General features: G+C 39.3%; 120 protein-coding genes, 3 tRNA genes, 1 other RNA gene and 2 pseudogenes. 101 read left to right on the top strand and 25 right to left on the bottom strand.

Features of this window, described 5'->3' with window-relative positions; genetic code table 11:
* Nucleotides 1–59: 59 nt before the first annotated feature.
* The 56 genes from AC6I5B_RS17465 to rpsR all read left to right on the top strand — a co-directional run bounded on the left by AC6I5B_RS17465 (nucleotide 60) and on the right by rpsR (nucleotide 46,460).
* Nucleotides 60–1,403, top strand: a complete 1,344-nt coding sequence (locus tag AC6I5B_RS17465) for a CCA tRNA nucleotidyltransferase (protein ID WP_044987437.1) — start codon at nucleotides 60–62, stop codon at nucleotides 1,401–1,403.
* Nucleotides 1,404–1,475: 72 nt separating this feature from the next.
* Nucleotides 1,476–2,480 carry a CotS family spore coat protein gene (locus AC6I5B_RS17460; RefSeq protein ID WP_004613034.1) on the top strand — a complete coding sequence of 335 codons (1,005 nt, stop codon included), beginning with the start codon at nucleotides 1,476–1,478 and terminating at the stop codon, nucleotides 2,478–2,480.
* Between the two features lie 48 nt (nucleotides 2,481–2,528).
* Nucleotides 2,529–4,262, top strand: coding sequence for a phospho-sugar mutase (locus AC6I5B_RS17455; protein WP_117787389.1), 1,734 nt, complete (start codon nucleotides 2,529–2,531; stop codon nucleotides 4,260–4,262).
* 198 nt (nucleotides 4,263–4,460) lie between these two features.
* Complete coding sequence (locus AC6I5B_RS17450; RefSeq protein ID WP_004613032.1) at nucleotides 4,461–4,736, top strand: HU family DNA-binding protein; 276 nt, start codon at nucleotides 4,461–4,463, stop codon at nucleotides 4,734–4,736.
* Nucleotides 4,737–4,844: 108 nt separating this feature from the next.
* Nucleotides 4,845–5,084: an RNA-binding S4 domain-containing protein gene (locus AC6I5B_RS17445; RefSeq protein ID WP_004613031.1), complete on the top strand. Its 240-nt coding sequence runs from the start codon at nucleotides 4,845–4,847 to the stop codon at nucleotides 5,082–5,084.
* Between the two features lie 112 nt (nucleotides 5,085–5,196).
* Nucleotides 5,197–5,481, top strand: a complete 285-nt coding sequence (gene yabP / locus AC6I5B_RS17440; protein ID WP_004613029.1) for a sporulation protein YabP — start codon at nucleotides 5,197–5,199, stop codon at nucleotides 5,479–5,481.
* Nucleotides 5,482–5,488: 7 nt separating this feature from the next.
* Entirely contained in the window at nucleotides 5,489–5,842 is a 354-nt protein-coding gene (gene yabQ / locus AC6I5B_RS17435; RefSeq protein ID WP_004613028.1) for a spore cortex biosynthesis protein YabQ, read from the top strand.
* A 44-nt stretch (nucleotides 5,843–5,886) separates the two neighbouring features.
* Nucleotides 5,887–6,216, top strand: a complete 330-nt coding sequence (locus AC6I5B_RS17430) for an FtsB family cell division protein (protein ID WP_022250690.1) — start codon at nucleotides 5,887–5,889, stop codon at nucleotides 6,214–6,216.
* 93 nt (nucleotides 6,217–6,309) lie between these two features.
* A complete protein-coding gene (locus AC6I5B_RS17425) occupies nucleotides 6,310–7,722 on the top strand; it encodes a SpoIIE family protein phosphatase (RefSeq protein ID WP_044987435.1) in 1,413 nt (470 codons plus the stop codon).
* A gap of 55 nt (nucleotides 7,723–7,777) precedes the next feature.
* On the top strand, nucleotides 7,778–9,199 hold the full coding sequence (tilS, locus tag AC6I5B_RS17420; RefSeq protein ID WP_022250691.1) for a tRNA lysidine(34) synthetase TilS: 1,422 nt from the start codon (nucleotides 7,778–7,780) through the stop codon (nucleotides 9,197–9,199).
* Nucleotides 9,175–9,702, top strand: coding sequence for a hypoxanthine phosphoribosyltransferase (gene hpt / locus AC6I5B_RS17415; RefSeq protein ID WP_004613024.1), 528 nt, complete (start codon nucleotides 9,175–9,177; stop codon nucleotides 9,700–9,702). The genes tilS and hpt overlap by 25 nt, the downstream gene beginning before the upstream one ends.
* 38 nt (nucleotides 9,703–9,740) lie before the next feature.
* Nucleotides 9,741–11,558, top strand: coding sequence for an ATP-dependent zinc metalloprotease FtsH (gene ftsH, locus AC6I5B_RS17410; RefSeq protein WP_412364066.1), 1,818 nt, complete (start codon nucleotides 9,741–9,743; stop codon nucleotides 11,556–11,558).
* A gap of 17 nt (nucleotides 11,559–11,575) precedes the next feature.
* Nucleotides 11,576–13,606 (top strand): glycoside hydrolase family 13 protein, encoded by a 2,031-nt coding sequence (locus AC6I5B_RS17405; protein ID WP_004613022.1) that lies wholly within the window; start codon nucleotides 11,576–11,578, stop codon nucleotides 13,604–13,606.
* A gap of 72 nt (nucleotides 13,607–13,678) precedes the next feature.
* Nucleotides 13,679–13,760 (top strand) — tRNA-Tyr (locus tag AC6I5B_RS17400).
* A 12-nt stretch (nucleotides 13,761–13,772) separates the two neighbouring features.
* A tRNA-Leu gene (locus AC6I5B_RS17395) sits at nucleotides 13,773–13,859 on the top strand.
* Nucleotides 13,860–13,955: 96 nt separating this feature from the next.
* Entirely contained in the window at nucleotides 13,956–15,116 is a 1,161-nt protein-coding gene (locus tag AC6I5B_RS17390) for an FprA family A-type flavoprotein (RefSeq protein ID WP_004613021.1), read from the top strand.
* A 332-nt stretch (nucleotides 15,117–15,448) separates the two neighbouring features.
* The gene (locus tag AC6I5B_RS17385) at nucleotides 15,449–16,324 is read left to right on the top strand and encodes an Rpn family recombination-promoting nuclease/putative transposase (RefSeq protein WP_004613020.1); all 876 of its coding nucleotides are present in this window, start codon (nucleotides 15,449–15,451) and stop codon (nucleotides 16,322–16,324) included.
* Nucleotides 16,325–16,543: 219 nt separating this feature from the next.
* Nucleotides 16,544–16,616, top strand: a tRNA-Lys gene (locus AC6I5B_RS17380).
* 177 nt (nucleotides 16,617–16,793) lie between these two features.
* The gene (locus AC6I5B_RS17375; RefSeq protein WP_022250694.1) at nucleotides 16,794–17,627 is read left to right on the top strand and encodes a DUF5685 family protein; all 834 of its coding nucleotides are present in this window, start codon (nucleotides 16,794–16,796) and stop codon (nucleotides 17,625–17,627) included.
* A 6-nt stretch (nucleotides 17,628–17,633) separates the two neighbouring features.
* Nucleotides 17,634–18,251 carry a J domain-containing protein gene (locus AC6I5B_RS17370; protein WP_004613018.1) on the top strand — a complete coding sequence of 206 codons (618 nt, stop codon included), beginning with the start codon at nucleotides 17,634–17,636 and terminating at the stop codon, nucleotides 18,249–18,251.
* Nucleotides 18,242–18,775, top strand: a complete 534-nt coding sequence (locus tag AC6I5B_RS17365; protein ID WP_497773499.1) for a hypothetical protein — start codon at nucleotides 18,242–18,244, stop codon at nucleotides 18,773–18,775. The genes AC6I5B_RS17370 and AC6I5B_RS17365 overlap by 10 nt, the downstream gene beginning before the upstream one ends.
* Before the next feature lie 101 nt (nucleotides 18,776–18,876).
* Nucleotides 18,877–19,509 carry a 4'-phosphopantetheinyl transferase family protein gene (locus AC6I5B_RS17360; RefSeq protein WP_004613016.1) on the top strand — a complete coding sequence of 211 codons (633 nt, stop codon included), beginning with the start codon at nucleotides 18,877–18,879 and terminating at the stop codon, nucleotides 19,507–19,509.
* A gap of 20 nt (nucleotides 19,510–19,529) precedes the next feature.
* A complete protein-coding gene (locus AC6I5B_RS17355) occupies nucleotides 19,530–20,375 on the top strand; it encodes a M15 family metallopeptidase (protein ID WP_004613015.1) in 846 nt (281 codons plus the stop codon).
* Between the two features lie 13 nt (nucleotides 20,376–20,388).
* A complete protein-coding gene (locus AC6I5B_RS17350) occupies nucleotides 20,389–21,096 on the top strand; it encodes a hypothetical protein (protein ID WP_497773498.1) in 708 nt (235 codons plus the stop codon).
* 35 nt (nucleotides 21,097–21,131) lie between these two features.
* Nucleotides 21,132–22,538, top strand: a complete 1,407-nt coding sequence (locus AC6I5B_RS17345) for a deoxyguanosinetriphosphate triphosphohydrolase (protein WP_004613013.1) — start codon at nucleotides 21,132–21,134, stop codon at nucleotides 22,536–22,538.
* A 95-nt stretch (nucleotides 22,539–22,633) separates the two neighbouring features.
* Nucleotides 22,634–23,470, top strand: a complete 837-nt coding sequence (locus AC6I5B_RS17340; RefSeq protein ID WP_497773497.1) for a DUF6128 domain-containing protein — start codon at nucleotides 22,634–22,636, stop codon at nucleotides 23,468–23,470.
* A gap of 73 nt (nucleotides 23,471–23,543) precedes the next feature.
* Nucleotides 23,544–24,017 carry a tRNA adenosine(34) deaminase TadA gene (gene tadA, locus AC6I5B_RS17335; protein ID WP_044987430.1) on the top strand — a complete coding sequence of 158 codons (474 nt, stop codon included), beginning with the start codon at nucleotides 23,544–23,546 and terminating at the stop codon, nucleotides 24,015–24,017.
* 324 nt (nucleotides 24,018–24,341) lie between these two features.
* Complete coding sequence (locus AC6I5B_RS17330; RefSeq protein ID WP_004613009.1) at nucleotides 24,342–24,692, top strand: hypothetical protein; 351 nt, start codon at nucleotides 24,342–24,344, stop codon at nucleotides 24,690–24,692.
* A 35-nt stretch (nucleotides 24,693–24,727) separates the two neighbouring features.
* Nucleotides 24,728–25,207 carry a hypothetical protein gene (locus AC6I5B_RS17325; RefSeq protein WP_004613008.1) on the top strand — a complete coding sequence of 160 codons (480 nt, stop codon included), beginning with the start codon at nucleotides 24,728–24,730 and terminating at the stop codon, nucleotides 25,205–25,207.
* Between the two features lie 289 nt (nucleotides 25,208–25,496).
* Nucleotides 25,497–25,758: signal recognition particle sRNA large type (ffs, locus tag AC6I5B_RS17320), an RNA gene on the top strand.
* A gap of 108 nt (nucleotides 25,759–25,866) precedes the next feature.
* Nucleotides 25,867–27,594, top strand: coding sequence for a B12-binding domain-containing radical SAM protein (locus AC6I5B_RS17315; protein ID WP_004613007.1), 1,728 nt, complete (start codon nucleotides 25,867–25,869; stop codon nucleotides 27,592–27,594).
* Nucleotides 27,595–27,786: 192 nt separating this feature from the next.
* Nucleotides 27,787–29,361: a VanW family protein gene (locus AC6I5B_RS17310; RefSeq protein ID WP_497773496.1), complete on the top strand. Its 1,575-nt coding sequence runs from the start codon at nucleotides 27,787–27,789 to the stop codon at nucleotides 29,359–29,361.
* Between the two features lie 10 nt (nucleotides 29,362–29,371).
* Nucleotides 29,372–30,364 carry an AIR synthase-related protein gene (locus AC6I5B_RS17305; protein ID WP_004613005.1) on the top strand — a complete coding sequence of 331 codons (993 nt, stop codon included), beginning with the start codon at nucleotides 29,372–29,374 and terminating at the stop codon, nucleotides 30,362–30,364.
* A 9-nt stretch (nucleotides 30,365–30,373) separates the two neighbouring features.
* Nucleotides 30,374–30,856 (top strand): Lrp/AsnC family transcriptional regulator, encoded by a 483-nt coding sequence (locus AC6I5B_RS17300; protein ID WP_004613004.1) that lies wholly within the window; start codon nucleotides 30,374–30,376, stop codon nucleotides 30,854–30,856.
* A complete protein-coding gene (locus AC6I5B_RS17295; protein ID WP_004613003.1) occupies nucleotides 30,856–32,025 on the top strand; it encodes an aminotransferase class I/II-fold pyridoxal phosphate-dependent enzyme in 1,170 nt (389 codons plus the stop codon). Before AC6I5B_RS17300 ends, AC6I5B_RS17295 begins: the two co-directional genes overlap by 1 nt.
* 6 nt (nucleotides 32,026–32,031) lie before the next feature.
* Nucleotides 32,032–32,526 (top strand): tRNA (cytidine(34)-2'-O)-methyltransferase, encoded by a 495-nt coding sequence (locus AC6I5B_RS17290; protein ID WP_497773495.1) that lies wholly within the window; start codon nucleotides 32,032–32,034, stop codon nucleotides 32,524–32,526.
* 147 nt (nucleotides 32,527–32,673) lie between these two features.
* Nucleotides 32,674–32,922, top strand: coding sequence for an AtpZ/AtpI family protein (locus tag AC6I5B_RS17285; RefSeq protein ID WP_022250700.1), 249 nt, complete (start codon nucleotides 32,674–32,676; stop codon nucleotides 32,920–32,922).
* Entirely contained in the window at nucleotides 32,909–33,298 is a 390-nt protein-coding gene (locus AC6I5B_RS17280; protein ID WP_004613000.1) for a hypothetical protein, read from the top strand. The genes AC6I5B_RS17285 and AC6I5B_RS17280 overlap by 14 nt, the downstream gene beginning before the upstream one ends.
* Before the next feature lie 14 nt (nucleotides 33,299–33,312).
* Nucleotides 33,313–34,026 (top strand): F0F1 ATP synthase subunit A, encoded by a 714-nt coding sequence (atpB, locus tag AC6I5B_RS17275; RefSeq protein WP_004612999.1) that lies wholly within the window; start codon nucleotides 33,313–33,315, stop codon nucleotides 34,024–34,026.
* Between the two features lie 43 nt (nucleotides 34,027–34,069).
* Nucleotides 34,070–34,336, top strand: a complete 267-nt coding sequence (atpE, locus tag AC6I5B_RS17270; protein ID WP_004612998.1) for an ATP synthase F0 subunit C — start codon at nucleotides 34,070–34,072, stop codon at nucleotides 34,334–34,336.
* Between the two features lie 40 nt (nucleotides 34,337–34,376).
* Nucleotides 34,377–34,892, top strand: coding sequence for a F0F1 ATP synthase subunit B (gene atpF, locus AC6I5B_RS17265; protein WP_004612997.1), 516 nt, complete (start codon nucleotides 34,377–34,379; stop codon nucleotides 34,890–34,892).
* On the top strand, nucleotides 34,880–35,425 hold the full coding sequence (atpH, locus tag AC6I5B_RS17260; RefSeq protein WP_497773494.1) for an ATP synthase F1 subunit delta: 546 nt from the start codon (nucleotides 34,880–34,882) through the stop codon (nucleotides 35,423–35,425). Before atpF ends, atpH begins: the two co-directional genes overlap by 13 nt.
* A gap of 25 nt (nucleotides 35,426–35,450) precedes the next feature.
* Nucleotides 35,451–36,962: a F0F1 ATP synthase subunit alpha gene (atpA, locus tag AC6I5B_RS17255; protein ID WP_004612995.1), complete on the top strand. Its 1,512-nt coding sequence runs from the start codon at nucleotides 35,451–35,453 to the stop codon at nucleotides 36,960–36,962.
* Nucleotides 36,963–36,980: 18 nt separating this feature from the next.
* A complete protein-coding gene (atpG, locus tag AC6I5B_RS17250) occupies nucleotides 36,981–37,838 on the top strand; it encodes an ATP synthase F1 subunit gamma (protein ID WP_004612994.1) in 858 nt (285 codons plus the stop codon).
* Between the two features lie 12 nt (nucleotides 37,839–37,850).
* The gene (gene atpD / locus AC6I5B_RS17245) at nucleotides 37,851–39,242 is read left to right on the top strand and encodes a F0F1 ATP synthase subunit beta (protein ID WP_004612993.1); all 1,392 of its coding nucleotides are present in this window, start codon (nucleotides 37,851–37,853) and stop codon (nucleotides 39,240–39,242) included.
* A 12-nt stretch (nucleotides 39,243–39,254) separates the two neighbouring features.
* Complete coding sequence (atpC, locus tag AC6I5B_RS17240) at nucleotides 39,255–39,536, top strand: ATP synthase F1 subunit epsilon (protein ID WP_004612992.1); 282 nt, start codon at nucleotides 39,255–39,257, stop codon at nucleotides 39,534–39,536.
* Between the two features lie 83 nt (nucleotides 39,537–39,619).
* Nucleotides 39,620–41,317 (top strand): AAA family ATPase, encoded by a 1,698-nt coding sequence (locus tag AC6I5B_RS17235; RefSeq protein WP_022250702.1) that lies wholly within the window; start codon nucleotides 39,620–39,622, stop codon nucleotides 41,315–41,317.
* 20 nt (nucleotides 41,318–41,337) lie between these two features.
* Nucleotides 41,338–41,745: a TM2 domain-containing protein gene (locus AC6I5B_RS17230; RefSeq protein WP_022250703.1), complete on the top strand. Its 408-nt coding sequence runs from the start codon at nucleotides 41,338–41,340 to the stop codon at nucleotides 41,743–41,745.
* Between the two features lie 63 nt (nucleotides 41,746–41,808).
* Nucleotides 41,809–42,225 (top strand): hypothetical protein, encoded by a 417-nt coding sequence (locus AC6I5B_RS17225; RefSeq protein ID WP_022250704.1) that lies wholly within the window; start codon nucleotides 41,809–41,811, stop codon nucleotides 42,223–42,225.
* Between the two features lie 26 nt (nucleotides 42,226–42,251).
* A complete protein-coding gene (locus tag AC6I5B_RS17220; protein WP_004612988.1) occupies nucleotides 42,252–42,749 on the top strand; it encodes a shikimate kinase in 498 nt (165 codons plus the stop codon).
* A gap of 155 nt (nucleotides 42,750–42,904) precedes the next feature.
* The gene (gene murA / locus AC6I5B_RS17215; protein ID WP_004612987.1) at nucleotides 42,905–44,197 is read left to right on the top strand and encodes a UDP-N-acetylglucosamine 1-carboxyvinyltransferase; all 1,293 of its coding nucleotides are present in this window, start codon (nucleotides 42,905–42,907) and stop codon (nucleotides 44,195–44,197) included.
* Nucleotides 44,198–44,269: 72 nt separating this feature from the next.
* Nucleotides 44,270–45,073 (top strand): class B sortase, encoded by an 804-nt coding sequence (gene srtB, locus AC6I5B_RS17210; RefSeq protein ID WP_004612986.1) that lies wholly within the window; start codon nucleotides 44,270–44,272, stop codon nucleotides 45,071–45,073.
* A 13-nt stretch (nucleotides 45,074–45,086) separates the two neighbouring features.
* Complete coding sequence (locus AC6I5B_RS17205; protein WP_004612985.1) at nucleotides 45,087–45,275, top strand: DUF951 domain-containing protein; 189 nt, start codon at nucleotides 45,087–45,089, stop codon at nucleotides 45,273–45,275.
* A gap of 112 nt (nucleotides 45,276–45,387) precedes the next feature.
* Nucleotides 45,388–45,675, top strand: coding sequence for a 30S ribosomal protein S6 (rpsF, locus tag AC6I5B_RS17200; protein WP_004612984.1), 288 nt, complete (start codon nucleotides 45,388–45,390; stop codon nucleotides 45,673–45,675).
* Nucleotides 45,676–45,693: 18 nt separating this feature from the next.
* Nucleotides 45,694–46,131, top strand: a complete 438-nt coding sequence (locus AC6I5B_RS17195) for a single-stranded DNA-binding protein (protein WP_004612983.1) — start codon at nucleotides 45,694–45,696, stop codon at nucleotides 46,129–46,131.
* Between the two features lie 65 nt (nucleotides 46,132–46,196).
* Nucleotides 46,197–46,460 carry a 30S ribosomal protein S18 gene (gene rpsR, locus AC6I5B_RS17190; RefSeq protein WP_004612982.1) on the top strand — a complete coding sequence of 88 codons (264 nt, stop codon included), beginning with the start codon at nucleotides 46,197–46,199 and terminating at the stop codon, nucleotides 46,458–46,460.
* Nucleotides 46,461–46,515: 55 nt separating this feature from the next.
* On the opposite strand, the gene AC6I5B_RS17185 is transcribed toward rpsR, so the two are convergent.
* Together AC6I5B_RS17185 and AC6I5B_RS17180 are read right to left on the bottom strand one after the other, a co-directional pair.
* A complete protein-coding gene (locus tag AC6I5B_RS17185; protein WP_004612981.1) occupies nucleotides 46,516–47,079 on the bottom strand; it encodes a chromate transporter in 564 nt (187 codons plus the stop codon).
* The gene (locus AC6I5B_RS17180) at nucleotides 47,076–47,654 is read right to left on the bottom strand and encodes a chromate transporter (RefSeq protein ID WP_004612980.1); all 579 of its coding nucleotides are present in this window, start codon (nucleotides 47,652–47,654) and stop codon (nucleotides 47,076–47,078) included. Before AC6I5B_RS17180 ends, AC6I5B_RS17185 begins: the two co-directional genes overlap by 4 nt.
* A gap of 104 nt (nucleotides 47,655–47,758) precedes the next feature.
* On the opposite strand from AC6I5B_RS17180, the gene AC6I5B_RS17175 reads away from it, so the two are divergent.
* Both AC6I5B_RS17175 and AC6I5B_RS17170 read left to right on the top strand, forming a co-directional pair.
* The gene (locus AC6I5B_RS17175; RefSeq protein ID WP_004612979.1) at nucleotides 47,759–48,664 is read left to right on the top strand and encodes a LysR family transcriptional regulator; all 906 of its coding nucleotides are present in this window, start codon (nucleotides 47,759–47,761) and stop codon (nucleotides 48,662–48,664) included.
* Entirely contained in the window at nucleotides 48,661–49,746 is a 1,086-nt protein-coding gene (locus AC6I5B_RS17170; protein WP_004612978.1) for a radical SAM/SPASM domain-containing protein, read from the top strand. The genes AC6I5B_RS17175 and AC6I5B_RS17170 overlap by 4 nt, the downstream gene beginning before the upstream one ends.
* 22 nt (nucleotides 49,747–49,768) lie before the next feature.
* On the opposite strand, the gene AC6I5B_RS17165 is transcribed toward AC6I5B_RS17170, so the two are convergent.
* Nucleotides 49,769–50,692: an AraC family transcriptional regulator gene (locus AC6I5B_RS17165; protein WP_497773493.1), complete on the bottom strand. Its 924-nt coding sequence runs from the start codon at nucleotides 50,690–50,692 to the stop codon at nucleotides 49,769–49,771.
* Nucleotides 50,693–50,952: 260 nt separating this feature from the next.
* Between AC6I5B_RS17165 and gnpA the strand changes: the two genes are divergently transcribed.
* Entirely contained in the window at nucleotides 50,953–53,115 is a 2,163-nt protein-coding gene (gene gnpA / locus AC6I5B_RS17160) for a 1,3-beta-galactosyl-N-acetylhexosamine phosphorylase (RefSeq protein ID WP_004612976.1), read from the top strand.
* Nucleotides 53,116–53,184: 69 nt separating this feature from the next.
* On the opposite strand, the gene AC6I5B_RS17155 is transcribed toward gnpA, so the two are convergent.
* On the bottom strand, nucleotides 53,185–53,847 hold the full coding sequence (locus tag AC6I5B_RS17155) for a helix-turn-helix transcriptional regulator (protein WP_117787399.1): 663 nt from the start codon (nucleotides 53,845–53,847) through the stop codon (nucleotides 53,185–53,187).
* Nucleotides 53,844–54,062, bottom strand: a complete 219-nt coding sequence (locus AC6I5B_RS17150) for a hypothetical protein (protein WP_004612974.1) — start codon at nucleotides 54,060–54,062, stop codon at nucleotides 53,844–53,846. Before AC6I5B_RS17150 ends, AC6I5B_RS17155 begins: the two co-directional genes overlap by 4 nt.
* A 275-nt stretch (nucleotides 54,063–54,337) precedes the next feature.
* On the opposite strand from AC6I5B_RS17150, the gene AC6I5B_RS17145 reads away from it, so the two are divergent.
* The 6 genes and pseudogenes from AC6I5B_RS17145 (at nucleotide 54,338) to AC6I5B_RS17120 (ending at nucleotide 59,678) form a co-directional block, all read left to right on the top strand.
* The gene (locus AC6I5B_RS17145) at nucleotides 54,338–55,096 is read left to right on the top strand and encodes a transposase family protein (RefSeq protein WP_497773492.1); all 759 of its coding nucleotides are present in this window, start codon (nucleotides 54,338–54,340) and stop codon (nucleotides 55,094–55,096) included.
* 38 nt (nucleotides 55,097–55,134) lie between these two features.
* Nucleotides 55,135–55,356 carry a hypothetical protein gene (locus AC6I5B_RS17140; RefSeq protein WP_497773491.1) on the top strand — a complete coding sequence of 74 codons (222 nt, stop codon included), beginning with the start codon at nucleotides 55,135–55,137 and terminating at the stop codon, nucleotides 55,354–55,356.
* Between the two features lie 43 nt (nucleotides 55,357–55,399).
* Nucleotides 55,400–56,815, top strand: a pseudogene (locus AC6I5B_RS17135) (glycoside hydrolase family 101 beta sandwich domain-containing protein); the annotation flags it as partial.
* An 89-nt stretch (nucleotides 56,816–56,904) separates the two neighbouring features.
* Nucleotides 56,905–57,495 carry a transposase gene (locus AC6I5B_RS17130; RefSeq protein ID WP_235837111.1) on the top strand — a complete coding sequence of 197 codons (591 nt, stop codon included), beginning with the start codon at nucleotides 56,905–56,907 and terminating at the stop codon, nucleotides 57,493–57,495.
* A gap of 228 nt (nucleotides 57,496–57,723) precedes the next feature.
* Nucleotides 57,724–58,461, top strand: coding sequence for a transposase (locus tag AC6I5B_RS17125; RefSeq protein WP_497773490.1), 738 nt, complete (start codon nucleotides 57,724–57,726; stop codon nucleotides 58,459–58,461).
* 17 nt (nucleotides 58,462–58,478) lie between these two features.
* A complete protein-coding gene (locus AC6I5B_RS17120; protein WP_497773489.1) occupies nucleotides 58,479–59,678 on the top strand; it encodes a hypothetical protein in 1,200 nt (399 codons plus the stop codon).
* A gap of 201 nt (nucleotides 59,679–59,879) precedes the next feature.
* Here AC6I5B_RS17120 and AC6I5B_RS17115 read toward each other — a convergent pair whose 3' ends face one another.
* Both AC6I5B_RS17115 and tnpB (AC6I5B_RS17110) read right to left on the bottom strand, forming a co-directional pair.
* Complete coding sequence (locus tag AC6I5B_RS17115; protein WP_119636217.1) at nucleotides 59,880–61,496, bottom strand: IS66-like element ISRgn2 family transposase; 1,617 nt, start codon at nucleotides 61,494–61,496, stop codon at nucleotides 59,880–59,882.
* 151 nt (nucleotides 61,497–61,647) lie between these two features.
* On the bottom strand, nucleotides 61,648–61,797 hold the full coding sequence (gene tnpB / locus AC6I5B_RS17110) for an IS66 family insertion sequence element accessory protein TnpB (RefSeq protein ID WP_073962808.1): 150 nt from the start codon (nucleotides 61,795–61,797) through the stop codon (nucleotides 61,648–61,650).
* Between the two features lie 149 nt (nucleotides 61,798–61,946).
* Here tnpB (AC6I5B_RS17110) and AC6I5B_RS17105 point away from each other — a divergent pair, with 149 nt between their 5' ends.
* The 3 genes from AC6I5B_RS17105 to AC6I5B_RS17095 are packed head-to-tail and all read left to right on the top strand — an operon-like array spanning nucleotide 61,947 to nucleotide 65,181.
* A complete protein-coding gene (locus tag AC6I5B_RS17105; protein ID WP_022250142.1) occupies nucleotides 61,947–63,170 on the top strand; it encodes a tyrosine-type recombinase/integrase in 1,224 nt (407 codons plus the stop codon).
* Complete coding sequence (locus tag AC6I5B_RS17100; RefSeq protein WP_117989137.1) at nucleotides 63,167–64,147, top strand: tyrosine-type recombinase/integrase; 981 nt, start codon at nucleotides 63,167–63,169, stop codon at nucleotides 64,145–64,147. Before AC6I5B_RS17105 ends, AC6I5B_RS17100 begins: the two co-directional genes overlap by 4 nt.
* On the top strand, nucleotides 64,144–65,181 hold the full coding sequence (locus AC6I5B_RS17095; RefSeq protein ID WP_118262634.1) for a tyrosine-type recombinase/integrase: 1,038 nt from the start codon (nucleotides 64,144–64,146) through the stop codon (nucleotides 65,179–65,181). The genes AC6I5B_RS17100 and AC6I5B_RS17095 overlap by 4 nt, the downstream gene beginning before the upstream one ends.
* Before the next feature lie 79 nt (nucleotides 65,182–65,260).
* Here AC6I5B_RS17095 and tnpB (AC6I5B_RS17090) read toward each other — a convergent pair whose 3' ends face one another.
* Together tnpB (AC6I5B_RS17090) and tnpA (AC6I5B_RS17085) are read right to left on the bottom strand one after the other, a co-directional pair.
* Nucleotides 65,261–65,473: an IS66 family insertion sequence element accessory protein TnpB gene (gene tnpB / locus AC6I5B_RS17090; RefSeq protein WP_497773347.1), complete on the bottom strand. Its 213-nt coding sequence runs from the start codon at nucleotides 65,471–65,473 to the stop codon at nucleotides 65,261–65,263.
* The gene (gene tnpA, locus AC6I5B_RS17085; RefSeq protein WP_172590409.1) at nucleotides 65,467–65,880 is read right to left on the bottom strand and encodes an IS66 family insertion sequence element accessory protein TnpA; all 414 of its coding nucleotides are present in this window, start codon (nucleotides 65,878–65,880) and stop codon (nucleotides 65,467–65,469) included. The genes tnpB (AC6I5B_RS17090) and tnpA (AC6I5B_RS17085) overlap by 7 nt, the downstream gene beginning before the upstream one ends.
* Before the next feature lie 386 nt (nucleotides 65,881–66,266).
* On the opposite strand from tnpA (AC6I5B_RS17085), the pseudogene AC6I5B_RS17080 reads away from it, so the two are divergent.
* Nucleotides 66,267–66,562: pseudogene (locus tag AC6I5B_RS17080) on the top strand (tetrahydrofolate dehydrogenase/cyclohydrolase catalytic domain-containing protein).
* A gap of 176 nt (nucleotides 66,563–66,738) precedes the next feature.
* Nucleotides 66,739–67,014, top strand: a complete 276-nt coding sequence (locus AC6I5B_RS17075) for a Rossmann-fold NAD(P)-binding domain-containing protein (RefSeq protein ID WP_004612971.1) — start codon at nucleotides 66,739–66,741, stop codon at nucleotides 67,012–67,014.
* A 94-nt stretch (nucleotides 67,015–67,108) separates the two neighbouring features.
* On the opposite strand, the gene AC6I5B_RS17070 is transcribed toward AC6I5B_RS17075, so the two are convergent.
* Nucleotides 67,109–68,563 (bottom strand): arylsulfatase, encoded by a 1,455-nt coding sequence (locus tag AC6I5B_RS17070; RefSeq protein ID WP_022250986.1) that lies wholly within the window; start codon nucleotides 68,561–68,563, stop codon nucleotides 67,109–67,111.
* 224 nt (nucleotides 68,564–68,787) lie between these two features.
* Here AC6I5B_RS17070 and AC6I5B_RS17065 point away from each other — a divergent pair, with 224 nt between their 5' ends.
* The 4 genes from AC6I5B_RS17065 (at nucleotide 68,788) to AC6I5B_RS17050 (ending at nucleotide 72,198) form a co-directional block, all read left to right on the top strand.
* Nucleotides 68,788–70,152: a carbohydrate ABC transporter substrate-binding protein gene (locus AC6I5B_RS17065; protein WP_004612969.1), complete on the top strand. Its 1,365-nt coding sequence runs from the start codon at nucleotides 68,788–68,790 to the stop codon at nucleotides 70,150–70,152.
* Nucleotides 70,153–70,243: 91 nt separating this feature from the next.
* The gene (locus AC6I5B_RS17060) at nucleotides 70,244–71,134 is read left to right on the top strand and encodes a carbohydrate ABC transporter permease (RefSeq protein WP_004612968.1); all 891 of its coding nucleotides are present in this window, start codon (nucleotides 70,244–70,246) and stop codon (nucleotides 71,132–71,134) included.
* 17 nt (nucleotides 71,135–71,151) lie between these two features.
* A complete protein-coding gene (locus AC6I5B_RS17055) occupies nucleotides 71,152–72,018 on the top strand; it encodes a carbohydrate ABC transporter permease (RefSeq protein WP_004612967.1) in 867 nt (288 codons plus the stop codon).
* A gap of 12 nt (nucleotides 72,019–72,030) precedes the next feature.
* A complete protein-coding gene (locus AC6I5B_RS17050) occupies nucleotides 72,031–72,198 on the top strand; it encodes a DUF6903 family protein (RefSeq protein ID WP_004612966.1) in 168 nt (55 codons plus the stop codon).
* Between the two features lie 24 nt (nucleotides 72,199–72,222).
* Here AC6I5B_RS17050 and AC6I5B_RS17045 read toward each other — a convergent pair whose 3' ends face one another.
* A complete protein-coding gene (locus AC6I5B_RS17045) occupies nucleotides 72,223–73,077 on the bottom strand; it encodes an AraC family transcriptional regulator (RefSeq protein ID WP_004612965.1) in 855 nt (284 codons plus the stop codon).
* Nucleotides 73,078–73,255: 178 nt separating this feature from the next.
* On the opposite strand from AC6I5B_RS17045, the gene AC6I5B_RS17040 reads away from it, so the two are divergent.
* The 20 genes from AC6I5B_RS17040 to AC6I5B_RS16945 all read left to right on the top strand — a co-directional run bounded on the left by AC6I5B_RS17040 (nucleotide 73,256) and on the right by AC6I5B_RS16945 (nucleotide 93,674).
* Nucleotides 73,256–74,182, top strand: coding sequence for a nucleotidyltransferase family protein (locus AC6I5B_RS17040; RefSeq protein ID WP_004612964.1), 927 nt, complete (start codon nucleotides 73,256–73,258; stop codon nucleotides 74,180–74,182).
* Entirely contained in the window at nucleotides 74,182–75,297 is a 1,116-nt protein-coding gene (locus AC6I5B_RS17035) for a phosphotransferase enzyme family protein (protein WP_270608944.1), read from the top strand. Before AC6I5B_RS17040 ends, AC6I5B_RS17035 begins: the two co-directional genes overlap by 1 nt.
* Before the next feature lie 116 nt (nucleotides 75,298–75,413).
* Nucleotides 75,414–76,430, top strand: a complete 1,017-nt coding sequence (gene galE / locus AC6I5B_RS17030; RefSeq protein ID WP_270608945.1) for a UDP-glucose 4-epimerase GalE — start codon at nucleotides 75,414–75,416, stop codon at nucleotides 76,428–76,430.
* 382 nt (nucleotides 76,431–76,812) lie between these two features.
* Nucleotides 76,813–77,259 carry a hypothetical protein gene (locus AC6I5B_RS17025; protein WP_497773488.1) on the top strand — a complete coding sequence of 149 codons (447 nt, stop codon included), beginning with the start codon at nucleotides 76,813–76,815 and terminating at the stop codon, nucleotides 77,257–77,259.
* Nucleotides 77,260–77,282: 23 nt separating this feature from the next.
* Nucleotides 77,283–77,822 (top strand): signal peptidase I, encoded by a 540-nt coding sequence (locus AC6I5B_RS17020; RefSeq protein ID WP_497773487.1) that lies wholly within the window; start codon nucleotides 77,283–77,285, stop codon nucleotides 77,820–77,822.
* A 676-nt stretch (nucleotides 77,823–78,498) separates the two neighbouring features.
* Nucleotides 78,499–78,630: a hypothetical protein gene (locus AC6I5B_RS17015; protein ID WP_497773486.1), complete on the top strand. Its 132-nt coding sequence runs from the start codon at nucleotides 78,499–78,501 to the stop codon at nucleotides 78,628–78,630.
* A 185-nt stretch (nucleotides 78,631–78,815) separates the two neighbouring features.
* On the top strand, nucleotides 78,816–80,267 hold the full coding sequence (locus AC6I5B_RS17010; protein ID WP_497773485.1) for a sugar transferase: 1,452 nt from the start codon (nucleotides 78,816–78,818) through the stop codon (nucleotides 80,265–80,267).
* A gap of 89 nt (nucleotides 80,268–80,356) precedes the next feature.
* On the top strand, nucleotides 80,357–81,358 hold the full coding sequence (locus tag AC6I5B_RS17005) for a GHMP family kinase ATP-binding protein (protein WP_117788107.1): 1,002 nt from the start codon (nucleotides 80,357–80,359) through the stop codon (nucleotides 81,356–81,358).
* A gap of 13 nt (nucleotides 81,359–81,371) precedes the next feature.
* Entirely contained in the window at nucleotides 81,372–82,658 is a 1,287-nt protein-coding gene (gmhB, locus tag AC6I5B_RS17000; RefSeq protein ID WP_497773484.1) for a D-glycero-beta-D-manno-heptose 1,7-bisphosphate 7-phosphatase, read from the top strand.
* 24 nt (nucleotides 82,659–82,682) lie between these two features.
* On the top strand, nucleotides 82,683–83,336 hold the full coding sequence (locus AC6I5B_RS16995; protein WP_497773483.1) for a D-sedoheptulose-7-phosphate isomerase: 654 nt from the start codon (nucleotides 82,683–82,685) through the stop codon (nucleotides 83,334–83,336).
* A 16-nt stretch (nucleotides 83,337–83,352) separates the two neighbouring features.
* Nucleotides 83,353–84,093, top strand: coding sequence for a WecB/TagA/CpsF family glycosyltransferase (locus tag AC6I5B_RS16990; RefSeq protein WP_497773482.1), 741 nt, complete (start codon nucleotides 83,353–83,355; stop codon nucleotides 84,091–84,093).
* 57 nt (nucleotides 84,094–84,150) lie between these two features.
* A complete protein-coding gene (locus AC6I5B_RS16985; RefSeq protein ID WP_497773481.1) occupies nucleotides 84,151–85,227 on the top strand; it encodes a glycosyltransferase family 4 protein in 1,077 nt (358 codons plus the stop codon).
* Nucleotides 85,224–85,760, top strand: a complete 537-nt coding sequence (locus tag AC6I5B_RS16980; RefSeq protein WP_497773480.1) for an acyltransferase — start codon at nucleotides 85,224–85,226, stop codon at nucleotides 85,758–85,760. The genes AC6I5B_RS16985 and AC6I5B_RS16980 overlap by 4 nt, the downstream gene beginning before the upstream one ends.
* Nucleotides 85,757–86,941 (top strand): O-antigen ligase family protein, encoded by a 1,185-nt coding sequence (locus AC6I5B_RS16975; protein WP_497773479.1) that lies wholly within the window; start codon nucleotides 85,757–85,759, stop codon nucleotides 86,939–86,941. Before AC6I5B_RS16980 ends, AC6I5B_RS16975 begins: the two co-directional genes overlap by 4 nt.
* Before the next feature lie 15 nt (nucleotides 86,942–86,956).
* Nucleotides 86,957–87,736, top strand: a complete 780-nt coding sequence (locus AC6I5B_RS16970) for a DUF4422 domain-containing protein (protein ID WP_497773478.1) — start codon at nucleotides 86,957–86,959, stop codon at nucleotides 87,734–87,736.
* A gap of 48 nt (nucleotides 87,737–87,784) precedes the next feature.
* Nucleotides 87,785–88,918: a polysaccharide pyruvyl transferase family protein gene (locus AC6I5B_RS16965; RefSeq protein WP_497773477.1), complete on the top strand. Its 1,134-nt coding sequence runs from the start codon at nucleotides 87,785–87,787 to the stop codon at nucleotides 88,916–88,918.
* Nucleotides 88,911–90,119: a Coenzyme F420 hydrogenase/dehydrogenase, beta subunit C-terminal domain gene (locus AC6I5B_RS16960; RefSeq protein WP_497773476.1), complete on the top strand. Its 1,209-nt coding sequence runs from the start codon at nucleotides 88,911–88,913 to the stop codon at nucleotides 90,117–90,119. The genes AC6I5B_RS16965 and AC6I5B_RS16960 overlap by 8 nt, the downstream gene beginning before the upstream one ends.
* Nucleotides 90,120–90,153: 34 nt before the next feature.
* A complete protein-coding gene (locus AC6I5B_RS16955) occupies nucleotides 90,154–91,560 on the top strand; it encodes an oligosaccharide flippase family protein (RefSeq protein WP_497773475.1) in 1,407 nt (468 codons plus the stop codon).
* Nucleotides 91,557–92,681 (top strand): UDP-galactopyranose mutase, encoded by a 1,125-nt coding sequence (gene glf, locus AC6I5B_RS16950; protein WP_497773474.1) that lies wholly within the window; start codon nucleotides 91,557–91,559, stop codon nucleotides 92,679–92,681. Before AC6I5B_RS16955 ends, glf begins: the two co-directional genes overlap by 4 nt.
* Nucleotides 92,682–93,674 (top strand): acyltransferase family protein, encoded by a 993-nt coding sequence (locus AC6I5B_RS16945; protein WP_497773473.1) that lies wholly within the window; start codon nucleotides 92,682–92,684, stop codon nucleotides 93,672–93,674. It begins immediately after the preceding gene.
* A gap of 155 nt (nucleotides 93,675–93,829) precedes the next feature.
* Here AC6I5B_RS16945 and AC6I5B_RS16940 read toward each other — a convergent pair whose 3' ends face one another.
* From AC6I5B_RS16940 to AC6I5B_RS16875, 14 genes are all read right to left on the bottom strand, one after another.
* Nucleotides 93,830–94,090 carry a transposase gene (locus tag AC6I5B_RS16940; RefSeq protein WP_497773472.1) on the bottom strand — a complete coding sequence of 87 codons (261 nt, stop codon included), beginning with the start codon at nucleotides 94,088–94,090 and terminating at the stop codon, nucleotides 93,830–93,832.
* A gap of 75 nt (nucleotides 94,091–94,165) precedes the next feature.
* A complete protein-coding gene (locus AC6I5B_RS16935) occupies nucleotides 94,166–94,330 on the bottom strand; it encodes a hypothetical protein (RefSeq protein ID WP_497773471.1) in 165 nt (54 codons plus the stop codon).
* Between the two features lie 48 nt (nucleotides 94,331–94,378).
* Nucleotides 94,379–95,995 (bottom strand): IS66-like element ISRgn2 family transposase, encoded by a 1,617-nt coding sequence (locus tag AC6I5B_RS16930; protein WP_119636217.1) that lies wholly within the window; start codon nucleotides 95,993–95,995, stop codon nucleotides 94,379–94,381.
* A 151-nt stretch (nucleotides 95,996–96,146) separates the two neighbouring features.
* Nucleotides 96,147–96,296 carry an IS66 family insertion sequence element accessory protein TnpB gene (gene tnpB / locus AC6I5B_RS16925; RefSeq protein ID WP_073962808.1) on the bottom strand — a complete coding sequence of 50 codons (150 nt, stop codon included), beginning with the start codon at nucleotides 96,294–96,296 and terminating at the stop codon, nucleotides 96,147–96,149.
* Nucleotides 96,297–96,413: 117 nt separating this feature from the next.
* Entirely contained in the window at nucleotides 96,414–97,451 is a 1,038-nt protein-coding gene (locus AC6I5B_RS16920; protein ID WP_118262634.1) for a tyrosine-type recombinase/integrase, read from the bottom strand.
* Nucleotides 97,448–98,428, bottom strand: a complete 981-nt coding sequence (locus AC6I5B_RS16915) for a tyrosine-type recombinase/integrase (RefSeq protein ID WP_117989137.1) — start codon at nucleotides 98,426–98,428, stop codon at nucleotides 97,448–97,450. Before AC6I5B_RS16915 ends, AC6I5B_RS16920 begins: the two co-directional genes overlap by 4 nt.
* Nucleotides 98,425–99,648 (bottom strand): tyrosine-type recombinase/integrase, encoded by a 1,224-nt coding sequence (locus AC6I5B_RS16910; RefSeq protein WP_022250142.1) that lies wholly within the window; start codon nucleotides 99,646–99,648, stop codon nucleotides 98,425–98,427. Before AC6I5B_RS16910 ends, AC6I5B_RS16915 begins: the two co-directional genes overlap by 4 nt.
* Nucleotides 99,649–99,741: 93 nt before the next feature.
* The gene (tnpB, locus tag AC6I5B_RS16905) at nucleotides 99,742–99,972 is read right to left on the bottom strand and encodes an IS66 family insertion sequence element accessory protein TnpB (protein ID WP_497773470.1); all 231 of its coding nucleotides are present in this window, start codon (nucleotides 99,970–99,972) and stop codon (nucleotides 99,742–99,744) included.
* Nucleotides 99,966–100,379: an IS66 family insertion sequence element accessory protein TnpA gene (gene tnpA, locus AC6I5B_RS16900; protein ID WP_172590409.1), complete on the bottom strand. Its 414-nt coding sequence runs from the start codon at nucleotides 100,377–100,379 to the stop codon at nucleotides 99,966–99,968. Before tnpA (AC6I5B_RS16900) ends, tnpB (AC6I5B_RS16905) begins: the two co-directional genes overlap by 7 nt.
* Before the next feature lie 144 nt (nucleotides 100,380–100,523).
* Nucleotides 100,524–101,165 carry an ATP-binding protein gene (locus tag AC6I5B_RS16895; RefSeq protein WP_497773469.1) on the bottom strand — a complete coding sequence of 214 codons (642 nt, stop codon included), beginning with the start codon at nucleotides 101,163–101,165 and terminating at the stop codon, nucleotides 100,524–100,526.
* Entirely contained in the window at nucleotides 101,162–102,718 is a 1,557-nt protein-coding gene (locus AC6I5B_RS16890; RefSeq protein WP_118724013.1) for a Mu transposase domain-containing protein, read from the bottom strand. The genes AC6I5B_RS16895 and AC6I5B_RS16890 overlap by 4 nt, the downstream gene beginning before the upstream one ends.
* A 111-nt stretch (nucleotides 102,719–102,829) precedes the next feature.
* Complete coding sequence (locus AC6I5B_RS16885; RefSeq protein ID WP_497773468.1) at nucleotides 102,830–104,065, bottom strand: ISL3 family transposase; 1,236 nt, start codon at nucleotides 104,063–104,065, stop codon at nucleotides 102,830–102,832.
* Nucleotides 104,066–104,128: 63 nt separating this feature from the next.
* Complete coding sequence (locus AC6I5B_RS16880; protein ID WP_118357953.1) at nucleotides 104,129–104,767, bottom strand: DUF6431 domain-containing protein; 639 nt, start codon at nucleotides 104,765–104,767, stop codon at nucleotides 104,129–104,131.
* Between the two features lie 92 nt (nucleotides 104,768–104,859).
* Nucleotides 104,860–105,216, bottom strand: coding sequence for a hypothetical protein (locus tag AC6I5B_RS16875; RefSeq protein ID WP_118617851.1), 357 nt, complete (start codon nucleotides 105,214–105,216; stop codon nucleotides 104,860–104,862).
* Between the two features lie 149 nt (nucleotides 105,217–105,365).
* Between AC6I5B_RS16875 and AC6I5B_RS16870 the strand changes: the two genes are divergently transcribed.
* The 7 genes from AC6I5B_RS16870 to AC6I5B_RS16840 all read left to right on the top strand — a co-directional run bounded on the left by AC6I5B_RS16870 (nucleotide 105,366) and on the right by AC6I5B_RS16840 (nucleotide 115,315).
* Entirely contained in the window at nucleotides 105,366–105,608 is a 243-nt protein-coding gene (locus AC6I5B_RS16870) for a helix-turn-helix domain-containing protein (RefSeq protein ID WP_118617852.1), read from the top strand.
* A gap of 112 nt (nucleotides 105,609–105,720) precedes the next feature.
* A complete protein-coding gene (gene lexA / locus AC6I5B_RS16865; RefSeq protein ID WP_118617853.1) occupies nucleotides 105,721–106,323 on the top strand; it encodes a transcriptional repressor LexA in 603 nt (200 codons plus the stop codon).
* Between the two features lie 185 nt (nucleotides 106,324–106,508).
* The gene (locus tag AC6I5B_RS16860) at nucleotides 106,509–106,751 is read left to right on the top strand and encodes a hypothetical protein (protein ID WP_118617854.1); all 243 of its coding nucleotides are present in this window, start codon (nucleotides 106,509–106,511) and stop codon (nucleotides 106,749–106,751) included.
* Between the two features lie 515 nt (nucleotides 106,752–107,266).
* Nucleotides 107,267–107,620, top strand: a complete 354-nt coding sequence (locus AC6I5B_RS16855) for a helix-turn-helix domain-containing protein (protein WP_118617855.1) — start codon at nucleotides 107,267–107,269, stop codon at nucleotides 107,618–107,620.
* A 178-nt stretch (nucleotides 107,621–107,798) separates the two neighbouring features.
* Nucleotides 107,799–107,939, top strand: a complete 141-nt coding sequence (locus tag AC6I5B_RS16850) for a hypothetical protein (RefSeq protein WP_497773467.1) — start codon at nucleotides 107,799–107,801, stop codon at nucleotides 107,937–107,939.
* Between the two features lie 165 nt (nucleotides 107,940–108,104).
* On the top strand, nucleotides 108,105–108,809 hold the full coding sequence (locus AC6I5B_RS16845; RefSeq protein WP_270608237.1) for a sigma-70 family RNA polymerase sigma factor: 705 nt from the start codon (nucleotides 108,105–108,107) through the stop codon (nucleotides 108,807–108,809).
* A 509-nt stretch (nucleotides 108,810–109,318) separates the two neighbouring features.
* On the top strand, nucleotides 109,319–115,315 hold the full coding sequence (locus tag AC6I5B_RS16840) for a SpaA isopeptide-forming pilin-related protein (protein WP_044987288.1): 5,997 nt from the start codon (nucleotides 109,319–109,321) through the stop codon (nucleotides 115,313–115,315).
* Nucleotides 115,316–115,343: the final 28 nt, after the last annotated feature.

Raw genomic sequence — 115,343 nt, 5'->3', positions numbered from 1 at the left:
GGAAAATGAGACGAATTGCAGTGAGTTTTGTGAAGTCAAAGGAACTCGAAGGAGTGCATATGAAAATTTTTTTGCCTGAGAAAGTAAATTTTATTATCAACAAATTGAAGGAGAACGGCTACGAGGCGTATGCGGTTGGTGGCTGCGTGAGAGATTCTGTTTTGGGACGAGTGCCTGATGACTGGGATATTACGACGTCGGCGACTCCGAATGAGACAAAAGCACTGTTTAGGAGAACATTTGATACAGGGATTGAGCACGGGACAATTACGGTGCTGGTCGACAAAGAGGCGTTCGAGGTGACAACATACCGTGTGGATGGGGAATATGAGGACAGCAGACATCCGAGGGAGGTTGTGTTTACACGAAGTCTGAAAGAAGACCTTTTAAGAAGAGACTTTACGATCAATGCGATGGCATATAATGAAGAAGAAGGTCTGGTGGATATTTTCGGCGGAATCGAAGATCTGCAGCGAAAGATGATCCGTTGTGTGGGCAATGCGAGGGAGCGTTTTGGGGAAGATGCGCTTCGGATTTTGCGCGCAGTGCGATTTGCGGCACAGCTTGGATTTCGGATTGAAGACGAGACGATGGAAGGGATTCGAAAGCTTGCGCCGACACTTGCAAATATCAGTGCAGAGCGGATTCAGGTGGAACTGGTCAAGATGCTCGTATCGCCGAATCCGGGTTTGCTGGCGCTTTCATATGAACTTGGAATTACAAAAGTGGTTCTTCCGGAATTTGATGAGATGATGCGGACAGGTCAGGAGACGCCGCATCATATGTATTCAGTAGGAATGCACACGTTGAAGGCGGTCGAACAGGTCAGAGCTGATAAGGTCTTGAGACTTACGATGCTGCTCCATGATGTTGCAAAACCTCAGATGAAGACGGTGGATGCAGACGGTGTTGCACATTTTAAGATGCATGATGTAAAAGGAGCGGAAGTTGCAAAAAGAATTTTGAAGAGACTGAAGTTTGATAATGATACACTTGGAAAAGTGACAAAACTTGTGCAGTATCATGATTATCGCATGCCAGCACAGCCGAAGAACGTCAGAAGAGCCATGAATAAGATCGGTGAAGAATTGTTTCCGTATTATTTGGAGATCAGAAAAGCGGATACAATGGCGCAGAGTGAATATATGCGGGAGGAGAAGCTTTCAAATATTGCCGGAATCGAGCGGTGCTACAAAGAGATTCTGAAGAAAAAAGAGTGTGTTTCTCTGAAGATGTTAGCAGTTTCGGGGAGCGATCTGATCGCGGACGGTATGCAGCCTGGAAAACAGATTGGCGCCGTCTTGCAGGCGTTGTTGGAGCTTGTGATTGAGCAGCCGGAATACAATACAAAGGAGATTTTATTGGAGCAAAGCAGGAAACTGCGCAAGGAAACTCTTTTGTAGAAATACACATACTTACAAGATGTCCGTCATACATTTAGAGAGAATAGGAAATAATGAATGTAGGGGGCAGCGATGAAAGAGAACGAAGTAAGTGTGTTGGATCAATATGATATAGATATAAAAAGCACCCGCAGAATCAGGGGTGCTATTTTATGTGCTACAAATCAGGGGCTCTTTGTACTCAGGGAGCTTATGATTTCAGAAAAGAGAATTCCAATGCTGCACAAATTATATGTGCACATGATGGAAAATGGATGTGACAGGGTAGATGCGGTCATAGAAAATAAAGAGCATGAATTATTCAGCACATCAGAAGATGGGATTAAGTATGTGGTCAAACGTTGGTATGACGGAAAAGAATGCGATATCCGAAAAGAACAGGAAATTGTGGGGGCGACAAAAAATCTTGCAAAACTGCATAAAGTCTTGCGAGGACCCATTGATTTTGGAGAGGAATCAGAGACCTTTGTTATGGAAGGCGAGGATTTGCGAAAGGAGTACTGCCGGCATAACCGTGAGATGAAAAAGGTACGGGCGTTTATCCGCGGGAAAGTAGGAAAAGGTGAGTTTGAGCTGATGTTTTTGAAATATTTTGATGCGATGTATGACTGGGCGCAGAGTGCGAGCGCCCGATTGGAACAATCGGAATATGAGTTGTTGATGCAGCAAAGCAGAGAGAAAACAACGATTACGCATGGTGAATACAATTATCACAATGTTCTGATGATGCAGGATGGAATTGCAACAACAAATTTCGAGCATTTTCACCAAGATGTTCAGTTGGCGGATCTGTACTATTTCCTTAGGAAGACGATGGAAAAGAATCATTGGAATGTGATGCTTGGTGACAAGATGCTTGAGGCTTACAGTGAAATTTTGCCGCTTGGGGAGCGGGAGATGGAATATCTTGCAATCAGCCTGTCTTATCCAGAAAAGTTTTGGAAGGCGGCAAACTCTTATTATCGGTCCAGCAAAGCGTGGATTCCGATGAAGAGTGTTGAGAAATTGGAGGTTGCAATTCATCAGACGGAAGAAAAGAAACATTTTTTAGAGGCGATATTTTCTTTTCATTTGTAAAATGCTGGTGTATAATAGTAGGGAAAATGCAAAGGAGGAACAAATGGTATGAATTATCAGGAACAGTATCAAGAATGGCTCACAAATCCATATTTTGATGAAGAGACAAAACAGGAATTAAAAGCAATTGCAGATAATGAAAATGAGATAAAAGAAAGATTTTATAAAGACTTAGAATTTGGAACAGCGGGGCTGCGCGGTGTGATCGGTGCAGGAACAAACCGTTTGAATATCTATACAGTGAGAAAAGCAACACAGGGACTTGCGAATTATATTTTGCAAAAAGGACTTCAGGAAAAAGGTGTGACAATCGCATATGACTCAAGAAGGATGTCGCCGGAGTTTGCGGATGAGGCGGCTTTGTGTCTGAATGCAAATGGAATCAAAGCGTATGTATTTGAATCACTCCGTCCTACACCGGAACTTTCCTATGCCGTAAGAAAGTTGAATTGTGTTGCGGGAATCAATATCACGGCAAGTCACAACCCGCCGGAATATAACGGATATAAAGTGTATTGGGAAGACGGAGCTCAGATCACTCCTCCTCATGATAAAGGAATCATGGATGAAGTGAAAAAAGTGACTGATTTCAATACCGTGAAGACGATGACGCTGGAGGCGGCTAAGGCGGCAGGACTTTATGTGGTGATCGGCAGTGAGATTGACGATGCTTATATGGAAGAATTGAAAAAGCAGGTAATCCATTGGGATGCGATCAAAGAGATGGGGAAAGAATTAAAGATTGTTTACAGTCCTCTTCATGGAACAGGAAATATTCCGGCAAGACGTATTTTGAAAGAGCTTGGATTTGAAAATGTATATGTTGTAAAAGAGCAGGAATTACCGGATGGAGAATTTCCGACAGTCTCTTACCCGAACCCGGAGGCTGAGGAAGCATTTGAGCTGGGATTAAAACTGGCAAAAGAAGTAGATGCGGATCTTGTTCTGGCGACAGACCCGGATGCAGACCGTCTCGGTGTATATGTGAAAGACAGTAAATCCGGAGAATATAAAGTGCTGACAGGGAATATGTCAGGATGTCTGCTTGCAGACTATGAGATTGGACAAAGAAAAGCGACCGTAGGATTGCCGGAAGACGGTTATCTGATCAAGACAATCGTGACATCAAATATGGCAGATGCGATTGCAAAAGGTTATGGTACAGGATTGATCGAAGTTCTGACAGGATTTAAGTTTATCGGACAGCAGATTCTCGGTTTTGAGCAGAGTAAAAAAGGCACATATTTATTCGGATTTGAGGAGAGTTATGGTTGTCTGATCGGAACTCATGCAAGAGATAAAGATGCAATTGTTGCGACGATGGCACTGTGTGAGGCGGCCGCATACTATAAGACAAAAGGTATGACACTTTGGGATGCCATGGTTGATATGTATGAGAGATTTGGATATTATAAGGATGATATTCAGGCGATTACATTAAAAGGAATTGAAGGGTTGGCAAAGATTCAGGAAATCCTTGAGACGCTGCGCAAAGAGCCGCCGGTAAAAATCGGTGCTTACGAAGTGCTGAAAGCAAGAGATTATCAGGCTGATACAATCAAGGATCTCGCTACAGGCGAGGTGACAGGAACGGGACTTCCGAACTCTAATGTCTTATATTACGACCTGACAGATGACGCATGGCTGTGTGTACGTCCATCCGGAACAGAGCCGAAAGTAAAATTCTATTATGGTGTAAAAGGTACTTCTTTAGAGGATGCGGATGCCAAATCAGAAGCGCTGGGAAAAGAAGTTCTTGCGATGATTGATAAAATGCTGTAAAAGGGTGTCAAAAGTGCCCAAAAACCCCGAAAAAACAAGGAAAAGTGGGCAAATACACTTGACAAAAGACGGGTGAAACGGTATAACAGTATTTAAAGGCATATTCATACAGAAAAAGCGTGTGAGACATGCGAAAAAACCGATAGAATTTATTGATGAATACATTCTATGTTTGAAATAAGAGGAGGAACATAATCCATGAACAAAACAGAATTTATCTCAGCAATCGCTGAGAAAGCAGAGTTATCAAAGAAAGATGCAGAAAAAGCTTTAAAAGCTTTCACAGACGTAGTGGAAGAAGAACTGAAGAAAGGTGAAAAGATCCAGTTAGTTGGATTTGGAACATTCGAAGTAAGTGAAAGAGCAGCAAGAGAAGGAAGAAATCCTCAGACTGGTGAGACAATGAAGATTGAAGCTTGCAAAGCTCCAAAATTCAAAGCTGGAAAAGCATTAAAAGACGCTGTAAATGCATAATAAATGTTCATGATAAAAAGAATGTGCTTGGCACATTCTTTTTTTCTATAAACAGTTTAGTCATGTGCAAAGTTATAAAAAAAGAAAAATAAAGGTGGAGGAGAAAAGATGAGACTGGATAAATTTTTAAAAGTATCAAGATTGATTAAAAGAAGAACAGTGGCAAATGAGGCGTGTGATGCGGGGAGAGTGCTTGTGAATGGAAATGTTGCCAAAGCATCCGTGAAAGTAAAGCCGGGAGATGTTATTGAGATTCAATTCGGAACGAAGAATGTAAAAGTAGAAGTGCTGGATATTCAGGACACAACAAAAAAAGAAGAAGCAAAAGATTTGTTTAAATATTTATAAAACAGTCATAATACAGCAAGACCTTTCATATAATTAGGATATATCAAAATTGATATTACTTCCGGTAAAAATACCGGCGGCAGTTTGAAATAAGGAGAAAGGTTGTGGAATCTTGGAAGAAAAACAGGTACAAAAACCACATAAGCTGGTAGTGAACAATAGAAAGACAAGTATGGTTACAGGTGTGCTTGATGTACTGTCGTTTGATTTGAATGAGATATTGCTGGAGACGGAACAGGGTATGCTCATGGTCAAGGGGAAGGATCTGCATGTAAATCGTCTGAGTGTAGAAAAAGGGGAAGTGGACTTATCCGGACATATCGACAGCATTGCGTACTCGGATGTCCATCAAAATGCCGGTCAAAGCGAGAATTTCTTTATGAAATTATTTAAGTAGGTGAGTTATGCTTGGAATCGGTGATGAAATATCCATTTTTTTGCAGGCGTTATTGGCGGGCAATATTGTACTTTTGGTTTATACGTGCATTAGAGTTTTTAGAAGACTTATAAAACACGATCTGTTTTTCGTTTCTTTAGAAGATTTTTTCTTTTGGGTATGGGCAGGTTTGTATCTGTTTGTCAAGATCTATGACACTAGTGATGGTAGTATACGTTGGTTCTTTACCATAGGTGTTGTGGTTGGGGGAGTTTGTTCATTTTTTGTGCTGCATTTTTTGTCTGAGATGGGGAAAAAACTGTTTGCCAGGATTCGTGAAAAAGACGAAAAATCTATTGATAAATCAAAGGAAAAAAGGTAATATAACTATATTGGGACAAAAAATAGATTTATAAGGGTGTATCAATGATGAGAAGTGTAAAGCAGCGGAACCGTGATAAACGTCAGCGGACAAGAATGCGCCGTCACAAAGCGAGTATTCTTTCGATATGTGGTGTGATTTTATTATTGACAATCATATTGTCGGTGGGAAGTATGTCACTTCAGGCAAAGAACAAGCGTTATAAGCAGCAGGAAGCGGAACTTACGGCACAGTTGAAAGAAGAAAAAGAGCGTACAGAAGAGATTAAAGAATTTGAAGAGTATGCAGGAACAGATGCGTACATAGAAGATGTTGCAAAAGATAAGCTGGGGCTCATCCACAAGAATGAGATATTGTTTGAGCCGGAACCATAATGGAAAAATTTCATAATACCATACAAAAGATAGAATGTGTTTGAGCACATTCTTTTTGTTTAGACGGAATTTCTGGAAAAGGGGTTATTCATGATGGAGGAGTTAAAAATAGGACGAGCTGTGCAGGCGAACCCATATGTGATACAGATGGATCGGTTTGTGCAGTCTTTGGAAAAATTGACCAAGGTATTTTTGCAGCTGGAGAGAAAACATGATTTATTTACAAAAGCGGAAATGGAAGAAATGTACGAAAAAGTAAATGAGAAAGTGTGCGGCAATTGTGCGAATAAAGAAGTGTGTCTTGGACAAGAGGCGTTTCTGACCTACCAGATGGTACATGAGATTTTTTGTACCATAGAAGAATATGGTGTGGAACTGAACACTGAGGTGAAACGTAAGATACAGAAAAGATGTGTGCAGGCGCCGCGCTTTTTGCGGACGGCGCTTGAGGTGTTTAAAGGCGCGAGACAGAATCTGATGTGGAATAATAAAATGGCACAGAACAGGGAAGGATGTGCGGTGCAGCTTGACACATTTGCCCAGATGATTCAGCATGCCACAAGAGAACTGGACGCCAGTATTTTTGCGGACGAGCATTTGGAAAAGAAAATACGGGGGAGATTTTCCAAAATTGGGGTACGGCTTTTAAGTACGGTATTTTTTGTGACAGAAGATGGGAAATATGAGGTTCATGTTACGGCAAAATCTATCAAAGGGCAGTGTGTATCCACGAAAGAGCTTGTGCAGATCATATCGGAGTGTGTCGGAAGAAAGATGGTGGCGGACCGCGATGAAAGGCCGGTGCTTGGAGAAGAGTATTGTACAGTCACCTGTGTGGAAGGGCCACGTTTTCATACGCTTCAGGGAATTGCGAAAATCGGAAAGGGATGCCGTAAGATATCGGGGGACAGCTTTTCGATGATGGAGATGCCGGGCGGCAGGAAGGGCATCATACTCTCCGACGGAATGGGGGCAGGGGAAGCAGCATTTAAGGAAAGCGCCATGGTGGTGGAAATGTTAGAGGAACTTCTGGCAGCTGGATTCCCGAAAGAGACAGCAATTCAGATGTTGAATACAGCGCTGGTGATGGGGCGCGAAGAGGTGCGGTTTTCTACAATTGATATGAGTGTATTTGACCTGTATAGTGGGAAATGTGAGTTTGTGAAGGCGGGGGCATCCACTACGTTTGTAAAATATGAGGATAAGGTAGAGACAATCAAATCAACCAGTCTTCCGATAGGAGTTTTGCCTAAATTGGAGGTGGATTGTGTTGTGCGAAGCTTGTGCGATGGGAATTTTGTTGTGATGGTGACAGATGGGGTGCTTGATGCGCTTCCGGTTGGAGAGCAGGAGCTGATCATGAAAATGATCATCGAGGGGACAAGCATAACCAACCCAAAAGAGATGGCGCATCACATTTTAGAGCAGGTTTTGGAATGTTCCGGGGAGATCCCTTTGGATGATATGACGATTATGGTCGTGGGCATGTGGAGTCTTGCAAAATAAAAAGGAATAAGATAAAATTAGTGCGGGTGAATAATTACAAAGGAAAATGTGGATAATGTTAGAAAAAATAAGAAGGTATGTGGAAAAATGGCATATGATCGAGAATGGCGATAAGATAATTGTAGGCGTATCAGGAGGTGCAGATTCTATATGCCTTCTTTTTGTATTGATACAGCTGCAAAAAGAGATTCCGTTTGAGTTGGTCTGTGTTCACGTGAACCATGGATTGAGAGGGATAGATGCGGATGCGGACGAAATGTATGTAAAAAAAATGTGCGAGAAGCATTGTGTCCCATGTGAAATTTATCGGGAAGATGTTGCATTAATTGCAAAAAAAAGGAAACAATCTTTGGAGGAGGCGGGGCGTGAAGTGCGCCGGGAAGCCTTTGTGAAAACCTTGAAGCGATATGGAGGAACTAAAATTGCGCTTGCGCATCATCAAAATGACAATGCAGAGACATTTCTGATGAATGTGGCTCGCGGAGCAGGTCTGAAAGGGCTTGGCGGCATACGTCCGGTAAATGGGAATGTGATTCGTCCGCTTCTTGCAGTGGAGCGTGGTGAGGTTGAGAAATATCTGGAAGAAGAGGGGATTGCCTTTTGTGTAGATGAGACCAATAAAAGTGATGCGTACATGAGAAACCGTATCCGGAATCACATTTTGCCGTATTTTGAGGAGCAGGTGAATAAAAGGACAGTTACTCACATTAATGAGACAATGGAGCGGCTGAGGGAGATTGAAGGATTTTTGGAAGAGCAGACTGAGATTTCGTGGAGGCAGTGTACTAGAACCGAAGAAACAGGAACTGTTATCCTGCAGGCTGAATTTCAACAGATTCCGCATGTGATACAGTCATTTGTTTTGAAAAAGGTACTTTGGGAAGTCTGCAGGCGAGAGAAAGATATTGAAGCTGTTCATCTGCAGATGCTTCAGGAGTTGTTTGAAAAGCAAGTCGGAAGAAGGGTGGATTTGCCGTATGATATGGAAGCCTGGCGGACGTATGACGGTGTTGTGTGCAGGAAAAAAACAGAGCCTGGACCGCAAAAAGCAGAAGAAAAAATATTGGACTGTGAAGGGCAGGAAACACATTTGTGTGAATGGTGTGGCTGGCAGATCAAAAGCCGCGTATTCGTGGCAGACCAAGTGCCACAGGAGGCTTCTGAAAAAGTTTACACGAAATGGTTTGATTATGATATAATAAGGGACGCGGTGAGTATTAGAACAAGAAAGCCCGGAGATTACTTGGCGATTCATAGCGATGGCAAGACGCAGAAACTGAAGTCTTATTTTATCAATGAGAAGATTTCGGCGGAGGAAAGAGGAAAGATTCCCTTGATCGCAGAAGGCAGTCATATATTGTGGGTTGTCGGTTATCGTACGAGCAGCGCTTACCGGGTAACTAAGAATACAAAAACAATATTAGAAATACAAATAAACGAAGGAGAAGAATCATGGCAGAGACAATTAAAGTATTAGTATCAGAAGAAGAGGTAGATGCAAGAATTGAGGCGCTTGGAAAGCAGATCAGTGAGGATTATGCGGGAAAACAGGTACACCTTATCTGTGTGCTGAAAGGTGGCGTATTTTTTATGTGTGAACTTGCAAAAAGAATTACAGTTCCGGTATCCATGGATTTTATGAGTGTGAGCAGTTATGGGGACGGAACGACATCCAGCGGCGTTGTAAAGATTGCCAAAGACTTAGATGAGACATTGGAAGGAAAAGACGTAATTGTTGTGGAAGATATTATTGATTCCGGAAGAACGCTGTCTTACCTGCTTGAAATTTTGGCAAAGAGAGGACCAAAGAGTATGAGACTTTGCACACTGCTTGACAAGCCGGAGAGACGTGTGCGCGATGTAAAAGTAGATTATGTAGGGTTCAATATTCCGGATGAATTCGTTGTGGGATACGGACTTGACTATGCACAAAAATATAGAAATCTGCCATACATCGGTGTTGTAGAAGGTGTGGAGTAGGAAGGAGCTAAGAATTGAATAGTAAGAAAAGCAGAGGAATGGGAGGTGCTTCAATCTTTATGGTTGTGGCGCTTGCCTTATTAGTGTACTGGTTTATTGGCCAGATGAACATGAAGCAGCGTGAATATACGTATCAGGAATTTACGCAGGCAGTTCAGGACGGAGAGGTGGATTCAGTCATCATCCGGCAGAATAAAGAGGTGCCGACTGGACGGCTTGAGATTCAGATGAAGGATCAGAGCGAAGATGTAAAATACCTGAATGTTTCTGACGTAAATGAGATACAGGAGTTGTTGAGTAAAGCAGATGTAAAGTGCACACTTGATGATGTGCCGAAAGAGTCATGGTTTATGACCACGATGTTTCCGACGCTTTTGATGGTCGGGGTTGTGATTTTCTTGTTTATGATGATGAACAGACAGGGCGGCGGTGCCAATGCAAAAGCGATGAACTTTGGAAAGAGCCGTGCGCGTATGACAAGTGGTTCGGATAAGCAGGTGAAATTTGCACAGGTTGCAGGGCTTCAAGAGGAAAAAGAAGAATTGGAAGAAATTGTAGATTTCTTGAAAAGTCCGAAGAAATACATTCAGGTGGGAGCCAGAATCCCGAAGGGTGTTCTTTTGGTGGGACCTCCGGGAACAGGAAAGACATTACTTGCCAAAGCCGTGGCAGGAGAAGCGGGTGTTCCGTTCTTCACGATTTCCGGTTCTGATTTTGTAGAGATGTTTGTCGGTGTGGGAGCTTCTCGTGTGCGTGATTTGTTTGAGGATGCGAAGAAACATGCGCCATGTATTATTTTCATTGATGAGATTGATGCGGTTGCAAGACGTCGCGGTACCGGAATGGGCGGCGGACATGACGAAAGAGAGCAGACATTGAATCAGCTTCTTGTTGAGATGGATGGTTTCGGTGTAAATGAAGGAATTATCGTAATGTCAGCGACGAACCGTGTGGATATTTTGGATCCGGCAATTTTAAGACCGGGGCGTTTTGACCGAAAAGTGATGGTCGGAAGACCGGACGTGAAAGGAAGAAAAGAGATTTTGGAAGTTCACGCGAAAGGGAAACCGCTCGGTGACGATGTGGATTTGGCGCAGATTGCACAGACAACTTCCGGATTTACGGGGGCAGATCTTGAGAACCTGTTAAATGAGGCTGCGATTTTGGCGGCGAAAGAGAATCGGGTATACATTCAACAGTCTGATATCCGCCATGCGTTTGTGAAGGTTGGAATCGGAGCAGAAAAGAAAAGTAAAGTGGTATCTGAAAAAGAAAAGAAAATTACGGCTTACCATGAAGCGGGGCATGCGATTTTATTTCATGTGCTTCCGGATGTGGGACCTGTCTATAGCGTGTCTATCATTCCTACCGGAGTGGGTGCTGCCGGATATACGATGCCGCTTCCGGAAAATGATGAGATGTTCAATACACGTGGAAAGATGTTACAGGAGATTACGGTAGCGCTTGGCGGACGTATTGCAGAGGAACTTGTATTTGACGATATTACAACAGGGGCTTCACAGGATATCAAGCAGGCTACAGCACTTGCAAAATCTATGGTCATGAAGTTTGGTATGTCTGAAGAACTTGGACTTGTCAACTACGACAGCGACAGTGAAGAAGTGTTTGTGGGAAGAGATTTCGGCCATGTTTCAAGAGGATATGGAGAGGAAGTCGCTGGAAAGATTGACCGTGAAGTGAAGAAGATTATAGATGAATGCTATGCGAATGCGAAAGAGATCATTCAAAAATATAATCATGTATTAGAGTCTTGTGCAGACTTGCTTCTTGAAAAAGAGAAGATTACGAGAGAAGAATTTAGTGCATTGTTTGATGAGGAAATAGCTGAGTCTTAGGAAAGAGGATAAGAAATATGAATGAGCAGGCACTGTTTTGTGACGGGACGGGGGCGTACGTCATTCCCCCGCAGCCCGATGCAAATGAGGTAATCACACTGCGTTTTCGTACTGCGAAAGATGATGTAGATGCCGTTCGCCTTTTGACCAGAGACGCGAAATATGATTTGCAAAAAGTATATACAAAGGGTGAATTTGACTTTTATGAAGTGAACTGGAGAATGGGAGAGGATACATTCCGATATTGCTTTGAGATACAAAAAGGAGAGGAGATCTGTTATTACAACAGATACGGTGTCACAAACGAGATAATCGGATATTACGCATTTTCCATCGCTCCGGGGTTTGCAACGCCGGACTGGGCAAAAGGCGCAGTAATGTATCAGATTTTTGTGGATCGTTTTTATAATGGAGATACAAATAATGATGTAGAGTCCGGTGAGTATATGTATATTGGAGAGCCGTGTACAAAGGTGGATGACTGGGATAAATATCCGGCGCTGATGGGAGTGCGGGAATTTTATGGCGGTGATCTTAAGGGGGTACTGGAAAAGCTGGACTATCTGCAAGAGCTGGGGATCGAAGTAATTTATTTCAATCCCCTGTTTGTTTCTCCGTCGAATCACAAATATGACATTCAGGATTATGATTATATCGATCCGCATTTTGGTGTGATCGTGAATGACGGTGGTGATGTGCTGACAGAAGATCAGAGAGAAAACCGCTATGCTGAAAAATATAAATGCCGGGTGACGGATAAAGAGAATTTAGAAGCGAGTAATCGCCTGTTTATCCGTCTGGTGGAGGAGATGCATCGCCGCGGAATGAAGGTGATTTTGGACGGTGTGTTCAACCACTGTGGCTCTTTTAATAAGTGGCTCGACCGTGAGCGGATTTATGAAGGAGCAGATGGCTATGAGCCAGGAGCATATATATCTGAGGAAAGTCCATATCGGAAGTTCTTCCAGTTCTTTGGAGAAGAATGGCCTTACAATGGAAATTATGATGGCTGGTGGGGGCACGATACACTGCCGAAATTGAACTATGAGGAATCTGTTAAACTGGAAAATTATATTCTTTCCATTGGGAAAAAATGGGTGTCGCCTCCATATAATATTGATGGCTGGAGACTTGATGTTGCAGCAGATTTGGGACATAGCAATGAATACAATCATGAATTTTGGAAAAAGTTCAGAGAGACCGTAAAATCGGCAAATCCAGATGCCATTATTTTGGCGGAGCATTATGGTGATCCGAGTGAATGGCTTCAGGGAGATGAGTGGGATACTGTGATGAACTATGATGCGTTTATGGAGCCGGTCACATGGTTCCTGACGGGAATGGAAAAACACAGTGATGAAGATCGAGTGGAACTTCGCGGCAATGCCGATTATTTCATTCAGGCGATGAAATATCATATGGCAAACATGCTCACCCCATCTTTGTATGTGGCGATGAACGAATTGTCTAACCACGATCATTCACGTTTCCTGACGCGTACCAATCATATGGTTGGAAGAGTTGATAAGCTGGGACATGAGTCGGCAAGCGAATATACAAATGAGGCGGTTATGCGTGAGGCAGTCATTATGCAGATGACATGGGTCGGCGCTCCGACGGTTTACTACGGAGATGAGGCAGGTGTGTGTGGTTTTACCGATCCGGATAATCGGAGAACCTATCCGTGGGGGCATGAAAATCATAAACTGATCGCATTTCACAAAGATATTATACGGATTCACAAAGAGAGTGAAGCGCTTCGTTATGGTTCGCTGGAGATTCTGCTCGGAGAAGAAAATCTTTTGGCGTATGGGCGTTTTACAGAAACAGAAAAGGTAATCATCATTATCCACAACCGGAGTGAATTAAGTGAAGTGACCGTGCCGGTATGGAGAGCGGAAGTTCCGATGAAATGTAAAATGCAGAGTAATATATATAGCTATGAACATGGATATAAGATGGACAGTGAGCAGTACCTTGTGGAAGATGGAGAAGTCGTTCTGAACATGGGGAAATATTCTGCGGTAGTTATGACTTATAAATCTTAAAAAAGTATTGCGTTTCTAAAAAAAATATGATATAAATATATATTGTCAGGCTTAATAAAGACTGACATATATGGATGGATTCCCGAGTGGCCAAAGGGGGCAGACTGTAAATCTGTTGGCACCGCCTTCGAAGGTTCGAATCCTTCTCCATCCATACTTTTCTTTTGCCGCAGTGGCGGAACAGGCAGACGCACAGGACTTAAAATCCTGCGGGACTTATACTCCCGTACCGGTTCGATTCCGGTCTGCGGCATTGAAGGAATGAGAGTGAAGGTCTTAAAAGAATAAGGTTTTCGCTCTTTTTTTGGCTTTAGAATGTTTTAGAGAATGAAGATAAGGAGAGTGCAAGATGAAAGATACGAAAATTACAGACTCTATTTTATATGTTGGTGTAGACGATAAAGACTTGGATTTGTTTGAAAGTCAGTATGTAGTTCCGAATGGAGTTTCTTATAATTCATATGTGATTTTAGACGAAAAGGTTACTTTGATGGATACAGTGGATCAAAGAGCTACAAAAGAGTGGTTGGAAAATCTTGACGCTGTACTGGAAGGAAGAACGATTGATTATCTTGTGGTTTCCCATATGGAACCGGATCATGCAGCGAATGCAAAAACATTGATCGACAAATTTCCGAATATGAAGATTGTAGGAAATGCAAAGACTTTCGCTATGATGTCTCAGTTCTTTGATGTGGATCTCACGGGCAGATCTGTTGTTGTAAAAGAAGGAGATACACTGAATCTCGGAGCTCATACATTGCAGTTCATTATGGCACCGATGGTGCACTGGCCGGAAGTCATGGTGACATATGAACAGTCAGAAAAGATCTTGTTTTCAGCGGACGGATTTGGAAAATTCGGAGCGCTTGATGTGGAAGAGTCATGGGCGTGTGAAGCAAGAAGATATTATTTTAATATCGTAGGAAAATACGGCGCGCAGGTGCAGGCGTTGTTGAAAAAAGCGGCAACATTGGACATCAAGATGATCTGCCCGCTTCATGGACCGATTTTAAAAGAAAATCTTGCATTTTATATTGATAAATATAATACATGGAGCAGTTATGAACCGGAAGACGAAGGCGTGTTTGTGGCATATGCATCTATTCACGGGAATACAGCAGAAGCGGCAAAAGAGTTCGTTGAGATGTTAAGGAAAAATGGCGCAGAAAAAGTAGTGATTGCAGACCTTTCCAGAGAAGACATGGCGGAGGCTGTGGAAGATGCATTCCGTTATTCGAAACTGGTTGTTGCGGCAGCTTCTTATGACGCGGGAGTATTCCCATGTATGGAAGATTTCTTACATCATTTGAAAGCGAAAAATTACCAAAAACGTACAGTGGGAATTATTGAAAACGGAAGTTGGGCACCTTCGGCTGCGAAACAGATGAAAGCGATTCTGGAAGGAATGAAAAACATTACAATCTGTGAGCCGGTAGTGACGATTAAATCCACACTCAATGAGACAAGCAGAAAAGCGATGGAAGAATTGGCAAAAGAATTAGCGTAATAGTAAATGCGGTACTTATCATAAGTGCCGCACTTTTATTGATAATCTTCTTCCTATATGAGTATAGACATTATTTTAATGAAAACTGTGAATACAAATATACAACTTCTTTATCAGGCAATTTTCAGATTATGTCTGATACCGGATAAGTAAAAATTAGAAGAATTTCTTAAAGAGGCTGAGAAGATTGAGTTTAGTAAATACACAGACGCAACAATATCTGTTTTTGAAGATGAAAATGCAACTTAAAAAAATAAAATTAAAACTGGTGTTCACGGCTTTATTTTGTTAATATTGTCTTATAGAGTTCCTCTGTATTATGGAGGAGTTATATGGGAAGAAAAAAACAGTTAAAGGAACTCACGATCAAAGACAATTTCATGTTTGGCGCAGTAATGATGGATGAGGAAAACTGCAAGGGACTTTTGGAAAGAGTGTTGCAGATTAAAATCGATTATGTGGAGATCAGCAAGGAAAAGAGCATTGTCTATCATCCGGAATACAAAGGTGTACGTCTCGATGTGTATGCTAAAGATGAAAATCACACACGTTATAATGTAGAGATGCAGGTACAGAAAAAGTCGGCACTTGGAAAGAGGAGTCGTTATTACCAAAGCCAGATGGATATGGAGATGCTGCTAACGGGTGAGGATTATGCGGGACTTCCGAATACGTATGTCATTTTTATTTGTGACTTTGATCCGATTGGAGAAGGCAAGTATCGTTACACTTTTCGAACAAAATGCGAAGAGTTGTTAGGAATGAATTTGGAGGATGGGAGAACAACTGTCTTCTTGAATACGCATGGAAAGAATGAAAGTGAGGTCCCGAAAGAGCTGGTAACACTTCTGAAATATATAAGAGAAGATATTGATGGAAGTGAGAGAGAATTTCACGATTCATACGTGGAGAGACTTCAGAAATTTATTCATGAGATTAAGTCGAATCGAGAGATGGAGGAACGCTTTATGATTTTTGAAGAGATGTTGAAAGATGAACGCGCGGAAGGTCGAGAAGAAGGTCTTGCGTTGGGACTTGAAAATGCAAAAAGTACATTACTTTTATGCTTGCAAAGTTTTGGAACAGTTTCAGAAACAATCTGTGATCAAATCCAAAGTCAGCAGGAGTTGGAAGTGCTGAAGCAGTGGACAAAGATAGCATTCCAATCGAAATCGCTGGAAGAGTTTGAAAAGAAGATTTCATTATAAAGTCTATTTCCGGTTATTCCGGATCTGATTACCTGCAGTTTTAGCTATTCTGGTTGAGGCTGTGGGTGAAAAAGAAACAAGTCGATGCCGTTTCAGGAAAATATTCAGAGAAAAAGCAGAGGAATTCTATAAAAAATAAAAAAAACACTTGAAATTGTAAAAAAAATATTATATAATATTCCTTGCGTTAAAGAAAAAATAAATTCAATAATGTGAAATGCGCCTTTAGCTCAGTTGGTAGAGCACCTGACTCTTAATCAGGGTGTCCAGGGTTCGAACCCCTGAAGGCGCAGGTAGAAATCACTGTTTTTGGAGACAAAGAAGCTCCGGGGGCGGTGATTTTTTTGTATAAGAACATTAAATATTTATAAAATACTCCAAAAGAAAATCAGAGTATGATATAATGAGCGAGATATGCAAATGTCAATGATACTTTTGAAAATGATTTGATTGGAAAGAGGGAAAAATCTTGTTTGGATATGTGACAGCGTATAAGCCGGAACTGAAGATGAAAGATTTTTACAAATATAAGGCGTATTATTGTGGACTGTGTAAAGTCTTAAGAGAAAAGCATGGATTTTTAGGACAGTTGACGTTGACTTATGATATGACATTTCTTGTGATTCTGTTACATTCTCTTTATGAGAGTGACATGAATTTTGAAGAGCACCGATGTGTGGTGCATCCGGCGAAAAAGCAGAAGATGTTATATAATGAGATTACCGAATACGCGGCAGATATGAATATTGTGCTGACCTATTTTCATTTTGTGGATGATTGGAAAGATGAGAAGAGCAAGGCGGGACTTGTTGGAGTTCGGGCATTCCGAAAGACATATCTTGAGATTGAAAAAAAATATCCAAAGAAATGCCGGATAATTCGAAGCTGTCTAAAAAAACTGCAGGCATGTGAGGAGCAGAAAGAAGAGAATATTGATATTACGGCAAGATATTTTGGGGAGTTGATGGCAGAACTATTGACTTACAGGCAGGATGTGTGGACGAAAACTCTGCGTAGGATGGGATTTTATCTTGGAAAGTTTATCTATATTTTAGATGCGTATGACGATGTTGAACAAGATTTAGAAAGCGGCAGTTATAATGCGTTGATTTCGCTGTACGGGGAACCGGACTTTGATGAGCGATGTAAAGAGATGATGACCTATGTGTTGGCAGAATGTACCAGTCAGTTTGAACGTCTGCCATGTATTGAAGATGCGGACATACTGAGGAATATTTTGTATGTAGGCGTGTGGGAAAAGTATGATAAAAAGCAGTTGGAAAAAAATAAAGAAGAGGAATAGAAGATTATGATAGCAAATCCATATGAGGTGTTAGGTGTTTCACCAAGTGCAAGTAACGATGAAGTAAAAAGAGCATACAGGGAGATGAGCAGAAAGTATCACCCGGATTCGTATGTAGACAATCCGCTGTCAGGGTTGGCAGAGGAAAAGTTTAAAGAGATTCAGGAAGCGTATGATCAGATTATGAAGGAACGGGAGGGCGGTTTTTCAGGATCTTACACAGGTGGTCAGCAGCAGTCTTATTCCGGAGGTAGTCAGGAGACTGTGGAACTTCAGGCGGCAAGAAACTATATTAATACACGGCGTTTCCGGGAGGCATTAAATGTGCTTTCTAATATACCGAATCGAAATGCGATGTGGTATTATTACAGCTCGATAGCCAACATGGGTTTGGGGAATAATCTCGTGGCGGTAGATCATGCGAAACAGGCTGCGGCAATGGAGCCGAACAATATGGAATATGTAAATTATGCAAATCAGCTGCAGTTTAGAGGACAGCGTTATCAGAATACGGGATATGGCTATGGTCGTCCATCGTATGGAACGGGAAACTTATGTTGTGATTTATGGTGTGCAGACACACTGTGCGAATGTATGGGAGGCGATCTTTGCTCATGCATGTAAATGCGAAAAAAATGGCATTCACAGGAGTGCTCGCAGCATTTGCGGTCATTTTACTTGTGTTGAGTGCAGTGATTGAGACAAGCAGCCTGTTCCTGATCACAGCGGCGGCATTCTGTGTCGGGATTGTATTGCGGGAATGGGGAATCAGGGCAGGTGCAGCGTTTTTGACGGCAAGTTTTCTGGTGGGGCTGATTGTGGCGCCGAATCGTCTGTACTGTATTACATTTCTTGCAATGGGAATTTATTTGGTGTTGAGCGAGATCCTTTGGGAGAAGGTTGCCCAAAGTTCCAAGATTCAGAAAAAGACAGTTGCGGTGTGGATTGGAAAATACATAATCTTTAATGCCATGTTTATTCCGGTGCTGCTCATTTTTCCGACTTTGATTTTGGCAGAAGAAGCAGTAGAAAAGATGTTTTGGATTGTCTTGATCGGAGCACAGGCAGGTCTGTTTGTATTTGATAAAGCGTATATGTATTTTCAGGTTTTTATCTGGGGGAAATTGCGAAGTAAAGTTATGAAGTGAGGACAGAGAATAATCTGTCCTTTTTGGTATAGAAATAAAAAAATTTCTATAGTAAAGAAAATATAACATGTGGTATTATATGATGTGAGGAAATTAAACATATGATTAGAACATGGATTGCAGATGTAACATCTCTGCTGGAGAAAGAAAAATATTTACAATACTATAAAATAGTTCCGGATTTTCGGAAAGAGAAGGCGGATAAAATTGTTTACCAGGAAGGGAAAGCTCTGAGCGTGGGCGTGTGGGTACTGTATGAGAAGATGCGCAGAACATATGGATTGTCGAAAAATGCGGTTTTTAATCTGTCACATTCCGGACAGTATGTACTTTGCTCTGTTGTGGACAGTGAACGTCAAATATGGCATCTCGGATGCGATATCGAAGGTGTCAAGCAGGTGAGACTGGATGTTGCCAGACGTTTTTTTTGTGCGTCCGAATTTCAAAGAATTGTAGAACAGAATACGGAAGTGGAAAGAGCGGAGGAGTTTTATCGCTACTGGGTGTTGAAAGAAAGTTTTATGAAAGCGACCCGGCTTGGGATGAAATTAGGATTGGATCAGTTTGAGATTGGATTTTCGAAAGAGGGAAGTCCGTACTTGCTAAAACAGCCGGAAGAGTTTCCTCAGAGATATTATTTTAAAGAGTATACGATAGCCGATATTCCTTATAAAATTGCAGTGTGTTCTAATTGCAGTGAGTTTTCAAAAACAATAGAAAAGATTGAATTATAGAGGCAAAAGAGGAGAAAATTATGCAGATTTCCAAAGTGTTGAGATATTATGGCGGTTTGGTGAAAAGAAAAATAAAACGAATGAGCCGAAAGAGAAAGCAGATCATAGTTGTCGGAACGAGTTGTCTGGTGTTGGGGCTGGTGTTTGGAAATATATTTGGCGGTATAAGACAAAAGAAACAAGCAGAAAAGCAGATTAAAAAGGTGACAGCGCAGGTTCAAAAGGAAGAGCAGAAAAAGACAAAGGCAGTACAAAAAGAATTAGAGCAGCTGCAGCAAAAACAGGCAGAGCAAGAAGAGGAACTGCCGTGGAATATGGTGCTTGTGAATTCATCGCATCCAATGACGGAAGGATATGTTCCGGAGCTTACGGAGGTGGCGGATGGATATAGTGTGGATTCAAGAATCGCAGAGCCTCTCAATAATATGTTGAAGGCAGCAGAGGCGGATGGAATGAACATTATTATCTGTTCTGCGTATCGTTCGGTGGAAAAACAGGAGCAGGTATTTAACTCATCTGTTCAGGATCGTTTGAATACAGGGATGAATTACTGGGAAGCGTACAGTGACACTGCTATGAGTGTTGCGCTTCCGGGGACAAGTGAGCATGGACTTGGACTTGCGCTTGATCTTATTTCAAATCAATACTCGGAGCTGGATGAAAAACAGGCGGAGACAAAAGAGGCAAAATGGCTGGAAGAGAACTGTTATAAGTATGGGTTTATTCTTCGTTATCCGCCGGAAAAAACAGCCGAGACAGGAATTATCTATGAGCCTTGGCACTATCGGTATGTAGGCCAGGAAGCCGCAAAGGAAATTATGGAATCAGGTGTGACATTGGAAGAGTATTTGGAAGAGAGTTACTAAGGAGGAATCGGACATGGAGAATCTGACATTTGGTGAGCAGGTAAAAATTATCTTAAGTCGCAAGGGGATGACGATCAAAGAGCTGGCAGAGCAGATTGAGGAACGAACCGGGAAAAATATGTCCAGACAGAATATGACGCAGCGGCTCAAAAGAGATAATTTTCAGGAACAGGATATGCGTATGATTGCAGAGATATTGGGATGTTCTTTCCGGCTGAGTATAATGGAACAGATAGAAATGGAGACGGAAAAAGAACAGATTAAGAAAGGAAAACCACAATCGCAGAAGCATGCCGCCGAACGAGATATTACGGTTGGCGAGCTAGTGAAAATGAGCGAGGAACTTCAATTGGAGCCAGTGTCAGAGCCAGAGCCTGTTAAAGAACTTCCGAAAAAGGTGGAAGAAAAGGAGAAGAGAACCGGATTTAGCGGAATCAGAGGCTATATGCGGAAACCAAAGTTTCGAACTGCGGATACAAAGAAAGAGTCAGAGAAGAAAGAGCCGGAAACACCGGTTCTTGGCGAGATCAATCCGTATACGAGAAAAGAATACCAGACAAACAGTGTACGAATGCATCCAAAGCGGATCGGCTATGTACAGGTATATGATCAGGAACAGCATAAATGGACAGATATGACAGAGTGGGCATTTCTAGGGTATCAGGAGAGGAAAAAAGCGCTTCTCGGAAAAGATTATGACCCGCCGATTTATTTGGATTAGAGAAACAGTCAATTGGCAAAGAAAGGGGTGAAAGTATGAAGTGGGAGCAGTTATTATCCAGCAAAAGAAACAGAGAGTTTGGCGGTCGGAGTAAGGCGGCGGACCTTCGAAGTGAGTTTGAAAAAGATTATCATCGCATTATTGGGAGTGCCTCGTTTCGAAGACTTCAGGATAAGACACAGGTATTTCCGCTGGATAAAAGTGATTTTATCAGGACAAGACTGACACATTCTTTGGAAGTGTCTTCTTTTGGGAAATCGTTGGGACAGAATATTGGAGAATCGATTTTGGCATATCAGAAAGATTCGGATTTTACGCCGAAGATGAAGGAAGAGATATGTAATATTTTACAGTGCGCGGGCTTGATACATGATATTGGGAACCCGCCGTTTGGACATTTTGGTGAGACGGTGATTCGGGATTGGTTCAGGAGAAACCTGCCGGCGCTGCTGTTTCGTGGAGAGTGCATAGATCAGGTCCTGGAGAAACAGATGTGTCAGGACTTTTATCATTTTGAAGGAAATGCACAGGCGCTCAGATTGGTCAGTAAACTGCACTATCTTGTGGATGAGCATGGGATGAACCTGACATATGCACTGCTTGGAACGATTGTAAAATATCCGGTTTCTTCTCTGAAAATCGATAAAACAACGGGAAATATCAAGGATAAAAAGCTTGGGTATTACTATGCCGATCAGGAACTTTATGAGGCGATTTGCAAGGAGACCGGAACGAACGGAAGGCGTCATCCGCTCACATATATATTAGAGGCTGCGGATGATATCGCATACAAAACAGCAGATATCGAAGATGCCTTTATAAAAGGTTTTCTTTCCTATCATCAACTGAAAGAAGAATTAGCAGCTTTGGAAAAAGAGGAAAGTGCCGTTTCTTTTCATGCATTGGAAAAATTAGAAGCAAAATATGAAAGTGGGCAGAGAAGAAAAGTGGAAAATCCAGAAGAATATGCCGTGAAGAACTGGATTGTGCAGATGCAGGGATTTTTGATCAATTGTGCAACATATGGATTTACTTCGAACTATGAGAAGATTATGGATGGAGAGTATGGTTATGATTTGTTCCACGGGACATATGGAGAAAAATTGATGAATCTTCTGGGAGATATTGCGTACCGAAGAGTGTTTTCTACATCGGTCATCTATAAGATGGAGATGGCAGAGTCGGTAATGCTTGATTTTCTGTTGGATAAATTTGTAAAAGCAGTGATTGATTATGATACAGATGAGGAGTTGAGCGAGATTGATAAACGGATTGTCTCATTTATCTCAGAAAATTATAAGAGTGCTTATCACTGTCATGCAAAGGGGAAAAGCGAGCAGGAAAAGCTGTATCTCAGACTTCTCCTTGTGACGGATTACATCTGTGGAATGACAGACAGCTATGCAAAACGGCTTTATCAGGAGATGAATGCAATTATATAGATAGGGCGATGGCGGTATGCCGTCGCTTTTTAGTTCTTTTCTTTTGTCGAGGTGAATAAAGTGTCTTATAGAGACAAGAAGAAAGGAATCAAATTATGAAACAGGTCATCCGCTATTTGTACGAGTATGAGAATGGAAACAGAATCCGCAATGTCGGTTTTATAAAGCTAGAAAAACGAATGGATAAATGTGCGATTCATATACATGGAAAGAACCTTGATTTTGGACAGAAAAAGAAATTGGAGGTGTTTGTATTCTATGTGCAAGGAGGAGAATGTATCGGAATCCCGCAAGGGGTAATTGAAGAAGAGGCTCCGATGATTAATTATATCCTGAAATTTGAGCCGGAAGATGCAGGCGGACAGGAAATGTTTGACAAGCTTGCAGGGATTATTTTGAGAAATGTATCGGAAAAAACATATGCTGCGATGTGGGAAGAAGAAGCGGCGGATGTGGAACATATGACGACCGGGCAGAGGGAAGTATTGGAAGAGGCAGCAACTGAAGCTGTGCCGGAGGAGAGACAACAATCAGAGGAACCGAAAGTAAGAGAGAGTCTGATCGAGCATGTGGAGAAACTGGTAGAACAGCAGGAATTTCAGGAGGAAATAGAAAAATATATCCCGCCGAAGACAAGAACATATGAGAAGATTCAGAGGCAGGACATTGCAAGACTTCCGAGAACACAGTGGCATCTTGCGAATAACAGTTTTTTGCTGCATGGATTTTATAATTACCATCATCTTCTGTATATTGAGGAAGGGGAAAATCGATGGATCGGTGTGCCTGGAATTTATCATGAAAAAGAACAGGCAGCAGCAAGGGCATTTGGATTTCCGCAATTTCACCGTGTTATGGATGCGGAACTTGAATTGTCAGCAGAAGAGAAGAATACGTTTGATGATTTTGGATATTGGTGTCGACAGATTTAGAAGAAATCAGTATAATTAAGAACGAGTTCTATTTGGAAGTCTGAATTTGCAAGATACAAAAGGTGAGTGTATGATGAATAAAGATGAAAAATATATGAAAGAGGCGATTAAACAGGCGAAAAAGGCATATGCACTTGGAGAGGTTCCAATCGGGTGTGTGATCGTCTACGAAGATAAGATTATCGGACGCGGATACAATCGCAGAACCATTGATAAGAATACGATTGCGCATGCGGAGATGATGGCAATCAAAAAAGCGAGCAAGAAAATGGACGACTGGAGACTTGAGGATTGCACAATGTATGTGACACTGGAGCCGTGTCAGATGTGCTCGGGAGCGATTGTACAGTCCAGAATGAAGAAGGTTGTTGTAGGATGTATGAATCCAAAAGCGGGCTGCGCGGGGTCGATTCTTAATTTACTGCAGATGGAAGAATTCAACCATCAGGTAGAATTGGAAATAGGCGTGCTGGAAGAAGAATGCAGTGCGCTGATGAAAAACTTTTTTAAAGAACTGAGGGAGAAACGAAAAGCTGAGGTGAAATAACACTCTGATGATAGAATTGTAACAGTTCAGCCTTGCCATAGGCAAAAGGGAGAAATTGAAAAAGTTTTTGCAGTTACTTTTCCACATAGGAATCTGTAACTTCACGATTTTAATTGTCCTATTAGTGCCATGTGGATAACTTCCTGATGGAATGCCTGATTTAGATTCTTTTCTCCTGATTTTATAGCAAATATTCCACAGGATCTCCTGACTATCCAATAATAATCCACCGTCATTTTAACGGATCTGTTTTTGAGCGGTTTTTCTTTTTGTTCCGTTCATGATAAACTATGTTTATCATGAACGGACGGAAGGAGATGCCTCATGGGAAGAAAAAGCAGCTATGAAAACGGAATGTACCAACAGCTCATGGAAATCATGGGGCGTCTGGATACCATTGAAAAAGAACACAAAAAGGAAACAGGGGAATTAAAAACTGAAATTGCAGATTTAAAAAAAGAAAATCTGCTCTTACGCCAGGAAAACCAACTGCTCAAGGATGATAATGCACGTTTGAAAAGCATCATTAACAATGACAGTTCTAACACTTCCCTTCCACCCTCTGCCGACCAAAAAGGAAAGCCTGCCAATACCTATAACGGAAGAAAAAAACGGAACGTAAAACAGGTGGACAGAAAGGCCATAAAGGGACAACACTTTCAAAAGCTGAAATAGAGGAAAAAATTGCTTCCGGAAGATACAGACATGAAGTGAAAACGATCGGTAATACATCCGGACAAAAATATGTCACAAAATATGTGGTGGACTTGGCGGTAGAACCCGTAATCACAGAAGTCCGCATTTATGCAGATGAGAATGGGGTTTTACGTATTCCTGCTGAATACCGCAGTGACGTTACCTACGGAGCAAATGTAAAAGCGCTGGCAGTTTCCCTGTACAGCGAAGGCGTTATGTCAAATGACAGAATTGCATCTTTCCTGAATTCAGTAGGTAACGGGGAATTGAACTTATCGGAAGGAAGCATTTATGATTTTTGCAAAAAAATGGAGAATGTATCGGTTACAAGCATTATAAATCTAGAAAAAGAACAGCTGAACCAAAAAGTTGTGGCAACTGATGCTACAACCGTAACTGTGAATGGGAAACTGAACTATATCCGAAATTTCAGCACAGACAACAGTGTTATCTACCATGCAATGAGCAGTAAATCCATAGATGCGTTAAAATAACTGAATTTCCTGAAATGTTATGTAGGAACGCTTCTTCATGACCACGAAACCACTTTGTACCATTTCGGAACAGAACACGCAGAATGTAATGTCCATATTATCCGTTATCTCCGCAAAAATACGGAGGAAACAGGTAATATATGGTCCGATGAAATGATTTCCCACCTGTGTGAAATGAACAGAAAGCGAAAAGCACTGACTTAACTATAAGGCTGAACTGTTACATAGAATTTATCGATTTTAATGAATAGCATTGACAAATATACTGTCTGGAGAGTATAATATAGACTCGTGCAGCCGGGGCGTTAGCGGTGCCTTGTACCTACAATCCGCTATAGTAGGGGTGATGTTACACGGAGGGCTTTTATTTGTGGAGCTGCCTTTTGAAAGTGGCGTTGATGTTTGGGTCTCACGCGACGGGAATCTGTGAACCGTGTCAGGTCGGGAACGAAGCAGCACTAAGCAGAACCTTCCGGGTGCCGTGAGGGTGCCTGGGCTGAGTTAACTGCAAAAGTAACGTTCATGGAGCGAGTTCGAAGTGTAACGCACGAAAAGAAAAATGCTATTGTATGGACAGTTTGAGATTGTCTATACAATAGCATTTTTACTATATCAGGAAATTTGATTTTCAGATACAAAAAGAAAAGGAGAGATATGTTATGAACATTGTTTTGGCGGCGATTAATGCGAAATATATTCATTCGAATCTGGCTGTGTACAGTCTGAGAGCGTATGCGCAGCAGTATAAGGATGAGATACAGATTGCAGAATATACGATCAATCAGCAGATAGACGATATTTTGATGGATTTATATAAGAAAAAACCGGATATCTTATGTTTTTCCTGCTATATATGGAACCTGTCTTATGTGGAAGAGCTGGTTCGAGAGCTTGGAAAGATATTCCCGAGTGTTCCAATCTGGGTGGGGGGACCAGAGGTATCCTACGATACAAAAGATGTGCTGGAACGTCTTCCGGAAGTGACAGGAGTGATCTTCGGAGAGGGAGAAAAGACATTTTTGGAAGTGGTGGAGTATTATCACGGAAAAGATATGCAGCTTTCGGAGATTAAAGGAATTGCCTACCGTGGAGAAGAGGGAGAATTTTTACAGAATTCATGGCGTGAAGTTATGGATTTGAGTGAGGTTCCGTTTGTGTACCATGATATGGCAGATTTTAAAAATAAGATCATCTACTATGAGTCGAGCAGAGGATGTCCGTTTTCCTGCAGTTACTGCCTTTCTTCGATAGACAAATGTTTGCGTTTCCGCAAACTTGAATTGGTAGAAAAAGAGCTTCAGTTTTTTATCGATGAGGAAGTGCCGCAGGTGAAGTTTGTGGATCGAACTTTTAACTGTAATCATAAGCATGCGATTGCCATTTGGAAATATATCAAGGAGCATGACAAAGGGATCACGAATTTTCATTTTGAAGTGGCGGCGGATTTGCTGAATGAAGAAGAATTGAAGCTGATTGAGTCGATGCGTCCGGGATTGATACAACTTGAGATCGGGGTGCAGTCTACAAATGAACAGACGATTCGTGAGATTCGGCGAACGATGCGGTTTGAGGAAGTGGCACGTATTGTGCAGCGCATCAATCAGGGGGAAAATGTGCATCAGCATCTGGACTTAATCGCAGGACTTCCGTATGAAGGTATGGAGAGTTTTCAAAAATCTTTTGATGATGTGTATCGGCTCCATCCGGAACAGCTTCAGCTTGGATTTTTGAAAGTGCTGAAAGGTTCTTATATGGAATCGCAGAAGGAACGTTATGGACTTGTATATAAGAGCCGGCCGCCGTATGAGGTGCTCTACACAAACTGGCTGTCATATGAAGAGATGATGCGGTTAAAGAGTGTGGAAGAGATGGTGGAGGTCTACTATAACAGTGGGCAGTTTTCGTATTGCCTGCGAAAATTGGAAGAAGAGTATGCATCACCATTTGTATTGTATCAGGAACTTGGCAGATATTATGAGAATCATGAACTGCATCTGATGAGTCATTCCAGAATTACAAGATATGAGATTTTACTTGGATTTGTCAGAGAGAAACATAAAGAACGCGAGAGACTTTACCGAGAACTTTTGACATTTGATCTGTATTTTCGCGAGAACGTCAAAAACCGACCGGAATTTGCGGGAGAGCATGAAGTGTCAAAGGACTGGCTGAATGCGTTTTATGAGACGGAATCAAAAGAGCATCAATATTTGATCGGATACGAAGCATACGATAAAAGACAGTTGCGAAAAATGACTCATATTGAAAAATTCCATTATGATGTACTTGGGACATGTGAAGAAAAAGAGAAATTCATTTTATTTGATTATCAGAATAGAAGCAGGCTGACGCACCAGGCAGCAGTAACTGAAATCGAGACGGAATAAGATTTCAACAATGTTTCTTGCAAAAATACAGTAAAGAGTTTAAAATGTAAAGAAATGTATAAAATCGAGGTGTGATCAATGAATTTTTATGACAAAAAAGTAAGAAGAATCATGGCGGTTACGATCATGATTATTATAGTGGCGATGGTTGCAACAAGTGTGATTCCATATTTAGTGTAGAGAGGATTGGTTATGCAAAAAACGGCAAAGAATAGAAAGCGGAAAATGAGCGTAAAAAGGAGACGGAAAGTGCTTGCGACGGCGGGAATCATTGCGTTTTCGATTCTTGTTGTGTTGGGAATTGTTTATTTTGTCTTTCGAAGCCGGGTGAAGAGCACTGCGGACAATGAGATTTATAACAATGTCTATATTGAGACGGTGAATGTGTCCGGTATGAAAAAATCAGATGCCAAAAAAGCAGTGGAAGCAAAGATTAAAAAATATCAGGAGCAGAGCATTTCGCTTCGCATAGAAGAAGAGAATGTACAGGTGACATTGGGTGAGCTTGGTTTTACGATAAAAGATGTGGATAAGCTTGTAGAAAAGGCTCTTGCTTACGGAAAAGGTGGAAGTATTTGGAGTCGTTACTTTGAAGTGAAAAAGCTTGACAAAGAAAAGAAAGTCATTTCCGCAGCATATCAGATTGACAGCGAGAAGGCAAAAGCAGTTTTTGAAGCAAAGGCACAGCCACTGGAAAAAGCGGCAACAAATGCGACGATTACTCGTGAGAACGGCGCATTTGTCATTACAGATGAAGTTCAGGGAAAGACGATTGATGCAGAAGCCTCAGTAAAAGCCATTGAGACATATTTAAATAAGAAATGGAATAAGAAAGAGGCATCTGTAGATCTTGTGTCTGTCTCAGATGTACCGGATGTTACGCGGGAGCAGCTCGAGACGATTCAGGATACACTTGGAACATTTACGACATATTGTGGAAGCGGAGGCGGAAGAGTCCAGAACATTGAGTCCGGAACAGCGCATATCAATGGAGCTGTGGTGATGCCGGGCGAGGAATACTCTGCCAACGCAGCGATGGAGCCTTATACAACTGAGAATGGGTTTACAGAAGCGGGCTCTTATGAGAATGGGAAGGTTGTGCAGAGTATGGGCGGCGGAATCTGCCAGGTGTCCACAACACTTTACAATGCCATGATCCTTGCGGAACTGGAGGTGACGCAGAGACATCCACATTCCATGCTGGTAGATTATGTGAAGCCATCTATGGATGCTGCAATCGCAGGTGACTATAAAGATTTAAAATTCAAGAATAATACAGAGACACCGATTTATATTGAAGGATATATATCGGGCGGGAATCTTACATTTACAATTTATGGAAAAGAGACAAGAAATGCGAACCGGAGTATTGAGTTTGTCAGCGAGACGCTGAGCACAACACCGGCAGGAAAGAAGTTTGTCGAGTCCGGGGACTCACTTGGCGTGATGACAAAGAGTGGTTCAGGACATACGGGAAAGACGGCGAGACTTTGGAAGGTTGTCTATGAAAATGGACAGGAAGTGAGCCGAGGTATTTTCAACAACAGCACATACAGCGCATCACCGGTTACAGTGAATGTGGGAACGGCATCAGATAATGCGGAGGCTTCGGCGCTCGTCAAGGCGGCAATTGCCACGCAGGATGAAGGGCAGATCAACAATGCAATTGCCGAGGCGAAGGCAAAGATTGAGGAGGCGGCACAAAAGGCGGAAGAGGAAGCACAGAACACACAGAATGCGACACCGCCGGAAGCGCCGACAGAGTAAGGAGGAAGTTATGAAGGTAGGAAAAGTATCTCAGACCGTGTTAAAGCGTTCGCTTTTAAAACCATTACAATTTCATAGAGAAGAATCGATGTTTCCTCCGTCTGTAGAAGAGATGTGTTATGGGATAAAAACAGGAGAGGGGGAGGAAGTGTTATCTTCTACCGCTGTTCTATATGGAAACGAGAAAGATTTGGGCGTGTTTGCGCTTGCGCAGGCGGCGAATGATCTTGCAACCCGCGGGGCAGTGCCTGTGGCGGCAGCAGTATATATTATGCTCCCGCCGTATGCGTATGAATCGCGTCTGAAAGCGATGATTGAGTATGTGGAACGAGCGGGAAGCGCGCATGGTATTCAGATTATATGTGCCAAAGCGGAGACAAGTCCCGCAATCAATCAGGCAATCGTATATGTGAATGGTATGGGCGTATTAAAGAAGGAAGAACTTCTAAGAAGCTGTATGGGGAAACCGGGACAGGATATCGTGCTTTTAAAGTGGATTGCGCTGGAAGGAACATTGCGCGTGATGCGGGAAAAAGAAGAAGAATTGTCAAGACGGTTTATCCCGGCATTTTTGAATCCGATTCGACAGATGGAAGGAGAACTGTTCTCTGTCGATGAACTGCAGACTGCAAAAAAAGCGGGGGTATCAGCGATGCACCAGATTACCGAGGGCGGGATTCTGGCAGCTTTATGGGAGATGGCGGAAAGCTCCGGTGTGGGGATTGAGGTTGATTTGAAAAAGATGGCGATCAGACAGGAGACGGTGGAGATTTGTGAATATTTTCATCTGAATCCGTATCAGCTTACATCGGCGGGAAGTGTTTTGATCTTTGCAGAGGATGGCGAGAAGCTTGTAGAGAAATTCCAAAAAGAAGGGAGACAGGCGGTCGTTCTTGGAAGGACGACTGTAGATACTGCAAGAGTCATTTTGGGCGGCGAAGAGAAAAGATATCTTGACAGACCGGCGCCGGATGAATTATTAAAGATGTATGAGTCAAAGTAAGGAGAGTTTATGAGAACAACAATTTTAAAATATATCGAAAAGAACAGCCGTGTAGATTTGGGCGAGCTGGCAGTGTTACTTGGGACAGATGAGGTGACTGTGGCAAATGAGATTGCACAGATGGAAAAGGAAAAGATTATCTGCGGTTACCATACGTTGATCGACTGGGATAAAGTCGGAACGGAAAAAGTGACTGCACTGATTGAGGTGAAAGTGACTCCACAGAGAAATCAAGGATTTGACAGAATCGCAGAGCGTATCTACAATTATCCGGAAGTGAATGCAGTCTATCTGATTTCCGGAGGATATGATCTTCTGGTGACACTGGATGGAAAAACATTAAAAGAGGTGTCCCAGTTTGTATCGGAAAAGCTTTCTCCGGTTGAGGCTGTAATCAGCACGGCGACACATTTTATCCTGAAAAAATATAAGGATCATGGAACGATACTTGTGAAAAAAGCAGAATCAGAAAGGATGTTGGTGACACCGTAATGAGAAATCCATTATCACAGAAAGTGGTTGGCATTCAGCCGTCAGGAATTCGTAAATTTTTTGACGTGGTAAATGAAATGAAAGATGCGATTTCACTTGGAGTAGGAGAGCCGGACTTCGATACGCCTTGGCGTATTCGGGAGGAAGGAATCTATACATTGGAAAAAGGGCGCACATTTTATACATCGAATGCTGGTCTGAAAGAATTAAAAATAGAAATTTGTAAATACTTAGATAGAAAAGTGAATGTACAATATGATTACAATCATGAAGTGATCGTAACTGTAGGGGGAAGCGAAGGGATTGACATTGCACTGCGTGCCATGCTGGATCCGGGGGATGAGGTTCTCATTCCACAGCCAAGCTACGTTTCCTATCTGCCTTGCACAATTCTTGCAGACGGAGTTCCGGTCGTGATTCCGCTGCAGCATAAGAATGAATTTAAGCTCACAGCAGAGGAGCTTGAAGCCGCTATTACACCGAAGACAAAAATTCTTGTCATGCCGTTTCCAAATAACCCGACGGGTTCTATTATGACAAAAGAAGATTTGGAACCGATTGTGGAACTTGTGAAGAAGCATGATCTGTTCGTAATCTCGGATGAGATTTACTCAGAGCTCAGCTATAAAGGAGAGCATGTGTCAATCGCAAGTTTTGAGGGAATGAAAGAGCGCACGATTCTGATCAATGGATTTTCAAAGGGGTATGCGATGACCGGCTGGCGGCTTGGTTATGCGTGCGGTCCTGCGAACATCATCGAGCAGATGGTGAAGATTCATCAGTTTGCGATTATGTGTGCGCCGACAAACAGCCAGTATGCGGCGGTGGAGGCACTTCGCAACTGTGATGAAGAAGTAAAGGAGATGCGTGAGTCTTATAATCAGAGAAGACGCTTCCTTGTGCATGAATTCAAACGGATGAAGCTTGAATGCTTTGAGCCGTTTGGCGCATTCTATATTTTCCCAAATATCAAAGAGTTTGGGATGACGTCAGAAGAATTCGCGACAAGATTATTGGAAGAAGAAAAGGTGGCGGTCGTTCCGGGAACTGCGTTCGGAGACTGTGGTGAGGGATTCCTTCGTATTTCGTATGCATATTCTTTGGAAGACCTGAAAGAGGCGATTGGGCGTCTTGGCAGATTTATTGACCGACTGAGAAATGAAAGGTAATGTAAGATGTTGAATATTGTATTATTTGAGCCGGAGATTCCGGCAAATACCGGAAATATCGGGAGAACCTGTGTTGCTACAAACACACGTCTCCATCTGATCGAGCCACTAGGCTTCCGATTGAATGAAAAAGCGATCAAGCGTGCAGGAATGGATTATTGGGATGATCTGGACGTGACAACGTATATTGATTTTCAGGATTTTATGGAGAAAAATCCAGGAGCAAAAATTTATATGGCAACGACAAAAGCACCGAATGTATATACTGATGTGAATTATGAGCCGGACTGCTATATTATGTTTGGAAAAGAGAGCGCAGGGATTCCGGAGGAGATTTTGATACACCACAAGGAGGACAGTATCCGTATTCCTATGGTGGGAGATATCAGATCTTTGAATCTCGGGAATTCCGTGGCAATTGTATTATATGAAGCACTGAGACAAAATGAATTTCAGAATATGACAAAAGAGGGGCATTTACACCGTTTAGAGTGGGATTAAAGCCCCTCTTTTGTTTTGAAATATATAAAAAATAATACAGACGACAGAAAACTATCTTTTTTGTGCAAAAATTAACAATAAAAAATAAAAAAATACGACAAATTGCTGGACGTAGATAGTTATATGTTGTAAGATTGAGGTGACACTATGAAATACAAAAAAAGTGTGTACAGGACATTTGCATTGATTACTCAGCTGGGAATCAGCATGATCGTTCCGATTCTGCTGTGTGTCTGGGTGGGCGGATGGCTGGAAGAAAAGTTCAAACTTCCGGTTACGATCCCTTTTATTATATTGGGAGTATTGGCAGGGATGCGTAATGTTTATCTGCTTGTAAGACATGCGAATGAAGACCTGGAAGAAAAGAAAGAGGAAGGCAAAGATGAAAAAAGATAATACATTGTTGGAATTGGTTACCGGAATTATTCTGGTAGGCGTGGCAGTGCAGATCGTCTGCCTGATTGCTTTTCCGAACGATTTGTATAATGCGATTGGATTGTGGAGTGGAGTGGCAATTGGAAGCGGAATGGCGATTCATATGAAGCACTCCATAGAAGATGCATTGGATCTTGGAGAGACAGGCGCGGTAAAACATGTCAGAATGACGTATGCACTGAGGATAACGGTAGTTTTGATTTTGATGGGATGCGTACTCTATTTTGATTTGGGGAATCCTCTTACTCTGCTTGCCGGACTGATTGCATTAAAAATATCGGCGTATTTACAGCCGTATATGCATAAACTATTTTTAAAATTAAAAAAATCTAAGTAAAGGAGGGGAATTATGTGGGAAATGGATTAGGGATAGTTGCTGCAAAAGAGGCTGACTTTATGATACACAGCCTTTTGAAGTTTGAACTGTTTGGGCAGGAGCTATACCTTACGACGACGCATGTCAGTATACTGCTCATATGTCTGGGACTGATTATACTTGCACTTATTGCAAGGGTAAAATTGCAGGATACTGACGGGAAGCCGGGAAGGTTTCAAAATGCAGTGGAATACGTTGTGGAGATGCTGGATGGCATGGTGAAAAGTGGCATGGGCAAAAAAGGGATTCCTTACCGAAACTATATAGGGACCTTGTTTTTGTTTATTTTGTTCAGTAATCTCTCGGGACTTTTGGGATTGAGACCACCGACAGCAGATTATGGAGTTACATTTCCGCTTGGTGTGATCACATTTTTCCTGATACAGTTTAATAATATCAGGTATAACAAAGTTGGAGCGTTCACCAACTTGTTCAAACCACTGCCGTTTTTATTCCCGATCAACCTGATTGGGGAGATTGCCGTTCCGTTTTCGTTGTCACTTCGTCTCTTCGGAAACGTCTTGTCAGGAACGGTTATCATGGCCTTGCTGTATGGTCTGCTTTCGCAGATTGCAATCATATGGCCAGGTTTTCTGCATGCCTACTTTGACGTCTTTTCAGGGGCAATTCAGACATACGTATTTTGTATGTTGACGATGGTATTTGTAAGTGATAAGATACCGGATTAATTTAAGAGTAAAATTAGAAGAAGATTTTTAGGAGGAATTTATTATGAGTCAAATTACAAACGAAGCATTAATTTTAGCTTGTTCAGCAATTGGAGCGGGGTTAGCGATGATCGCAGGTATCGGACCTGGTATCGGACAAGGTGTGGCAGCCGGACACGGTGCGGCAGCAGTAGGAAGAAATCCGGGAGCAAAATCTGATATTACATCTACAATGTTACTTGGACAGGCAGTTGCGGAGACGACAGGTCTTTACAGTCTGGTTATCGCATTGATTCTCTTGTTTGCAAACCCACTGTTAGGAAAGTTGTAAGAAAAATAAAAAAGAAAACGAGAAGGAAGGAGGCTGAACCTTGGATCGTTTATTTACACTCGACGCACAGTTTCTGTTTGATGCGGTTGTGCTTGGCTTGAGTATGCTGCTTTTATTTACGATTCTTTCGTATCTTCTGTTTAATCCGGTCAGGAGTCTGCTTGAAAAGCGCAGACAGCGTGTTCTGGATGATCAGGAGACTGCAAAGCGGGAAAAACAGGAGGCAATCGCATACAAAGAAGAGTATGACAGAAAGCTGAAAGAAGTAGATAAAGAAGCGCAGGAGATCTTAAGCGCTGCGCGCAAAAAAGCGATGCAGAATGAGGCAAAGATCGTTGCGGAGGCAAAAGAAGAGGCAGCCCGTATTATAGAGCATGCCAATGCCCAGATTGAGTTAGAAAAAAAACGGGCGTTGGATGATATGAAACAGGAAATGATTACCATTGCATCTATGATGGCAGGAAAAGTGGTAGCAGCTTCGATTGATACAAAAGTACAAGAAGGTCTTATTGATGAGACGTTGAAAGAGATGGGTGATCATACATGGCTAAGTTAGTTTCGAAGACATATGGAGATGCACTGTTTGCAGTCGCCTGTGAAGAAGAGTGCATTGACGAATTCTTTGAGGCGGCAGTGTGTGTGGTGGATAGTTTGTGGGCAAATGAAGAATTTAGCAAACTGATGAATCATCCCAATATTGGAAAAGAAGAAAAAATAAAAATTGTCGAGGAGACATTTTCGCAAAAGATCCCAAAAGAGATCATCGGACTGATGACGCTTCTCATCAAAAAAGGGCATGCGAAAGATATGTGTGCCGTGTTCAAATATTTTATCGGACTTGTGAAAGAAGAGAAGAAGATTGGAAGTGCCCGAGTGGTGACAGCAATTGAACTGAGCGGGGAGCAGAAAGAAAAGGTAGAACAAAAACTTTTGGAGATGACCTCTTATGAGAAGTTCGAGATGAATTATGAAGTGGATTCGTCGCTGATTGGCGGCATGGTCATTCGGATCGGGGATCGCATTGTTGACAGCAGTATTCGGACAAAGCTATATGAGCTGTCGAAAAATTTAAGAAAAATTCAACTATAAAACAGAAGGAAGGTGGATTCGCTCCATGAACTTAAGACCAGAAGAAATCAGCTCTGTCATTAAAGAACAGATTAAAAGATACGCATCGGAGTTAGAAGTATCGGATGTGGGAACGGTTATTCAGGTAGCCGATGGTATTGCACGTATCCACGGACTGGAAAATGCGATGCAGGGAGAGCTGTTAGAGTTCCCTGGCGAAGTGTATGGTATGGTGCTGAACCTGGAAGAAGACAATGTAGGTGCAGTTCTTTTAGGGGATCAGAGAAATATCAACGAGGGAGATACGGTAAAGACGACGGGAAGAGTAGTGGAGGTTCCGGTAGGGGACTGCATGCTTGGACGTGTCGTGAACGCATTAGGACAGCCGATTGATGGAAAAGGACCGATTCAGGCGACAAATTTCAGACAGATAGAAAGAGTTGCTTCCGGAGTTATTGCGCGTAAATCTGTAGATACGCCGCTGCAGACCGGAATCAAGGCGATTGATTCTATGGTTCCGATTGGAAGAGGACAGCGTGAGCTGATCATCGGGGACAGACAGACAGGAAAGACTGCGATTGCGATTGATACGATCATCAATCAAAAAGGGCAGGGAGTAAAATGTATTTACGTTGCCATTGGTCAGAAGGCATCTACAGTGGCAAATATTGTGAAGGTATTTGAAGAATACGGGGCGATGGATTACACAACCGTTGTCGCATCAACGGCAAGTGAGCTTGCACCGCTTCAGTACATCGCACCGTACTCAGGATGTGCGATGGGAGAAGAGTGGATGGAAAATGGAGAGGACGTACTGATCGTGTATGATGATTTGTCCAAACATGCGACAGCTTATCGTACTCTTTCCTTACTTCTTCGCAGACCGCCAGGACGTGAGGCTTATCCGGGAGATGTATTCTATCTGCACTCCAGATTATTGGAACGAGCAGCCAGATTATCAGATAAATTAGGCGGTGGTTCATTAACTGCGCTCCCGATCATTGAGACACAGGCAGGTGATGTATCTGCTTACATTCCGACGAATGTCATCTCAATCACGGACGGACAGATTTTCCTTGAGACAGAGATGTTTAACGCCGGTTTTAGACCTGCGGTCAATCCGGGGATCTCTGTGTCGCGTGTAGGCGGTTCGGCACAGATCAAGGCGATGAAGAAGATTGCGGGACCGATTCGTATCGATCTTGCACAGTACCGTGAACTTGCGGCATTTGCACAGTTTGGATCTGAATTAGATGCAGATACAAAAGAACGACTTGCACAGGGAGTACGAATCAAAGAAGTATTAAAACAGCCGCAGTACAAGCCGATGCCGGTAGAGTATCAGGTAATCATCATCTATGCGGCGACGAGAAAACATCTGCTTGACATTGCGGTGGAAGATATTTTACGTTTTGAGACAGAACTGTTTGAATTTATCCAGACAAAATATCCGGAGATTCCGGAATCAATTAAGACGGAAAAGGTTATCACAGAAGAAAATGAAGCTGCGCTTGTAAAAGCGATTGAAGAGTTCAAGCTACAGTTCACACATCAGTAAAAAAGGAGGAAGACGATCATGGCATCCATGAGAGAGATAAAAAGACGCCGCGGAAGTATTCAAAATACGCAGCAGATCACCAAAGCCATGAAGCTTGTTTCGACTGTAAAGCTGCAAAAAGCAAGAATGCGTGCAGAGAACTCGAAGGCGTATTTTGAATATATGTATCAGACAGTGACTTCCATGCTTGCGAAGGCGGGCAATATAGAGCATCCGTATTTGCGAAAAAGTGATTCCAAAAATGTTGCGGTTGTGGCAGTGACCTCAAACCGCGGTCTTGCGGGCGGATACAATGCAAATATTGCAAGACTAATTGTGGAAAGCGGGATAGAAAAAGAACGTATCCGGCTTTACACAGTCGGCAGAAAAGGTGTGGAAAGTCTTGCAAGAAAAGGATATCAAATTGCAGAGGATTACTCGGACATCATTGACGAACCGACGTATGCAGATGCACGCCGGATCGGGGAGAGACTGCTTGATGATTTCTCAAAAGGAGAAGTCGGAGAAATCTATGTGGCGTATACAGAGTTTAAAAATACGGTCAGTCATATTCCGAAGCTGATGAAACTGCTTCCGGTGAGTGCAGAAACTGTGCCTGCAGAAGAAAAGAAAGAGTCCGTATTGATGAATTTTGAGCCGAATGAAGAGGAGGCGATCAGTCTTCTCATTCCGAAGTATATGACAAGTATTTTGTACGGCGCTTTTGTGGAGGCGGTTGCAAGCGAGAACGGCGCCCGTATGCAGGCGATGGACTCTGCAACAAACAATGCAGAAGAGATTATTGATGATTTGGAATTAAAATATAATCGCGCCCGTCAGGGAGCGATCACACAGGAATTAACAGAAATTATAGCCGGAGCGGAAGCTATCGGATAGAGGAGTGAAAAAATGGCAGAAAAAAATATAGGAAAAATCACTCAGATTATCGGTGCGGTCTTAGATATCAAATACGCAGACGGACATCTTCCGGAGATTAACGAAGCAATCGAGATCACAAGACAGGATAAAAGCAGACTTGTGGTGGAGGTTGCACAGCATCTAGGAGATGATGTGGTGAGATGTATCGCCATGGGACCGACGGACGGTTTAGTCCGGGGGATGGAAGCGGTTGCCACAGGAGCTGCAATTTCCGTGCCGGTAGGAGAGAATACACTGGGGCGTATCTTTAATGTCCTCGGTGAACCGATTGATGAGAAACCGGCTCCGACAGATGTTGAATATGAGCCGATTCACAGAAAGGCTCCTTCGTTTGAGGAACAGGCAACTGAGGCGGAGATGCTTGAGACAGGTATCAAAGTCGTAGACCTTCTCTGCCCATATCAGAAAGGTGGAAAAATTGGTCTGTTCGGTGGAGCTGGTGTGGGAAAGACAGTGCTGATTCAGGAACTGATCACAAATATTGCGACAGAACACGGTGGATATTCTGTATTTACAGGTGTCGGAGAGCGTACAAGAGAGGGAAATGACCTTTATTATGAGATGCAGGAATCAGGAGTAATCAATAAGACGGCGATGGTGTTCGGGCAGATGAATGAGCCGCCTGGAGCGCGTATGCGCGTAGGGCTTACAGGTCTTACGATGGCAGAATATTTCCGTGACAAAGGTGGAAAAGACGTACTTTTGTTTATCGACAATATTTTCCGTTTTACACAGGCAGGATCGGAAGTGTCCGCGCTTTTGGGACGTATGCCTTCTGCGGTAGGATATCAGCCGACATTGCAGACGGAGATGGGGGCTTTGCAGGAGCGTATCACATCGACAAAGAACGGATCAATCACGTCTGTTCAGGCTGTCTATGTGCCTGCGGACGACTTGACTGACCCGGCTCCGGCTACGACATTTGCCCATCTGGATGCGAAAGTCGTACTTTCCCGTGCAATCACAGAGCTTGGTATTTATCCGGCAGTAGATCCACTTGACTCTTCGTCGAGAATGCTCGACCCGAATATCGTGGGCGAAGAGCATTACAAGGTGGCGCGCGGTGTACAGGAAGTGCTGCAGAAATATAAAGAATTACAGGATATTATTGCAATGCTCGGTATGGATGAGCTTTCAGAGGAAGATAAGCTCACTGTATCACGTGCGCGAAAGATACAAAGATTTTTATCTCAGCCATTCTTTGTCGCGACACAGTTTACAGGGCTTGAGGGGCGATATGTGCCAATCAGTGAGACAGTACAGGGATTCAAAGAAATTTTGGAAGGAAAACATGATGATATTCCGGAAGGTTATTTCTTGAATGCGGGAAATATTGATGACGTACTTGCCAGAGTAAAGTAGAGGTGTGTGCGCATGGCAGAAAATAATATGTTTGAGTTGAAAATTATTTCTCCGGAGGAGATGTTCTACGAAGGGGAAGCAAGCTTTTTGGAATTCACATCTGTGGGCGGCGATATGGGAGTTTACAAGAACCATATCCCGCTGACGACAATTCTGGAGCCTTGTGTGATGAAGATACACAAGGGCACAGAGATGAAAAAAGTAACTGTGTCTGGTGGCTTTGTGGAAATCCTGCAGGAGAAGATCACAGTGCTTGCCGAAGGTGTGCAGTGGACTGAAAAGGTGTCTGTTTAATTACGGACATCTTTTTTCTTGCTAAAAGAGTATATAACAAGCTATAATATTAGTAAATAATGATGCGGAAAGGAAGTGAGAAAGTGGGATTTAAACCGTTTCCAATCGGAGTGGACAATTTTAAGGAAATGATACAAGAGGGGTATTATTACGTAGATAAAACGTTGTTGATAAAAGAACTTTTGGATATGCGGGGAAAAGTTAATTTGTTTACAAGACCAAGGCGTTTCGGTAAGACACTGGGACTTAGCATGTTACAGTGCTTTTTTGAAAAAGATTACTGTGATGCTCGGAAGCTTTTTCAGGGGTTGGAAATTATGGCTGCCGGGGAAAAGTATTTAAAGCACATATCGAGATATCCGGTTATCAGTATTTCACTAAAAACAATGAAGCAGGCGAATTTCGACTTGTCTTATATACAGATGAAGAAAATGATTGCCGAGGAATTTGGCAGACATGAAGAACTTTTGAAAATTGGGAAATTGACGGAAGAAGAAAAAGAACGCTTTCTTGCAATACGCGATGTTAAGGGAACGGATGCAGATTATCTGGATGCACTGCGTTTTCTGTCAGCTTGTCTGGCGAAAAGTTATAGAGAAAAAGTAATTATCCTGATCGATGAGTATGATGTCCCACTGGAGAACTCTTATTTTGGAGGCTTTTATGAGAAGATGATTCCGCTGATCAGATCTCTTTTTGAGTCAGCGTTGAAGACGAATGACAGCTTGGAGTTTGCTGTGATCACAGGTTGTCTTCGAATCTCGAAAGAGAGTATTTTTACAGGATTGAACAATCTGAAGATTATCTCCATTACGAATCCAATGTATTCAGAGCATTTTGGTTTTACACAAAAAGAAGTAGATGAGATTCTTGCATTTTATGATAGAAGTGATTTCGCGGATGTAGTGAAAAGATGGTATGATGGATATGTATTTGGACGGACGGAAGTATATAATCCCTGGAGTGTATTGAATTATGTGGAGTTGATTTGGGCAGATATGACATCTTTACCAAGACCATTTTGGGCAAATACAAGTTCGAACAGTATTGTGAAAACTTTAGTAGAAAAGGCGGATATAAAAGTAAAACAGGAGATAGAGCTGCTGATCCAGGGGGAAAGCATTGAAAAACCAATTCACGAAGATATTACGTATGAGGATATCGGAGTGGAGGAATCAGAGGAAAATATTTGGAATTTCTTGTTTTTTACAGGCTACTTAAAGAAAGTGGATGAGGCGCTGAGAGATGGGATTCGTTATATTTCGATGAGTATTCCGAATGAAGAGATTCTCTATATCTATAAAAATACGGTGCTTTCCTGGTTTGGGAAAAAAGTAAAAAAGAAAGATTTTTCAGAGTTGTATCGATATGTAACAGAGGGCGAGGTAATTGGATTAGAAAAAACGATTTCAGAGCTTTTGCGTGAAGGGATTAGTTTTTACGACACAAAAGAAGCTTTTTATCACGGATTTCTCATGGGTATTTTTGGCGGAATGGGAGACTATTATTCTTACTCCAATCGTGAGTCCGGTGATGGAAGATATGATATTTGCCTGAAAAGTATGGATGTAGAGAAACCGGTGATCCTTTTTGAGCTGAAGGTGTCTGAAAGCTTTCACCAGATGGAAAAATGTAGCTTGAAAGCAGTGGAGCAAATCAGAATGAAGCATTATGAAGAAGAATTTTTGCGTGATGGATACCGTGAAGTACTATGCTATGGCATTGCTTTTTATAAAAAAAATTGTAAAATTACAGTAGAAAAACAAAAGATAGAATCGTAAAGTATAAGGAGGAAGAAAACATGTTTTGCAGAAATTGTGGAAAACCGATTGATCCGAATGCTGCAGTGTGTATAAACTGTGGATTTTCGAATGGAACTGGGGATAACTATTGCCCAAATTGTGGAAATGCTACCAATGTCGGGATGACATATTGTACGATGTGCGGAGCGAGTCTTGTGAATCAAAGACCTATGGTGGAGCAGAAATCAAAGCTGGCAGGAGGACTGTTAGGTATTTTTCTCGGCTCGCTAGGTGTGCATAATTTTTATTTGGGATATACAACAAAAGCGGTTATTCAGCTTGTTCTGACGGTGGCAACCTGTGGAATCGGAAGTATTATTTCAGGAATATGGGGATTTATAGAAGGAATTTTGATCTTGACCGGCAGTATCAATACAGACGGAAGAGGAATTCCGCTGAAAGAATAGAACATCTCAAATATTTTGGCATACTATATACTAGAGCGTATATAGAAATGGAAGTGCAAGCCTGTGGATTACCGATTACCATATTATATGGCATACCCGATGCCCTTACAATATGATGATGAGCGAATAGAACAGCGTGATTTTGAGTATATGAAAAGCATGTATCCGGAGACAGCAAAGAGGTTGCTGCCCTATGTGGAAGATGAGTGTGACAGGATGGCATATGAAGGCAGTGTTGTCTATGATGAATATCCGGATCAGCTGCAGATGCGTATGATGTGCAGAAGAATTTACGACAGAGTGAAAGAACTGGATGGGATAGAGCCGGAAGAAATGCAGATGGAAGCACAGGAACATATGGGGATCAGAAGACGCCGGAAAGAGGACTGGTTGGGAGATATGATTCAGATTATGGTGTATCAGGAGTTATTCCGGCGAAGGTGCGATCATAGAAAATGCAGAAGGAATTTTTATTTCTGATTGAATAATGGAATGGAGAGATACATATGAAAAATATTGTTTTGATTGGAATGCCTGCTGTAGGAAAAAGTACGGTGGGTGTTGTAGTTGCCAAGCGGCTTGGATATGAGTTTGTGGATACGGATCTGCTGATACAAAAGCAGGAGAAGCGATTGCTCAAAGAGATTATCGCGCAGGAAGGAAATGACGGATTTCTTGCAATAGAGAATCAGGTTAACCGGGACTTGGATGTGGAAAATGCGGTGATTGCACCGGGGGGCAGTGTTGTATATTGTGAAGAAGCAATGGAACATTACAAAAAAACGGGAACAGTTGTATATTTAAAGGTATCCTATGAGACAATAGACAGAAGAATCCAAAATGCGAAAAGCCGTGGAGTTGTCTTGAAAGAAGGGCAGACTTTAAAGGATTTATACGAAGAAAGGGTTTGCCTATTCGAAAAGTATGCGGATTATACAATTTGCGAGGACGGATTAACAATTGAAGAGACGATAGGAAATGTATTGAAATTATTTGAAGAATAGGAGGCGCAGACCTCCTATTTCGGTTTATATTTGGAAAAATAATTTTACAAAAATACATTTTGTGTTATAATAGCAAAGAAGTATAAATAAAACTGGGAGAAGTATGACTGAAAAAGTTTCAGCATGGAATGGAAATCTGATAATTGAGGTGTGAAATGGAACAGTATATTATTAAGGGTGGAAATCCGTTAGTAGGGGAAGTAGAGATAGGCGGAGCAAAGAATGCAGCATTAGCTATTTTAGCAGCGGCAATTATGACAGATGAGACTGTTACGATAGAGAATTTACCGGATGTGAATGACATCAATGTGTTGTTGGAAGCGATGGCAGGAATAGGAGCCACGGTTCAGCGTATAGACCGACATACAGTGCGGATCAATGGAGCCGGTGTGCAGGATTTTAGTATTGAGTATGACTATATCAAGAAGATCAGAGCATCTTATTATTTACTAGGAGCATTACTTGGAAAATACAGAAGAGCTGAGGTGGCGCTTCCTGGGGGCTGCAATATCGGAAGCAGACCGATTGACCAGCATCTGAAAGGTTTTAGAGCATTGGGCGCCGAGGTTGAGATTGAATACGGAAAGATCATTGCCGAGGCAGAGAAATTAGAAGGAACACATCTTTATTTTGACGTTGTGAGTGTTGGAGCCACAATCAATGTGATGATGGCTGCAGCGATGGCAGAAGGTGTTACGATTCTTGAGAACGTTGCGAAAGAGCCACATGTAGTGGATGTTGCGAACTTCCTGAACAGTATGGGAGCGAACATCAAAGGCGCCGGAACAGATGTGATCAAGATCAAAGGTGTTGAAAAGCTTCATAAGACGGAGTATTCGATTATTCCGGATCAGATTGAGGCAGGGACATTTATGTTTGCGGCGGCAGTTACAAAAGGAGATGTGACTGTTTTGAATGTCATTCCAAAACATTTGGAGGCTACAATTGCGAAGTTGGAAGAGATTGGGTGTGAGATTGAAGAATTTGACGATGCTGTACGTGTAGTTGCGAAGACGCGTTTGAAGCACACACAGGTAAAGACGCTTCCGTATCCGGGATTCCCGACAGATATGCAGCCGCAGATTGGTGTGACGCTTGCGCTTTGCGAGGGAACAAGTATTATCGCAGAAAGTATTTTTGAAAATCGTTTTAAATATTTAGATGAGCTGGCACGTATGGGAGCGATCGCTAAGATTGAAGGAAATTCTGCAACGATTGAAGGTGTTGAGAGATTTTCGGGAGCGAGAGTAAGTGCTCCGGATTTACGTGCGGGTGCAGCGCTTTGCATCGCAGGACTTGCGGCGGATGGAATTACGATCGTGGATGATATTGTTTACATTCAGAGAGGATATGAGAGATTTGAAGAAAAACTCAGAAGTCTCGGCGGAATAATAGAACGAGTATCCAGTGAAAAAGAGATTCAGAAGTTCAAGTTGAAAGTGAGCTAAAACAGAAGAGCGAAAGGGGTGAATGTATTGCATTCACCTTTTTGTACATTAAACAAGAAGGAGTAAAAAGAGATGGCGGAAGAAAACAAAAAGAAACATCATCGGGGAAGAAGAAAGAAAAAGGGTGGAAGCAATATTGTTTCAAATATCATCCTTGTGATTGCGATTGTAGTGTTTGCGGTTTCGGCGTACAAATTATATGGTATTTTTTCGGAGTACAATAAAGGTGACAAAGAATACCAAAAGATTCAGGATCTGGTCATTAATACAGAGAAAAAAGATGATACGAAAGAAGAGACGTTTTCTGTTGATTTTGAAAAATTGCTGGAGATGAATTCCGATGTGGTTGGATGGATTCGGTTTGACGAACCGTCAGAGATCAATTATCCGGTCGTTCAGGGAAGAGATAACGAAGAATACTTAAAAAGAACGTTTGAAGCAAACACAAATAAATTAGGAACACTGTTTGTGGATGTGAACAATCCGGGAGATTTTTCGGGAAGAAATACATTTATTTATGGACATAACATGAAGAATGGCTCCATGTTTGCGCAGTTGCTGAAATATAAGGATGACAGTTTTTACAAGGAACATCCATATTTTTATATCTATACACCGGACGGAAAAGTAAGAACATATGAGATTTTTTCGGCAGGCGTGGTAAAAGATACTTCTGACAGCTATATTATGGATTATGCAGATGATGCGGCGTTCCAGACTTATATCGATTACATAAAGCAGCAGTCGGCGTACCCGACAAGCGCCGAGGTGACGACGGCGTCTAAGATTGTTAGTTTGTCAACATGTACCAATGTCAGAGATGATGAACGTTTTTTGGTGCATGGCGTGATGATCAAAGAAGAAGCGGTAAAATAGGAAGGGGCAGAATATGGCTGATATGTATGAAGTTGGAGATGTTGTAAGACTGAAAAAAAAGCATCCATGTGGCAGCTTTGAGTGGGAGATATTAAGAGTAGGTGCTGATTTTCGTCTCAAATGTATAGGATGCGGACATCAGATCATGATTGCGAGAAAGCTTGTAGAAAAGAATACAAGAGAATTAAAGAAAAAACAATAAAGTGCTTGCGCCGAGCTTGAAAATGTGGTAAAATGCCAAATTGTGATATATTATTTTATTCCTTGTTCCTGAGTGATTCAGGAGCCAGAGACCATAAGGAGGTGCAAGTGACATGAACAAATATGAATTAGCAGTTGTTGTCAATGCAAAAATCGAAGACGACGCTAGAACAGCTACAATCGAAAAAGTGAAAGAATTAATCGCTCGTTTCGGTGGTAACGTAACTGACGTTGATGAATGGGGTAAGAAAAGATTAGCTTACGAAATTCAGAAGATGAAAGAAGGATATTACTACTTCATCCACTTCGAATCTGATGCTACAGTTCCAGCTGAGATGGAAGCAAGACTTCGTATCATGGATAACGTACTCAGATATTTATGCGTTAGACAGGAAGCATAAGAGAAGAGAGGAAATCGTATGAATAAAGTAATTTTAATGGGACGTTTAACAAGAGATCCAGAAGTTAGATATTCGCAGGGCGAGAGTGCAAATGCAGTTGCCAGATATACATTGGCAGTTGACCGCCGTTTCAAACGTGACGGAGATGCAACAGCAGATTTTATCAACTGTGTATCTTTCGGAAGAGCGGCAGAATTTGCAGAGAAGTATTTGCGCCAGGGAGTGAAGATTGCGGTAACCGGTCGTATTCAGACAGGAAGCTATACGAACAAAGACGGCGTGAGAGTTTACACAACAGATGTTGTTGTTGAGGAACAGGAATTTGCAGAGAGCAAAGCGGCCAGCGCATCAAACAGTGGATACCAGGCAAGTCCTAGTCCATCACCAAGTGCAGACATCGGAGATGGATTCATGAATATTCCAGACGGAATTGATGAGGAATTACCATTCAGCTAGACGATATTGATTGTGTAGTAAATTTTAACAGTCGTGTTCGATGAGTAAAATAGGAGGTATTGACAATGGCTTACGATAAAGGTAATAAAGCAGATTCTCCAATGAAGAGAAGAGGCGGACGCAGAAGAAAAAAAGTTTGTGTATTCTGTGGAAAAGAAAATAACGAAATCGATTACAAAGATGTGGCTAAATTAAGAAAATATGTTTCTGAAAGAGGAAAAATTCTTCCAAGAAGAATCACAGGAAACTGTGCAAAACATCAGAGAGCTCTTACAGTAGCTATCAAGAGAGCAAGACATATCGCTTTAATGCCATACGTACAAGAGTAATTTTATAAGAATGTAAAAAGAGTGAAGTCAGTTTTGACTTCGCTCTTTTTTGTGGTTAAAAAATTGTTTGATAAAGCAGTTCTAAAATACCGCAGCCGACCATGATGAGAATCGGGCTGAGCTTTGTTTTGCGAAGGCAGAGGAGAGCACCGGCAAAGAAAATAATGCCTCGGATATTAAAGTTAGACAAAGCGGGTGCGAACTTTCCGGAAAGAAAGAATACCGAGCTTAGGATTCCGAGTCCTGCCACAGCAATCATAGAGACGACAACCGGGCGGAGTGTGCCGAGAATATCCTGCATGATTTTTACATTGCGGTATTGGATATAAATTTTTGCAAGTAGAGTAACGATGATGCAGGATGGCAGAATACATCCGAGTGTTGCGATGAGTGCCCCGGAAAGTCCGGCGACCTGTGTGCCGACGAAGGTTGCGGAGTTTATGGCGATCGGTCCGGGCGTCATCTCGGCAATCGTCACAAGATCGCCAAATTCTGTCATGCTGAGCCAGTGATATTTTTCAACAACTTGCGCCTGAATGAGAGGCATTGCGGCATAACCGCCGCCAAAACTAAATGCTCCGATCTGCAGATAGCTTAAGAATAATTGTAAATAGATCATTTGTGACTTCTCCTCCGTTCTGTGATAATGGCTTTTGCTGCTGCCAATATAATGCATATTAAAATAATAAGAACAATATTGATTTTTAAGTAATAGTTTGCAATGAATGCGCAAAGCATGATGAGAATCGGAGCAATTTTTTTCTGTTTTACGATTCCGGATCCCATGTCCCACACGACGGATACGATTACGGCACCGACGCCGGAGCGCATTCCGCTCAAGAGAGCTTGAACAGCCTCATTTTCCTGAAATAAAGTGTAAAATCCAGAAATGATTGAGATAATGAAAAATGGTGGGATAATTGCGCCGAGAATTGAAAAAAATACACCTGGAATTCTGCACAATTTATAGCCTACGACAATGGCACCATTGACGGCTACAGCTCCTGGGGAAGATTGTGCAATTGCAATCAAATCCAGCATTTCAGTCTCGTCAATCCAATGAAGCTCATCTACAAATTTTGTTTTCATCAATGAGACGATGACGTATCCTCCTCCAAAAGTAAATGTGCTGAGATATAATGTGGAAAAAAATAATTTTTTCAAAAGTTGTTTTTTACTTATGCTTTGTTCCATAGATTAAAACCTCCTATACAAGTAGTATAGTTGGTGTTATCATATAATGCAAATAGTATTATTTTATATTATCTATAATGAAATGCTTATAAGAGGAGGTATTTATGACAATCAGACATCTCAGGACCTTTGTGATTGTTTTTCAAAAAGAAAGCATTACAAAAGCTTCTGAAATTTTACATGTATCTCAGCCGTCTGTGAGTTTAGCAATTCAAGAGCTGGAAAATTACTATCACATAAGGCTGTTTGACCGAATTGGAAAACGTCTTTCTATTACAGAGCAAGGAAAATGGCTTTACGATTACGCGCTTCATATTGTATCTATGTTTGATGAGATGGAGACGGAGGTTAAGACATGGAATAATAAAGGAACATTGAGAATTGGTTCAAGTATTACAATTGGAAATTTTATATTGCCTCAGTTAATTGAGGAGTTTCAGAAAAGATATCGGGAGGTGGAGATCAAAGTATCTGTATGCAACACGAAGACAATAGAACAGTATATACTGAATAATGAAGTGGATTTGGCATTGATAGAGGGAAAAACAGAATATGAGCAAATTCAGATGGAGCATTTGATGGAAGATCCTTTGTGCTTGATTTGTGCAGCGAATAGTGAACTTGTAAAGCAAGAAAAGATTTCCTTGATAGATTTGGAAAGGTATCCGATGATTTTAAGGGAACGGGGGAGCGCTGTGCGGGAAATGATAGAGGAAAGCTTGGGATATCATCAGATTCATCACAGAGTGATTTGGGAGAGTGTCAGTACGCAGGCAATCATTCGAGCTGTGGCAAAAAAATTGGGGATATCCATTTTGCCATATCTTTTGGTAAGGGATGAGCTTGCAAGGGGATTGGTCAAGCAGCTGCAAGTGGAAGAATTTCATTTGTCTCGGCAATTTTCGATTGCGTATCATAAGAAAAAGTATCTCACGCCTGCAGCGAAAGGATTTATGGAATTGTGTAAAGAAAAAATACCAATGGTATTCTGTGAGGAGGAAAGGGTATGAAGTTTTTGTCAGTGTTGATCAAACCAGCATCTTCACTTTGTAATCTGAGATGTCGTTATTGTTTTTATGAAGATGTGAGCAGGCAGAGGGAGCAGATGTCTTATGGAGTGATGACGAAAGGGGTGATGAAGCATTTAATTGACAGAATATTTGAAGCGGTGGATGAGGATGGGACAGTAGTGTTCGCTTTTCAAGGAGGGGAGCCAACGCTAGCAGGGCTTTCGTATTATCGAGAGTTTGTCGTATATGTCGATAGTAAGAAAAAGAACAGGACAATCTGTTACGTTCTTCAGACAAACGGAACATTACTAGATGACGAGTGGGGAGTTTTCTTTCGGGAAAATCAATTTTTAGTTGGAGTTTCTCTTGATGGATATGAGTCTAATACGAATGAATTCAGAATAGATAGTGAAGGTAGCGGAATATACAGGAATATTATGAATGGAATTGATGTTTTGAGACGATATGGGGTAGAATTCAATATTTTAGCAGTGATCACACAGAAATTATCCAAGCATGCAAAGGCGTTTTATTCATTTTTAAAAAATCAAGGTTTTTCCTATGTGCAATGTATACCGTGTCTTGGAGAATTGCATTGTAAGACAGAGTATCAATTGAGACCGGACGGATATGCAAAATTTTATAAGACACTGTATGATTTATGGCTAGAAGATTATAGAAAAGGAGAATATAGAAGTATTTCGCTTTTTGATAATATTTTGTTAATGCTGACTGACCGTGTGCCAAACCAGTGTGGGATGTTGGGGAGTTGTAATATGCAGTTTGTTGTAGAGGCAGATGGAAGCGTGTATCCGTGTGATTTTTATGTTTTGGATGAATACTGTTGCGGCAATGTTGTGGAGCACAGTGTAGAAGAAATAGGAAATTCCGATGGATGGAAACGGTTTTGGGAGAAAAAAAATAAGACAGAAAGAAGTTGCGAAGACTGTCCGTTCTGGAAAATATGCCGAGGTGGGTGTAAACGCCAACAGGGGAGTTATTTGTGGGAAGATGGGTGTGCCTATCGAGAATTTTTGGAGTATGCATATCCGACATTGCAGATTATTGCACGAGAAATATAAAAAAACGGGTTTTGCCCGTTTTTTATATTTTTTCCTCAAAAGCCCCTTCTGCCATAGCTTTGATAGAGGAAGCATATTCGGAAGGAGTCATATCTGTAATTTTTTTGAATTGTCTTGAAAAATAATGTATAGATGCATACCCCAGCTGTTCGGAAATTTGCGTAAAATTCATATGCCCCGTTCGAATCATCTCCTTTGCGGACTCAATCTTCATGTTGGAGAAATATTCGATAATACCAAAACCGGTCTTTTGCTGGAATAATTTTTGAAGCTGTGAGCGTCCAATCATATTATCCTTGCAAATCTGCTCAATCGTAATCCGCGAATTCAAGTGTGTCTCCATATAATGAATAATTCGGTTCAACACTTCCGTATCACTTTTCATCTTAGTTACTTTTAAAGCTGGAACTGTGCTGTTAGAGTGCACTGCAGATGTCTGGTTGTATCTTCTCATTAAGTGAATCAGGAAATATTCTAAATGGATCTTAATCAGTTGCTCGGCATCCGGTGTGGCAGAAGCTGAGCGAATCATCTCAGTCTGATAAGGATCGTCAAGCCGTCCTTTGAACACTGTTTTTGCTTCGGCGATAATGTCAGCTAAAATAGTTCTTTCTAATTCGTCGATTTTTAAAACCTTTTCTTTGAAAAAGGACATTGCCGGATTCGTGCAGCGAAAAGAAATCACAACCAGATTCGGCGCGGATGTACCTGTTGCATCTACGGTGTGAAATTCGTTTGGCTTATGAAAGGCAACCTGCCCTTTTTTTAAGATGATATCTGAATCACCCATCCGAATCTTTACGTCACCTTTGTCTACACATATAAATTCCCAAAAATCATGTGACTCTCCTGGAAAAGAAAAGTCACTCATATATTCAAAATAGTGTATCGTAAAAATCTTATCGACAGTAATGCAGTCTTTTAAATCAATACTTTTATAATTCATGTCTTATTCCACCTTGTCTCTCATCAAGTCTAGTATCTGATATGACAAGTATAATCGGATTTTTTGGAAAAATCAACTTATGATATGTGAGATTTCTGTAAAAATAGAGCATGTTTTACAAAAAATGACAGGTGAATTATTAAAAATTTGCTATAAAAACAATATTAATAAAAAAACCAGCAACAATTGAGTAGATTTATAGAAAAAACTAAATTATACTGTCTGTATAAATTGAGGTGTACGAAGAAAGGAGTTTCGTTATGAGCGAAAAGTTAAGAGGAAGAGTTACAATTCCTACAGATGTGGACGTAGTTCCTGAGACATTGGAACTGGTAAAACGTTGGGGAGCAGATGCGATCCGTGACTGTGATGGAACAGACTATCCGGCAGAATTAAGAGATGTGGATGCGAAAGTGTATTCTACATATTACACAACAAGAAAAGATAATGCATGGGCAAAGGCGAATCCAGATGAGATTCAGCAGATGTACATTATGACATCTTTCCATACAGCTGTGGAAGCTGAGTTATCTATCCACTTGATGGATCACTTATATCCAGATATGTTGAAAGTAAATTCTTACGATGATATCAGAAGATGGTGGGAAGTCATTGACCGTACAACAGGTGAAGTTGTTCCGGTAGAAGAGTGGGATTACAGTGAGGAGACAGGAGATGTCACAATTCACAACGCAAAGAAATTCCATGATTATACAGTAAGTTTTCTTGCATACATTATGTGGGATCCGGTACATATGTACAATGCAGTAATCAATGACTGGCAGGGTGTGGAAAAACAGATCACATTCGACGTTCGTCAGCCAAAGACAAAAGAATTTACAATGAAGCGTCTTCGCAAATACATCGAAGACAATCCGCATATTGATGTTATTCGTTATACAACATTTTTCCATCAGTTCACATTGATTTTCGATGAACTTGCAAGAGAAAAATATGTAGACTGGTACGGATATTCAGCATCAGTAAGTCCATATATTTTGGAACAGTTTGAACAGGAAGTTGGATATAAATTCAGACCTGAATACATTATCGATCAAGGTTACATGAACAACCAGTATCGTATTCCATCAAAAGAGTTCAAAGACTTCCAGGCATTCCAAAGAAGAGAAGTTGCAAAACTTGCAAAAGAGATGGTAGACATCACACATGAGATGGGTAAAGAAGCAATGATGTTCCTTGGCGATCACTGGATCGGTATGGAACCATTCATGGATGAATTCAAATCCGTTGGTTTGGATGCTGTAGTAGGAAGTGTTGGTAATGGTTCTACACTTCGTCTGATCAGTGATATTCCAAACGTAAAATATACAGAAGGACGTTTCCTTCCATACTTCTTCCCGGATACATTCCACGAAGGCGGAGATCCGGTAAAAGAAGCAAAAGTAAACTGGGTAACAGCAAGACGTGCGATTCTTAGAAAACCAATCGACAGAATCGGATATGGCGGATATTTGAAACTTGCTTTAGACTTCCCTGAGTTTATTGACTATGTGGAAAGTGTGTGTGATGAATTCCGTACATTATACGAAAACATTAAAGGAACAACTCCATACTGCGTGAAGACAGTTGCAGTGTTGAACAGCTGGGGCAAGATGAGAGCATGGGGCAACCACATGGTTCACCACGCTTTATATCAAAAACAGAACTATTCTTATGCAGGAATCGTAGAGGCGCTTTCCGGAGCACCATTTGATGTACGTTTCATCAGCTTTGATGATATCAAAAATGATCCGAAGGTGTTAAATGATATTGACGTTATCATCAACGTAGGTGGCGCATACACAGCACACAGCGGTGGTTCTGCATGGGCAGACGAGACAATCGTAACAGCAGTGAAAGAATTTATCTACAACGGTGGTGGATTTATCGGTGTTGGTGAGCCGACAGCTTACCAGTGGGAAGGACGTTACTTCCAGCTTGCAAATGCACTTGGTGTAGAAAAAGAAAACGGATTTAACTTAAATACAGATAAATATAACTGGGAAGAACATGATCACTTTATCAAAGAAGACTGCACAAAAGACATTGATTTCGGAGAAGGACAGAAGAATATCTTCGCATTGGACGGAACAACAATCTTAAGACAGATTGATAAAGAAGTTCAGATGGCAGTAAATGATTTTGGTAACGGACGTTGTGTATATATCAGCGGTCTTCCATACAGCTTTGAGAACAGCCGTCTGTTGTATCGTTCTATTCTTTGGTCAGCACATGATGAGGACAATCTTCACAAATGGTTCAGCACAAACTTCAATGTGGAAGTACATGCTTATGTGAAAAATGGAAAATATTGTGTTGTAAACAACACATATGAACCACAGAGCACAACAGTATATAAAGGTGACGGAACAAGCTTTGATTTAGATTTAGATGCAAATGAAATCATTTGGTACGAAATTTAATAGTGGTAAATAAAAACGAGGGAGATACAGGCAAATTGATGCTTGTATCTCCCTTGTTTTTTTGAAGTGCTACTTGATAAAACGCTGATATGCGGAAGGAGACATTTTTACTAACTGTTTGAATTTTTTGGAAAAATGATGTACAGAGGAAAAGCCAAGAAATTCAGAAATTTCCGTGAAATTCATGGGAGTTTCACGAATTAAAGTTTTTGCTTTTTCAATTTTCATTTTTTGAAAAAAGGAGATTACACCTTCATTAGAACATTCGCGAAAAACCCTTTGGATTTTAGAAATATTTGTAAAGTTATCCGCGCTGATCTGTTCTAAAGTCAGCGACTCGCTGATATGCGCTTCTAAGTAATTTACAATCTGCTCAAAGAAGAAGTTGCTGTCGATATTTTGCATAATGAGAGTTTCTCGTATGAGTTCGGAATAACTATTTTCAAAATTTTCCTCACTTTGTCGGAGGATTTCGATTAATAATAATTCGGCATAATTTTTTAGCATTTGTTTGGCACCCAAAGGAGCATTGGGATTTTCGATTAATTCGTTGTAATCGAATATTCTCAAATCGTTTTTATAGGCAAATTTAGCTTCTTTTAATATAACTTTTAAATAGCTTCGGATAATTCCGTTGACAGGAAAAATCTTATTTGTTATTTGATTAAGCAATTTGGAATTACATTCGAACACGACAATGTAAATGTTAGCAGCTTTTCCAATAATTTTCATTTCGTTATCTGCATTGGGGGGAGTAAAATTCCGTTCCCTTGTTCCATTTCGGTCAAAGTATTCTGTAAGTGAATAAAGGCAGTTCCTTTATCAATATATGTAAGAGAAAAACCGAAATAAGGAATGGAAGGTTTTTGGTATCCGGAAGATAATTCTAAATAGTGAATCCTGTAGAATCCTTGTATTTCTAAAAAAGTATCTAAATGATCTAACATAATGCACACCTCAAAACTGTGGAATCTTTATACCTGTACCTGTAATTATACAATAAATTAAGAACTATAAATGAGCAAGTTCGTGATTTTGCATAAAAGAAAGACACCTTGAATTCGATAGTGTTGTATAATGAAAGTGCCAAAACAAACATTTGCAACATTTACGAAAGAAGGTGTCTCTCGCAAATACTATACATCATTCCTCATTCATATACAACCAGTTTAAAAAATTAAACTTATGCAAATTTTATTCGAACCGAGTAGTAAACCATCTTATGAGTATCCTAATCAGTATTTTCATTTCAGGATATCATGGAAAAACCACGGACCTTGCTAAAAACAGTTCCTGTCACAGAACTACGATTGTCCATTTCCTCAATTCCGGAAAATGGGATGATTCCTTACTTTCAGATACGTTAAAATGCTCTGTCATTGAGATTATTTATTCAGAAGCAGCACGCACTGGAAAGCCTGTTCTCTGTATTGTGGACGATACGATCGCTTCAAAGACAAAGCCTTCGTCACGGGCTTTACGTCCGATTGAAGATGCGTATTTTCACCAATCCCATTTAAAGGGAAAACAGGATTACGGGCATCAGGCAGTTGCTGTTATGCTTTCCTGCAATGGCATTGTTCTGAACTATGCTTTTGTAATGTATAATAAGTCAATTTCCAAGATTGACATTGTACAAAGCATTGCAAAGGAGCTGCCTGTTCCACCGGTAATGTCCTATTTTCTTTGTGACTGCTGGTATGTTTCTGAAAAGATAATCAATACCTTTGCACAGAGAGGGTTCCATACCACCGGTGCTTTGAAAACAAACCGTTTGCTGTATCCATCGGGAATCAAAAGGTACTGGCTGCTTATGTCACTGGCACATTTCATGTGTGCAGTAGGTACTGGTAGATTCTGCTCGTTTGAAATTGGATATCACGAAATCTGTGATACCATTCAGCTGGAAAAGTATCGTTATCTTTTTCAATGCGCAAAGGAAAGTAATGATTTTGATTCATTTATGAAATTCGCAGTGTAGTTTTGTGCAATTTTTCAAATTTGCTCATTTATAGATATATGAATGAAAATGGAGCAAGTGTTGGAACGGAAGCGTTGGGTGATTTTAATCAGTTAATTAATTTTGTTCATTGGAATACGGATATGTATTATTCTACTGGCGGCGGACAAAGTGAAGTTCTGAAATTTGTGACACATGGAGTTGGAGACTTGGCTGCACCGGATCGCGCTTTGTTGGGAGCTTTGATGCCGGGGGGTTGCAGACTGGCGAAATGTAAATGATTTCAATGAAGGAGAGAGAGTATTTTATAGAAATAATCTTCCTACAAAATACTTACAGCATTTTGATTTATTAAAATGGGATGTAAATAAAGAAGCAATGTTCTCGGATAATGTGAAAACAAAGGTAGAGGGAGACTACACTTTGGTTTATAAAGATGAGAAGTTGTTGGCAAAAATCAATACAAGCAATTTAAAAGCATACCATGAACAGTCCGGAAATCCGGTTGCACCAAAGAGTGCAGAAATTTTTATTCCGTGGAGTCCGGAAGTGGAAGATAAAATTTATTGCTATAATGATGTAAATGGAACAAGTACATGGAGCGTTCCAAATAGTTGGGAAGATGTAACAACAGCACAGTTATATCAGCTTACAGAAAACGGAAGAAGTTATGTAGGTGAAGTGGCAGTACAAAATGGACAGGTAACATTGCAGCTAGATTTGTCGATACCTTATATTTTGGTAAAAGAGAAAGCAGCACAGGCACATCGCTATAATGCGGATGGCTCTGTAATGAAAAAAGACGGAGCAACTGTAATGCTTCCTACATCGGAAGAACATCCTTGGGGATATGGAAGTGCAATTGAAAACTTTGGTTTCTCAGGAAAAACATTTGATGGTTGGGAAAAGACTGTAACAGAAGGAACAAAAGAGCAAATTACAATTGACACAACTATTACAGGCACAAAAGGAAATGCTCGTGTAATGTTTGCAGAACAAGTAGCAGGCTCGATTTCGCAAAACGTGACAGTGGAATCGGGAAAAACATATTCATTCTCGGCATGGACAATGGCAGAGGGAATACGTTCTCCGAAATTAACTGTGAAAGCAGGAAAAGAAGTTGAGGAAGCAAGTGTTGAGACAACAGCAGGAATTCCGATTAAGGTGAGACCGTCTAAATATAATGGGAAAAACTATCAGAGAGTTAAAGTTGATATTACTATTCCGGAAGGTGTAAAAGAAGCAACAATTAGTTTTTCGGCAGAAGCAGGAGAACAGCCGGTATATGTAGATGATTTCCGCTGCTGGGAATGGCTTACAGCGCCAAAAGCAGAAGAAGAGGAATATTATTACTTCGAAGATTTTGAAAATGTGGATGAAAACTGGGGACCATTTATTTCTCAGGTGGGAGGACAGCCATGGACTCATTTAGCTTACAAGAATCCGGAAGGCGGTCAAATGAAATATTATACATTGGATAATGTAGATGGAACAGAGGATGAGGACAATCTCGTTTCACTGAAAGGTCGCCAGACCGGTACTGGTGTGCTTATGCGTACACTTCCTAGCACGATTGATTTTAAACAAGGAAATAAATATGTGGTGCAAATGGATCATGCAACTTATCATGAGCAATTAGAAGCAGAAAGCGGAAAACATGTAGGATACAATTATCCGTTGGAAAAATCATACTTTAATATTGATGATGTTGGGGTCAAAAGCCCCTCTATAGTACCTTGAAAAGTTCATATATTTTGTAGTAAATACAAGCCTAAATGGTTTACTTGCTGTATAATAGAGATATCTTAGCAGGAAAGAAGGTAATCTCTATGTCATTCAAAGAAAACGCTTACCAGCAAATGTCATTTACAGATAGTTGTTCTGGATTAACTGCCAGAGAACAAAAAGCACTGGAAAAATCCTGGGCAAAAGTCTTTGCCGATGAAATATTTCCTGCCATTGATGAAAAGCGTTTTTCTGTCTTATACAGTGATAAGGCATCCAGACCGAATACTCCGGTTAACGTGATTGTTGGTGCACTCATTATTAAAGAGCTTTTTGATTATTCCGATGATGAGATGGTTGAAAATCTTATGTTGGATTTTCGGATTCAGTACGCACTGCACACAACAAGTTTTGAAGAACAGCCTTTGAGTGACAAAACATTGAGCCGTTTCCGTAAACGGTGTTACGATTACGAAACGCTTCACAACAAGGATCTCTACCACGATTGTGTGAAGGAGTTAAGTACTTCTATTGCAAAACTGATGGGGATCAGCGGTAAAGTCAGACGTATGGATTCCATGATGATCGAATCCAACATCCGCAAACTTAGCCGGATGGAGCTGATATACACCTGTATCGCAAAGCTGGCGATGTACGTGAATAAAATCAATGTCTCTGCTCTGCCTGACGATTGAAAACATTATATTGATCCGAATGACTTTAACAAAGTGATCTATCATCAGCGAAGTACTGATACAGATGAGCGCATGAAGCAGTTCTTAACGGATGCAGATAAACTTCTTGCCTTGTGTGAGTCTGCTTACAATGATTGAACAGAGTATGATCTGTTTGTCAGATGTCTATCGGAACAGACTATTGTTGAAAATGAAAGCCGAAGACTTCGCATGAAAGAAGACGGCGGCATGAAATCAACCATGCTACAGAATCCTCCTGACCCTGAAGCAACTTTCAGGAATAAAGCAGGAAAAGAGCATCGAGGATATGCTGCCAATCTTGAAGAATCTGTTGGAACTAATGGTTCTGTTGTAACAGAGTACCAGTATGAGCAAAACAACCATAGTGACAGTCAATTTATCCAGGAGCACCTTGAGCAAATGGATAAACAGAAAGAACGGACTGTTATAGCCACGGATGGGGCATATAGTGGGATAGAAAACACACAACTTGCAGCTGATAAAAATGTAGAACTGATTACCACAAGTCTGACAGGGAAGCCGGCTCCGGATATCCTTGCGGATTTTGAATTCAACGAAGAGGGAACAAAAGTCCTCCGGTGTACTGCAGGTCATGAACCGAAAAGCTGTTCTTATATGAACCAAAGCAATCAGTGTGCCGTTTCCTTTCGGCATGAGCAGTGTGTCAGCTGTCCATATCGGGATCAATGCAAGCCGAAGATCTTTAAGCAGGTTGCAAAAATAGTAACATCCAAAGCAGCACATGAACGCGCGAAAATCCAACGGAACATGAACAGCGAAGAATTCAAAAATTATGCAAGGCTTCGTAATGGGGTGGAAACTGTTCCATCAAATATACGCAGAAATTACCATTTGGAAAAGATACCTCGTATGAATTTTTCAAGGTGCTATAGAAATAGGAGCAAAGTTCTTTATGGTTTTGACCCCAACATCATATTGATGTGAGACATGCAAATGGAGAAGTGATTGAATCTCATCCATTGAAACCAAGTACAATTACAGGCGAAGGATTCAATGCGAGACCGTCAACAGAAGTGTTAGAGTTTGAAGTAGATGCGACAAATGAAACGGGAATTTATCTGACACTGAGCAGAAATGCAGAAGGAAGCAGCGATGCAAGAGCAACATTTGTACTTGATAATATCCGAGTGACGGAGGTTACTACAGAACCAGAACCATCTGTAGATAAATCAAACTTAGAAGCTTTAGTTGCATATGCAGAAAGCCAAAAAGAAAAGGCAGAATATGAAGATGTTGTGGATGTAGTGAAAGAATTGTTTGAAAAAACACTTGCAGAAGCGAAAACAGTATTAGAAGACACAAAAGCAGAGCAGTCAGAGGTGGATGCTGCTTATGATGCACTTCTTGCCAATGTACACTTGTTAGGATTTACAGGAAATACAGAGGACTTGGAACTTGCATTAGAACTAGCAAAGACAACAAATACAGAAGGGAAAACGCCAGAATCTGTACAGGTATTAAATGATGCAATTGCAAAAGCAGAAGAGATTATTGCGTCAGGAAATATACTTCAAGAAGAAATTGACGCTGAAAGAGAAGCATTACTTGCTGCAATAAACGGATTAGAAGACATTGTTTTGGCAGATAAAACAAAATTAAAAGATTTGTTGGAAAATTCTCAAAAATATGCAGATAGAATTGATCAGTATACAGAGGCAACAGCTGATGCCTTTATGGCAGCAAGAGCTGCGGCACAAAAAGTATATGATACTGTTGAAGCAACACAGGATGAGGTAAATGCGGCATATAATTCACTTCGTCAGGCGATTTTTGAACTGAGAGAGATTCCTGATAAGAGTAAGCTGGAGGATTTGATTAACGAGGCGGAAAAGATTGATATTGACAAGTATACAGATGAGACAGCAGAAGCTTTTACTGCAGCACTGGCAAATGCAAAATCAGTATTTGAAAATAAAAATACTTCTGACGCAGAAGTGGAAGCGGCAGAAAAGATGCTTCGTGCAGCAATTGATGGTTTGCAGGAAAAGAAAGTTGATTCGCAAAAACCGAATGCAGGTCAGGAGGAAAATGATAAAACACCAACAACAGGAGATACAACAGGAGTGTCGGTTGTTGTGTGGATGATAACTGCTTTAGTAATTGTTATTGTAATCAATGCGAAAAAAAAGAAAATTAAATAAAATTTATTTTTGAGTAGGTGGCCTCGATATTGACAGTGCGTTAATATCGAGGCTGTTTCATTTTAAAGAGTTTACAGATTTGATTTTTTTGTCTAATAATTGTTCTTGATGTTTATATACTTTGTAAGCGCAAAATATTGCTACGCTGCCCATGAATCACGCTTGCACCAAAATGATAGATGCAAGCGTTTTGCTCTATGTTTAGTTTTGACAGTTTGCTTTCGCAGTCTCGCTCCATGGGGCAAGCTGTTCCAGCTGTTCATCTGACATTTTATCGTCTGGCCGCTGTGATAAGAGGTATGTCAGATATTTGTAGGTATTCAGGTCATTCGCTTTTGCCATCTCAACCATTGTATACACAATAGCACTAGAGGCCGCTCCCTTCGGACTGGCACTGAACAGCCAGTTCCTCCGACCAACAGTGAATGGTCTGATTGCATTCTCGCTAAGATTGTTGGATAAACTGCAATGACCATCTTCCAGATAGGTCATCAGGGTGTCTTTCCGATTTTGGGCATAGTTCACCGCTTTCGCCAAACGGGTTCCCTTGTTTGGACGCTGTTGATCCAGCCAAATCCAGAATGCCTCCAGTATCGGCTTCTCCTTTTCAAGACGGAACTGTTTTCTCTGCTCCGCAGTATGATTTTTTGCTTTTGAGTACCGCTCACAATCAAACAGCTTGGAGCAAAATTGTACTCCCTGCACCGCCGGAAGGCTGTAATCATACTCTTTCCCTTTCGGTATGGCATCTGTGAAATAACGTCTCACATGTGCCCAGCAAGAGCAGCGTTTGATATCCGGCAGATTGTTATAACCCTGGTATCCGTCGGTCTCCAGATATCCACGGAACCCCTGCAGGAAAGATGCTGCATGGAACTTTGCCCTTGTCTCTGTGTAATGATAGAGCAGGATCGGCGGAAGCCCATCTTCTCCACTGCGGAAGAGCCACATCCAGGAATCTGTTTCAGGATTGCGCTCCGGCTCATTCAGTACCTGAACCCGAGTTTCATCTGCCATCAGATATTTACGCATCCGTAACTGACGGTGAAAATAATCATAAACATGGCAGAGGTAATTCTCGGTACAGTAAATGATCCAGTTAGCAAGCGTAGCCCGGCTCAATGGGACACCCAGCTGCTTCCATTCCGATTCCTGCCGGTTTAATGGCAGACCATTCTGGTACTTCTGGTGCATTGCCCATCCTACAACGGATTCCGATGCATAACTTTCCGGGATCAATGGTTCCTGAACAGGCGCTTTGACAAATGTCTGATCATCCGGGTGTTCCTCTGATATGGCACACTCCGGGCATTTATAGGTTTCACGATAGATATTTACTACTTTCCCTTTGGCAGGGGTAAACCGGAATTCATGGCGGACGAATTCTTTCCCAATACATTCCATCTGCGTTCCGCAGGTTGGACAGTTCCGCTCCTCCTCCGGAAGAGAAATGATCTCGTCGCAGGAAGGAACATTTTTAAAGAGATCCGCATGTGTCCGTCGTGCTTTTCGCTTATGTTCCGGAACAGTGATGTCATCAGGAAGTTCCTGTTTCCATGTCGGATCTGCTTCCTGCTCGGCTTCATCAAAAAGATTCAGCTGACCATCGATATCTTTCCGTTTTTCACTGGAAGTACCAAAGAGCTTCTTCGTGAGATATTCAATCTGCTGACGAAGATTTTCTTTTTCCAGACGGTCTGCTTCCAATGTTTTTTGTAAAGACTGGATCAGTTCTGTCTGTGCGGAAATCGTTTTATTCAGTTGGTTGATCATGTCCTTGTACGCAAGGATTTTTGAATCTTTTGAATTACCAGCCATATGTCTTCTGCTCCTTTTTTACTGCTCTTATTATACCATAAAAAGCAATGAAAAGGAAGCAGAAAACCCAGTATTTACAAGGGATTGCAGACATGATACAGGGTGTGGAAAGCTCTCCATTTTTGTTGGCTGGCATAGAGGTTTTACACAATCATTCCGTAGGTTTGAATGCTTTTGGTTGTTCGATTTCAAGACCGGACATGAGCCAGTCGAATTGCTGCCAGGTCAGTTGCTTTACTTCCAACTGATTTCTGGGCCAGCGGAATCTGCCCTGGACTTCCATACGTTTATACAGCAACACTTATTCGAGTTCTTAGATAAGTGTTGTTATTAGAAGAGAATTATTATTCGAGATAATCTCTTGGAAAGTCCAGAAATTAAGACTTTCAGAGAAATCTTCTCGAATAATGATGTATCATTGGACTTACTAATATAAGACGGAGGTGTCCAATGAATAATACCCAAATACCTATTGATGAATTGTATGATCAACTAACTTTAATACTTCAAGAAGAAAAGTATGCAAAAAGCACGATACAACTGTATCAGGAACATGTAAAACGAATCAAAAAATTCATGTTAGCTAATAACATAACTGATTATTCTTCATCAGTTGCAGATCAATACTACAAAAAAGAAGTTGAATCAAGAGATTACAACTATACGACGAAACGTTTTTTCAGGACAGTCATTCGAAGATTAAATAATATCTGTTCTGGTACAGGTTTCGTATATTCCGTTCCACGAAAAGATTTGTCTGTTCCAGAGCAATATCACGCTATTAAGGCGGATTATCTTGAACATTGTCGCAAGATAGGAAATCGTCCAATTACTCTAAAGACTAAAGAACGCTTGTTATATTTATTCCTTACTTATCTGGATGAAAACAATTGTAAAAGTCTTGAATACATAAATAGTTCTGAAATCATTCAGTTTTCAGTGAATCTTAAGAATAAAGAATTCTATCCTGAACTAAGAGATTTTTTAAGATATCTTTTTGCACAAGGATACATTGAAAAAGATTTTTCAACATTAGTTCCTAAATTCAATCGTGGTATACGTATTCCTGAAACTTATGATATCTCTGAAATCATCGAGATCGAAAATGCTGTAGACCGAACTTCTTCTATCGGAAAACGAGATTATGCGATATTGCTTCTCGCTTCGCGATTAGGAATGCGTGCGGGAGATATTGCCTCGCTTAAATTAGATTCTCTTGATTTCAAAAATCAGCGTATCTGCTTTATCCAAAATAAAACGGGAAGTGTTTCAGAACTTTACATGGTGCCAGAAATCAAAACAGCACTGATGGATTATCTGTCAACAGATCGTCCTGCATCCACAAGCGACTATGTATTTTTAAAATCATGTGCCCCTTATTCAGAAATATCGTATTCTGTTGTCTCATTTGCTGTAAAAAAACATATGATTCGCTCTGGTATTAACATTGCAGGTAAAAAACATGGACCTCATAGTCTGAGAGCTTCTCTTGCGTCATCGATGGTAAACGATGGCATATCTTATGAAACCGTAAGAAAAGTACTGGGACATGATAGTCCCAATGCAATCAGGCACTATGCACGTCTTGATATTCAGATGCTTAGGAATTGTGCTCTTGCATGCCCGGCACCTTCAGGAACACTTCACCAATTCCTGAAAGGAGGTCGTATATGAGAACCGTGATTTTTAAAAGTTGTTTTAAAGACGACATGCAGTCATTCATGGAGTATCGTGTTGCGACTTTCGCATGGAATACCTATCGTTTGGATAATTATCGCCTGTCTTCTTTTGACAGATATCTTACAAAAATATCTTATAATGATGAAATTGTACCACAAACAATAATAAATCAGTGGCTTAATGATGTAGGTGTTCCAGAGGCATCTATTAATGGATACATAAAGACTATACGAAACTTTATGAAATATAGAGCCGATATGGGAAAAGTTGTTTATCTTCCGCCCTTCCAGAAAACGAAAGATTTGTATATTCCCTATATATTTAGTGATGAGGAATTGTCGAATATATTTGCTATTGCTGATGCATATCCAATGACAAACAAATTTAGCAGCATTCCGCATATACATATGGAAATGGCGGTTCTCATACGCCTTTTGTATTGTTGTGGACTCAGATTAGGCGAAGCTCTAAATTTGAAGATGGAGCATCTGGATCTAGAAAACGGAGTCATCCGTATTATACATTCAAAAAACAAGAAACAACGATTAGTTCCAATGCATGAAACATTAACAAACATGCTGAAGGATTATTGTAAGGTGATAAAAATCTATGGTATAGATAATCCATTTTTATTCCCAGGACAAAGCGAACATTTATCCCCAATAACTGCTGAACGCCAATTTAAAAAGATTCTTAGGAAAGCTGGTATTATCAAAGGGAATGAAGATCCTCATAAACGTGCTCCATGCCTGCACTGTTTAAGACATTGTTTTATGTTCCATGCTTTTAAACAGCTGGAAACTGCAGGATATCATATCGATATGGCTTCTCCATATCTTTCTGTATATTGTGGTCATGAATCCCTTGTGGAAAGTGAAAAATATATGAAATTCAGCAGTGAACTCTTCGAAGAAGATATGCTCTTGTTTGCTGATTTCACAGAATCTCTGTTTCCGGAGGTTGATTTATGAGAAAGCAGAAGACTCCTTCGATTTTTATGAAATATCTTGAATACTATGTAAATACATATATGCCGGAAGCACGTGGGTTAAGTAAGAACACAATCAACTCTTATAAAACAACATTTACACTTTTAATAAAATATATGTATTCAGTCAAAAACACGAAAGCAGATGAGATTACTTTTGACTGTTTAGATGTAAATACGCTTTCCGATTTTATGTCATGGCTTGAAAATGAACGTAAATGTTCAGTTACAACCAGAAATCAAAGACTTGCCGCACTGTATTCTTTTTCCGAGTATGCACAAAACTATGACTTTGATGCAGCATCAACTTTTAGAAGTGCTGTATTGAGGATTCCATCAAAAAAAGCACCTAAAAAGCGGCGTGTTGGTTTTACCACCGATGAAGTAAAGATCCTTCTGGCACTGCCTGACCAAAAAAGTGAGACTGGTTTAAGAGACATGGTTTTATTAAGCTTTATGTATGCAACAGGCACACGTGCACAGGAAGTGTGTGATCTTACTGTAAAATCTGTCAATTTCAGATCAACTGGTACTACTATTGATATAGTAGGAAAAGGTTCAAAAGCACGTCGCATACGTATTCCTGACCCTTGTGCATCTATGCTTAGAAAATATATTAGACATCGCAGAATAGAAACAGAACCTGACAGACATATATTTTCGAGTCAGACGCATGAGCATATGACAATATCATGCGTGGAAGAAATATACAAAAAATATATAAAACTCGCTAAAGAAAAAACGCCCAATCTTTTCAAAGAAGAACACTATTCACCTCATAGTATGAGACACACGACCGGACAACATATGTTAGAAGCGGGAGTTCCGATTATGGTAATAAAAGCTTTCCTTGGACATGCATCAGTTCAAACGACACAGATTTATACAGAAAGTCCACAGGCAACAGTTGATAAACATATCCGTGAATGGAACGAAATGAATTTTCCGCGTTCGATTTATATTGATGAAGAAGACTTGGAAGAAAGAAATGTTCCTGATTTTTTGAAGAGTCACTAATAGGATATCATTATTCGAGAAGATTTCTTAGAAAGTCTTAATTTCTGGGCTTTCCAAGAGATTATCTCGAATAATAATTCTATTCTAATAACAACACAAATCCGTCAGATTCCCAAAGCAAAGCTTTGATCCTGTCACAACGTTTTCCACAGAAAAGATACAGGGCGCTTCGCCTTGGATCCATATGGAGTTGATTCTCTACAATAGCACACAGCCCGTCAATGGATTTCCGCATATCCGTTCTGCCTGTTACGATATAGATTTCATCGGCGGCTGTGATATCCCCTAACATTCCAACTCCTTCACAATGCGAAGCGTTTGAGCCAGAAGCTGAGGATCTGTTCCATTTGGTATTGTTAGATGCAAACTTCCTACAGACAGCTTCATTGGCTCTGCTACGGAAAGGTTATTTTTTTCCGTAGCTACCGGAATCACATTTAATGGCTGTTCATATGGGAGCGGGTCAGTATCATGAAAATCCACTCTGACAACTTCCTGGCTTTCCGGTGCACGATAGCTGCGTCCGGTTGACGCTGGCAAATCCACACAACCTTTCTGACGCAGCCTTTTTACCCAGTTGTAAAAAGTTCCCGGTTTAATGTCATGTTCCACACACCATTGATGATCTGTCAACCCACTTTGACGGCATTCCATGATGAGACGGTATTGTTCTTCGGTAGGTATTCTTTTGCTTCTCATGAGCACACCTCCATAAATCGGATAGAGTAAAATGCTCGCATCTATCATTTCTAGCAAGAGAAGATGAAGTGAAATGCTTGCATTTTCTATTGATTATTATGGAATGATTTTTAGGGCAACACAATCCGTCGAATTATTTTGCGCTTACTATACTTTTATCATGTTTTGGGGCGAACCGTTTGAATAATAATTTTTATTTCTCATAAATTCAATCTCCTTGATTGTTTACCTAACGTATTATTATACTATTGTATAACTGAAAAGAAAAGGAACAAAGAAAAAATGGTATTTGATATAAAGCAAAAATTTTGAATTTTATTTGACTACTCTGGAGAGAACGATACTGATAAAATATACGAAAGGAAAATACCATGAAAAAATAATTTATAGAAGATATATCAGAAAAAATTAAAGGCAAAATAAAAGGAGATATTGATAAATTGCAAGAAAAAAATCAAAGATTACCTAAACTAGTGGTCATCTTAGTAGGTAATAACCAAGCAAGTAATGCGTATGTTAAAGGAAAAGTAAGGATTGTGAGGAAGTTGGAATACTCAACACTACTTTGAGATATGATTATATTTCAGAGAATGACCTTTTATCTAAAATACGAGAATTAAATACGGATGATACTGTTGATGGAATACTGGTACAGTTACCACTGCCGGAATATATTGATTAAAAACGTGTGCTTGAAACAATTAGTCCGCTAAAAGATAAAAGATGTGGACGGTTTTCATACGCAAAATGTGGGTAAATTATATATCGGAGATAACACGTTTGTTCCTTGTGCGCCGAAAGGAATTATCCGAATTTTAGAAGAAATTGGGTTAGAGAATCCTCAAGGGAAAAAAGCTGTTGTTTTGGGAAGAAGTGAGACAAGCGGATATTGTGGTATCTGCTATGGGGCAAGCAAAGTTAGTGAAAAAAGAATGGTTAAAGCAAGGAACAGTTGTTATTGATGTGGAAATGAACCGAGACAAAAATGGAAAGTTATGTGGAGATGTGGAGTTGAATGATGTAATGGAAAAAGTTTCATATATCACGCCTGTTTCAAAAGGTGATGGATTTGTAACAAGGGCTATGTTATTGGAAAATATCATGCAGGCATATAGTGGCAAAATGAATAAGTAGTCATAGTGGGAATTTATGTGCTGATTCCAACTAATTATTGCTACGTCAAACTGTTTGTTTGGCGTAGCGATAATTGATTTTATAAGAAGCATAATCATTTCAAGATGTGTGAAAGGCTATTTAAAGGAGTGCATCCTGTTTTGAGGGAAGCTCCGTCACTGTAGCCCTCTTCGCGATCTTTCAGTTCCTGAATTAAGACGCTTCTAAGGTATGCAATCCGTTCTTGATATTTGGTATCGTTGATTGCATTATGCTCTTCTCTTGGATCTTTTTCTAGATTAAAATATTGTTCTTCATTTTTTTCACTGTACCATATGTATTTATCTGTTTTAGTTACGATGAACTGAGAAGATAAGCTAGAGTGAAAACTATGTTCGCCGTGGAGAAATTCGCGTTCGTTTTTCTCTTCTCCAAGAATTTCAGGTGCAAGTGAAAAACCATCCACGCTGTCGGGAATTGGAATGCCGGCAAAATCTAAGATTGTAGGCATGATATCCCGTAATTCTGTGAGTGTGTCGCTTCGGAAAGGTGTAATGTTCTGAACATTTTTTCCGACGTGCACAAGTAAAGGAATGTGTGTGCTTCCTTCATAAGGGAGTGCTTTTCGATAGAAGTTATTATCAAAAAGCAATTCTCCGTGGTCTGCCAAAAATAAGACTATAGTATTGTTATAGTCGCCTGTTTCGGCGAGTGCGGTGAGAATGCGCCCAATTTGGTGATCCACATGTGTGATGCATGCATAATATCCGGCCATTGCAAGGCGGCGTGATTCGGAATCATTGCAGCCAAAAATAGAATCTTTTATAAAACCGTACTTTTCGGTGAGGGTAGGGTCTACCCAATCTCCCTGTGCCGGAGCTCGCAGTTCCTTGTCTCTATACAAATCAAAATAGGTTTGTGGCGGATCGAAAGGCTGGTGAGGACGGACAAAAGAAGTCATTAAAAAAAATGGTCTTGTTCTGTCGCGGGTTTGCAAAAAACGGATGCTTTCGTCTGCTGTCCAGTTGGTGGGATGCAATTTTTCGTCATAGATCCAAGGATGCACAATCCAGGAGTTACATTCCGGCCCAGTTGAGGTAATGTCAGCATGTTGTCCGAGCTTGTCTTTTAAGTAATAGAGATAGTCGTCTGTAACCTCTTGATGCTGATGATGCGGAATGTTTTGACTGCGATAATGCCCGAGATATCCATCGTGGAGTTTGAGGCCTTGAAAGCCGCAGTGCTTTCTTGCGGGGTGCACATGCATTTTTCCAATACATTCTGTCTGGTAACCGTTTGAGCTGAATTCCTCTGCCATCATATGTTCGTAATTCCAGTCGATTCCATCCTCATAACCGACGCGACCGTGCCCTTCCTGACTCTTCCCGGTAAACAGTGCCACTCTTGCCGGAATACAACTTGGACAGGATGAGTAGGCATTATCAAAAGAAACGCCCTGTGCAGCCAGACTGTCAAGGTAAGGAGTTTTTACATCTGGGTGTCCGGAGTAAGATAAACAGTCCCCACGGAATTGATCGCACATAAGAAGTAAAATATTAGGTTGTGTCATAAAAGCATAAATCCTTTCTATAAATATAATAAAAATCTTCTTATTTAATATGATAAAAAGTTTTTGTCGGAAAAGCAATCTTTTTGAGTAATTAATCTAAAAATATGGATGGAAAAGCAATATATATAAAATATAGAGCAAAATTCGTATAGAAAAAATGACGGTAGTGGTGTAAGATAAATATCAAGAAATAAACAGAATGAACAATTAAGGAGGAAATTGTTATGAAAATGAAAAAAGTTGTAGCTATGTTACTTTCAGTGGCTATGGTTGCATCTATGGCAGTTGGTTGCGGAAGCAAAGACGATAGTAAAGATGCAAATGAAGATGGAAAAAAAGTATTAAAGTTTGCTGCTTTTGAAGGTGGTAACGGTACTGAAATTTGGGAAAATATTGAAAAGGCTTTTGAAGAATCTCACGAAGATGTAGACGTTCAGTTAGAGTTATCTTCTGAATTGGACAAGGATCTTACAAAAGATTTCCAGAATGGAGATATTCCGGACGTTGTATACTACAACTTAGGACAAAAAAGCGGTTTCACAGAGACGATGTTAAAAGAGCATGCAATCGCAGATATTTCAGATGTGTTTGATGATGAACTGAAATCCAAGTTGGTTGGTGGCATTACAGAAAATGCTGCAGCTCAGCCATATGGTGACGGAAAAGTTTATCTTGCACCGATTATCTATACACCAACAGGATTATGGTACAACAAAGACATGTTTGGTGAAGGAAAATACACACTTCCAACAACATGGGATGAGTTCTTTGCACTTGGTGAACAGGCAAAAGAAGATGGAATTGCATTATTTACATATCCACAACCAGGTTATTTTGATGCAACAATGTATCAGATGTTAGCTCAGGCTGGTGGAATGGAATTCTACAACAAAGCTGTTAACTATGATGCAAACACATGGACATCAGCAGAAGGAAAACAAGTTATTGATACAATTGCTAAATTGGCTTCACCAGAATATTTATGGTCAGATACAGTTGCAAATGCAAATGCTGACGGTGGATTCAAAATTAATCAGCAGGCAGTAATTGATAATAAGGCATTATTTATGCCAAACGGTAACTGGGTGATTGGAGAGATGGCAAACTCTACTCCGGAAGGATTTAACTGGGGAATGATGGCACCGCCGAAATTTACAGCTGATCAGGAGAATTATATCTACACATTTACAGAGCAAATGTGGGTACCGGCTGAAGCTCCTAACATGGAATTAGCAAAAGAATTTATCAAATTCATGTACTCAGATGAAGTAGTAGATCTTATGTTAGCTAACAAAGTTGAGAATAAAGAAACAGGCGAAAAAGTCGCAACACCGATTGTGTCACCAGTTCTTGGGGCATCTGACAAATTGGAGGATGGTGTTGTTAAAGATACATACACATTAGCATCTTCAGAAGGATATAATGCAGTAGCTGGTACTTGGGCAACAACAAAAGCTATCGATGGCTTTGATATGAAAGGGACAGTATACGGAGCAATTGATGCACTTAACACTGGTGACTTAACAGCAGACGCTTATCAACAACAATTGATTGATGCATGGACAAAATGCTTAGAGAATCTTCAATAATTAAGATAAGACTCAAAGTAAATTTTGAATGTTTATTAAAAGCGGTGAGTTCCAATAACTCACCGCTTTTCTAGGAGAAAGAGGAAGATATATGAACAGAAAAAGCGCAGAAAGAAAATTTATTTTTATTTGTCTTGCTCCAGCAGTTATTTTAGTATCTCTGTTTATTTTTATCCCTACAGTCAATGTATTTAGAATGTCATTGTATCGTATGGGAGGTATTACAAATAAACAAACATTTATTGGATTTGAGAACTTTAAGACATTAATGGGAGACAAGAACTTCTTACAGGCGATGCAGAACTCTATTTTGATTATTGTTCTTGTGACAATCTGCACAATTGTGCTTGCAATTTTATTTGCAACATTATTACAGAGAGGAAACTTTAAGGGAAACAACTTTTTTAGAATTATTTTTTACATTCCTAATATTTTAAGTATAGTTGTTATTGCTGGTATTTTTGGAGCGATTTATAATCCGACTACTGGTTTGTTAAACACATTTTTGAGAGCAATCGGGTTAGATGCCTTGGCGAGAAACTGGATGTCCGAATCTAACATTGTAATCTATTCGGTAATTTTTGCGTTGGTATGGCAGGCAATCGGTTATTATATGGTTATGTATATGGCAAGTATGGCTGCAATTCCACCGGATTATTATGAGGCGGCATCGCTTGATGGTGCAACAGAACTTCAGATGTTCTCTAAGATTACATTCCCGTTGATTTGGAGCAATATCCGTACAACACTTACATTCTACATTATCAGTACAATCAACTTGAGTTTCTTGTTTGTTCAGATTATGTCAGATGGTGGACCGAATGGAAAAACAGAAGTATTCTTGAACTATATGTATAAACAGGCATATGGAAATGGTGCATACGGATACGGAATGGCAATCGGTGTAGTAGTATTTATCTTCTCATTTGTATTATCAGGAATTGTGAATAAAATTACTGACCGTGAAGTATATGAATTTTAGGAAGGGAGAGCGAAAAGATGAAGAAAAAACCAGGAAAAATTATATCTAAAATATTAATCTATGTAGCTCTTTTTGCCTTGGCAGTTTCCATTATTGTGCCAGTTGCATGGGTGTTTATGGCGAGTTTGAAAAAAAATGCAGAATTCATTGGTGGAGATGTAAATCCGTGGGCTTTGCCGAAGACGTTTCATTATCAGAACTTTATCACGGCATTCCAAGATGCAAACATGGGAACTTTCTTTTTGAATTCTGTAATTGTAACAGCAATTGCATTGTTACTGCTGTTGGTGCTTGCACTTCCGGCATCTTATGTACTTGCAAGATTTAATTTTAAAGGAAGAAAATTTTTAAACGGTGCATTTATGGCGGGACTTTTTGTAAACATCAACTACATTGTAGTGCCGATTTTCTTGATGTTAAGTTCTGCAAACAGAGCGTTGGGAGTAGAGTTCTTTTTGAATAACCGTTTTATTTTGGCAGTTATCTATGCGACAAGTGCCCTTCCATTTACGATTTATCTGTTGAGTGGGTACTTTAAGACACTTCCAAAAGGATTTGAGGAAGCCGCTTACATCGATGGATGTGGTCACTTTAAGACGATGACAAAGATTATGATTCCAATGGCAAAACCAAGTATTATTACAGTAATCTTGTTTAACTTCCTGTCATTCTGGAATGAATATATCATTGCTTACACATTGATGGATGGTAATGACACTCTTGCTATGGGACTTAAGAACCTGATGGCAGTAGAGAGAACAGCAACAAACTATGGTATCATGTATGCAGGTCTTGTAATCGTTATGTTGCCAACGTTGATTCTGTACATTTGTGTTCAGAAACGTTTGACAGAGGGTATGACTCTCGGTGGATTGAAAGGTTAGGAGGTAGATGAGATGAATAATGCAGTAAGAAACATTATTATGATTATCGTATTTGTTGTCTGCCTGGCTCTGATCATTATTGGACAAAGAAATATCTCAGTCTCAGGTCTTGTGATGGAACTTGTTGGACTTGTTGGGCTGCTGACTCTTTTGTTCGTATACAACCACAGATATAAATAGAGATTATGATAGAAAGACACCGGATTATGATTGTCCGGTGTCTTTTTGTAACTCTTCATTTTGTCGGTAGGCATTTGGCGACATGCCTGTCTCTTTTCGAAAAACCTGGGAAAAATAGGATTGGGAAGAAAAGCCGATGGAAGCTGCAATTTTGGAGATTGGATAATTGGTTGTAGCAAGTAAATGTTTGGCTTCAACAAGTCTTCGGTTAATCAAATAATTGATTGGAGACACTCCCTTATAGTTTTTAAATGCATGAACAAGATAATATTTGTTCAAATAAGTGAGATCACTCAGCGTCTGAAGTGTAATATCTTCCATAAAATGCTCATCAATATATTGTTCGACAAAACGACATTCTTTTGTAATCTTTTTTGTTGGTGTGAATGACAGCTGTTTCTTTGTTCTTCTAACCAATGTTAATACAAGCGCCTCCAATAAATTTTGGCAGACAGTTTCGAAATACTCTCCTTTATTTTGAATCTCCCGAAGAAGTGTCTTTAAGTAAAAAGAGAATTCTTCTTTATATTCATGAAAATTATGCAGACTGTAATCATAGGTGGTGTCAAGATTCCCATCTTTGAATTTCAGGCCGTTGATTCCAAGTGCGATATACTCAAGTGGTCTGCCTTTGCTGCCCAGCTCTGTATGAGAAACATTTGGGTTGATGATGACGAGGTCATCTTCTTTGACCGGAAATTTTTTATCCTCCACAAGAAAATAGCCACTGCCCTGAACGACATAGAATAATTCTGTAAAATGATGCGTATGGGCAATGCTGTGCCAGTCTGTATCATATCGAGCTTGAGTGATATATAGTAAACGGATATTCAGTTTTTCAAGTTCGGTCTCCTCAAGACCATAACGTCGATTGCTCATATAAATCTTCTCCCTTGTATTTTAGGCGTTTTTAATGATATTATATCTTATAGAATTCTAGAATGCAAAGAAAAAGTGTAAATAATACAAACATAGAGATTAATCAGATAAAGATTTTTAAAGACATTTGTACTAGAATAAAAGATAGAAAAGAAATTGGGGTTTGGAGGTCTTAATCATGAAAAAACCAGTATTAGTAATTATGGCAGCAGGAATGGGAAGCAGATATGGCGGATTAAAACAGATTGATCCGGTGGACGAGCAAGGTCATATCATTATGGATTTCTCAATCTATGATGCAAAAAAAGCGGGATTTGAAAAAGTAGTATTTATCATTAAAAAAGAAAATGAGGCTGATTTTAAAGAGGCTGTCGGAAAACGTATGGAAGAAGTAATGGAAGTGTCTTATGTATTCCAGGATTTACATAACTTGCCGGAAGGATATGAAGTGCCTGAAGGACGTGTGAAACCATGGGGAACAGCACATGCAGTATTCAGCTGTATCGATGAGATTGACGGACCTTTCGCAGTAATCAATGCAGATGATTACTATGGAAGAGATGCATTCCAGAAAATTTATGACTATCTGTCAACACACGAAGACGATGATAAATTCCGTTACACAATGGTAGGTTATCAATTAGAAAATACATTGACTGAGAACGGTCATGTGGCACGTGGTGTCTGCACGATGAATGAAGCCGGAGAACTTGTGAGCGTTGTGGAAAGAACACGCATCGAGAAAAAAGGAGACGGAGCGGCGTACACAGAAGATGAAGGAGAGACATGGACAGAACTTCCAAAAGGAAGCATTGTTTCTATGAATATGTGGGGATTCACAGCAAGCATCCTTCAGGAGATTAAGAACGGATTTACAGCATTTTTAGATGAAGGACTTAAGACAAATCCTTTGAAATGTGAATACTTCCTTCCGACAGTTGTAAGTAATCTGCTTGCAGAAGACCGTGCAACAGTGGCAGTTCTGACATCAGCAGACAAATGGTACGGAGTGACATATAAAGAAGATAAACCGGTTGTAGTGAATGCGATTAAAAATATGAAAGAATCAGGTTTGTATCCAGAGAACCTGTGGGGAGAAAAATAATGGGAAGAATTTCAGATAGACAAATAGATGAAGCAATTGCAAATTTTAGATTTGAAGGGACATTGATTGAACAAAGACCATATGGAAACGGACACATCAATGATACATTCCTTTTGACATTTGATATCGGGGAGATGGGAAGACTGCGCGTGATCTTACAGTGCATGAACAAATCCATTTTTACAAAACCGGTAGAACTTATGGAGAATGTTTTAGGAGTGACTTCTTATCTGCGCAAAAAGATTATCGAGAACGGTGGAGACCCGGAAAGAGAGACTTTGAACGTAATTCGCACTGTAGCAAACAGACCATATTTTGTGGATTCACAGGGAGATTACTGGAGAGCATATAAATTCATCGAAGGGGCAACAAGCTATGATCAGGTAGAGACACCGGAAGATTTCTATCAGAGCGCAGTTTCATTTGGTAATTTCCAAAGACTGCTCGCAGACTATCCGGCAGAGACACTTCACGAGACGATTGTAGGTTTCCATGATACAAAAGCAAGATTTGCTACATTCAAGAAAGCGGTAGAAGAAGATGTGTGCGGACGTGTAGCATCTGTACAGAAAGAAATCGATTTTGTACTTGCACATGAAGACGTTGCAAATGTATTCGGAGATATGCTTGCAAATGGAGAACTTCCACTTCGTGTTACTCACAATGACACAAAATTGAATAACATCATGATTGATGACAAGACAGGAAAAGGTATCTGTGTGATCGACTTAGACACTGTTATGCCGGGACTTGCAATGAATGACTTTGGTGATTCTATCCGTTTTGGTGCAAGCACAGCAGCAGAAGACGAGCAGGATCTTTCAAAAGTATCTTGTGATATGGAATTGTTTGATGTGTATGCAAAAGGTTTCATTGAAGGATGCGGCGGCAAATTGACACAGAAAGAAATTGAAATGATGCCGATGGGAGCAAAAGTAATGACATTTGAATGTGGTATGAGATTCCTTACTGACCACCTTCAGGGAGATACATACTTTAAGATCCACAGAGAGAACCATAACCTTGACAGATGTCGTACACAGTTTAAACTGGTAGAAGACATGGAAGCAAAATGGGATACAATGCAGGAAATCATTAAAAAATACAATTCATAACAGAAAAAATGTTTTGAAACAAAATAGTTGTATATATTAGAGTGAAGTATTATAATAAAGGGCGGGAGAAAAACTCTCGTCCTTGTTAACAAGATGATTAGAAGGAGGATACAATTATGACGATTTTAGTAACAGGTGGAGCAGGATATATCGGAAGCCATACATGTATTGAACTGATCAGTGCAGGATATGATGTGGTTGTAGTAGACAATTTATGTAATTCTTGTAAAGAAGCGTTAGACCGTGTGGAAAAGATTGTCGGAAAGACAATTAAGTTCTATGAAGCAGATATTCGTGATGCAGAAGCGATGAAAAATATCTTTGAGAAAGAAGAGATTGATGCAGTAATTCATTTTGCAGGATTGAAATCAGTAGGTGAATCTGTAGCGAAACCATTAGAATATTATGATAACAATATTGCAGGAACTTTGGTGCTTTGTGATGCGATGAGAAATGCAGGCGTGAAGAACATTATCTTCAGCTCTTCTGCAACAGTTTATGGAGATCCTGCATTTGTACCGATCACAGAAGAATGCCCAAAAGGACAGTGCACAAATCCATACGGATGGTCAAAATCAATGCTGGAACAGATTTTAACAGATCTTCATACAGCAGATTCAGAATGGAACGTAGTATTACTTCGTTACTTCAATCCAGTTGGAGCACATAAGAGCGGAACAATCGGAGAGAATCCAAAAGGAATCCCCAACAACTTAATGCCATACATCACACAGGTAGCGGTTGGCAAATTGGAATGCCTTGGAGTGTTCGGTGATGATTATGATACACCGGATGGAACAGGGGTACGTGATTACATCCACGTAGTAGACCTTGCGCTTGGACACGTAAAAGCTTTGAAGAAGATTGAAGAAAAAGCAGGAGTGAAAGTTTACAATCTTGGAACAGGAAACGGATACTCTGTACTTGATATGGTAAAAGCATTCGGAAAAGCATGCGGAAAAGAGATTCCATATCAGATCAAGGCGAGAAGACCTGGCGATATTGCATCATGTTATGCAGACCCAACAAAAGCGAAAGAAGAACTTGGCTGGGTAGCAGAAAGAGGACTTGATGAGATGTGCGAGGATTCTTGGAGATGGCAGTCAAATAATCCGGAAGGATATGCAGAATAAAATGTGAGACACCACGCGGTTTGAACCGACCCCCAAAAGTCTAACTTTTGGGGGTCACCTCAGTTGCGTGGTGTTTTATATTCTATGCAAGGAATCTGCATCCTGTGTAATAAAAGATGCTTTGCAAGGAGCACTTTAAAAGTTCTTGCAAGCCAGAGAGTTCAATGATATGATGAAAAAAAGCATTATATTTTCTATTTATTCTAACCGGTTCTAACCGGAATCTAGTACATTTCATATAGCGGATTTTAGAAAAATCCGTCCTTTCAGAAAATTCATGCTTTCAATTCACAAATTTTACAAGCAGGAGTTTTCGAGGAAGGAAATCTCCTGAACAATTTCATAAGAGGAGGTTTTATACGGAAACGTCGGCGACAGACCGATGGTTGCCTACCACTATATTGAAGGTTATCAGCCACAGGCTTACAACCTGACAAAGACCTTGAGCAAGAATGAAGCAGAAAATGTATTTACATTCGTATATGAGCCGGTTCCGGAGGATACGGTGACAACTGAGACGGAAGTGATCACAAGACCGGACGGAACGACAGGAACCGCAGGCGGCAATGCCGGACAAAATGCGGGAACAACAACCGGTGGAAATACAGCAAACGGAGACACGCAGGGCACAACAGAAGTTCCGGACGAGGATGTTCCACAAAATGTAGTAGATTTGGACGATGAAGATGTGCCTTTGGACAACAAAGATCTGGATCGTCCGGGAAGCACAACAAACTGTATTCCAATCTATGCAACAATCGCAGTGGCAGCAGCAACTGCATTGGCGGCAGCCGGATTTGTATATGTGAAACGATTTAAAAAGAAATAAGACATTCTAAAGGGAGAGACCAGATGAAAAAACCAATTGCAGCGACGGTGTGCAGTGTCGTGGGAACAATTCTTCTGGCGCTTGTCATTGTCGTATGTATTCCGCTGACAGTTCCGCGGATTGCGGGGTATCAGATCTACACAGTGATCAGTGGAAGTATGGAGCCGGAAATTCCGACAGGCAGCCTTGTATATGTAAAAAATACGGCTCCGTCCGGAATCGAAAAAGGTGATGTGATTGCATTTTACGGCTCTTTAGAGAATGGTTCAATCATCACGCACCGTGTTGTGTCCAACAACAGTGTATCCGGTGAGTTTGTCACCAAAGGGGATGCGAATGCAAAAGAGGATATGGAGCCGGTAAGCTATGAGAACTTCCTTGGGAAAGTCACTTTGAGTGTGCCGATGCTTGGCGGAATACTGGCGGCGGTTGTTACTGTTCCGGGAAAAATCGCAGCGGGGAGTATGATTTTGCTGGCGCTGGTGTTACATGTGATTGCCGGGAAACTGAAAGGGAGTTCGGAAGAGGACACTTTAGAGCTGAGAGATGATGGTAATCATTGACAATAGTTTCTCGGTATGGTATCCTAAAGGAGAAAATTGTCGAATACAGTCGGTACCGTAGGGGATAAGTATTTGATAGAATCTTTTTGTCTTAGGACAGAAAGGTTCTTTGTATATGGTGGGACTGATTTTTGCATAAATATGAAGTCATACATATGAGAACGTGCATCTGCAGAACTGACATCATTGACTAGAAATAAAAGCACAATCTTCCGCATTTGTATCGGAAATTGTGCTTTTTTTGTGGCAAAACAGAGGGTGGAAAGGTTTGATTTGACATCATATTAAATTTTTATTAAAATTACAATTAGCGAGAAATGACGTGGTGCGTAATCAAGATGTGATTGAATAAAAATAAGTTGCCAACTATAAAAAGTGAGCTGATAATAGAGGCAATACAGATTTTTAATTGCATTTTGAAAGAAGTCATAAGATATTCTCCTTTTTTGAGAGTGTTTTGTTTGTTAGTTATAATATTAAGGTATGCGAGAGGAGAGGGAAATATTCATGATGATGCAAAAAAACATCTAAAAAATCATCAAAAACAAGTTTGGAATCTGAAAAGGAACATTTTTCCAGAACTGTGTTGCTGTTTTTTGATTTAGCAGCTATTTTGCTTAGTTTTTTTACAGCAAATTATATTCGATATCGTGATATTTGGCAGACGGAGTTTCCAATGGATGGAAGAATACCGTTGTTGCTGTTATTGTTCTTTTATAGTGTGATTTATCTGATCAAGAGTTCTACAAAAGAGTTCTATCAAAGAGGTCCGTGGGAAGAAATGATTATTGTGCTTTGCCTGCCCTGATAATTGGGTTATGTGCTGGGCATAGATTGTTTCTTAGTAGTATTGAATGTAATATACAAAGTTCTGTGAAAGACTGTGTATTTTCTTATAAAAAGTCTTTGTTCGTTGGTAAGTCAGAGGATTGTAGCAGTTAGTTGAAAACGAACGTAATGGGATCTGAAAAATGAGTAAAGGGGAAAGAAAGTATGTATAGAAAAGATTCTACAGGATGGATAAAACATGTGGATTTTATCATCTTGGACTTGATCTGCTTGCAGGTGGCGTTCGTTCTGGCGTATGTGTTAAGCGGATATGGAGCTAATCCATACCAGCTAATTCTTTACAGAAATATGGCTGTCTTTATGGAAGTAGCAGATTTGGTAGTGCTGTTTGCAATGGGAACATTGAAAAACGTTTTGAAAAGAGGGTACTATAAAGATTTTGTTGTAACAGCACAGCATGGAGTAATTCTTGGAGCATGTTTATTGCTTTATTTGTTTATGCTTCAGGAAGGACAGCAATATTCCAGACTGGCATTGATACTGAATATCGTTATCCATATTCTACTTACTTATCTGGTAAGAGAGCTGTGGAAACATTTACTTAGAAAGAAAATGGAAGATGGTGAAAATCGTTCATTACTTCTTGTTGTTTCAGCAGATGTAGTGAGTGCAGTAGTAGAGAGCATGAAAGAGCATAATTATGCCCGGTATAAGATTGCTGGAATTGCTGTGATAGATAAGGAAATGACAGGAAAGTATATTGATGGTGTGAAAGTAGTAGCAAATATGGAAAATGCTGCTGAATATGTCTGCAAAGAATGGATTGATGAAGTTCTGATTGTGACATCCGGTGTAGTTCCATATCCAAAAGAACTGATCGAGCAGTTTACGGAAACCGGAGTAACAGTACACCTAAATCTTGCAAAGGTACAAAGCGTGCCGGGGAAAAAACAGTTTGTAGAAAAAGTTGGAGATTATACAGTACTGACTACCAGTATTAACTATGCATCTACAAGAGATCTGATGTTGAAACGACTGATGGATATTGCCGGAGGGCTGGTAGGATGTTTGATTACCGGAATCTTATTTATATTTGTTGCTCCAGCAATTTACATAGCATCACCGGGACCGATTTTCTTTGCACAGGAACGTGTAGGAAAGAATGGAAAGAGATTCAAAATGTATAAGTTCCGAAGCATGTATATGGATGCAGAAGAACGTAAGGCTGAACTGATGAAAGATAACAAACTGGGTGATGAAAAGATGTTCAAATTGGATTTTGACCCACGAGTTATTGGAAATAAGATTCTTCCAGATGGAACACATAAGACTGGAATCGGTGATTTTATCAGACGAACAAGTTTAGATGAATTTCCGCAATTCTTTAACGTATTACGTGGCGATATGTCGATTATAGGTACTCGCCCACCCCTTATTTCTGAAACAAATTTGTATGAGCTTCACCATCGTGCAAGATTGGCAATTAAGCCTGGAATCACTGGCATGTGGCAGGTAAGCGGACGAAGTGATATTACCGATTTTGAAGAAGTCGTTCGTCTTGATAAAGAGTATATCACAAATTGGAACATTGGGCTAGATATAAAAATATTACTGAAGACAATATTGGTTGTATTTAGAAAAGATGGTTCTATGTAGTTGAGGATAAAACTATACAGCTTGTTAAAACAAGCTGTATAGAAAAATAAATTAGATAAGTTATAAATATAATAAAAAGGAGAATTAAAATGATTATTACAAAAACACCTTTTAGAATGTCCTTTTTTGGTGGAGGAACCGATATGCCATCATTTTTTCGGGAAAATGGAGGTTCCGTGTTATCAACAACATTTGACAAATATTGTTATGTAAATGTACGCCATTTACCACGCTTTTTTGATTATTCAACGGAACTTTCTTATTCAAAAACAGAAAGAGTAACTAAAATAGAAGATATTCAGCATCCGGCAATCAAAAATGCAATGAAGTTTTTGGATATGCATGAAATTCGTTTAACATATGAGGCTGATTTACCTGCTCGTTCTGGCTTGGGAACAAGTAGTTCTTTTGCAGTAGGTATGTTAAATGCTTTTTATGCTTTAAAAGGAAAATATGCTGATAAGAAAAAACTGGCAGATGAAGCAATTTATTTGGAAAGAGAGCTTTGTCAGGAAGCTGGTGGTTGGCAAGACCAGATAGCAGCATCATTTGGAGGTTTTAATCGTATTAACTTTACAGATGAAGGCTATGATGTGCTTCCGTTAATTATTTCGCCAGAAAGAAAAAAACAACTTAATCAGAATTTGATGATGTTTTTTACTGGTTTTACACGTTTTTCATCAGATGTTCAGAAAGCAAATGCAGCAGGAAAAGTAGACAAGACAGCACAGCTTAAAGAAATGCTTTCTTTAGTAGATGATGCGGAAAAGGTATTAACAGATAAAACAGTCGATTTAGATGAATTTGGACGAATGTTAGATCATACATGGAAATTAAAAAGACAAACAGGAAATGCAGTTTCTACAAGTAATATAGATATTCTGTATGAAAAAGGAATCAAAGCTGGTGCATTAGGAGGAAAATTACTTGGTGCAGGCGGAGGCGGTTTCTTAGTATTTTATGTGCAACCAGAAAAACAAGCAGAAGTTAGAGAAGCAATGAAGGAATTAATGTATATTCCATTTTCTTTTGAAGATGGAGGGACAAGAGTTATTCATTACACTCCAGAATCATATGAACCATTAGTGTAAGGAGAAATATAACATGAAAGTTGTAATTATGGCTGGTGGAAAGGGAACAAGAATCTCTTCAGTTGCCAGTGATATTCCAAAACCTATGATCAAAATAGAAGGCAAACCTGTTTTAGAACATGAAATTGAATGTTTAAGAGATCAAGGATTTAAAGATATTATTCTCACTGTGAGTCATTTGGGTAATATAATAATGGATTATTTTGGTGATGGAAGTGGTATTTCACCAGTAACAGGTAAAAGTTTTGGAGTGAATATTGAATACTATTTTGAAAAAGAGCCATTAGGAAATGCAGGAGCTTTATTCAAGATTAAAGATAAGCTGACAGAAGATTTTCTACTTTTAAATGCAGATGCTATGTTTAATGTGGACTTTAATCGTTTTGTTGAATTCCATAAATCCCATGGTGGATTGGTTACTTTATTTACTCATCCTAATAGTCATCCGTATGATAGTGGACTGATTATAGCAAATGAAAATGGTATTGTACAGAAGTGGCTGGCAAAAGAAGATGAAAGACCATTGTATTATAAAAACAGAGTAAACGCTGGCCTTCATGTGATGTCACCGGAAATTTTGAAACAAAATATTGATACTCCTAAAATTGATTTAGATAGACAGCTTTTAAAACCTTTATCCGGAACAGGCAAAATGTTTTGCTATGACAGCCCGGAATATGTAAAAGATATGGGAACACCAGACAGATACTATGCGGTGTGCGTGGATTTTAAAGCCGGAAATGTTCAAGGGAAAAACTTAAAGAATAAACAGAAAGCTATCTTCCTGGATAGAGATGGAACAATCAACAAGTATGTTGGATTTTTGAGAAATATAGATGCGTTTGAACTACTTGATGGTGTAGCGGAAGCAATAAAAAAAATTAATGAATCAGGATATTTGACGATTGTAGTGACAAATCAACCAGTGATTGCTCGTGGAGAAGTAAGCTTTGAGGAACTGGAAGAAATTCATAATAAAATGGAAACCTTATTAGGCAAAGCTGGTGCATATATAGATGGATTATATTATTGCCCACATCATCCACACAAAGGATATAAAGGAGAAAGACCCGAATTAAAGATAGAATGTGAATGTAGAAAACCGAAGCCAGGTATGCTTATAAAAGCAGCAGAAGATTTTAACATAGATTTAGAGAAATCTTGGATGATAGGTGACGGTGAAAATGATGTTCTGGCAGGAAAAAATGCTGGATGTAAAACAGTATTAATTGGTAGTCAGGATTATAAACAGGATTACACTGTTTCATCATTAAAAGAGTTTGTAGATAAAATGTTGTAATTGGTAAAAAGGAGTTTTAGAGTAATGAGAAAACTAGAAGAAAGATTACAGAAACATATTGATTTATTAGTAAAAAGATATCCTGTATTAAAAAGCATTGAACAGTCTATCATTGATGCGTATTTAGTCATGGAAGAATGTTACGAAAACGGTGGGAAACTGTTGATTGCAGGAAATGGTGGTTCGGCGGCGGACTCAGAGCATATAGCTGGTGAATTGATGAAAAGATTTAAAACTCCTCGTCCAGTTAAAAAGGAATTTGCAGATAAACTTATTGCGATTGATCCAGAAAGAGGAACACAACTCGCAAATAATCTGGAGTGTTCCTTGATGGCAATTCCATTGGTAGCACACGAAGCGTTAACTACTGCTTACATAAATGATGTAGATGGATTAGGAGTATTTGCGCAGCAGTTATTTGGATTTGGAAGAAAAGGAGATGTCTTTTTAGGAATTTCTACATCTGGGAATAGTAAAAATGTAATACCGGCTACGGTAGTTGCCAGAGCATTGGGAATTAAGGTGATTGGTCTTACTGGAGCAAATGGTGGAGAACTTGCAAAGGTAGCAGATGTTGCAGTTAAAGCCCCAGAGACAGAAACATATATGATTCAAGAGCTACATCTACCAATTTATCATTGTTGGTGTTTGATGCTTGAAGATAAATTCTTTGGTTAGGAATAAGGAAGAAAAAATGGAAAAACAAAAATTACTAAATACATATGTGAATAATGTAGATATGAATGAAACTCTTTCAGCAATTGACAATATGATTGAAAGTGGCGAAAAAAAGTATGTGGTTGCTATAAATGTGGATGTTGTTATGAAAATTGAGAATGATCCATATCTTAAAAAGATTACAGATAGTGCCGATATGGTATTAGTTGATGGAAAACCATTAGTTTGGATTTCAAAGCTTCATAAAAAACCTGTAAAGGCTAAAATATCTGGATCTGATTTAGTCCCATTATTATGTGCAGAAGCTGCTAGTAAGGGATATTCTTTATTTATTATTGGAGGTAAAGATGGTATTGCGGAAAAAGCAAAATTAAAATTGAAACAACAATATCCGGAAATAAATATTGTAGGAACTTATGCACCACCGTTTGGATTTGAGAAAGATGAAAAAGAATTAGGAAAAATTAATAATATGATTTCTGAAAAGAAGCCAGATTTATTAATTGCATGTTTTGGTTGTCCGAAACAGGAAAAATGGATTTATGAAAATTATCAAAAATACGATGCAAAGGTTTCGATTTGTGCAGGAGCAACAGTTGATTTTTTGGCTGGAAATGTTAATAGGGCGCCTAAATGGATGAGTGATCATGGATTAGAATGGTTTTATCGCTTTTTACAGGAACCAAAGAGAATGTTTAAAAGATATTTTGTTGATGATGTAAAAATATTGTCATTGATTTTTAAATATAAGGAATAGAACTTTATTTAGTTAGTGTATGAATGTAGATTAAATAAAAGTACGGGAGCAGGTAAAATGAAACACGAGAATAAAGAAAAAGTACTCATGTGTTGTTCAGAATTATCAGTTAAAGGTGGCATGGTATCTGTAGTTAAAAACTACTTGAACTACCCTGACTGGGACAACTATGAAATAGTATATATACCAACACATACAGAAAAAAATAAAATTATTGTTGCTGCATATTTTGCGATTGCATATATAAAGATTTTATGTACTGTATTAACAAAAAATATCAGAATTGCACACTTGCATACAGCAGAAAGAGGAAGCTTTTTTAGAAAAGCAATATTAGTTAGAACATTAAAAAAATTAGGTGTAAAAACTATTATGCATCATCATGCAGCTGAATTTGAAGAATTTTATGCACAGTTGTCAGATTCTAAAAAGAAATATGTAAAAGAAACTTTAGAGATGGCAGATCTGAATATTGTATTGAGTAAAAGGCTTGTTTCTATGATAACAAATAAGGCACCTAATGCAAAAGTTGAGGTGCTTTATAATGCTGTTCCAACATATAAAAATAATCCACGAAATAAAGAAGCTAAAAATGTTTTGTTTTTAGGCAGGTTAGGAAAAAGAAAAGGAACATATGATCTTTTACATGCTATTAAAAATATAGAAGAAGATTTACCAAATGATGTGAAATTTTATCTTTGCGGAGATGGAGACATTGAAGGAATAAATAAAGAAATTGATAAATTAAACATTTCTAAATGGATTGCACATGTTGGCTGGATTGACTCAAATGAAAAACAAGAAATATATAAGACCATAGCGATTAATGTACTTCCTTCTTACAATGAAGGGTTACCAATGTCTATATTAGAGACTATGGCATATGGAATTCCGAGTATTACAACTAATATTGCTTCTATTCCAGAAGTTGTTGTAGATGGAGTTAATGGTTTTTTAATTAATCCTGGCGATATAGATGCATTATCAGATAAGCTAAAAGTATTATTAAATGATAGTATGTTATGTAAAAGTATGGGGGATCAAGCCTATAAATTAATTACAGAAAACTTTGGATTATCTACACATATTTTTCACCTAAAACAAATGTATGCTAAAGTGTTGGAGAATGAATGATGTTTGGTAAAATAAGAGAATTGATTAAAAAAATATATTTGAAACGTTTAATTAATAGAGGATTAATTGTTGGAAAAGATTTTCAAATGGAAAAAGGATGCAACATTGATGCTAATTTTCCGTGGTTAATTGAAAGAGGAAATAATGTTACTTTGGCGTCATGGGTATATCTAGTTGCCCATGATGGAGCGTCAAAGAAACAAGTAGGATATTCAAGAGTTGGTAGAATAACTATAGGAAATAATGTTTTTATTGGTGCGAGGTCTATAGTTTTGCCAAATGTGAAAATAGGTGATAATTCAGTCGTAGGTGCTAATTCTGTAGTTACGAAAGATGTACCTTCAGGCGTTGTTGTTGCTGGAAATCCAGCGAAAAAAATTTTAACAATAGAGGAATACAAAAACAAATTAGAAGCTTCAATGAATAGTAGCCCTATATATGAATTTGAATATACTATATCAGGTGGTATAGATGATAAAAAGATGAAAAAAATGAAAAAAGAATTAACTCATACAGGGGGATTTGTTATATGATACAAATTAAACTATATCGAGTGTTAATTCAGTGTTTTATTTTATTTTCATTTACCACATTCACATATTCTTTATGGCCTAGTTTTTTTCCAATAAATCGAATACTTGGCTTTGTTATAATATTGATTGTTCTTCTTTTATATATAAAACAGGCTAAAAAGAAAGAAATTATGGTATTATTTTTGTCAGGCGGATTAGTATTAATAAATTTATTAATGAGTTCAATTGATAGAGGACAAAGCATCAATGATGCTATATATTGGATGATAGTAATTCTTTTATTGATGAAAATAGCTAATCCATATGTACGAGATAAACTTATTCAAGAACTTTTTTATTGCAAAAAATTAATTAAAGTTGTAGTTACGCTTAATAATATTGTTGTTATTTATAGTTTATTAACACCTAGTGGATACTCTACAGCATGGGGAGGTACATTTTTCAGAGGATTTGCATATTCAGAACATTCATTATCGTGTGCGTGTTGTATATCATTAGCATTAACATTAGTTTTTATTAAGGATTATAAAAATGTTTTTATTAAAATGGTATGGCTAATTCCGTGTTCAGTAGCAATTCTTCAATCTGGTGCTAGAACATATATTGTATCATTAGCTGTTATTTGGTACTTTTTTTATAGGTATTGTATTGAAAAATTTTCGGCAAAATTACTTATTTTACCGATTTTTGTTATTGTAGCATCATATTTTATTCTCAATTCCGGTTTCTTAGAAAAGATGACAACAAGTGCTACAAATGAATATTCATCATTAAATCCTATAGAAGCTTTTACTAATGGTAGAACTGCTTTTTGGGTTATTGATTTACATGCTTATTTAGAAGGAAACTTTTTAAATAAGCTTGTGGGTAATGGTTTTGATTACGTTTATTATATTAATAAAACTAGATATGGACTACAAATTTGGGCACATAATGATTTTGTCAATGTTTTATTATGTAATGGAATTATTGGAGTGTGGGTTTATTTTTACTCATACTTTTGCGTATTTAGAGAATCTTGGAGAAATATGAAGAAATTGGATGCAATATTGTTGAGCTTATTTTTATTGATTATTGCACTAATTAATGGATTATTCGTATACCAACATTATTTATATAGTTTCGTTATCATGTATCTCCTTGCAAGTAGTTTTAATAATAAAGAATTGGTTTATAGATAAGAGGTGAAATGATTTATGGCATTATTTACAATTACACACAAATACTTAAATAATTCGGAAATGATTGAAGGATTTCAATATTTATATGTAGGTGCATATCGACAGCCTGAAAGAAGAAAAAATTTTATTTATGATGATGTTGGTGATAATATATCTGAAAAAAACAGCAATTATTGTGAACTGACAGGTCTTTATTGGATTTGGAAAAATAGCAAAGATCCGTATGTGGGAATTTGTCATTATAGAAGATTCTTTACCAAGAATAGTTTATCACTTAGAAAAAAATATTTTTATACTCAAGATGAGCTTGAAAAAATGCTTGATAAAGTAGATTGCTTAGTAGCGGATAGATTATATGTTCAGGATGATACAATATATGAGCATTATGCTCGCTATCATTTTAAAAAAGATTTAGACATATTGGGTAAATTAATTGAAGAAGAATTTCCTGATTATGAGGATGCTTTTAAAGAAGCTTTTTCAAAAAATTATTTTTATCCTTGTAATATGATGTTTTGCAAAAAAGAATTATTTGATGACTACGCAAAATGGTTATTTGATTTAATGAAAAAATTCGAGTCATTGATTGATATTTCAGAATATTCAACTGATCAAGCAAGGATATTTGGATTTTTGACAGAACGTTTATTGAATGTATGGATAATAAAAAATAACCTAAAGATTAAGGAATTACCTATGATACAAACAGACAGCTCTTTAAAATTTAGAATACATATGATTCTTAATAAAATATTTAAATGTTCTGTTAAAGAAGGAAATAAATATTCAAAATAGAATTTTTTTGTATTATGGCATTGAAAGAAAATGGGAGATAGTTATTTTATGAAAAAAAAGATTGGTATTATTACATATCATTCCGCATATAACTTTGGTTCAGTACTTCAGGCATATGCAACTCAACAAATTTTAGAAACATTAGGATATGAAGCTACAATTCTCAATTATAGAATGAAGTCACAATATGAATATTATAGTATAATACATACTAAGCAAGGATTGAAAAGTTTTTTAAAGGACATGCTGCATTTACCTCAGATAAAACAATATATAGATCGGAAAAATAGATTTGAAAAATTTATTTCAAGCCTTAATTTAACTCATGAGTTTGCAGAACCAGATGAAGCGAAGAATTTTGAAAATCAATTTGATATATTCATAAGTGGTAGTGATCAAATTTGGAATAAACATTCCAATGAATTGGATTCAGTAGATTGGAGTTACATGGATCCATATTTGCTTACCTTTACAAATAAGAAAAAAATATCATATGCCTCTTCAATTGTTAATATGACTTCTGATGAATTAAAAATGATAGCAAGCAAAATTGCAGCATTTGATCATATAAGTTTTAGAGAAGCTGAATCATGCACTAGATTAATGGAAGTTGCTGGAATAAGTAGTGAAGCTGTTATTGATCCTACTTTATTATTAGAAAAGGATAATTGGATGCCCATAATGGGAAAGTTACCAGCAAATTTAAAAGGGAAAAAATATATATTATATTATGCATTAGATGGGGTTAAGAAAACAGCTGAAATTTTACCTAAACTCCAAAAATTTGCGGAAGATAGAAGATATATATTAGTAATGATAACTCCACTGGCATATTTTGTCGGAAATAAAAAAACTTATAATATGATAGAAGCAGGCCCTAAAGAGTTTTTGTCACTTATTTATAATGCGGAAGTTGTATTGACAAATTCGTATCATGGAACTTTATTTTCGATAAATTTAGGAGCAGAATTTTATACACTTCGAGATCCAAAAAGTAAAGATCAGAGAATAACAAGCATCCTTGATATGTTAGGATTATCTCATAGGATTGTTGCTTCTCCAGAAGATATAAAAAATAGGTCAGAAAAAATTGATTATGAGACAGTATGGAAAACAAGAAATATTTATAAAAATAAATCTTTAGAGTATTTAAAAAAATCGATTGGAGAAGCAGATGAATAACTTTGTAAAGAAGAAAATATGTACTACATTAGATTGTGTTGGATGTGGAGTATGTTCATCTGTTTGTACTCAAGGATGCATAAGTATGGAAGAAAACAATGAGGGCTTTTTATATCCAGTGATAGACATTGAAAAATGTATTAATTGTGGATTATGTGAGAAAAGATGTCCTCAAAATGTAGTTCATAATACGGAAATATCAAAATTTTATATGGCATGGCATAAAAATAGAGAAATACTTATGAAAAGTTCTTCAGGAGGAGTATTTTCTGCTTTAGCAAATTGGGTACTAGATCGAGACGGAATTGTAGTAGGAGCTATTTTTAATTCGAAAACAAGAGAAGTGTCTCATGAGTTAATAAATGGGTATAGGGAGCTAGATAAGTTAAGACTAAGTAAGTATTATCAAAGCAAAACTGCACATATTTTTCCAGTGGTAAGAGAACAAATAAAGCAGGGGAAATTAGTATTGTTTACAGGTACGGCTTGTCAAATTGCTGCGTTGAATAGTTTCTTGGGGAAATTAAATAAAAAAAACTTGATAACATTGGATGTCTTATGCCATGGTGTTGCAAGTAAAAAAGTGGTAGAAGAGTATATTAAATCAAAAGAAGAAGAGTATGGAAAAGAAATTATTGATTTCCGATTTAGAGTTAAAGAAGGCAAAGAAGGTTGGGAAGCTGGAAGTGGAACACGGATGAAATTATTCTTTGTGGATGGAACAAGTGTAACACAAGATAAATATACAGATACTTATTTTGTAGGATTTAACAGTAATATCTTTTTAAGAGAAAGTTGTTACAGATGCAAGTATTGTGGGCAGGAACGTATTTCTGATTTTACAGCAGCAGATTTTTGGGGAGTAACTGATAAGAGAGTAGGTAAACAACAGTTATATGATGGAGTTTCTGTATTATTGGTAAATACAGATAAAGCAAAAAGTATTTTACTAGATTTGTATGATGTAATGAATATTGAAGAAATCGACCCAATGGAAGCTATTCCATATAATAGAGCATTTGAAAAACCTAATAGTCGTCCAAAAGAGAGAAGTTCTTTTTTTGAGTTATTAGAAAAAAAAGGATTTGATGGGGCTGTAAAAAATATTAATTATCGTTATTATAGAAATATAATGATAAAAAAATTTTTAAAAAAAATGTTACCAAATGGAATCTATAAAAGTCTCATGAATAAAAGGTAATTATATTTGATTAAGAAAGGGGGAAGGAGACATAATGGAGCAAAGTCGAGAAGCTAAATTGGTAAAAAATACCCTTATATATACAGTTAGTAATTTTGGCTCAAAAGTTTTAACATTTCTAATTGTGCCGTTATACACATACTATTTAACTACTGAAGAATTTGGTACATATGATACGATTATTTCTTTTATGAATTTGCTTGCACCTATATGTATATTAGCAATACATGAGGGACTTTTGAGATGGCTTTTAAAATCAAATGAAGAACATGGTGATATTTTAGGATCAGGTTTAGGACTATTATTTACGTTTATTATTTTAACAGACACAATAACATTTGTTGTATGTTCAATATTTCGCTGGAAATATACATTTGTTTTTATCGCTCTTTTAACAGCGTTTGCTTTGCATAATTGTTTCCAATTTATTGCGAGGGGAGAAAAAGAAAATAAAGTATTTGCTATATCAGGCATAATTTATACAATGGTTATGTTGTCGTTAAATATTTTATTTGTTATGGTGTTTCGATTTGGGGTTCAAGGTATGCTGTGGTCAATGACATTAGCGTATTGCTCAGATGTACTATATTTGATATTTTCTTTAAGAAAGAAAATACATTTAAAGGAAATGAAATTTAATAAAACACTTGCACTTTCAATGCTATCATTTTCAATTATGCTTGTACCAAATAGTGTAAGTTGGTGGATAATGAATGCTTCAGATCGTATTATGTTAACAATGATGGTAGGTGCAGCAACAACAGGAATTTATTCTTTAGCAAATAAATTTCCGTCTATAGTTACAATACTGCACTCTTTATTTTATCAAGCATGGCAGGAACAGGCAGTGCTTGAATATGATAGTGAAGGTAGAGATACTTACTATACCAATGTTTTTAATACATATATGAAGTTAGCGTGTTGTGCAGTAGCAGTGTTAATTCCGTTATCTAAAATAATTATTTTGTTTTTCATGAATAAAAGTTATGAATCTTCGTATCAGTATTTAGGAATATTATATTTAGGATCATTATTTTCGTCATTTGCAGGATTTTATGGAACGGGATATATTAGTGCTAAAGATACCAAAAATGCAATGAAGACAACGATTGTAGGTGCAGTTATCAATTTAATTGTAAATTTATTATTAATACCTGTAATTGACATTTGGGCAGCGTGTTTATCTACTGTATGTGGGAATATTGTAGTGTGGGCAATGCGAGTAAAACATACAAAAAAATATTTCAAAATTTCTGTTGATTGGAAATCATTTTATTTTATTATGATTGTTAATGTAGCTTTTACGTTCTTAAATTGTTTTAGTAATAATATTGTTACATTTATAATGATTGGTTTTGCAATAGTTATATCTATATTAATGAATAAAACAGTAATATTAAATATATTTTATGTACTAAAAAAGAAAGTGGTGAAGAAATGAAAAAATATGATTATTTGGTAGTAGGTTCAGGTTTATATGGTGCTATATTTGCTCATGAGGCAAAAATTAGGGGAAAGTCAGTCCTTGTTGTAGATAAACGCCCTAATATTGCAGGAAATATTTATACTGAAAATGTAGAGGGAATTAATGTGCATGTTTATGGTGCCCATATTTTTCATACAAATAATACAAAAGTTTGGAAATATATTACACAGTTTGCTGAGTTTAACCGTTTTACAAATAGTCCTGTAGCAAATTATAAAGGTGAGCTTTATAGTTTACCTTTTAATATGTATACATTTAATAAGATGTGGGGAGTAGTTACACCGGATGAAGCTATGGCAAAAATTGAGGAACAGAAGAAGGAAATAGTAGGTGAACCTAAAAATTTAGAGGAACAGGCAATTTCTCTTGTAGGACGAGATATTTTTGAAAAATTGGTCAAAGGCTATACAGAAAAACAATGGGGACGTGATTGCAAAGAGTTACCAGCGTTTATTATTAAACGTCTTCCAGTACGTTTAACATTTGATAATAATTATTTTAATGCTCTTTATCAGGGAATTCCTATAGGTGGATATACTAAGTTGATAGAAAATATTTTAGAAGGCATTGAAGTGCGTTTAAATACAGATTATTTAGAAAACAAATCAGACTTGGATTCTATGGCAGAAAAAATAATTTATACAGGTCCTATAGATGCGTATTTTGATTATAAATTAGGTACATTAGAATATCGTTCAGTTCGTTTTGAAACTGAATTATTGGAACAACCAAATTTTCAGGGAAATGCTGCAGTAAATTATACTGATCGGGAGACTCCATGGACACGTATAATTGAGCATAAATGGTTTGAATTTGGTAAAGATGTAGCAGGAAACGAATTACCAAAAACTGTTATTAGTCGAGAATATTCATCTGAATGGAAGCCAGGTGATGAACCTTATTATCCTGTTAATGATGACAAAAATAGTAAGTTATATAATGAATATAAAAAAATGGCAGATAGAGAGGAAAAAACTATATTTGGTGGAAGACTGGGAGAATATAAATACTATGATATGGATGCAACAATTGATTCAGTTTTAAATATGTGTGAAAAAGAGTTTGGAGATAGATAAATGCAAGATAGTATTAATAAGATACGACGCTATGACATAGATTTATTGAAATTTATTGCATGTATTATGGTGGTAATATTGCATGGAATAGAACCTGGGGGGGGTATACAACAGATAATATATTTGCTGGGTAGTTTTGGAATTCCATTATTTTTTTTAGTTAATGGATATTTGCTATCACAGAAAGATATTGACTTTAAATTTGCAAATGGAAGACTTTGTAAATATTTTAAATTTATGTTGCTTTGGGCTATTATCTGCGGTATTCCTTTTTCAATAATTGAGCATAGAGTTATGTTTTTTTATTTGATTAAGGATGCTTTTTGCGGAAAGGGACTGTTATTTCACTTATGGTTTTTAGCAGCATTAATAATTTTATATTATATGAAAGCATGTACACGTTGGCTCGGAAAGTATGTTAAGCTATCATTGATAGTAAATTTTTTAATTATTTGTATGGCACTATCCTTTGTATTCATTATAAATATTATTATCAAACAAAAATATAATTTAGAAATTAGAGACATTGTGCCACCGTGTCTTCGGGTAATTACAAATGGAGGTTTTTTTATACTTGGATTTTATTTAAAAGAGATAGATGAGATTAAGTATAATAGATGTATTTTAGTAGTTATATTACTGGTTTCTATTTTGAGTTTAAATTTACTTTCATATATGACTAATAACATATGGGCATCGTCTATGTATCCATCTATTCCGGTTGTTTTTGGTGTAGTAGTTTTATTTTTATTGGTAACGAGAATACCATTGAAACTTTCTTCTAATAAAATTAAAGTATTATCTACGAGTACTGGAATTTGGATATTGCATCCATTCATATTAAGAGTGATTAATAAAATATGCCGTGTACTATTTGGCGAAATTACTATATGCGGGAAAATAGCTATTGTCATAGCAACAATAGCTATTTCAGGAATAATTACATATTATATGAAAAAAAATAAATACCTATCATTTTTGGTAAAAATTTAAATATTGAAAGATAATGAGAGAGAAAATATGAAGATTACTTTAGTTATTATGGCGCAATAAATTTGGATGGGGTTAGGTGAATTTGCTCTCCAAGAATTTAAGGGGCGGCATATACCCCAAAACGGTTTGTAGCTGATCTTGGGCTCGGACAACATTTAGTTGTCCGGGTCCTTTTTTTCAACCATTTTAACGCTTCCGTCATCCTTGTCGATTTCAAAATCAATGCCTTTTTCTAAGACCAACATACATCTGTTTCTGAATCGTTCCCAGTTACGATATCCATTGGCTGCTTTCGTAACTAATTTGATGATCGCATTGCGATTTTCCATCAGTGCATTGTTGATTCTTTTCTGTTCTTCAGTAATTTCTCCTGTGTCTTTCGATACATTATATTCAGCTTTTGATATACTGCACATTTCGGATAAACGGAGCCCCTTTCCCGCGTCAGCGGTGTAAGAGGCTCGCACCAGCGGTGCGTTATCCGTTTGTTGTTACTTGTTAATAGGTTCCATATCTCTCATGTTCTTACCATTCATCTCCAAACGATAGGCTCCACTAAGCATGCGTGCAAGGCACGCCTCTGCATAAGTATGATCCTGAAACATGTCATACCAGGCAGGTACAGGGTAAGCGCAAAATATTGCTACGCTGCCCATGAATCACGCTTGCACCAAAATGATAGATGCAAGCGTTTTGCTCTATGTTTAGTTTTGACAGTTTGCTTTCGCAGTCTCGCTCCATGGGGCAAGCTGTTCCAGCTGTTCATCTGACATTTTATCGTCTGGCCGCTGTGATAAGAGGTATGTCAGATATTTGTAGGTATTCAGGTCATTCGCTTTTGCCATCTCAACCATTGTATACACAATAGCACTAGAGGCCGCTCCCTTCGGACTGGCACTGAACAGCCAGTTCCTCCGACCAACAGTGAATGGTCTGATTGCATTCTCGCTAAGATTGTTGGATAAACTGCAATGACCATCTTCCAGATAGGTCATCAGGGTGTCTTTCCGATTTTGGGCATAGTTCACCGCTTTCGCCAAACGGGTTCCCTTGTTTGGACGCTGTTGATCCAGCCAAATCCAGAATGCCTCCAGTATCGGCTTCTCCTTTTCAAGACGGAACTGTTTTCTCTGCTCCGCAGTATGATTTTTTGCTTTTGAGTACCGCTCACAATCAAACAGCTTGGAGCAAAATTGTACTCCCTGCACCGCCGGAAGGCTGTAATCATACTCTTTCCCTTTCGGTATGGCATCTGTGAAATAACGTCTCACATGTGCCCAGCAAGAGCAGCGTTTGATATCCGGCAGATTGTTATAACCCTGGTATCCGTCGGTCTCCAGATATCCACGGAACCCCTGCAGGAAAGATGCTGCATGGAACTTTGCCCTTGTCTCTGTGTAATGATAGAGCAGGATCGGCGGAAGCCCATCTTCTCCACTGCGGAAGAGCCACATCCAGGAATCTGTTTCAGGATTGCGCTCCGGCTCATTCAGTACCTGAACCCGAGTTTCATCTGCCATCAGATATTTACGCATCCGTAACTGACGGTGAAAATAATCATAAACATGGCAGAGGTAATTCTCGGTACAGTAAATGATCCAGTTAGCAAGCGTAGCCCGGCTCAATGGGACACCCAGCTGCTTCCATTCCGATTCCTGCCGGTTTAATGGCAGACCATTCTGGTACTTCTGGTGCATTGCCCATCCTACAACGGATTCCGATGCATAACTTTCCGGGATCAATGGTTCCTGAACAGGCGCTTTGACAAATGTCTGATCATCCGGGTGTTCCTCTGATATGGCACACTCCGGGCATTTATAGGTTTCACGATAGATATTTACTACTTTCCCTTTGGCAGGGGTAAACCGGAATTCATGGCGGACGAATTCTTTCCCAATACATTCCATCTGCGTTCCGCAGGTTGGACAGTTCCGCTCCTCCTCCGGAAGAGAAATGATCTCGTCGCAGGAAGGAACATTTTTAAAGAGATCCGCATGTGTCCGTCGTGCTTTTCGCTTATGTTCCGGAACAGTGATGTCATCAGGAAGTTCCTGTTTCCATGTCGGATCTGCTTCCTGCTCGGCTTCATCAAAAAGATTCAGCTGACCATCGATATCTTTCCGTTTTTCACTGGAAGTACCAAAGAGCTTCTTCGTGAGATATTCAATCTGCTGACGAAGATTTTCTTTTTCCAGACGGTCTGCTTCCAATGTTTTTTGTAAAGACTGGATCAGTTCTGTCTGTGCGGAAATCGTTTTATTCAGTTGGTTGATCATGTCCTTGTACGCAAGGATTTTTGAATCTTTTGAATTACCAGCCATATGTCTTCTGCTCCTTTTTTACTGCTCTTATTATACCATAAAAAGCAATGAAAAGGAAGCAGAAAACCCAGTATTTACAAGGGATTGCAGACATGATACAGGGTGTGGAAAGCTCTCCATTTTTGTTGGCTGGCATAGAGGTTTTACACAATCATTCCGTAGGTTTGAATGCTTTTGGTTGTTCGATTTCAAGACCGGACATGAGCCAGTCGAATTGCTGCCAGGTCAGTTGCTTTACTTCCAACTGATTTCTGGGCCAGCGGAATCTGCCCTGGACTTCCATACGTTTATACAGCAGCACTTATCTAAGAACTCGAATAAGTGTTGTTATTAGAATAGAATTATTATTCGAGATAATCTCTTGGAAAGCCCAGAAATTAAGACTTTCTAAGAAATCTTCTCGAATAATGATATCCTATTAGTGACTCTTCAAAAAATCAGGAACATTTCTTTCTTCCAAGTCTTCTTCATCAATATAAATCGAACGCGGAAAATTCATTTCGTTCCATTCACGGATATGTTTATCAACTGTTGCCTGTGGACTTTCTGTATAAATCTGTGTCGTTTGAACTGATGCATGTCCAAGGAAAGCTTTTATTACCATAATCGGAACTCCCGCTTCTAACATATGTTGTCCGGTCGTGTGTCTCATACTATGAGGTGAATAGTGTTCTTCTTTGAAAAGATTGGGCGTTTTTTCTTTAGCGAGTTTTATATATTTTTTGTATATTTCTTCCACGCATGATATTGTCATATGCTCATGCGTCTGACTCGAAAATATATGTCTGTCAGGTTCTGTTTCTATTCTGCGATGTCTAATATATTTTCTAAGCATAGATGCACAAGGGTCAGGAATACGTATGCGACGTGCTTTTGAACCTTTTCCTACTATATCAATAGTAGTACCAGTTGATCTGAAATTGACAGATTTTACAGTAAGATCACACACTTCCTGTGCACGTGTGCCTGTTGCATACATAAAGCTTAATAAAACCATGTCTCTTAAACCAGTCTCACTTTTTTGGTCAGGCAGTGCCAGAAGGATCTTTACTTCATCGGTGGTAAAACCAACACGCCGCTTTTTAGGTGCTTTTTTTGATGGAATCCTCAATACAGCACTTCTAAAAGTTGATGCTGCATCAAAGTCATAGTTTTGTGCATACTCGGAAAAAGAATACAGTGCGGCAAGTCTTTGATTTCTGGTTGTAACTGAACATTTACGTTCATTTTCAAGCCATGACATAAAATCGGAAAGCGTATTTACATCTAAACAGTCAAAAGTAATCTCATCTGCTTTCGTGTTTTTGACTGAATACATATATTTTATTAAAAGTGTAAATGTTGTTTTATAAGAGTTGATTGTGTTCTTACTTAACCCACGTGCTTCCGGCATATATGTATTTACATAGTATTCAAGATATTTCATAAAAATCGAAGGAGTCTTCTGCTTTCTCATAAATCAACCTCCGGAAACAGAGATTCTGTGAAATCAGCAAACAAGAGCATATCTTCTTCGAAGAGTTCACTGCTGAATTTCATATATTTTTCACTTTCCACAAGGGATTCATGACCACAATATACAGAAAGATATGGAGAAGCCATATCGATATGATATCCTGCAGTTTCCAGCTGTTTAAAAGCATGGAACATAAAACAATGTCTTAAACAGTGCAGGCATGGAGCACGTTTATGAGGATCTTCATTCCCTTTGATAATACCAGCTTTCCTAAGAATCTTTTTAAATTGGCGTTCAGCAGTTATTGGGGATAAATGTTCGCTTTGTCCTGGGAATAAAAATGGATTATCTATACCATAGATTTTTATCACCTTACAATAATCCTTCAGCATGTTTGTTAATGTTTCATGCATTGGAACTAATCGTTGTTTCTTGTTTTTTGAATGTATAATACGGATGACTCCGTTTTCTAGATCCAGATGCTCCATCTTCAAATTTAGAGCTTCGCCTAATCTGAGTCCACAACAATACAAAAGGCGTATGAGAACCGCCATTTCCATATGTATATGCGGAATGCTGCTAAATTTGTTTGTCATTGGATATGCATCAGCAATAGCAAATATATTCGACAATTCCTCATCACTAAATATATAGGGAATATACAAATCTTTCGTTTTCTGGAAGGGCGGAAGATAAACAACTTTTCCCATATCGGCTCTATATTTCATAAAGTTTCGTATAGTCTTTATGTATCCATTAATAGATGCCTCTGGAACACCTACATCATTAAGCCACTGATTTATTATTGTTTGTGGTACAATTTCATCATTATAAGATATTTTTGTAAGATATCTGTCAAAAGAAGACAGGCGATAATTATCCAAACGATAGGTATTCCATGCGAAAGTCGCAACACGATACTCCATGAATGACTGCATGTCGTCTTTAAAACAACTTTTAAAAATCACGGTTCTCATATACGACCTCCTTTCAGGAATTGGTGAAGTGTTCCTGAAGGTGCCGGGCATGCAAGAGCACAATTCCTAAGCATCTGAATATCAAGACGTGCATAGTGCCTGATTGCATTGGGACTATCATGTCCCAGTACTTTTCTTACGGTTTCATAAGATATGCCATCGTTTACCATCGATGACGCAAGAGAAGCTCTCAGACTATGAGGTCCATGTTTTTTACCTGCAATGTTAATACCAGAGCGAATCATATGTTTTTTTACAGCAAATGAGACAACAGAATACGATATTTCTGAATAAGGGGCACATGATTTTAAAAATACATAGTCGCTTGTGGATGCAGGACGATCTGTTGACAGATAATCCATCAGTGCTGTTTTGATTTCTGGCACCATGTAAAGTTCTGAAACACTTCCCGTTTTATTTTGGATAAAGCAGATACGCTGATTTTTGAAATCAAGAGAATCTAATTTAAGCGAGGCAATATCTCCCGCACGCATTCCTAATCGCGAAGCGAGAAGCAATATCGCATAATCTCGTTTTCCGATAGAAGAAGTTCGGTCTACAGCATTTTCGATCTCGATGATTTCAGAGATATCATAAGTTTCAGGAATACGTATACCACGATTGAATTTAGGAACTAATGTTGAAAAATCTTTTTCAATGTATCCTTGTGCAAAAAGATATCTTAAAAAATCTCTTAGTTCAGGATAGAATTCTTTATTCTTAAGATTCACTGAAAACTGAATGATTTCAGAACTATTTATGTATTCAAGACTTTTACAATTGTTTTCATCCAGATAAGTAAGGAATAAATATAACAAGCGTTCTTTAGTCTTTAGAGTAATTGGACGATTTCCTATCTTGCGACAATGTTCAAGATAATCCGCCTTAATAGCGTGATATTGCTCTGGAACAGACAAATCTTTTCGTGGAACGGAATATACGAAACCTGTACCAGAACAGATATTATTTAATCTTCGAATGACTGTCCTGAAAAAACGTTTCGTCGTATAGTTGTAATCTCTTGATTCAACTTCTTTTTTGTAGTATTGATCTGCAACTGATGAAGAATAATCAGTTATGTTATTAGCTAACATGAATTTTTTGATTCGTTTTACATGTTCCTGATACAGTTGTATCGTGCTTTTTGCATACTTTTCTTCTTGAAGTATTAAAGTTAGTTGATCATACAATTCATCAATAGGTATTTGGGTATTATTCATTGGACACCTCCGTCTTATATTAGTAAGTCCAATGATACATCATTATTCGAGAAGATTTCTCTGAAAGTCTTAATTTCTGGACTTTCCAAGAGATTATCTCGAATAATAATTCTCTTCTAATAACAACACAAATCCGTCAGATTCCCAAAGCAAAGCTTTGATCCTGTCACAACGTTTTCCACAGAAAAGATACAGGGCGCTTCGCCTTGGATCCATATGGAGTTGATTCTCTACAATAGCACACAGCCCGTCAATGGATTTCCGCATATCCGTTCTGCCTGTTACGATATAGATTTCATCGGCGGCTGTGATATCCCCTAACATTCCAACTCCTTCACAATGCGAAGCGTTTGAGCCAGAAGCTGAGGATCTGTTCCATTTGGTATTGTTAGATGCAAACTTCCTACAGACAGCTTCATTGGCTCTGCTACGGAAAGGTTATTTTTTTCCGTAGCTACCGGAATCACATTTAATGGCTGTTCATATGGGAGCGGGTCAGTATCATGAAAATCCACTCTGACAACTTCCTGGCTTTCCGGTGCACGATAGCTGCGTCCGGTTGACGCTGGCAAATCCACACAACCTTTCTGACGCAGCCTTTTTACCCAGTTGTAAAAAGTTCCCGGTTTAATGTCATGTTCCACACACCATTGATGATCTGTCAACCCACTTTGACGGCATTCCATGATGAGACGGTATTGTTCTTCGGTAGGTATTCTTTTGCTTCTCATGAGCACACCTCCATAAATCGGATAGAGTAAAATGCTCGCATCTATCATTTCTAGCAAGAGAAGATGAAGTGAAATGCTTGCATTTTCTATTGATTATTATGGAATGATTTTTAGGGCAACACAATCCGTCGAATTATTTTGCGCTTACGGTACAGGGAACTGAGAGATTACAAGGATGGATTTATGAGGATCTCTGCTGTCGAATACCTCAAATAAGTTTCGGCACTTATTAACATCCATGTTCATCAATCCAAAATCGTCAACGACAAGAAGATCATAGCCAGCGAACAGATTCAGTTCTTCTTGATAAGTGTCGAGTTTTTCTGCTTTGGACAACTCATTTATCAACTGGCTAGCCTTCATGTACCGGACTGTCTTGAACTGCCGCAAGGCACAAATACAAAGTGCATTGGCAAGGTAGCTTTTACCGGAACTGGTTTTTCCTGTTATGACAAGATTTTTTCCCTGTTCAATCCATTCACATTTGGAAAGTTCCTCTATGATGCGCACATCCAGCTGTCGTTCCGGATTATAAAGCGTTTCATCCAGATCAGCAGCGGGATATTTCAAGGTTGCCTTTTTGATAAAACGATTCAGTTTCTTGGAATAGCGCAGATTCCATTCAGCATCTACGATACGCTGTATTTTTTCTCTGAATGGAAGAAGTTCTGCATTGGGATCTGCAAACACTTCCTCCAATGCTTCTGCCATACCGGAGAACCGCATACTTTTAAGCTTACTGCAGATTTCGTAGTCCTCTGTGGAAAGTTGGTTTTTATTTATCATCGATACTCCTCCTTCCCTCGTAAGTTACTATGCTCTGGAAGTGAGGATGTAGTCGGTACCGAATGATTGTCCTGCATATTTTTCAGGAGCTTTTTGAAATAAGAATACCTACAGGCATTACTTTCCACGCATGTTTTTGCGATATCTTCCAGCAAAAGTCTGGATTGATTCTTACACATATGAAGAATGCCGTTACAACTATTATAGGCTTGTTCTTCGTGCTGAGGTGTAAGAAGCACGGAATCAATAAGTTTACCCATATATGGACCGATACTCGAGGCCCATCGTCTGTAATAAGCGCCATCTTTAGAATTCACTTCTTTGTAGTATTGATGCTCTAGAGCCATGTGCTCCGGCTTGGTGATGTATTTGGGAAAGTCTTTGTAGGACCTTCTATGGGTACAAATCAGCTTGTTATTCCGGTCGCAGATTCGTACCTCTGCCATTGTAGCCTTAAGAATTGCAGGCTGATTATAATACGTGTACAATACTGAATAATAGTGGTCATCATACAACAGATGGTAATTATTCGGTACACGGGCAAAGTATTTATAATCACACAGCGAGAAGGATTCACCGGCAAGTGGCTTCATCTGTGGTTTGTCATATCGAAGGAAACTTTCCATTTTGGAAAGGGACTGGGAGGTCCTTTTCTCGTTGTTGATGTCCGCTATTTTTTGCCGTACATCACGATTGATATCTTCGATACTGTAGTAAACTTTTTCTTTCAGGTCTTCCAACAGATGTGTCTCCAGAAACTGAACGTACTTCTCCACCGTTGGTTTTCCCTTCGGCTTGCGAGGCGGTGGTGGAAGGATTACTACATCGTAGAAATTCTCTAAGTCCTGATAGACACTATTGATTACCAGTTCATCCTTGGTATGCTTGGTGATTGCAGTTTTTAAGTTGTCTGGTACGAGATATTTAGGCACTGCACCATAGGACTCCAATGCATGAACAGTACCGGCAATGAAGTTGGGCAGTTTTTCATCCTCAAAGGCTTCCGCATAAATAAGGTTGCTTACTCCAACAGTTGTAACAAAAAAATGTACCTTTTTTATTTCACCAGTTGATGAATCCACAAGAATTTCCGGTTGATCACCGACCCAGTCGATGTAAACCTTTTCTCCTGGAATCCGTTCCACGACCATGCTGACAGCTTCCGAGCCGTAATGCTTTTCAACGAAGCGTTTAAAATACAGGCAATACTGTGTATATTGATAACCGGAAGGACAGTCCTTCTTGTATTTTAGCCACAGATAAAAGAGATTTGCTTTGCTTCCTGGCATAATTAGCCGCTCATAGACGGCTTGGTAATCAGGCATAACGGAATCATCTTTTCTGCGGAGGTTTTCGGGTGGAAAGAATAGATGTTCCACTTCCTCTGCCGACATTTGTTTCAGCGTATCAAGATCTTTGCCGGATTCTTTGAAGCGGTTCATGATCAGAGTAATTGTGCTGCAGCCAACTTTGTATCGGCTACGGCAATCATCATAGGATATGCCACGTTGACGCATATCGATGATTCCAAGAATTGTAGTACAGTTTTGCATAATTGTATGCTCCTTTCTCATTTGTTTTTACCACGAGAAAACTATACCACAATAAGTCTCACACCGATATTCCGAGCAGGTACACCGGTGGAACAATGTGCTCACACCGTTTCAAACGAAATATTCACACCGGTCGGGCGAAATTTGCAATATACAGAATGAGTTGATGATTTCAACTTTCCAATTACTCATTGTTTTACTGAATGCCACTAGTTCTTCAATATTGCTTTCTCTAAGATGTTTGATAACTGTTTCTATGGCTTCAGGTGCTGTTTTGACTGTATTCGAAACATAAAAATCCGTGACTTCATCCTTTAATTCCCAGGCTTTGTTGATATCCGGATGAATAGATACCAACTTTTGTGCTATATCATATGGATTCAGATAGGCTCTGAAATGTGCATTATAATATCTTTTTCGCGTTATATCGAACAGTCTCTTTTTATCTTTGCACATCGCATTGTTGAAATGTTTGAAGAGGAATCTGTTCTGATGTTTAAGCAGGTAATAGGCATCTTTTTGTTCCTGTGTCCTATCTTTATAATTGATACATCCATATGGTTTCATGATTCTAAGTCGTATTGAATCTACTTTTCGGTTCAGTTCCTGTGCTACGTGATAACGGTCCACTACATGAAGTGAATGTTTAAAATGTTTGTGTATGATCCTTCGGTAGGGGTCGTACATATCCGTAGCTATAAATTCAACTTGATCTTTTTCGTATTTTGGAATCTTTGAATAATATTCATCCAAGTAATCGTAACGTCTACTAGGAAGGATATCGATAGGGCGTCCAGTCTGTTGATCAATTAATACACAAACATATTTACTGTGTGTATCTTTTGAATAGAATGCGTAGTTTTCATCTGTAGACATGATCCTTGGCAGCTTGGCTCTTGGAATATTTACTGTCGCATCAAATATAGAAGCTACAGTTGTAGGCGATATATGATATCTTTCTGCAATAGAAACGAATGTTTCACTAGGTTTTGTGAGATCCCTCATTACACATTGAATGACAGTTGAGGTTATCTTCATTCTTTTAAATACAAATGGATTGAATTCATAATAAGTTGTGTGACAGATTGGACAAACAAATCGTCTGGCATGATATACAAGAATACATCCTTTATCGTTTAAGATGGAATGATTAATTTTTTTGGCTACATAGCCCTTAATTTTGACAGACTCGTTGCCACATTCAGGACATGGTGGCCTTTTATCCGTCAGTTTAAGGTCAATAACCACCTGTTTGTTTCTAACGATACTTGTACATGACTCAATACAGTCCATTTCAAGGCCGAAAGTGTTACAAATGGTAATGATATTATCGTAAGAATCGTTCATAGTTCGTTTCACCTCCAACATATTCTTATCTGATTTCAGTATAGGAATATATGAAACGAAACTCTAACGAAGGTGTGTTGGTGACATGAAAAAACCAAAATATATACGTTTTTTATTGCGATTCTTAATGATTGAATGAATGGTTGAGTAAAAACGAGTGAAAACAGGGAATGGCTCCAATGCAGAAAATTTAAAACGACGTTTCAAATAATCTTTATAAGTAATATTCATTTCAGTATCGGATTTTAAAGCATTCTGGATATTAAGGATGATATGCAGAAAATAAGGAAGTACAGTGGTTGGCAAAACCACGTGAGTAGAACCGCAGTTGTTGCATCGGACACGCTGGATCATGATCTTGATGCGTGTCATATCTTCATTTATGAAACATCTAGGGTGAGTTCCATAAAGAATAAGAAGACCAATCATACCACATTTAGGGCAAGGAACTGAAGCAAGCAATGGTATGAAAGATTCAATAAAAGTATTATAAGCCTCTTGATTTTGTGTAACGTTGTCAGTAGTATAAAAGTGTAACATAAGCATACCTTTCAGGTGGCTTGGTGGGGAAAAAGCGAGGGAAACAGATCTTGGCGGAAATGTATTTCGCTTTTTCTTTTTGTCAGCTGAATTATCCTTCAATTCAAGTATAACAAAAAACGCCCCAAAATACTTTGGAGCGAATCTTGAGCTGCCTAGCACACTGCCCTATATAATCTTATAGCGTATCTAGACCCCAACTATTTTTATATAGTCTTTTATTGCTTATGAATGATTAGATTAACATGAAAATATTATATTGTTTCTCGTAAAAAAGAAAATGCATCAATGATTCCTTGTTTGTAGGCAATCCGTATATATTCTATAGATGAAATGTTTTCAGCAGTGATAGCGGCATCAACCGCATCCCATTGCTGGGGAGTTAGATTTAAATCCTGTATTTTTTCATTGGCTTTATTGCATTTTTTCTGAGCTTTTTGATATTTTTTATCTTGTCTGAGTGCGGCAGGTAATCCTGTTTCCATGCGGAAAGAGGTAATCTGATCCAGAATACTTTCTGATGATGACAGACTGTTTTTAACATTATGAATGAAATATTCTGTAAGTGCTTTATAGAGATTCTTTTTTTGTTTCTGTTCTTTTTTGCTCATTAGATAAATTCCTCCTTAAAATTGTACAAGTAAATAACGGTATAACGTTAATTTATCATCAGTTTACGAAAATGTAAACGGTACACCGTTAATAAACGAAGAGGAAATCCTTTATACTGAATATATATTGTGATTTAAGGAGAATTTGCATGACGTATTCAGATGCCATAATAAAGAGATTGACTGATCTGTGTGTTGAGAGAGGGATAACGACAAATAAACTTGCTACATTGTCAGGGATTACACAATCAACGCTTAATAGTATGATGAGGGGAGAAACGAAGAATCCAAAGTTAAAGACTTTGCGTAAGATTGCTATGGGATTCAATATGACGGTAGCAGAGTTGCTGGACTTTCCAGAGATGAATGAGATGGAATTTGAGGATGAATAAGAGAAAATATGTTCGGCAAAATTAGAAAAATATATTGACTTACAAAAATATGTTCGGTATAATAATTTCTATCAGAAACGTATCGTTTCCGATAGAAAGGTAAGGTGAAAAGATGCGGCATAAGAGCGAAGAGTTAATGAAGCAGATTATGGATTATGCAGAACAGTTTCAGTTGCTGAATCATCGTTCACCTTATACCAGCGAAATCGCAAATGCGCTCGGTATAGTCAAGAGTACAGTATACAAGTACCTTGTTGCTATGAATGACAGAGGAATGTTAAGCTACCGCAATGGGGAGATTGTTACTGAGAGAACGAATAAAATATCTCTACTTACGAAGCCAGCGGCAGTACTTGGGTCAGTATCCTGTGGTATGCCGCAGCTGGAGGAAGAGTACATTGAGGAATATGTTTCTCTTCCTGTTTCGTTGTTTGGAGAAGGAGAGTTCTTTATCTTGCGGGCTAGTGGAGATTCTATGATCGGAGCAGGTATCAACAGTGGAGATATGATTGTGATCCGGAAGCAGAGTACAGCTTCTGAGGGTGATATTGTCGTTGCTCTTGTAGATAATGAATCGACATTGAAGCGGTTTTTCCTTGATACAGAAAGAAGGTGTGTCCGGTTGCATCCGGAGAATAAAAAGTATCCGGATATTTATACACAGAATTGTACTGTTCAGGGTGTTGCTGTCCATGTGATTAAGTCATTGCAGTAGATGACAAGGATGGCAGCAGGTGTAAGTTGCGATGAGATTGTCAGAGCCAATCCCAGGGGAAGATTATATAGCAGGTGGCATGGCTTCGGTGTGACGGAATCGCCTGTTATTAACTCATCAACGGTTTTCATTTCCCTTATCCGTTTGAGTGATAGTTTGTGTAGATATTACTTGGAGGATTATTGATGAGCAAAGAACCATTATTTGTTACATGCCCGGTATGCGGCAAAGTAAACCAGAAAAGCATTTTTACTTATTCAGAAGTACGTTGTCAGAGATGCCATCGAGATCTGACTGCATTTGCGGATGTAGGAGTTGTCGTTGGCATTGATATGAGCAAGAAGCGGTCAAAGGAAGAAGTTGACCGTCTGGAGATGTATATGTCACATCTGGTAGGGGTTCTCCGGGATACGGAAGAATCAGAATAGCAGTAAAGTATATTGATACAATTTAATAAGCATGAAATGAGAATATCTGTGAATCTGTAATATTAGACGGTTGGATTCTTCAGATGCAGCATAGATATTCAAGAGTTTGCTGAACGTGTTGAAGATGGCACAGAAACATCAGGAACCCGGCAAAACATATGCAGAAAGTTTATGGAGATAGTATACCTATATATTATCAACATAGCGATTAAGCATAGTGTTTTGTCGGTTTTTTGCGTTTTTATACCAAAAAATGGATAATTAAAGTAGACAGAAATAATTTCTTGTGATAAACTCAGTATGTTAAGAAAAATTAATAATTTACATAAGGAAAAGTTTATTTCTATAAGACTACAAATATTTAGCCTGGAATAAACAGTACAATATACATACTTGAGGATGATTTTACATAGTTGGAACTTGGGTCTTACTATGCACATTTTTAGTATGTAAGGAGATTACTGTTTATTTCAGGCTTTTTTATTTCCCAAAATATAAAAGAAAGGGGGTACTGCATGTCTACGAAAGAAAAAAACATGGATGAAAGAATTGCGTTTGGCAATTCTCTAAGTGAGAAACGTAGGGAAAGTGGTTTTTCGCAGGAAGAGCTTGGACTAAAGATTGGAAAAAGCTCTAATGCAGTATCCCGGTATGAAAATGCAGAGAATACGATGGATGTACATACCTTTGCAAAAACTGTAAATGCTTTAAAAGCAAGTCCATATGAATTACTTAAAGATCTAGAAGTACCAGAACCCGATAGTAAAATAGTGTCTTTGTTCTTCCAGATACAAAGATTAGATAAGAATAAAAAGAAGTTTGCATTATCAATGGTGGAATCCATGCTTGATAATCTGGCAAGTCTTTAAAAATTTAGGTTTAGCACTTACTTATAAAAATGAGTAGGTGCTTTTTTGTACAAAATTTTATTTCCACAGATGTGGGGAGAAGTATGAGGATTTCCACACATCTGCCGGGGAAAAACAAAGATGTTTATTTTATAATCAAATCACCAACAGCGAGGTGCTGAAATAAGGAGGCCAGAACATGACTCAGGAAGAATTGGAGTTTCGCCGCAGGTGTCCCTACGATGCCTTTGGTGATTATTCAGATGTATTAAAGAAAATCCGTCAGAAAGAAAAAGAGAATAAGACGGATACCGTATCAGTAGTAAATAGAAGTAAATAATGCTGGTTGAATCTTAGCACTGTGATTGTGCAGCAGATTTTTCCATACAGAAGGCAGCAGGCTGGAGCTTCGGTTCCGCTAATAAAAAAAATTAGCGGAATCGGGGTCTATTTAGCTTAGCTGCCTTTCTTTTTGTCACCGGTTCCTGCGGGAAAGGTGGCAATTATGCTGACATTAAGAACACTGAAAGAACTGATCGACACACCAAAGAGAGGAGAGAAACTTCCTACACCGAAGCAGCTTCGTACGGGGGAATCACCGGTAGTTGCTCATAAAACAACAGGAGCAGGTGTGAATGAGGGACATATTATCGTATATCAGTCCGGATATGCGGTTTATGGCATCGGAAACAGAGTAACGGTATTCCCGGTAAATCTGGAACTTGGTTATGGTTATTCTTCTGTGACAGAAAAGAAGAGAAAGGAAGATGAGAAGTATAATACCTGGAATCCAGAGACAGGACTTCGTGAGAAGAAGTATTTCTGTGAATTAGAGGAAAGCTTTTTTGAAAAGGAAGAATGGTATCTGCGTCTGATGCTGATTGGCGAGGATCGGCTGGCACATAATCTGGCTACCCGTGATCGGGGACGCTGCATTTCATTTAATGGCATTTCTGAGGATTTTGAAGGAATGGAAGATGAATTGATGGATGTAGAAGAACGTGTGAACCGTCAGCAGATTGCAGAAGAGATGATGAGTGTACTTAGTGATAAGCAGAAAAAAGTAGTTCAGGAATTTTACTGGAATCAGAAAACACATAAACAGATTGCAAAGGAAAATGGAGTAAAGAGAAATGCCGTAACAGAAATATTGAAATATGCTCTTAATAAAATAGAGAAAAATTATGATGAAGATGGCAAAAAAAGATAAGTAAAATGAGAAGGGCAAGCTGCATGTGTAAAGCAGTTTCCCTGTAAGTTTATTTTCAATTCTAAATAGCATTTATATTCTAAAAAATTTTTTTGAAATTTTTCTGACCTTTTGCCCTCTGCCGCCTGTGATTAGTGGAAAGAGGGCAAAGTCATTCAAGACAACATTTCTAAATGATTTAATCCCAATCCGCCGTACCTTGATAACTGAATAAAAGGTCAGGAGAGGATGAAAGCTCAGCTACGCATTTTGCGGCCAGTGGAAGTTCTCTTCTGATCGGAAATGCTCAATCCTTATTTTTGTTATGCCCGGTTCGCCGGGCGATGACAGTAGACCATGCGTCGGAGCTTCGCTTTTATGCAGGTTCCGGCGTATGACTGTGCTGTCATCAGCAATGATTTTGGCACAAATAATTTAAAACGGGGTGATGCCTATGATTTGATTGTATCAGACAGGTGAAAGCCTGTAAACCGGTAACAGAAAAAATAAAGCAAAGTGAGGTATTGAGAATGAAAGGGACATTGAAAAGAGTAATGTCTGGAGTATTATCTGTTATTACGATTGCAAGTGCTGTGGCACAGCCAATGACTGCTTATGCAGCAGAACCGGAAAAGGCAGCTTCTTCTTTTGAAGCACAGTATCCGGAACTGGAAGCGGTGAAAGATAAACTGGCTGAGGATGAGATTTTAACTGCCAATGATTACAGCATTGATTATGGTTCTGATTTTGACATTAAGGTGGATTTTTCCGGTATTGAAGGAATCAATGATGCCAAAGTGAAAGTAGAGCTGTATGAAGCGAAGAATGAGGCAGGAGATGATTTTGACACATACCAGGCAGATACCTATAAAACAGTTTATAAGGTAGAGCCAGTCAGTGGAAATCCTTCTTATCGTATCAGCCGAAATGTAACCGTAAAAGAGCCGGAAACAGAACAGCTGACAGAATCAAATACTTCTGAAAATACCGTCGGTGAAGGAAATGCTGGCGAGACAGAAGATTCTGGTAATGCGGAAGAAGATGCCGATGCAGAAGGGCAGACGGAAATAGTAACCGATCTGCCAGAAGAGGAGGAAGTTACAACAGATGAAGAGTCTGGATTAACTGTCTCTGAAGTAATGGATCAGGCAGAGGATAGTGGTATTGACCTTTATTCAATGGAAGAAGGGGAAGCGGTTACTTTTATGGCAAGGGAAGCATCAACCCGAAGTACCAAGAAAGTAACTGTGACCAGAGGAGCCTGCTATCAGTATTCGGATTATGGGTATGGAAGCTATCTGACGTATAAGTACACCGTGAAGTTTGGAAATGTTTCTGCAACCGCTTATTGTATCCAGCCGGAGAAATCCAGTCCTGGAACCGGAACATACGATATTACAAAGCTGAGTGATGGGAAAAAGCTAGCTAAGGTTTGTTATTATGGAACGAAGGCGGCAGGTGATGAAGGATTCTTTACAGAAGAGAACGGTTATGGAAATTTAAGTGCTGGTGCCAGATTTATTCTGGTTCATCTGGCTGCATCCTATGTAAATGGTGGGGATTCCGCTTTTTCCGGAGCAAGCAGCAAAGCAAAAACACTTGCTATGAAACTGTATAATTACTGTATTTCACAGCCGGAGATTCCAGATGTCGATATGAGTTTTTCAGATGCAAATGTAACCGCTTATGTAGATGGCAGCAGCCAGAGAACAAAGGAGATTACATTTAAGGCAGACAAACTACAGAGTATCACGATGAAACTTCCAAGTGGCGTGAAGCTTCATAATGTAACAACCGGAAAGACAAGTAAAGCCGGGGAAGCCGTAGAGATCATTGGTGGAACGAAGTTTTATTTATCAGCACCATTGACACAGGTGCAGGATGTTGCAGGAAGCTGGTCAGCTACGATGAAAGGAAGTGTAACCAAGGACTATTCTGCTTATAAGATCAGTACAGGGTCAGGTTCACAGGATTTAGCACTGGTATTTGGTGAAGGTGTGGATGATGAGAAATATGTGGACTTTAAAGTAACCTGGGTACAGTACGCAAGCGTTAAGGTGATTAAGAAAGATGCCAAGGCGAATGCGAAGCTTGCTGGGGCAGTGTTTGGCTTATACAGCGATGCAAACTGTACGAAGCTGCTCACAAAGTTACCGGCAACAGATGCAAATGGTGAAGCGTCTGTACAGATTGTTAAGACACAGGATACCGTATATCTCAAAGAGATTACAGCTCCAAGCGGATACCGTGTCAATGCAACCGCTTACAATGTGAAACTGGAAGTCAGCAAGACCACAACCGTTACAGTTCCAGATGAAGAACAGCTGGGACAGCTTACCGTTTATAAAGAAGGTGAGGTATTGGTTGGTGCAGATGTGACAGAGAACGGTACAACATTTAAATATGAGAAACGCAGACAGAAAGGTGCTGTTTACGATGTGTATGCCGGAGCAGATATTAAAACTGCTTATGGTACAAAAGTTTACAGCAAGGGTGATCTGGTAAAAGAAAATCTGACAACAGATACGAATGGAGCCATCGTTCTTAAAAATCTGCATCTTGGTACATATGTTGTAAAGGAAAAGCAGGCTCCGACAGGATTTTATAATGCTGGAGAGGAGAAGAAGGTGACTCTTTCTTATGCTGGACAAAATGTGGATGTTGTTTTCTCCGAGACAACCTTTACGAACGACAGACAGAAAGCAGAAGTGATTGTTACAAAACAGGATGAAGATACAGAAAATCCTCTGGATGGAGGAATCTTTGGACTTTATGCTGCAAGTGATATTACCAATGCGGATGGTGCAGTTGTTGTGAAGAAAGGTACGCTGATCCAGAAAGCGACAACAGGAGCAGACGGTACAGCAAAGTTTACAGCAGACCTGCCGCTTGGATTTTCTTATGATGTGAAGGAAGTGCAGGCTCCGGAAGGTTATGTGAGAAACACAGAAGATGTTTATACGTTTGCTCTTTCATATACAAATGATAAAGAGGCAAAACAGACATTTAAGCATACATTCAAAAATGAGCGTGTGACAGCTAAGATTTCTTTGCAGAAGCAGGATAAAGAAAACAAAAAGGCAGTTCCACAGGGCGATGCCACTTTGGAAAAAGCAGTGTACGGACTTTATGCCCGTGAGGACATTGTGCATCCGGACGGTGCGACTGGTGTGGTCTATAAAGCAGGAGAACAGGTTGCCACTCTTACGACAGATAAGAATGGACAGGCTTCTGTGGATGGATTATATCTTGGAAATTACTATGTAAAAGAGATTACTCCTCCAACCGGTTATCTGGCAGATGAGGAAGAACATGATCTGGTCTGCAATTACGAGGGGGACCTTGTAGCAGAAGTAAAACGTGATTGTCTGTCTCTGGAGCAGGTGATGAAACAGCCATTCCAGATCATTAAAGCAGCGAACAATGGAAAGACCGATGCAGACTTACTGAAAGGGGCAGGATTTACCGCTTATCTGGTATCTTCTCTGAAAGTAAATGAAGATGGCAGCTATGATTTTGATTCCGCCAAACCAGTAGTAATCGGAGAAAACGGTGCAACAGAAATCTTTACAGACAAGAAAGGTTATGCCTGCAGTATTGCAATCCCTTATGGAACGTATATTGTCCGTGAGACAACAACTCCGCATAACTATACTCCGGTAGATGATTTTATTGTGCAGATTACAGAGAACCATCCAGGCACTCCGCAGGTGTGGAGAGTGATGCTGGATAAAGAGTTTGAAGCGAAGCTGAAAATCATCAAACAGGACGATGAGACAAAGAAAGCAGTGCTTCAGAAGAATACAGAGTTCAAGATTTTCAACATCGACACTGAGAAATATGTGGAGCAGGTAACGACTTATCCGACTACGGTAAAACATAAATCCTATTTTACAGATGAGCAGGGATATTTGATCCTTCCGCAGAATCTTAAAATCGGGCATTACCGCATTGAGGAAGTAAACGCACCTTATGGATATACTCTGAATGAGAATTACTATGAGGTGAATGTAGATTCCAACACAGCATATCAGATGGACGGAACTTCTGGCGATGTCATCATTGAGATCGTATATGAAAATCATCCGGTCAAAGGGGAACTGAACATCGTAAAACAGGGTGAGGTTCTGAATGGATTTAAGGACGATTTCACTTACCAGAAAGAAAATCTGGAAGGTGCAGTTTTTGAAGTATATGCAGCTGAGGATATTTACACAGCGGATTTCCAGAAAGATGACCAGGGCAACCGTATTCTGGAATATGCTTCTGGAGCATTAGTAGGAACGGTTACGACCGATAAAGACGGAAAAGCACAGATTGCTGACCTTCCCCTTGGAACGTATAAGGTTGTCGAAAAGACAGCACCAGAGGGCTTTGTGTTAAACGAAGAGGCACAGACCGTTACTTTCTCTTACAAAGACCAGAAAACACCAGTGATCGAGCAGACAGCTGCTTTTGAGAATGACCGCCAGAAGGTAGAAGTATCCGTAGTAAAACAGGATGCAGAAAATGAGACGGTTGTAGCAGGTGCAGAATTTGGACTTTATGCAAAGGAAGATATTCTTGCTCATGGAGAAGTAGTTGTGAAAGCAGACACTCTGCTTGGAAAAGCAGTCAGCAATGAAGATGGAAAGGCAGTGTTTGAACTTGATCTTCCATTCGGAAGTTATTATATCAAAGAGTTTGCGGCTCCTGCCGGTTATGTATCTTCATTTGAGACACTGGAAGTAACTGCAAAATATCAGGGACAGGATGTGAAAGTGGTAAAACTGGAATCTGTATTTAAGAACCAGCCAACAAAAGTAACATTCAAGAAGTCAGATATTACTACAGGAGTAGAACTTTCCGGTGCCACTCTTACAGTGCTTGATAAAGATGGAGATGTGGTAGATACATGGAAATCTGTAAAAGGGGAAGAACATCTGATTGAGCGACTGACTGCCGGGGAGACTTATACACTTCGTGAAGAAATGGCTCCTTATGGTTATCTGATGGCAGAAGAGATCACATTTACTGTGGAGGATACTGCAGAAATTCAGAAGGTGGAAATGAAAGATGACGTACCGACTGGAACACTGATCATCAATAAAAAAGGTGAGTTCCTGGACAAAGTATCTGCACTGGATTCCGTTGGTGGCTGGCTCAAGCATCTGTTTGAATATTTCTCTGGTTCCTTGAAAGAGGTTACTTTTGAAGTTTATGCCTTAGAGGATATTAAAGCGGCTGATGGTGAGAGTGAGGATTATTATAAAAAGGATGCACTGGTAGCAACCATTACAACGGATGAGACTGGTGTGGCAAAACTGACCAATCTTCCTCTTGGCAAATACTATGTCAAAGAGAAAGAGACAGCAAACGGTTATGTCCTTGATGGAGAAACTCGTGAGGTTGACCTGACTTACCGTGATCAGAATACTGCGGAAGTTACTTACTCTGCGGACTGGCAGAACAAACGTCAGAAGGCAGAAGTGAAAGTGCTGAAAAAAGCGAAAGATTCTGACCGTGTACTGGAAGGAGCCGTATTTGCTCTGTGCAATAAGGATGATATTGTCAATGCAAAAGGTGATGTGATCCTGAAAGCGGATACGGTGATTGAGGAACAGGCTACAGATAAAGATGGAAAACTGACCTTTACTGCGGATCTTCCTCTTGGTCATACCTACTATGTGAAGGAAACTTCACCAGCACCGGGATTTGCGACCACAGATCAGGTACAGGAGTTTACTTTTGAGTATGGTGGGGCTGAAAAAGAGACTCTTTCCTATGAGTTTACTTTTGAAGATGAGGAAACAACCGTAGAATTTACCAAGACATCTCTGACGGATGGAAAAGAGATTGAGGGAGCAAAATTGAAAGTGACCGATGAAAGTGAAAATACCGTGGATGAATGGACTTCCGGAAAAGAGCCACATATCATTAAAGAACTGACAGTTGGTAAGAAGTATACCATGACAGAGACACTTCCAGCGGATGGCTATGTTACAGCAGAGAGCATTACCTTTACGGTTGAAGATACCAGTGAGGTACAGAAGGTGGAAATGAAGGATGATGTGACAAAAGTGCAGATTTCCAAGATTGATATTTCTGGTAAGGAACTGCCGGGAGCAAAACTGACAATCCTTGATAAAAATGGAAAGACAGTAGAGAGCTGGACATCTGAGGGAAAACCACACTATATTGAAATGCTTCCGATTGGAGAATATACACTTCGGGAAGAGACTGCACCGGATGGATACCTGGTAGCAGAAGATGTGAAGTTTACAGTAAAAGATACAGGAGAGATCCAGAAAGTAGTGATGAAGGATGAGGTGAAGCCGACGGAAACACCAACAGAGACTCCAGAGGAAACACCAGAAACACCAGAAACAACATCAACACCAGAAACAAAAGATACTGAGACAACAAAGACATCTACTTCACCGAAGACAGGAGATAACACACCAATCCTTTTCTGGATCCTGCTTGCAGGAGTTGGAATGGCAGGAGTTGGAGGTACTGTGATTCTCCGCAAAAAGAAGAAAAAATAAGAGATCCTAAGATTTCTTAAAGAGGAAG

It is taken from the genome of Faecalimonas nexilis (assembly GCF_059731825.1).
Note: the sequence above shows the minus strand (reverse complement) of the source record. Positions and strands in the feature narration are given on the sequence as shown.

Coding starts and splice junctions, on each gene's coding strand:
- AC6I5B_RS17465 (WP_044987437.1), top strand. CDS start 60: ATGAAAATTTTTTTGCCTGAGAAAGTAAATTTTATTATCAACAAATTG.
- AC6I5B_RS17460 (WP_004613034.1), top strand. CDS start 1,476: ATGAAAGAGAACGAAGTAAGTGTGTTGGATCAATATGATATAGATATA.
- AC6I5B_RS17455 (WP_117787389.1), top strand. CDS start 2,529: ATGAATTATCAGGAACAGTATCAAGAATGGCTCACAAATCCATATTTT.
- AC6I5B_RS17450 (WP_004613032.1), top strand. CDS start 4,461: ATGAACAAAACAGAATTTATCTCAGCAATCGCTGAGAAAGCAGAGTTA.
- AC6I5B_RS17445 (WP_004613031.1), top strand. CDS start 4,845: ATGAGACTGGATAAATTTTTAAAAGTATCAAGATTGATTAAAAGAAGA.
- yabQ (WP_004613028.1), top strand. CDS start 5,489: ATGCTTGGAATCGGTGATGAAATATCCATTTTTTTGCAGGCGTTATTG.
- AC6I5B_RS17430 (WP_022250690.1), top strand. CDS start 5,887: ATGATGAGAAGTGTAAAGCAGCGGAACCGTGATAAACGTCAGCGGACA.
- AC6I5B_RS17425 (WP_044987435.1), top strand. CDS start 6,310: ATGGAGGAGTTAAAAATAGGACGAGCTGTGCAGGCGAACCCATATGTG.
- tilS (WP_022250691.1), top strand. CDS start 7,778: ATGTTAGAAAAAATAAGAAGGTATGTGGAAAAATGGCATATGATCGAG.
- hpt (WP_004613024.1), top strand. CDS start 9,175: ATGGCAGAGACAATTAAAGTATTAGTATCAGAAGAAGAGGTAGATGCA.
- ftsH (WP_412364066.1), top strand. CDS start 9,741: ATGGGAGGTGCTTCAATCTTTATGGTTGTGGCGCTTGCCTTATTAGTG.
- AC6I5B_RS17405 (WP_004613022.1), top strand. CDS start 11,576: ATGAATGAGCAGGCACTGTTTTGTGACGGGACGGGGGCGTACGTCATT.
- AC6I5B_RS17390 (WP_004613021.1), top strand. CDS start 13,956: ATGAAAGATACGAAAATTACAGACTCTATTTTATATGTTGGTGTAGAC.
- AC6I5B_RS17385 (WP_004613020.1), top strand. CDS start 15,449: ATGGGAAGAAAAAAACAGTTAAAGGAACTCACGATCAAAGACAATTTC.
- AC6I5B_RS17370 (WP_004613018.1), top strand. CDS start 17,634: ATGATAGCAAATCCATATGAGGTGTTAGGTGTTTCACCAAGTGCAAGT.
- AC6I5B_RS17365 (WP_497773499.1), top strand. CDS start 18,242: ATGCATGTAAATGCGAAAAAAATGGCATTCACAGGAGTGCTCGCAGCA.
- AC6I5B_RS17360 (WP_004613016.1), top strand. CDS start 18,877: ATGATTAGAACATGGATTGCAGATGTAACATCTCTGCTGGAGAAAGAA.
- AC6I5B_RS17355 (WP_004613015.1), top strand. CDS start 19,530: ATGCAGATTTCCAAAGTGTTGAGATATTATGGCGGTTTGGTGAAAAGA.
- AC6I5B_RS17350 (WP_497773498.1), top strand. CDS start 20,389: ATGGAGAATCTGACATTTGGTGAGCAGGTAAAAATTATCTTAAGTCGC.
- AC6I5B_RS17345 (WP_004613013.1), top strand. CDS start 21,132: ATGAAGTGGGAGCAGTTATTATCCAGCAAAAGAAACAGAGAGTTTGGC.
- AC6I5B_RS17340 (WP_497773497.1), top strand. CDS start 22,634: ATGAAACAGGTCATCCGCTATTTGTACGAGTATGAGAATGGAAACAGA.
- tadA (WP_044987430.1), top strand. CDS start 23,544: ATGAATAAAGATGAAAAATATATGAAAGAGGCGATTAAACAGGCGAAA.
- AC6I5B_RS17330 (WP_004613009.1), top strand. CDS start 24,342: ATGGGAAGAAAAAGCAGCTATGAAAACGGAATGTACCAACAGCTCATG.
- AC6I5B_RS17315 (WP_004613007.1), top strand. CDS start 25,867: ATGAACATTGTTTTGGCGGCGATTAATGCGAAATATATTCATTCGAAT.
- AC6I5B_RS17310 (WP_497773496.1), top strand. CDS start 27,787: ATGCAAAAAACGGCAAAGAATAGAAAGCGGAAAATGAGCGTAAAAAGG.
- AC6I5B_RS17305 (WP_004613005.1), top strand. CDS start 29,372: ATGAAGGTAGGAAAAGTATCTCAGACCGTGTTAAAGCGTTCGCTTTTA.
- AC6I5B_RS17300 (WP_004613004.1), top strand. CDS start 30,374: ATGAGAACAACAATTTTAAAATATATCGAAAAGAACAGCCGTGTAGAT.
- AC6I5B_RS17295 (WP_004613003.1), top strand. CDS start 30,856: ATGAGAAATCCATTATCACAGAAAGTGGTTGGCATTCAGCCGTCAGGA.
- AC6I5B_RS17290 (WP_497773495.1), top strand. CDS start 32,032: ATGTTGAATATTGTATTATTTGAGCCGGAGATTCCGGCAAATACCGGA.
- AC6I5B_RS17285 (WP_022250700.1), top strand. CDS start 32,674: ATGAAATACAAAAAAAGTGTGTACAGGACATTTGCATTGATTACTCAG.
- AC6I5B_RS17280 (WP_004613000.1), top strand. CDS start 32,909: ATGAAAAAAGATAATACATTGTTGGAATTGGTTACCGGAATTATTCTG.
- atpE (WP_004612998.1), top strand. CDS start 34,070: ATGAGTCAAATTACAAACGAAGCATTAATTTTAGCTTGTTCAGCAATT.
- atpH (WP_497773494.1), top strand. CDS start 34,880: ATGGCTAAGTTAGTTTCGAAGACATATGGAGATGCACTGTTTGCAGTC.
- atpA (WP_004612995.1), top strand. CDS start 35,451: ATGAACTTAAGACCAGAAGAAATCAGCTCTGTCATTAAAGAACAGATT.
- atpG (WP_004612994.1), top strand. CDS start 36,981: ATGGCATCCATGAGAGAGATAAAAAGACGCCGCGGAAGTATTCAAAAT.
- atpD (WP_004612993.1), top strand. CDS start 37,851: ATGGCAGAAAAAAATATAGGAAAAATCACTCAGATTATCGGTGCGGTC.
- atpC (WP_004612992.1), top strand. CDS start 39,255: ATGGCAGAAAATAATATGTTTGAGTTGAAAATTATTTCTCCGGAGGAG.
- AC6I5B_RS17230 (WP_022250703.1), top strand. CDS start 41,338: ATGTTTTGCAGAAATTGTGGAAAACCGATTGATCCGAATGCTGCAGTG.
- AC6I5B_RS17220 (WP_004612988.1), top strand. CDS start 42,252: ATGAAAAATATTGTTTTGATTGGAATGCCTGCTGTAGGAAAAAGTACG.
- murA (WP_004612987.1), top strand. CDS start 42,905: ATGGAACAGTATATTATTAAGGGTGGAAATCCGTTAGTAGGGGAAGTA.
- srtB (WP_004612986.1), top strand. CDS start 44,270: ATGGCGGAAGAAAACAAAAAGAAACATCATCGGGGAAGAAGAAAGAAA.
- AC6I5B_RS17205 (WP_004612985.1), top strand. CDS start 45,087: ATGGCTGATATGTATGAAGTTGGAGATGTTGTAAGACTGAAAAAAAAG.
- rpsF (WP_004612984.1), top strand. CDS start 45,388: ATGAACAAATATGAATTAGCAGTTGTTGTCAATGCAAAAATCGAAGAC.
- AC6I5B_RS17195 (WP_004612983.1), top strand. CDS start 45,694: ATGAATAAAGTAATTTTAATGGGACGTTTAACAAGAGATCCAGAAGTT.
- rpsR (WP_004612982.1), top strand. CDS start 46,197: ATGGCTTACGATAAAGGTAATAAAGCAGATTCTCCAATGAAGAGAAGA.
- AC6I5B_RS17185 (WP_004612981.1), bottom strand. CDS start 47,079: ATGATCTATTTACAATTATTCTTAAGCTATCTGCAGATCGGAGCATTT.
- AC6I5B_RS17180 (WP_004612980.1), bottom strand. CDS start 47,654: ATGGAACAAAGCATAAGTAAAAAACAACTTTTGAAAAAATTATTTTTT.
- AC6I5B_RS17175 (WP_004612979.1), top strand. CDS start 47,759: ATGACAATCAGACATCTCAGGACCTTTGTGATTGTTTTTCAAAAAGAA.
- AC6I5B_RS17170 (WP_004612978.1), top strand. CDS start 48,661: ATGAAGTTTTTGTCAGTGTTGATCAAACCAGCATCTTCACTTTGTAAT.
- AC6I5B_RS17165 (WP_497773493.1), bottom strand. CDS start 50,692: ATGAATTATAAAAGTATTGATTTAAAAGACTGCATTACTGTCGATAAG.
- gnpA (WP_004612976.1), top strand. CDS start 50,953: ATGAGCGAAAAGTTAAGAGGAAGAGTTACAATTCCTACAGATGTGGAC.
- AC6I5B_RS17155 (WP_117787399.1), bottom strand. CDS start 53,847: ATGAAAATTATTGGAAAAGCTGCTAACATTTACATTGTCGTGTTCGAA.
- AC6I5B_RS17150 (WP_004612974.1), bottom strand. CDS start 54,062: ATGTTAGATCATTTAGATACTTTTTTAGAAATACAAGGATTCTACAGG.
- AC6I5B_RS17145 (WP_497773492.1), top strand. CDS start 54,338: ATGAGTATCCTAATCAGTATTTTCATTTCAGGATATCATGGAAAAACC.
- AC6I5B_RS17140 (WP_497773491.1), top strand. CDS start 55,135: ATGAATGAAAATGGAGCAAGTGTTGGAACGGAAGCGTTGGGTGATTTT.
- AC6I5B_RS17130 (WP_235837111.1), top strand. CDS start 56,905: ATGTCATTCAAAGAAAACGCTTACCAGCAAATGTCATTTACAGATAGT.
- AC6I5B_RS17125 (WP_497773490.1), top strand. CDS start 57,724: ATGAAATCAACCATGCTACAGAATCCTCCTGACCCTGAAGCAACTTTC.
- AC6I5B_RS17115 (WP_119636217.1), bottom strand. CDS start 61,496: ATGGCTGGTAATTCAAAAGATTCAAAAATCCTTGCGTACAAGGACATG.
- AC6I5B_RS17105 (WP_022250142.1), top strand. CDS start 61,947: ATGAATAATACCCAAATACCTATTGATGAATTGTATGATCAACTAACT.
- AC6I5B_RS17100 (WP_117989137.1), top strand. CDS start 63,167: ATGAGAACCGTGATTTTTAAAAGTTGTTTTAAAGACGACATGCAGTCA.
- AC6I5B_RS17095 (WP_118262634.1), top strand. CDS start 64,144: ATGAGAAAGCAGAAGACTCCTTCGATTTTTATGAAATATCTTGAATAC.
- tnpB (WP_497773347.1), bottom strand. CDS start 65,473: ATGTTAGGGGATATCACAGCCGCCGATGAAATCTATATCGTAACAGGC.
- tnpA (WP_172590409.1), bottom strand. CDS start 65,880: ATGAGAAGCAAAAGAATACCTACCGAAGAACAATACCGTCTCATCATG.
- AC6I5B_RS17070 (WP_022250986.1), bottom strand. CDS start 68,563: ATGACACAACCTAATATTTTACTTCTTATGTGCGATCAATTCCGTGGG.
- AC6I5B_RS17065 (WP_004612969.1), top strand. CDS start 68,788: ATGAAAATGAAAAAAGTTGTAGCTATGTTACTTTCAGTGGCTATGGTT.
- AC6I5B_RS17060 (WP_004612968.1), top strand. CDS start 70,244: ATGAACAGAAAAAGCGCAGAAAGAAAATTTATTTTTATTTGTCTTGCT.
- AC6I5B_RS17055 (WP_004612967.1), top strand. CDS start 71,152: ATGAAGAAAAAACCAGGAAAAATTATATCTAAAATATTAATCTATGTA.
- AC6I5B_RS17050 (WP_004612966.1), top strand. CDS start 72,031: ATGAATAATGCAGTAAGAAACATTATTATGATTATCGTATTTGTTGTC.
- AC6I5B_RS17045 (WP_004612965.1), bottom strand. CDS start 73,077: ATGAGCAATCGACGTTATGGTCTTGAGGAGACCGAACTTGAAAAACTG.
- AC6I5B_RS17040 (WP_004612964.1), top strand. CDS start 73,256: ATGAAAAAACCAGTATTAGTAATTATGGCAGCAGGAATGGGAAGCAGA.
- AC6I5B_RS17035 (WP_270608944.1), top strand. CDS start 74,182: ATGGGAAGAATTTCAGATAGACAAATAGATGAAGCAATTGCAAATTTT.
- galE (WP_270608945.1), top strand. CDS start 75,414: ATGACGATTTTAGTAACAGGTGGAGCAGGATATATCGGAAGCCATACA.
- AC6I5B_RS17025 (WP_497773488.1), top strand. CDS start 76,813: ATGGTTGCCTACCACTATATTGAAGGTTATCAGCCACAGGCTTACAAC.
- AC6I5B_RS17020 (WP_497773487.1), top strand. CDS start 77,283: ATGAAAAAACCAATTGCAGCGACGGTGTGCAGTGTCGTGGGAACAATT.
- AC6I5B_RS17015 (WP_497773486.1), top strand. CDS start 78,499: ATGGATGGAAGAATACCGTTGTTGCTGTTATTGTTCTTTTATAGTGTG.
- AC6I5B_RS17010 (WP_497773485.1), top strand. CDS start 78,816: ATGTATAGAAAAGATTCTACAGGATGGATAAAACATGTGGATTTTATC.
- AC6I5B_RS17005 (WP_117788107.1), top strand. CDS start 80,357: ATGATTATTACAAAAACACCTTTTAGAATGTCCTTTTTTGGTGGAGGA.
- gmhB (WP_497773484.1), top strand. CDS start 81,372: ATGAAAGTTGTAATTATGGCTGGTGGAAAGGGAACAAGAATCTCTTCA.
- AC6I5B_RS16995 (WP_497773483.1), top strand. CDS start 82,683: ATGAGAAAACTAGAAGAAAGATTACAGAAACATATTGATTTATTAGTA.
- AC6I5B_RS16990 (WP_497773482.1), top strand. CDS start 83,353: ATGGAAAAACAAAAATTACTAAATACATATGTGAATAATGTAGATATG.
- AC6I5B_RS16985 (WP_497773481.1), top strand. CDS start 84,151: ATGAAACACGAGAATAAAGAAAAAGTACTCATGTGTTGTTCAGAATTA.
- AC6I5B_RS16980 (WP_497773480.1), top strand. CDS start 85,224: ATGATGTTTGGTAAAATAAGAGAATTGATTAAAAAAATATATTTGAAA.
- AC6I5B_RS16975 (WP_497773479.1), top strand. CDS start 85,757: ATGATACAAATTAAACTATATCGAGTGTTAATTCAGTGTTTTATTTTA.
- AC6I5B_RS16970 (WP_497773478.1), top strand. CDS start 86,957: ATGGCATTATTTACAATTACACACAAATACTTAAATAATTCGGAAATG.
- AC6I5B_RS16965 (WP_497773477.1), top strand. CDS start 87,785: ATGAAAAAAAAGATTGGTATTATTACATATCATTCCGCATATAACTTT.
- AC6I5B_RS16960 (WP_497773476.1), top strand. CDS start 88,911: ATGAATAACTTTGTAAAGAAGAAAATATGTACTACATTAGATTGTGTT.
- AC6I5B_RS16955 (WP_497773475.1), top strand. CDS start 90,154: ATGGAGCAAAGTCGAGAAGCTAAATTGGTAAAAAATACCCTTATATAT.
- glf (WP_497773474.1), top strand. CDS start 91,557: ATGAAAAAATATGATTATTTGGTAGTAGGTTCAGGTTTATATGGTGCT.
- AC6I5B_RS16945 (WP_497773473.1), top strand. CDS start 92,682: ATGCAAGATAGTATTAATAAGATACGACGCTATGACATAGATTTATTG.
- AC6I5B_RS16940 (WP_497773472.1), bottom strand. CDS start 94,090: ATGTGCAGTATATCAAAAGCTGAATATAATGTATCGAAAGACACAGGA.
- AC6I5B_RS16935 (WP_497773471.1), bottom strand. CDS start 94,330: ATGGGCAGCGTAGCAATATTTTGCGCTTACCCTGTACCTGCCTGGTAT.
- AC6I5B_RS16930 (WP_119636217.1), bottom strand. CDS start 95,995: ATGGCTGGTAATTCAAAAGATTCAAAAATCCTTGCGTACAAGGACATG.
- AC6I5B_RS16920 (WP_118262634.1), bottom strand. CDS start 97,451: ATGAGAAAGCAGAAGACTCCTTCGATTTTTATGAAATATCTTGAATAC.
- AC6I5B_RS16915 (WP_117989137.1), bottom strand. CDS start 98,428: ATGAGAACCGTGATTTTTAAAAGTTGTTTTAAAGACGACATGCAGTCA.
- AC6I5B_RS16910 (WP_022250142.1), bottom strand. CDS start 99,648: ATGAATAATACCCAAATACCTATTGATGAATTGTATGATCAACTAACT.
- tnpB (WP_497773470.1), bottom strand. CDS start 99,972: ATGTTAGGGGATATCACAGCCGCCGATGAAATCTATATCGTAACAGGC.
- tnpA (WP_172590409.1), bottom strand. CDS start 100,379: ATGAGAAGCAAAAGAATACCTACCGAAGAACAATACCGTCTCATCATG.
- AC6I5B_RS16895 (WP_497773469.1), bottom strand. CDS start 101,165: ATGATAAATAAAAACCAACTTTCCACAGAGGACTACGAAATCTGCAGT.
- AC6I5B_RS16890 (WP_118724013.1), bottom strand. CDS start 102,718: ATGCAAAACTGTACTACAATTCTTGGAATCATCGATATGCGTCAACGT.
- AC6I5B_RS16885 (WP_497773468.1), bottom strand. CDS start 104,065: ATGAACGATTCTTACGATAATATCATTACCATTTGTAACACTTTCGGC.
- AC6I5B_RS16875 (WP_118617851.1), bottom strand. CDS start 105,216: ATGAGCAAAAAAGAACAGAAACAAAAAAAGAATCTCTATAAAGCACTT.
- AC6I5B_RS16870 (WP_118617852.1), top strand. CDS start 105,366: ATGACGTATTCAGATGCCATAATAAAGAGATTGACTGATCTGTGTGTT.
- lexA (WP_118617853.1), top strand. CDS start 105,721: ATGCGGCATAAGAGCGAAGAGTTAATGAAGCAGATTATGGATTATGCA.
- AC6I5B_RS16860 (WP_118617854.1), top strand. CDS start 106,509: ATGAGCAAAGAACCATTATTTGTTACATGCCCGGTATGCGGCAAAGTA.
- AC6I5B_RS16855 (WP_118617855.1), top strand. CDS start 107,267: ATGTCTACGAAAGAAAAAAACATGGATGAAAGAATTGCGTTTGGCAAT.
- AC6I5B_RS16850 (WP_497773467.1), top strand. CDS start 107,799: ATGACTCAGGAAGAATTGGAGTTTCGCCGCAGGTGTCCCTACGATGCC.
- AC6I5B_RS16845 (WP_270608237.1), top strand. CDS start 108,105: ATGCTGACATTAAGAACACTGAAAGAACTGATCGACACACCAAAGAGA.
- AC6I5B_RS16840 (WP_044987288.1), top strand. CDS start 109,319: ATGAAAGGGACATTGAAAAGAGTAATGTCTGGAGTATTATCTGTTATT.